Origin of the sequence: Paracoccus onchidii, from assembly GCF_028294535.1 — a bacterium.
GTDB lineage: Bacteria > Pseudomonadota > Alphaproteobacteria > Rhodobacterales > Rhodobacteraceae > Paracoccus > Paracoccus onchidii.
Map to the genome: position 1 here is coordinate 1 of NZ_JAQBIE010000014.1, position 111661 is coordinate 111661.

At 60.1% G+C, this 111661-nt stretch carries 106 protein-coding genes and 4 pseudogenes; 57 read left to right on the forward strand and 53 right to left on the reverse strand.

Annotated elements, in window-relative coordinates; all coding sequences use genetic code 11:
* Nucleotides 1-173: pseudogene (locus PAF17_RS11860) on the reverse strand (IS6 family transposase); the annotation flags it as partial.
* A 20-nt stretch (nt 174-193) separates the two neighbouring features.
* On the opposite strand from PAF17_RS11860, the gene PAF17_RS11865 reads away from it, so the two are divergent.
* The 5 genes and pseudogenes from PAF17_RS11865 to PAF17_RS11885 form a co-directional block, all read left to right on the forward strand.
* On the forward strand, nt 194-355 hold the full coding sequence (locus tag PAF17_RS11865; protein WP_271889316.1) for a hypothetical protein: 162 nt from the start codon (nt 194-196) through the stop codon (nt 353-355).
* The gene (locus tag PAF17_RS11870; protein WP_271889317.1) at nt 352-1854 is read left to right on the forward strand and encodes a sugar ABC transporter ATP-binding protein; all 1503 of its coding nucleotides are present in this window, start codon (nt 352-354) and stop codon (nt 1852-1854) included. The genes PAF17_RS11865 and PAF17_RS11870 overlap by 4 nt, the downstream gene beginning before the upstream one ends.
* A gap of 21 nt (nt 1855-1875) precedes the next feature.
* Entirely contained in the window at nt 1876-3309 is a 1434-nt protein-coding gene (locus PAF17_RS11875; RefSeq protein ID WP_271889318.1) for an aldehyde dehydrogenase family protein, read from the forward strand.
* A 341-nt stretch (nt 3310-3650) separates the two neighbouring features.
* Nucleotides 3651-4046 (forward strand): annotated as a pseudogene (locus PAF17_RS11880) (IS66 family transposase); the annotation flags it as partial.
* Nucleotides 4009-4132 (forward strand): annotated as a pseudogene (locus tag PAF17_RS11885) (IS3 family transposase); the annotation flags it as partial. The pseudogenes PAF17_RS11880 and PAF17_RS11885, both read left to right, overlap by 38 nt.
* A gap of 18 nt (nt 4133-4150) precedes the next feature.
* On the opposite strand, the gene PAF17_RS11890 reads toward PAF17_RS11885, so the two are convergent.
* Entirely contained in the window at nt 4151-4321 is a 171-nt protein-coding gene (locus PAF17_RS11890; RefSeq protein WP_271889420.1) for a hypothetical protein, read from the reverse strand.
* Between the two features lie 241 nt (nt 4322-4562).
* Nucleotides 4563-4745: a hypothetical protein gene (locus PAF17_RS11895; RefSeq protein WP_271889319.1), complete on the reverse strand. Its 183-nt coding sequence runs from the start codon at nt 4743-4745 to the stop codon at nt 4563-4565.
* Nucleotides 4746-4904: 159 nt separating this feature from the next.
* Here PAF17_RS11895 and PAF17_RS11900 point away from each other — a divergent pair.
* Nucleotides 4905-5204: pseudogene (locus PAF17_RS11900) on the forward strand (IS3 family transposase); the annotation flags it as partial.
* A gap of 255 nt (nt 5205-5459) precedes the next feature.
* Here the strand turns inward: PAF17_RS11900 and PAF17_RS11905 are convergent.
* From PAF17_RS11905 to dctP, 4 genes are all read right to left on the reverse strand, one after another.
* Complete coding sequence (locus PAF17_RS11905; RefSeq protein ID WP_271889320.1) at nt 5460-5582, reverse strand: hypothetical protein; 123 nt, start codon at nt 5580-5582, stop codon at nt 5460-5462.
* Between the two features lie 11 nt (nt 5583-5593).
* Nucleotides 5594-6907 carry a TRAP transporter large permease gene (locus PAF17_RS11910; RefSeq protein ID WP_271889321.1) on the reverse strand — a complete coding sequence of 438 codons (1314 nt, stop codon included), beginning with the start codon at nt 6905-6907 and terminating at the stop codon, nt 5594-5596.
* Complete coding sequence (locus PAF17_RS11915; protein ID WP_271889322.1) at nt 6907-7422, reverse strand: TRAP transporter small permease subunit; 516 nt, start codon at nt 7420-7422, stop codon at nt 6907-6909. The genes PAF17_RS11910 and PAF17_RS11915 overlap by 1 nt, the downstream gene beginning before the upstream one ends.
* 61 nt (nt 7423-7483) lie before the next feature.
* Nucleotides 7484-8500: a TRAP transporter substrate-binding protein DctP gene (gene dctP / locus PAF17_RS11920; protein WP_271889323.1), complete on the reverse strand. Its 1017-nt coding sequence runs from the start codon at nt 8498-8500 to the stop codon at nt 7484-7486.
* Between the two features lie 148 nt (nt 8501-8648).
* On the opposite strand from dctP, the gene PAF17_RS11925 reads away from it, so the two are divergent.
* Genes PAF17_RS11925 through otnK form a run of 3 tightly spaced genes read left to right on the forward strand, consistent with a single transcriptional unit; the run spans nt 8649 to nt 11717 of the window.
* Nucleotides 8649-9320 (forward strand): GntR family transcriptional regulator, encoded by a 672-nt coding sequence (locus PAF17_RS11925; protein WP_271889324.1) that lies wholly within the window; start codon nt 8649-8651, stop codon nt 9318-9320.
* Nucleotides 9321-9347: 27 nt separating this feature from the next.
* Nucleotides 9348-10439: an isocitrate/isopropylmalate dehydrogenase family protein gene (locus PAF17_RS11930; protein WP_271889325.1), complete on the forward strand. Its 1092-nt coding sequence runs from the start codon at nt 9348-9350 to the stop codon at nt 10437-10439.
* Nucleotides 10440-10460: 21 nt separating this feature from the next.
* A complete protein-coding gene (otnK, locus tag PAF17_RS11935) occupies nt 10461-11717 on the forward strand; it encodes a 3-oxo-tetronate kinase (protein ID WP_271889326.1) in 1257 nt (418 codons plus the stop codon).
* A gap of 367 nt (nt 11718-12084) precedes the next feature.
* On the opposite strand, the gene PAF17_RS11940 is transcribed toward otnK, so the two are convergent.
* The 8 genes from PAF17_RS11940 to PAF17_RS11975 all read right to left on the reverse strand — a co-directional run bounded on the left by PAF17_RS11940 (nt 12085) and on the right by PAF17_RS11975 (nt 22287).
* The gene (locus PAF17_RS11940) at nt 12085-13071 is read right to left on the reverse strand and encodes an ABC transporter ATP-binding protein (RefSeq protein WP_271889327.1); all 987 of its coding nucleotides are present in this window, start codon (nt 13069-13071) and stop codon (nt 12085-12087) included.
* On the reverse strand, nt 13064-14086 hold the full coding sequence (locus PAF17_RS11945) for an ABC transporter ATP-binding protein (RefSeq protein WP_271889328.1): 1023 nt from the start codon (nt 14084-14086) through the stop codon (nt 13064-13066). Before PAF17_RS11945 ends, PAF17_RS11940 begins: the two co-directional genes overlap by 8 nt.
* A complete protein-coding gene (locus PAF17_RS11950; protein ID WP_271889329.1) occupies nt 14076-15227 on the reverse strand; it encodes an ABC transporter permease in 1152 nt (383 codons plus the stop codon). The genes PAF17_RS11945 and PAF17_RS11950 overlap by 11 nt, the downstream gene beginning before the upstream one ends.
* Nucleotides 15224-16207: an ABC transporter permease gene (locus PAF17_RS11955; RefSeq protein WP_271889330.1), complete on the reverse strand. Its 984-nt coding sequence runs from the start codon at nt 16205-16207 to the stop codon at nt 15224-15226. The genes PAF17_RS11950 and PAF17_RS11955 overlap by 4 nt, the downstream gene beginning before the upstream one ends.
* Nucleotides 16208-16287: 80 nt before the next feature.
* Nucleotides 16288-18207 carry an ABC transporter substrate-binding protein gene (locus tag PAF17_RS11960; protein WP_271889331.1) on the reverse strand — a complete coding sequence of 640 codons (1920 nt, stop codon included), beginning with the start codon at nt 18205-18207 and terminating at the stop codon, nt 16288-16290.
* A gap of 28 nt (nt 18208-18235) precedes the next feature.
* Nucleotides 18236-19390 (reverse strand): mandelate racemase/muconate lactonizing enzyme family protein, encoded by a 1155-nt coding sequence (locus PAF17_RS11965; RefSeq protein ID WP_271889332.1) that lies wholly within the window; start codon nt 19388-19390, stop codon nt 18236-18238.
* Between the two features lie 12 nt (nt 19391-19402).
* A complete protein-coding gene (locus PAF17_RS11970; RefSeq protein WP_271889333.1) occupies nt 19403-20923 on the reverse strand; it encodes a sulfatase family protein in 1521 nt (506 codons plus the stop codon).
* A gap of 473 nt (nt 20924-21396) precedes the next feature.
* Nucleotides 21397-22287, reverse strand: coding sequence for a LysR family transcriptional regulator (locus PAF17_RS11975; protein WP_271889335.1), 891 nt, complete (start codon nt 22285-22287; stop codon nt 21397-21399).
* 108 nt (nt 22288-22395) lie between these two features.
* Between PAF17_RS11975 and PAF17_RS11980 the strand changes: the two genes are divergently transcribed.
* From PAF17_RS11980 to PAF17_RS11995, 4 genes are read left to right on the forward strand one after another with little or no spacing between them, the layout of a single operon-like run.
* On the forward strand, nt 22396-23973 hold the full coding sequence (locus tag PAF17_RS11980) for a sulfatase (protein WP_271889336.1): 1578 nt from the start codon (nt 22396-22398) through the stop codon (nt 23971-23973).
* A 32-nt stretch (nt 23974-24005) separates the two neighbouring features.
* On the forward strand, nt 24006-25004 hold the full coding sequence (locus tag PAF17_RS11985; protein WP_271889337.1) for a Bug family tripartite tricarboxylate transporter substrate binding protein: 999 nt from the start codon (nt 24006-24008) through the stop codon (nt 25002-25004).
* A gap of 6 nt (nt 25005-25010) precedes the next feature.
* Nucleotides 25011-25493: a tripartite tricarboxylate transporter TctB family protein gene (locus PAF17_RS11990; protein ID WP_271889338.1), complete on the forward strand. Its 483-nt coding sequence runs from the start codon at nt 25011-25013 to the stop codon at nt 25491-25493.
* A gap of 10 nt (nt 25494-25503) precedes the next feature.
* Nucleotides 25504-27015, forward strand: a complete 1512-nt coding sequence (locus PAF17_RS11995) for a tripartite tricarboxylate transporter permease (RefSeq protein WP_271889339.1) — start codon at nt 25504-25506, stop codon at nt 27013-27015.
* 126 nt (nt 27016-27141) lie between these two features.
* Here the strand turns inward: PAF17_RS11995 and hmgA are convergent, their stop codons facing one another.
* Nucleotides 27142-28503: a homogentisate 1,2-dioxygenase gene (hmgA, locus tag PAF17_RS12000; RefSeq protein WP_271889340.1), complete on the reverse strand. Its 1362-nt coding sequence runs from the start codon at nt 28501-28503 to the stop codon at nt 27142-27144.
* 133 nt (nt 28504-28636) lie between these two features.
* On the opposite strand from hmgA, the gene PAF17_RS12005 reads away from it, so the two are divergent.
* Nucleotides 28637-29056 (forward strand): MarR family winged helix-turn-helix transcriptional regulator, encoded by a 420-nt coding sequence (locus PAF17_RS12005; RefSeq protein ID WP_271889341.1) that lies wholly within the window; start codon nt 28637-28639, stop codon nt 29054-29056.
* On the opposite strand, the gene PAF17_RS12010 is transcribed toward PAF17_RS12005, so the two are convergent.
* The 7 genes from PAF17_RS12010 to PAF17_RS12040 form a co-directional block, all read right to left on the reverse strand.
* Nucleotides 29053-29514 (reverse strand): MarR family winged helix-turn-helix transcriptional regulator, encoded by a 462-nt coding sequence (locus tag PAF17_RS12010; RefSeq protein ID WP_271889342.1) that lies wholly within the window; start codon nt 29512-29514, stop codon nt 29053-29055. The genes PAF17_RS12005 and PAF17_RS12010 overlap by 4 nt on opposite strands.
* Nucleotides 29515-29568: 54 nt before the next feature.
* Entirely contained in the window at nt 29569-30879 is a 1311-nt protein-coding gene (locus PAF17_RS12015) for a TRAP transporter large permease (RefSeq protein WP_271889343.1), read from the reverse strand.
* A complete protein-coding gene (locus PAF17_RS12020) occupies nt 30876-31385 on the reverse strand; it encodes a TRAP transporter small permease (RefSeq protein WP_271889344.1) in 510 nt (169 codons plus the stop codon). The genes PAF17_RS12015 and PAF17_RS12020 overlap by 4 nt, the downstream gene beginning before the upstream one ends.
* On the reverse strand, nt 31382-32383 hold the full coding sequence (locus PAF17_RS12025; RefSeq protein WP_271889345.1) for a TRAP transporter substrate-binding protein: 1002 nt from the start codon (nt 32381-32383) through the stop codon (nt 31382-31384). Before PAF17_RS12025 ends, PAF17_RS12020 begins: the two co-directional genes overlap by 4 nt.
* Nucleotides 32380-33054 (reverse strand): maleylacetoacetate isomerase, encoded by a 675-nt coding sequence (gene maiA, locus PAF17_RS12030; protein WP_271889346.1) that lies wholly within the window; start codon nt 33052-33054, stop codon nt 32380-32382. Before maiA ends, PAF17_RS12025 begins: the two co-directional genes overlap by 4 nt.
* Nucleotides 33055-33056: 2 nt before the next feature.
* Nucleotides 33057-34274, reverse strand: a complete 1218-nt coding sequence (gene fahA / locus PAF17_RS12035; protein WP_271889347.1) for a fumarylacetoacetase — start codon at nt 34272-34274, stop codon at nt 33057-33059.
* A gap of 111 nt (nt 34275-34385) precedes the next feature.
* Nucleotides 34386-35120 (reverse strand): helix-turn-helix transcriptional regulator, encoded by a 735-nt coding sequence (locus PAF17_RS12040; protein WP_271889348.1) that lies wholly within the window; start codon nt 35118-35120, stop codon nt 34386-34388.
* Between the two features lie 95 nt (nt 35121-35215).
* On the opposite strand from PAF17_RS12040, the gene PAF17_RS12045 reads away from it, so the two are divergent.
* The 4 genes from PAF17_RS12045 (at nt 35216) to PAF17_RS12060 (ending at nt 38531) form a co-directional block, all read left to right on the forward strand.
* Entirely contained in the window at nt 35216-36175 is a 960-nt protein-coding gene (locus PAF17_RS12045; protein WP_271889349.1) for an MBL fold metallo-hydrolase, read from the forward strand.
* Nucleotides 36176-36203: 28 nt separating this feature from the next.
* Nucleotides 36204-37781 (forward strand): FAD-dependent oxidoreductase, encoded by a 1578-nt coding sequence (locus PAF17_RS12050; protein ID WP_271889350.1) that lies wholly within the window; start codon nt 36204-36206, stop codon nt 37779-37781.
* On the forward strand, nt 37774-37974 hold the full coding sequence (locus tag PAF17_RS12055) for a DUF2783 domain-containing protein (protein ID WP_271889351.1): 201 nt from the start codon (nt 37774-37776) through the stop codon (nt 37972-37974). The genes PAF17_RS12050 and PAF17_RS12055 overlap by 8 nt, the downstream gene beginning before the upstream one ends.
* Before the next feature lie 146 nt (nt 37975-38120).
* Complete coding sequence (locus PAF17_RS12060) at nt 38121-38531, forward strand: hypothetical protein (protein ID WP_271889352.1); 411 nt, start codon at nt 38121-38123, stop codon at nt 38529-38531.
* A 438-nt stretch (nt 38532-38969) separates the two neighbouring features.
* On the opposite strand, the gene PAF17_RS20190 is transcribed toward PAF17_RS12060, so the two are convergent.
* Nucleotides 38970-39428, reverse strand: coding sequence for a transposase (locus tag PAF17_RS20190; RefSeq protein ID WP_408636417.1), 459 nt, complete (start codon nt 39426-39428; stop codon nt 38970-38972).
* A 348-nt stretch (nt 39429-39776) separates the two neighbouring features.
* Nucleotides 39777-40220, reverse strand: a complete 444-nt coding sequence (locus PAF17_RS12070; RefSeq protein ID WP_271889353.1) for a nuclear transport factor 2 family protein — start codon at nt 40218-40220, stop codon at nt 39777-39779.
* 331 nt (nt 40221-40551) lie between these two features.
* Between PAF17_RS12070 and PAF17_RS12075 the strand changes: the two genes are divergently transcribed.
* Nucleotides 40552-40821, forward strand: a complete 270-nt coding sequence (locus PAF17_RS12075) for a helix-turn-helix domain-containing protein (RefSeq protein WP_271889354.1) — start codon at nt 40552-40554, stop codon at nt 40819-40821.
* A 14-nt stretch (nt 40822-40835) separates the two neighbouring features.
* Here PAF17_RS12075 and PAF17_RS12080 read toward each other — a convergent pair whose 3' ends face one another.
* From PAF17_RS12080 to PAF17_RS12095, 4 genes are all read right to left on the reverse strand, one after another.
* Entirely contained in the window at nt 40836-41078 is a 243-nt protein-coding gene (locus PAF17_RS12080) for a phosphoribosyl-AMP cyclohydrolase (RefSeq protein WP_271889355.1), read from the reverse strand.
* Between the two features lie 92 nt (nt 41079-41170).
* On the reverse strand, nt 41171-42073 hold the full coding sequence (locus PAF17_RS12085; RefSeq protein WP_271889356.1) for a nickel/cobalt transporter: 903 nt from the start codon (nt 42071-42073) through the stop codon (nt 41171-41173).
* The gene (locus PAF17_RS12090) at nt 42064-42705 is read right to left on the reverse strand and encodes a DUF1007 family protein (RefSeq protein WP_271889357.1); all 642 of its coding nucleotides are present in this window, start codon (nt 42703-42705) and stop codon (nt 42064-42066) included. The genes PAF17_RS12085 and PAF17_RS12090 overlap by 10 nt, the downstream gene beginning before the upstream one ends.
* 44 nt (nt 42706-42749) lie before the next feature.
* On the reverse strand, nt 42750-43757 hold the full coding sequence (locus PAF17_RS12095) for a zinc ABC transporter substrate-binding protein (protein WP_271889358.1): 1008 nt from the start codon (nt 43755-43757) through the stop codon (nt 42750-42752).
* 234 nt (nt 43758-43991) lie between these two features.
* Between PAF17_RS12095 and PAF17_RS12100 the strand changes: the two genes are divergently transcribed.
* From PAF17_RS12100 to PAF17_RS12175, 16 genes are all read left to right on the forward strand, one after another.
* Entirely contained in the window at nt 43992-44789 is a 798-nt protein-coding gene (locus tag PAF17_RS12100) for an ATP-binding cassette domain-containing protein (protein WP_271889359.1), read from the forward strand.
* Nucleotides 44786-45571: an ABC transporter ATP-binding protein gene (locus PAF17_RS12105; RefSeq protein ID WP_271889360.1), complete on the forward strand. Its 786-nt coding sequence runs from the start codon at nt 44786-44788 to the stop codon at nt 45569-45571. The genes PAF17_RS12100 and PAF17_RS12105 overlap by 4 nt, the downstream gene beginning before the upstream one ends.
* A gap of 12 nt (nt 45572-45583) precedes the next feature.
* Complete coding sequence (locus PAF17_RS12110; protein ID WP_271889361.1) at nt 45584-47041, forward strand: ABC transporter substrate-binding protein; 1458 nt, start codon at nt 45584-45586, stop codon at nt 47039-47041.
* Nucleotides 47038-48759 (forward strand): ABC transporter permease subunit, encoded by a 1722-nt coding sequence (locus PAF17_RS12115; protein ID WP_271889362.1) that lies wholly within the window; start codon nt 47038-47040, stop codon nt 48757-48759. The genes PAF17_RS12110 and PAF17_RS12115 overlap by 4 nt, the downstream gene beginning before the upstream one ends.
* Nucleotides 48760-48910: 151 nt before the next feature.
* Nucleotides 48911-50047 (forward strand): ABC transporter substrate-binding protein, encoded by a 1137-nt coding sequence (locus PAF17_RS12120; RefSeq protein ID WP_271889363.1) that lies wholly within the window; start codon nt 48911-48913, stop codon nt 50045-50047.
* A 44-nt stretch (nt 50048-50091) separates the two neighbouring features.
* Nucleotides 50092-51153 carry a FecCD family ABC transporter permease gene (locus PAF17_RS12125; protein ID WP_271889364.1) on the forward strand — a complete coding sequence of 354 codons (1062 nt, stop codon included), beginning with the start codon at nt 50092-50094 and terminating at the stop codon, nt 51151-51153.
* Nucleotides 51147-51923, forward strand: a complete 777-nt coding sequence (locus PAF17_RS12130) for an ABC transporter ATP-binding protein (protein ID WP_271889365.1) — start codon at nt 51147-51149, stop codon at nt 51921-51923. The genes PAF17_RS12125 and PAF17_RS12130 overlap by 7 nt, the downstream gene beginning before the upstream one ends.
* 111 nt (nt 51924-52034) lie before the next feature.
* Nucleotides 52035-52955 carry a LysR family transcriptional regulator gene (locus PAF17_RS12135; RefSeq protein ID WP_271889366.1) on the forward strand — a complete coding sequence of 307 codons (921 nt, stop codon included), beginning with the start codon at nt 52035-52037 and terminating at the stop codon, nt 52953-52955.
* Between the two features lie 160 nt (nt 52956-53115).
* Nucleotides 53116-54438 (forward strand): ABC transporter substrate-binding protein, encoded by a 1323-nt coding sequence (locus PAF17_RS12140; protein WP_271889367.1) that lies wholly within the window; start codon nt 53116-53118, stop codon nt 54436-54438.
* 54 nt (nt 54439-54492) lie between these two features.
* Entirely contained in the window at nt 54493-55368 is an 876-nt protein-coding gene (locus PAF17_RS12145) for a carbohydrate ABC transporter permease (RefSeq protein ID WP_271889368.1), read from the forward strand.
* Nucleotides 55365-56249 (forward strand): carbohydrate ABC transporter permease, encoded by an 885-nt coding sequence (locus tag PAF17_RS12150; protein WP_271889369.1) that lies wholly within the window; start codon nt 55365-55367, stop codon nt 56247-56249. Before PAF17_RS12145 ends, PAF17_RS12150 begins: the two co-directional genes overlap by 4 nt.
* A 9-nt stretch (nt 56250-56258) precedes the next feature.
* Entirely contained in the window at nt 56259-57791 is a 1533-nt protein-coding gene (locus tag PAF17_RS12155; RefSeq protein ID WP_271889370.1) for a sulfatase, read from the forward strand.
* Entirely contained in the window at nt 57788-58714 is a 927-nt protein-coding gene (locus PAF17_RS12160; RefSeq protein WP_271889371.1) for a DUF4432 family protein, read from the forward strand. The genes PAF17_RS12155 and PAF17_RS12160 overlap by 4 nt, the downstream gene beginning before the upstream one ends.
* 1 nt (nt 58715) lies before the next feature.
* Nucleotides 58716-59780: an ABC transporter ATP-binding protein gene (locus tag PAF17_RS12165; RefSeq protein WP_271889372.1), complete on the forward strand. Its 1065-nt coding sequence runs from the start codon at nt 58716-58718 to the stop codon at nt 59778-59780.
* 160 nt (nt 59781-59940) lie between these two features.
* The gene (locus tag PAF17_RS12170; protein WP_271889373.1) at nt 59941-60426 is read left to right on the forward strand and encodes an RNA polymerase sigma factor; all 486 of its coding nucleotides are present in this window, start codon (nt 59941-59943) and stop codon (nt 60424-60426) included.
* Nucleotides 60423-61115 (forward strand): anti-sigma factor, encoded by a 693-nt coding sequence (locus PAF17_RS12175; RefSeq protein WP_271889374.1) that lies wholly within the window; start codon nt 60423-60425, stop codon nt 61113-61115. Before PAF17_RS12170 ends, PAF17_RS12175 begins: the two co-directional genes overlap by 4 nt.
* A gap of 28 nt (nt 61116-61143) precedes the next feature.
* Here PAF17_RS12175 and sorU read toward each other — a convergent pair whose 3' ends face one another.
* Both sorU and sorT read right to left on the reverse strand, forming a co-directional pair.
* Nucleotides 61144-61467 (reverse strand): SorU family sulfite dehydrogenase c-type cytochrome subunit, encoded by a 324-nt coding sequence (sorU, locus tag PAF17_RS12180; RefSeq protein ID WP_271889375.1) that lies wholly within the window; start codon nt 61465-61467, stop codon nt 61144-61146.
* A gap of 59 nt (nt 61468-61526) precedes the next feature.
* Nucleotides 61527-62708 carry a SorT family sulfite dehydrogenase catalytic subunit gene (sorT, locus tag PAF17_RS12185; protein WP_271889376.1) on the reverse strand — a complete coding sequence of 394 codons (1182 nt, stop codon included), beginning with the start codon at nt 62706-62708 and terminating at the stop codon, nt 61527-61529.
* Nucleotides 62709-62934: 226 nt separating this feature from the next.
* Here sorT and PAF17_RS12190 point away from each other — a divergent pair, with 226 nt between their 5' ends.
* Nucleotides 62935-63177, forward strand: coding sequence for a type II toxin-antitoxin system Phd/YefM family antitoxin (locus PAF17_RS12190; protein ID WP_271889377.1), 243 nt, complete (start codon nt 62935-62937; stop codon nt 63175-63177).
* The gene (locus PAF17_RS12195) at nt 63174-63587 is read left to right on the forward strand and encodes a type II toxin-antitoxin system VapC family toxin (protein WP_271889378.1); all 414 of its coding nucleotides are present in this window, start codon (nt 63174-63176) and stop codon (nt 63585-63587) included. The genes PAF17_RS12190 and PAF17_RS12195 overlap by 4 nt, the downstream gene beginning before the upstream one ends.
* Here the strand turns inward: PAF17_RS12195 and PAF17_RS12200 are convergent.
* From PAF17_RS12200 to PAF17_RS12220, 5 genes are all read right to left on the reverse strand, one after another.
* Nucleotides 63578-64594, reverse strand: coding sequence for a Gfo/Idh/MocA family protein (locus tag PAF17_RS12200; RefSeq protein WP_271889379.1), 1017 nt, complete (start codon nt 64592-64594; stop codon nt 63578-63580). The genes PAF17_RS12195 and PAF17_RS12200 overlap by 10 nt on opposite strands.
* A complete protein-coding gene (locus PAF17_RS12205; RefSeq protein WP_271889380.1) occupies nt 64591-65631 on the reverse strand; it encodes a Gfo/Idh/MocA family protein in 1041 nt (346 codons plus the stop codon). Before PAF17_RS12205 ends, PAF17_RS12200 begins: the two co-directional genes overlap by 4 nt.
* Nucleotides 65632-65643: 12 nt before the next feature.
* The gene (locus PAF17_RS12210) at nt 65644-67494 is read right to left on the reverse strand and encodes a TRAP transporter large permease (protein ID WP_271889381.1); all 1851 of its coding nucleotides are present in this window, start codon (nt 67492-67494) and stop codon (nt 65644-65646) included.
* Between the two features lie 57 nt (nt 67495-67551).
* A complete protein-coding gene (locus PAF17_RS12215) occupies nt 67552-68577 on the reverse strand; it encodes a TRAP transporter substrate-binding protein (RefSeq protein WP_271889382.1) in 1026 nt (341 codons plus the stop codon).
* Nucleotides 68578-68708: 131 nt separating this feature from the next.
* On the reverse strand, nt 68709-69413 hold the full coding sequence (locus PAF17_RS12220) for a GntR family transcriptional regulator (RefSeq protein WP_271889383.1): 705 nt from the start codon (nt 69411-69413) through the stop codon (nt 68709-68711).
* Nucleotides 69414-69529: 116 nt separating this feature from the next.
* Between PAF17_RS12220 and uxuA the strand changes: the two genes are divergently transcribed.
* Nucleotides 69530-70744: a mannonate dehydratase gene (gene uxuA, locus PAF17_RS12225; protein WP_271889384.1), complete on the forward strand. Its 1215-nt coding sequence runs from the start codon at nt 69530-69532 to the stop codon at nt 70742-70744.
* Between the two features lie 25 nt (nt 70745-70769).
* Here the strand turns inward: uxuA and PAF17_RS12230 are convergent, their stop codons facing one another.
* Genes PAF17_RS12230 through PAF17_RS12260 form a run of 7 tightly spaced genes read right to left on the reverse strand, consistent with a single transcriptional unit; the run spans nt 70770 to nt 79171 of the window.
* Nucleotides 70770-72128: a M81 family metallopeptidase gene (locus tag PAF17_RS12230; RefSeq protein ID WP_271889385.1), complete on the reverse strand. Its 1359-nt coding sequence runs from the start codon at nt 72126-72128 to the stop codon at nt 70770-70772.
* Entirely contained in the window at nt 72125-74017 is a 1893-nt protein-coding gene (locus tag PAF17_RS12235; RefSeq protein WP_271889386.1) for a beta-N-acetylhexosaminidase, read from the reverse strand. The genes PAF17_RS12230 and PAF17_RS12235 overlap by 4 nt, the downstream gene beginning before the upstream one ends.
* Entirely contained in the window at nt 74014-75054 is a 1041-nt protein-coding gene (locus PAF17_RS12240; RefSeq protein ID WP_271889387.1) for an N-acetylglucosamine-6-phosphate deacetylase, read from the reverse strand. Before PAF17_RS12240 ends, PAF17_RS12235 begins: the two co-directional genes overlap by 4 nt.
* Before the next feature lie 50 nt (nt 75055-75104).
* Nucleotides 75105-76361, reverse strand: coding sequence for a class II D-tagatose-bisphosphate aldolase non-catalytic subunit (locus PAF17_RS12245; RefSeq protein ID WP_271889388.1), 1257 nt, complete (start codon nt 76359-76361; stop codon nt 75105-75107).
* Nucleotides 76358-77251: an ROK family protein gene (locus PAF17_RS12250; protein WP_271889389.1), complete on the reverse strand. Its 894-nt coding sequence runs from the start codon at nt 77249-77251 to the stop codon at nt 76358-76360. The genes PAF17_RS12245 and PAF17_RS12250 overlap by 4 nt, the downstream gene beginning before the upstream one ends.
* The gene (locus tag PAF17_RS12255) at nt 77248-78327 is read right to left on the reverse strand and encodes an SIS domain-containing protein (protein WP_271889390.1); all 1080 of its coding nucleotides are present in this window, start codon (nt 78325-78327) and stop codon (nt 77248-77250) included. Before PAF17_RS12255 ends, PAF17_RS12250 begins: the two co-directional genes overlap by 4 nt.
* Nucleotides 78266-79171, reverse strand: a complete 906-nt coding sequence (locus PAF17_RS12260) for a transcriptional regulator (protein ID WP_271889391.1) — start codon at nt 79169-79171, stop codon at nt 78266-78268. Before PAF17_RS12260 ends, PAF17_RS12255 begins: the two co-directional genes overlap by 62 nt.
* A 154-nt stretch (nt 79172-79325) precedes the next feature.
* On the opposite strand from PAF17_RS12260, the gene PAF17_RS12265 reads away from it, so the two are divergent.
* The 6 genes from PAF17_RS12265 to PAF17_RS12290 are packed head-to-tail and all read left to right on the forward strand — an operon-like array spanning nt 79326 to nt 85333.
* Nucleotides 79326-80054: a copper homeostasis protein CutC gene (locus PAF17_RS12265; RefSeq protein ID WP_271889392.1), complete on the forward strand. Its 729-nt coding sequence runs from the start codon at nt 79326-79328 to the stop codon at nt 80052-80054.
* A complete protein-coding gene (locus PAF17_RS12270; RefSeq protein ID WP_271889393.1) occupies nt 80051-81208 on the forward strand; it encodes a Gfo/Idh/MocA family protein in 1158 nt (385 codons plus the stop codon). Before PAF17_RS12265 ends, PAF17_RS12270 begins: the two co-directional genes overlap by 4 nt.
* The gene (locus PAF17_RS12275; protein WP_271889394.1) at nt 81205-82086 is read left to right on the forward strand and encodes a carbohydrate ABC transporter permease; all 882 of its coding nucleotides are present in this window, start codon (nt 81205-81207) and stop codon (nt 82084-82086) included. Before PAF17_RS12270 ends, PAF17_RS12275 begins: the two co-directional genes overlap by 4 nt.
* Entirely contained in the window at nt 82086-82928 is an 843-nt protein-coding gene (locus PAF17_RS12280) for a carbohydrate ABC transporter permease (protein ID WP_271889395.1), read from the forward strand. The genes PAF17_RS12275 and PAF17_RS12280 overlap by 1 nt, the downstream gene beginning before the upstream one ends.
* Before the next feature lie 23 nt (nt 82929-82951).
* Nucleotides 82952-84166 carry an ABC transporter substrate-binding protein gene (locus PAF17_RS12285; RefSeq protein WP_271889396.1) on the forward strand — a complete coding sequence of 405 codons (1215 nt, stop codon included), beginning with the start codon at nt 82952-82954 and terminating at the stop codon, nt 84164-84166.
* Nucleotides 84167-84223: 57 nt separating this feature from the next.
* Nucleotides 84224-85333, forward strand: a complete 1110-nt coding sequence (locus PAF17_RS12290) for an ABC transporter ATP-binding protein (RefSeq protein ID WP_271889397.1) — start codon at nt 84224-84226, stop codon at nt 85331-85333.
* 80 nt (nt 85334-85413) lie between these two features.
* On the opposite strand, the gene PAF17_RS12295 is transcribed toward PAF17_RS12290, so the two are convergent.
* Complete coding sequence (locus PAF17_RS12295; protein WP_271889398.1) at nt 85414-86421, reverse strand: LacI family transcriptional regulator; 1008 nt, start codon at nt 86419-86421, stop codon at nt 85414-85416.
* 186 nt (nt 86422-86607) lie between these two features.
* Between PAF17_RS12295 and PAF17_RS12300 the strand changes: the two genes are divergently transcribed.
* The 5 genes from PAF17_RS12300 (at nt 86608) to PAF17_RS12320 (ending at nt 92033) form a co-directional block, all read left to right on the forward strand.
* Complete coding sequence (locus PAF17_RS12300) at nt 86608-87858, forward strand: ABC transporter substrate-binding protein (RefSeq protein WP_271889399.1); 1251 nt, start codon at nt 86608-86610, stop codon at nt 87856-87858.
* An 87-nt stretch (nt 87859-87945) separates the two neighbouring features.
* Nucleotides 87946-88824: a carbohydrate ABC transporter permease gene (locus PAF17_RS12305; protein WP_271889400.1), complete on the forward strand. Its 879-nt coding sequence runs from the start codon at nt 87946-87948 to the stop codon at nt 88822-88824.
* The gene (locus PAF17_RS12310; protein ID WP_271889401.1) at nt 88821-89702 is read left to right on the forward strand and encodes a carbohydrate ABC transporter permease; all 882 of its coding nucleotides are present in this window, start codon (nt 88821-88823) and stop codon (nt 89700-89702) included. The genes PAF17_RS12305 and PAF17_RS12310 overlap by 4 nt, the downstream gene beginning before the upstream one ends.
* A 4-nt stretch (nt 89703-89706) precedes the next feature.
* Nucleotides 89707-90819, forward strand: coding sequence for an ABC transporter ATP-binding protein (locus PAF17_RS12315; protein ID WP_271889402.1), 1113 nt, complete (start codon nt 89707-89709; stop codon nt 90817-90819).
* Between the two features lie 143 nt (nt 90820-90962).
* Nucleotides 90963-92033: a DcaP family trimeric outer membrane transporter gene (locus PAF17_RS12320; RefSeq protein ID WP_271889403.1), complete on the forward strand. Its 1071-nt coding sequence runs from the start codon at nt 90963-90965 to the stop codon at nt 92031-92033.
* 87 nt (nt 92034-92120) lie between these two features.
* On the opposite strand, the gene PAF17_RS12325 is transcribed toward PAF17_RS12320, so the two are convergent.
* Nucleotides 92121-94031, reverse strand: a complete 1911-nt coding sequence (locus PAF17_RS12325) for a DEAD/DEAH box helicase (protein WP_271889404.1) — start codon at nt 94029-94031, stop codon at nt 92121-92123.
* Nucleotides 94032-94350: 319 nt separating this feature from the next.
* On the opposite strand from PAF17_RS12325, the gene PAF17_RS12330 reads away from it, so the two are divergent.
* Both PAF17_RS12330 and PAF17_RS12335 read left to right on the forward strand, forming a co-directional pair.
* Entirely contained in the window at nt 94351-94557 is a 207-nt protein-coding gene (locus PAF17_RS12330; protein WP_271889405.1) for a cold-shock protein, read from the forward strand.
* A 241-nt stretch (nt 94558-94798) separates the two neighbouring features.
* Entirely contained in the window at nt 94799-95476 is a 678-nt protein-coding gene (locus PAF17_RS12335) for a GntR family transcriptional regulator (RefSeq protein WP_271889406.1), read from the forward strand.
* A gap of 94 nt (nt 95477-95570) precedes the next feature.
* On the opposite strand, the gene PAF17_RS12340 is transcribed toward PAF17_RS12335, so the two are convergent.
* Together PAF17_RS12340 and PAF17_RS12345 are read right to left on the reverse strand one after the other, a co-directional pair.
* The gene (locus PAF17_RS12340) at nt 95571-97187 is read right to left on the reverse strand and encodes a 5-guanidino-2-oxopentanoate decarboxylase (RefSeq protein ID WP_271889407.1); all 1617 of its coding nucleotides are present in this window, start codon (nt 97185-97187) and stop codon (nt 95571-95573) included.
* Between the two features lie 11 nt (nt 97188-97198).
* Entirely contained in the window at nt 97199-98383 is a 1185-nt protein-coding gene (locus tag PAF17_RS12345) for a pyridoxal phosphate-dependent aminotransferase (protein ID WP_271889408.1), read from the reverse strand.
* 115 nt (nt 98384-98498) lie between these two features.
* Between PAF17_RS12345 and PAF17_RS12350 the strand changes: the two genes are divergently transcribed.
* The 5 genes from PAF17_RS12350 to PAF17_RS12370 all read left to right on the forward strand — a co-directional run bounded on the left by PAF17_RS12350 (nt 98499) and on the right by PAF17_RS12370 (nt 102371).
* Nucleotides 98499-99146, forward strand: coding sequence for a TetR family transcriptional regulator C-terminal domain-containing protein (locus tag PAF17_RS12350; protein ID WP_271889409.1), 648 nt, complete (start codon nt 98499-98501; stop codon nt 99144-99146).
* 55 nt (nt 99147-99201) lie between these two features.
* Nucleotides 99202-100017: an ABC transporter ATP-binding protein gene (locus PAF17_RS12355; protein ID WP_271889410.1), complete on the forward strand. Its 816-nt coding sequence runs from the start codon at nt 99202-99204 to the stop codon at nt 100015-100017.
* Between the two features lie 70 nt (nt 100018-100087).
* On the forward strand, nt 100088-100852 hold the full coding sequence (locus PAF17_RS12360; RefSeq protein ID WP_271889411.1) for a transporter substrate-binding domain-containing protein: 765 nt from the start codon (nt 100088-100090) through the stop codon (nt 100850-100852).
* Nucleotides 100853-100928: 76 nt separating this feature from the next.
* Nucleotides 100929-101633 carry an ABC transporter permease gene (locus tag PAF17_RS12365; protein WP_271889412.1) on the forward strand — a complete coding sequence of 235 codons (705 nt, stop codon included), beginning with the start codon at nt 100929-100931 and terminating at the stop codon, nt 101631-101633.
* Between the two features lie 3 nt (nt 101634-101636).
* Nucleotides 101637-102371, forward strand: coding sequence for an ABC transporter permease (locus tag PAF17_RS12370; protein ID WP_271889413.1), 735 nt, complete (start codon nt 101637-101639; stop codon nt 102369-102371).
* 71 nt (nt 102372-102442) lie between these two features.
* On the opposite strand, the gene PAF17_RS12375 is transcribed toward PAF17_RS12370, so the two are convergent.
* From PAF17_RS12375 to PAF17_RS12395, 5 genes are read right to left on the reverse strand one after another with little or no spacing between them, the layout of a single operon-like run.
* Nucleotides 102443-103867 (reverse strand): carnitine 3-dehydrogenase, encoded by a 1425-nt coding sequence (locus tag PAF17_RS12375; protein ID WP_271889414.1) that lies wholly within the window; start codon nt 103865-103867, stop codon nt 102443-102445.
* Complete coding sequence (locus tag PAF17_RS12380; protein ID WP_271889415.1) at nt 103864-104775, reverse strand: BKACE family enzyme; 912 nt, start codon at nt 104773-104775, stop codon at nt 103864-103866. The genes PAF17_RS12375 and PAF17_RS12380 overlap by 4 nt, the downstream gene beginning before the upstream one ends.
* 16 nt (nt 104776-104791) lie before the next feature.
* Nucleotides 104792-105577 carry a carnitinyl-CoA dehydratase gene (locus PAF17_RS12385; protein ID WP_271889416.1) on the reverse strand — a complete coding sequence of 262 codons (786 nt, stop codon included), beginning with the start codon at nt 105575-105577 and terminating at the stop codon, nt 104792-104794.
* Nucleotides 105570-107612 carry an acetate--CoA ligase family protein gene (locus PAF17_RS12390; RefSeq protein WP_271889417.1) on the reverse strand — a complete coding sequence of 681 codons (2043 nt, stop codon included), beginning with the start codon at nt 107610-107612 and terminating at the stop codon, nt 105570-105572. Before PAF17_RS12390 ends, PAF17_RS12385 begins: the two co-directional genes overlap by 8 nt.
* 3 nt (nt 107613-107615) lie before the next feature.
* The gene (locus PAF17_RS12395) at nt 107616-108776 is read right to left on the reverse strand and encodes an acyl-CoA dehydrogenase family protein (RefSeq protein WP_271889418.1); all 1161 of its coding nucleotides are present in this window, start codon (nt 108774-108776) and stop codon (nt 107616-107618) included.
* Between the two features lie 204 nt (nt 108777-108980).
* Here PAF17_RS12395 and PAF17_RS12400 point away from each other — a divergent pair, with 204 nt between their 5' ends.
* A complete protein-coding gene (locus PAF17_RS12400) occupies nt 108981-110219 on the forward strand; it encodes a GAF domain-containing sensor histidine kinase (RefSeq protein ID WP_271889419.1) in 1239 nt (412 codons plus the stop codon).
* A gap of 47 nt (nt 110220-110266) precedes the next feature.
* On the opposite strand, the gene nrdF is transcribed toward PAF17_RS12400, so the two are convergent.
* Nucleotides 110267-111223, reverse strand: coding sequence for a class 1b ribonucleoside-diphosphate reductase subunit beta (gene nrdF, locus PAF17_RS12405; RefSeq protein ID WP_408636418.1), 957 nt, complete (start codon nt 111221-111223; stop codon nt 110267-110269).
* Between the last annotated feature and the right edge of the window lie 438 nt (nt 111224-111661).

A 111661-nucleotide genomic window follows, 5' to 3' on the forward strand; every position in this document is an offset into this window, starting at 1 on the left:
CCGAATTTATCTGCCCAAGCTCGCACCGTTTGATGCGACACGATGATGCCGCGCTCGGCCAGAAGGTCCTCTACCATCCGCAGGCTCAGCGGAAAGCGGAAATACAGCCAGACCGCATAGGCGATAACATCAGGCGGGAAACGGTGGTGGCTATAAAGGCGAGCGTGAGTCATGTTGCCATGTCCCACATCCCGTGGCAGCCGACCATAACTTTACAATGCCGCTTTACGGCATCATCATCAATGGCCTCGTTCTGACGGGCACCAATCCATATCTGCAAAGCTTGATCAAGGGACTGATCCTGTTGGGGGTGGTGCTGCTGGATACCTTGACGCAGCGGGGGAAATCATCATGACCAAGCGACTGGAAATGAAGGGTATCGGAAAAAGCTTCATGTCCAACCGTGCACTGGACGATGTGAATTTTTCCTGCACCGCGGGCGAGGTTCATGCACTGGTCGGTTTGAACGGTGCCGGAAAATCAACGCTTATGAAGATCCTTGGCGGCGTTTATCAGCGCGATGAGGGAACGATTCAGATCGACGATCAGGATATCGAGATCGCGGCGCCGGCCGATGCTGGCAGGCACGGAATCGTCATGATCCATCAGGAACTGTCGTTGATCAACGAGTTGACGGTCGCCGGAAATGTCTTTCTCGGCCGCGAGCTGACTTATCCCGGGACGCCCTTCACCAACAAGCGTGAAATGGCACAGCAGGTGAAAGAGCAGTTGGACCGCTTTGGCCTGAAGCTTGATCCCAACAAACCCGTGCGAGAGCTGAATTCGGGCGAGAAGCAGATCGTCGAGATCATTCGTGCCTTGATGTCCGATGCCTGGCTGATCGTCATGGATGAGCCGACTTCGGCGCTGTCCGAAGAAGATAAGGAAATGCTGTTCGAGTTTATTCGCCGGATGAAATCCGAAGGCATCGCCATCATCTATATCTCGCATCATATGCCGGAAATCTTTAGCATCGCCGAAGAGGTGACAGTAATGCGCGATGGCGTGATCGTTCTGTCCGAACCTACCGCCGAGACGACCGAGGATTTTGTCATCCGTTCGATGACAGGTGCCGAGCTTGATGAGTTCGTCAAACCGCACAAGCAGATCAGCGGCGACAAGATCCTGTCGATCGAGGGGCTTTGCCATCAGGGCAGCTATGAGGACATCTCGCTTGATGTTCATGCGGGCGAAATCGTGGTGCTGACGGGGCTGCGCGGCTGTGGTGCACCAGAGCTTGCCAAGGCGGTCTTCGGGCTTGATGCTGGATACTTGGGCACGGTGACCTATCTGGGACAGGTCTTGCAGCCTGGGCGCGGTCCGGCAAAGGCAGTGCAGGATGGAATGGGGCTTGTCACCGAGAACCGTGACAAGAACGGCATTCTGCCGGTGTTGTCCGTGCGCGACAATATCGCGTTGCCCTATCTCGAAAAATTCGCGCGCGGCGGTCTGATAGACGGCGCGAGGATCGACAAGACGGTCGCAAAGGCGATCCGGGACACCTCGACGAAGACATCCTCGCCCAATCAGGAAATCCGCTTTCTGAGCGGAGGGAACAAGCAAAAGATCTGTTTCTCGCGCTGGCTGGACGAAGAATTGCGGCTGTTGATCCTGCTAGAGCCGACACGGGGCATCGACGTTCACGCCAAGGCTTACATTTATCGGATCATCGAAGAACTGGCTCAGCGCGGCGTCGCCATTCTCATCCTGTCCTACGAGATCGATGAGGTCATCATGCTCGCTGACCGGGTGATCACGATGTATCAGGGCGAAACCGTTGCCGAATATGCCTATCCCGCTTTCGATAAGGATCAGATGCTGGCCGACATGGCCGGCGTTGGTCAATCGCACTGAACGCCGAGGAGAGTTTCAGACATGTTTTACAAGAGTTTTATCGACAATGAATGGGTCGAAGCCTCGAACGGTGCCCGGATGCAGGTGCAAAACCCCGCGAATGGCGAGGTCTGGGCCGAAGTCCCGGCCTGTACGGGCGAAGATGTGGCGCGCGCCCTGGCCAGTTCTCAGCGCGCCCAAAAGGAATGGGCCTTGCTGCCGCCCGTCGAGCGTGCGGCCTATATCTACAGGATTACCGAGGGGATCGAACGCGAACGCGATCTGTTCGAAGAATTGCTGGTCAAGGAACAGGGGAAGTCTCGTGCCGAGGCGGCGGGCGAGGTCACGGATACGATCCGCTATCTGACCTATTCCGCCGAGGCGGCCCGCCGGCTGCGCGGCGATATTTTTCCGTCGGACAACCCGCGGGAACAATTGTTTGTCTATCGCGTGCCCTATGGCGTGACACTGGGTCTTTGCGCCTACAACTATCCGCTGGCGCTGATTGGCCGAAAGGCCGGTCCCGCGCTGGTGACTGGCAACACGATGATCCTCAAGCCACATGAGGCGACCCCAGTCACGGCTTCGGTTTTTTGCCGCATCGTGGAGGAAGCTGGCTTGCCGCCGGGTGTGATCAACATGGTCACGGGAACCGGCGGCGAAGTGGGGGCGCCGCTGGTGGCAAGCCCGATTGTCCGAATGATCACGCTGACGGGCTCGATCAGGGCGGGGCAGGCGGTTGCCAAGGCGTCGGCGCAGAACATCACGGCCCTGTCGCTGGAACTGGGCGGCAGCGCGCCGTTCATCGTGCTGAAGGATGCCGATCTGGATGCCGCCGCGGCAGCATGTGTGCAGGCGCGTTTTGCGAATGCCGGGCAGGTTTGCATCTGCAGTGAATCGGTGCTGGTCGAAGATTCCGTTGCCGACGCCTTTACCGAGAAACTATTGGCATATGCGGCCGAAATCCAGCTTGGAGATCCGGCGGTCAATGGCGGCATGGGGCCGATCACGACCGCGGATGCCTTGCAGCGCGTCGAGCGTATCGTGGCCGATTCCGTCGCGTCCGGGGCCAAGGTCGCACTTGGTGGCAAGCGCCCCGAAGCTGCGGTTTTTGCATCGGGAAACTGGTACGAGCCAACGGTTCTTGTCGATGCCACGCCTGAAACCGCGGCTGTGCAGGAAGAAATTTTCGGTCCGGTTCTGCCGGTGGTTCGCGTTGCTGATTATGAAGAGGCATTGGCGGTCGCAAATTCGCGCCCGGACGGGCTGTCCGCCTATCTCTGGACGCAGAATCCGTCGGTTTATATGGATGCGATCCAACGGTTGGAAACCGGAACGATTTTCCTGAACAGCGGCATCGTCGGCTATATCCAAGGCTATCACAACGGCCACAAGCTATCCGGTGTGGGCGGCGAGGACGGCGTTCACGGGATCGAAGGTTACTTGCAAAAGCGAACGGTCTATCAGCGCTACTGATCGGGGCTAAATCACGCGGCAGATCATCAGACCTGCTGGATCTGTTCCCGTGCGGCTGCCAAGTGATCGCGCAGCCAGGCTTTGGCTGCGTCCGGGGTGCTGTCGCAACGACTGCGCTGTGTCGTCCCACGATCCCGGAGAAATCCTTGTGGAGTGAGGCGTTGCAATCGACCATGCCACACTGCACTGCGGGATCATGAAATATGCGCCGCTTAAAACGCGGCCTGCAGGTTCTTCATACGGGCCTTCGCCACGCACGGTGTTCCGCCCCGTGTCACCATAGACCAGGGCGGTCACTACTTCGGCTGCCTACAGGCTGGCAAGAGTTTCACGTATAGGCAGCTCTGTTCGGGTTGAACGCATGCCTGTCATGTCAACCGGCCGAGGCGCGGCTCGGCCTATGTCGGGAGCACAGCCGGCCCAAGGTCATGGCCTTCAAGACCCGGGTTGAAGCGCAGTTGTCCGGCATTCCGGGCAAGGGCGCTCTGGCGAAAGCCTTCCGTTATGCGTTCCGTCGACAGGAAGCCTTCAGCTTGTTCTTGGCCGATGGCCGAGCCGCCATCGACAACAACGCTGCTGAACGGGCATTGCGCCCCATCGGCACCGGTCGGAAAAACGGGCTCTTCGCTGGATCCGACACCGGCGGTGAAACCCTGGCCCGCGCCATGACGCTGATCGAAACCGCCAAGATGAATGGGCTCGAAGCGCCCGACCTATGGCTACCGTTGCATTACCACCATTTTGAACCGGGAGCTGCGTATGCAGGGCTTACCGCCTGCTAACCCATAAGCGCGTCTATCGCATCATGGAGTGTAAGCATCTGGCGTAGGCTGTGGCGAGGTCAGCGCGCGTGCCCACGGTCCATTTCGATCTTGAGCTCTTGGATCATCGCTTCCGAGCAGGAGACAACCGCTCGGGCCTGTGCCAGCTCGCTTTCCGCCACATCTGCACGCGCCTCGGCGGCGGCCAGGGCAGTGCGCAATCTGGTGAGTTCGGAGGCGGTATTCGACATGGCCAATATTTACCAGCCGGAGCCACGGGACACCAATAAAAACAGGCTTTTATTCGAAATTTATCCAGCCTTTATAGGGCATTGCGTCCAACGTGGATTGCGCCAGTCAATGCCTTCCAGAAGATAGCCCAACTGCGCCGCCGAGATCTGCACCGCTTCGCCCGACCGGCTCACCGGCACGGTGACCCGGCGCCCGTTCGGCAGGGCTATCCCAACCTGACAGCCCGGAGGCGGACAGGGATCAACTGAATTGGTCTGTGGCGCGGGCGCTTTCGTCACAGTCACCGGCAAAAGCTACCGGGCGAGAAGACCAAAGCTCACCGTTTCGATACTGCCGCCGCCAGGTTGTCTGCAGCGACCGGCAAATGCCATGCCGCCGCGCTGTGGCTGCCGCCTGGCGGTGGCCGATGAAGCTGTCCTCCACAAGGCGCAGTTTGTCATCATCCGACCAATACCGGCGGCGTTCACCATCAGCGGCAGAAAGAACTTCGATTTGAGGGCGGTTGATAAAGTCGGACTTACCATCGGATCCATCCCGAAATCAGACAGCCGCCGCCGGAAGCTTGCCATGGAGTGTATCGATCTGCTGCTTCAGCCATGCGGATTTGACCGGCGCGGACGGAACCATGACGGCAAGGTGGTGATGATGCGCTCGAACCTGCGTTGGTGCAGTGACGGCTTCGCGTTCACCTGCTGGAATGGTGACGTCATCCGGGCGGCTTTCCTGATCGACGCCCATGACCGCGAGATCATCTCCTGGCGGACGGCGGATGCCGGGATCAGCGGACCGGATATGCGTGACATGCTGCGGGAGGCGGTTGAGCACCGGTTGGACGCCTATCAACCGCTGGAGCAGGTCGAGCTGTTCCCTGACAATGGCAGCGTCTAGGTGTCCGGTGAAATGGGGGCTGGATCACCCGTCACTTGGCGGCGCCGTGACAAGTGAACATGGTGTGGAGATTGGCATGAAGAAATACATTCTTGTTGGGCATAGTAGCGCCAATGCGCAGATGCAACGGTTGAAACGGGCCGTGGATCATCTGGTATGGATCGCAGTTGAGGCATTCCGATGACATCCAAAACCTGCCCCGGATTGTCGTGGCAATCCCGGGCAGGCCGATCGGGTTGTGAGGCGCGCTCAGATGCTGCCCGTGGCGAAGATGAAGAGGAACCACACCACCGCCGCGACCGCCAGCACCCCGGCAATCTCGGGCCACCAGCCATATTCATGAATGGGTGCGTCGTCGTCATGGTCTTGCATGGATCACTCCGTCAGTTTGAAAGCGATGGCAGCCAAAGGGCAATCTGCGGGAAGATGATGACCAGAGCCAGCCCGATCAGTTGCAGGCCGATAAAGGGCAACACGGCGGAAAAAATTTCCTGCAGCGTCACATCCTTCGGGGCCACGCTCTTGAGGTAGAAACAGGCTGGTCCGAAAGGGGGTGACAGCATGTAGATCTGGATGTTCATCGCGAACAGGATGCCAAACCAGACCGGGTCGTAACCCAGGTCGACCACCACCGGCGCAAAGACCGGCACGGTGATGAAGACAATCGCGATCCAGTCCATGAAGGTGCCAAGCACCATGATGATTGCCATCATCACCAGGATGACCACGATTGGCGCGACATCCATCCCGGTCAGCACCCCGCGCAGGAAACGCGTTCCACCCAGAAGATTGTAGATGCCGACAAGGCTTACGGCGCCGACGATCAGCCAGATGATCGAACCGGTGGTGACGGTCGTGCTCCAGAGTGCGGATTTGAGGTCCGATGTCGACAATTCCTGCCGCAGCAACGCCAGCAACAAAGCCCCTACGGCACCGATGGCCGCAGATTCCGTCACCGTCGCGATGCCGAGATAGATCGAGCCGAGAACACCGCCGATCAGCACGGCAGGCATGATCAGCCCACGCATATGTCGGATCCTTCCGGTGAAGGGCAGCGCGGCCTCGGGGGCGTCATAGGCGGGACCAAGCGCCGGATTCAGCCGGGTGCGGATCAGGATATAGCTGACATAGAGGCTGGCCAGCAGAAGACCCGGCAGGATTCCCCCGGTGAACAACGCCTTGATCGACACCCCGGCCTCGGCACCGTAGACAATGAACACCACGGATGGCGGCACCAGCGTCGCCAGCGAACCCGACGCCGCGATGGTGCCGATGGACAGCTTGCGATCATAGCCCAGCCGGAACATCTGGGGCAGGGCGATAAGGCCCAGAAGCACGATCTCGCCACCGACGATGCCGCTCATCGCGGCAAGGATCACCGAGACAAAGACGGTCTGCACCGCCACACCGCCGCGCAACCGCCCGCCGAGGATCGCCATTGACTGGAACAGCTCACGCGCGACCCCGCCGCGTTCGAGGATGTTTGCCATCAGCACGAAGAAGGGCACTGCGATCAGGGTCTCTTTCTCGAAGACATGCAGCACATTGGACGACACAAGCGCCAGCCCGTTCACGCCATAATTCAGATACGCCGTTGTCAGTGATACGATCAGCGTCGAAGCACCGAGCGGCACGCCGATCGCCATGAGGCTGAACAGCCCCAGGATGATCAGCGCAGTGATCAGTTCGATACCCATCAATCACCCTCCTGCGGTGTGTCAGCTGCTGCCGGGGGCAGGGGTGAGAACAGGGCGACCAGGGTCTGCGCAAGATACAGCGTCAGCCCGATCATCAGCATCACCCGAAGATAGCTGGGCAATGGTGGATTGAAGGCGCTGCCCGAGCGTTCCATATGGGACAGTGTGCGCAGGAAAGGGATATGGCTGGCGTAAAGCAGCCCCATCACGGCCAGCGTCGTGATTGCCAGCGCAATGCGTTGCAGCATGCGCCAGACGCGCGCCCCCAGCACCAGTTCCAGCACGGTCACCGTGATATGCCGGTTCTGGCGGCTTACCGGCCCGGCAGAGAGGATCCATGCCGTCCCGCACAGGGCAAGGACTATTTCGCTCGACCATACCGTCGGCGCGTCGAGGACGTAGCGGCTGAACACTTCAAAGACCGCCAGCAACACGGCAGCGGCGTAGAACATTCCGCACATGCGTCCGACGATCAGGTTCAGGCGGCTCACGCCCGTGGCGAGTTTTGCCATCATGTCGTTCATCCAGATTGCACAAAGCGCACGGCCCCGCAGCGGGGGCCGTGCCGGTCGGGGATCAGTCCAGCAAGTCGATGGACCGCATATAGGCCATCTGCGCATCCAGCGCCTTGCGCGCGGCCGGGGACTTGTCTGCGGTCTCTTCCCAGGCTTCGACGGCGATCTCGCGGAACCGGTCGCGATCCTCTTGCGCCCAGTCAATGACTTCGATCTTGTCGCCTGCGCGGTCACGCTCGGCCAGTTTCTCGTCTTCTTCGTGCAGCGCAGAAGCCAGATCTGCATAGGCGGCGTAGAACCATTCGGTCAGGCCCGCCTGCGCCTCGGGCGAGAGGCCGTCCCAGAAGGTTTGACCCACGGTGAACTGGTGCACCGCCATCGAATGAATGCCCGGGTATAGCGGATATGTCGCAATCTCGTGAAACCCGTTCTGGTCGTTATTCACATAAGCCGAGGCATCGGCGGCATCGACCACCTTTTTCTCCAGCGATGTGAAAACCTCTGAGAAGGGAATGTTCACCGGGCTTGCTCCGGCCTTGCTGAAGACCGTCGCGGCCAGCCCTTCGGGTGAGCGGATTTTGACGCCCTGGAGGTCGTCCACGCCGCGAATTGGAACCGCGCTCACCAGGGCTTCCTTCGAAACTGCGCCGCAGCCGATTACATGGATCTGATCGGGAAGAAGCTGGTCCCACAGTTCCTGCAGCGCCTCGGCGCCGCCACCCACGCGGCAGAAATCCTGCACCTGCTGAGGCGTGTCATAGCCCGCGATCAGATCACCGAGAATCGCGAAGGCAGGATCGCGGCCCGAGAAATAGGCAACCGAGGTCAGATCGCCACCCAGCACGCCTGCCGCCACGACTTCGGGGGTTTCGGTACGAGGAACCACCGCATCGATCGGCAGGAATTCAAGCGCAACCTCGCCATCGGTCATCTCGGCCAGCTTTGCTGTCCATTGTTCGTCGAGATAACGAAAGGAAAATCCCCCTGACTGGGTTGAGGTCTGAACCTGCAACTGGGTTTGCGCCATCAGCGGCGTAGCCAGCGCGGCGGCGGCGATGGTGGTCAATAATGTCTTCACGATGTCCTCCCTCGGAATCTCATTGCGCAAACCATCAGGTCTGCACTGCTCGGCCACCTTATGAAGAATTAATGAACGCGTCAATGTATGCATTAAAAAATTTGACAACGCATTTTAAAAAAGGTTAGGTCGTAGAAAGGAGGCGCTCATGACGGAAAAACTCAAGATTTCACGCACCGATGACGCTTATGAGCGGCTCAGGGCCGAGATAAGAACCAATAGCCTGTCGCCGGGTTATCAGGCACCAGAGGCGGAATATGCCATGCGACTGGGCATGAGCCGAACGCCCGTTCGAGAGGCGCTGATCCGTCTTGAGGCCGAAGGGCTGGTCGAACTGAAGCCACGTCGCGGCGCACGAGTGCTGCCGATCAAGGCCGAGGATATGCAGGAGATCTATGAGCTGCTGAAGGCGATCGAGCCCGAGGCGGCGGCAGAGCTTGCACAACGTGGATTGGAGGACGCAGACCGGCGCGCGTTGCAGAAGGCGCTAGACGGGATGCGCGTGGCATTGGCGGCAAAGGATCTCGACGCTTGGGCCAAGGCAGATGACCAATACCATGTTTCTCTGCTGGAGGCTGCGGGCAATCAAAGACGAAAGGCCTTTGTCATGCATCTGTATGATCAGGCGCATAGGGCACGGATCATTACGCTGCGCCTGCGCGAGATGCCGGAAAAATCCACCGAGGAACACGCGCAAATTCTCGATCTGCTGTGCCGCGGTGAGGCCGACAAGGTGCGCGTCGTGTTCCGCGAGCACCGCGAACGGGCGGCGCGCGAGTTGCTTGGCATACTCGACACTTTCCGGCTGCAGCAGCTTTAGAAGAAAATCAACAGCAAGGACTTGGACATGAAAGCCAAGGTAGCCCTCATCAAGGGGGATGGCATAGGAGTGGATGTTTCCGACGCCACGATGACCATCGTTTCCACCGCCTGCGACAAGGCCGGTGCCACGAAAATAGAATATGACGAGATCTTTGCCGGGGCGGGGCATTACGCGACGCATGGTGTGGATATCGAGCCGGGCGGCGAAGAGCGTTGCGGCGCGGCCGACGCGATCTTTCTTGGGGCCATCGGTCTTCCCAGTGTTCGCCATGATGACGGCACCGAGATTTCACCCCACCTGCGCCTGCGCGACCGCTTTGGGCTTTATGCCGGGGTGCGCCCGGTGAAAGCCTATCCCAATGCGCCGCAGCGGTTGGCCGATCCGCGGGCGGCGGGCATCGACATGGTGATCCTGCGCGAATCCACCGAAGGGTTGTTCTATTCCGCCGCGGTGCACAAGCGCAGCCAGATCATTGACGATGCCGAGGTGCGCGACACATTGCGCATCACCCGCAGCACCACTGAAAAGCTGCACCGCTTTGCCTTCCAACTCGCACGCAAGCGGCGCGAGCGTGGCAAATCCGGGCGACTGACCTGTGTCGACAAGGCGAATGTTTTCACCTCGATGGCGTTCTTTCGAAAGATCTTTGACGAGATCGCCGCCGAAAACACGGATGTTGAAACCGGGTACAATTATGTCGATGCGCAGGCGCTCGACCTGGTGCGCCGCCCCTGGGATTTCGACGTGATGGTGACAGAGAACATGTTCGGTGACATCTTGTCGGATCTGGCCGGGGGGCTTGTTGGCGGTATGGGCATGGCAGCCTGTGCAGAGATTGGCGACAGCACCGGTCTGTTTCAGCCCGCTCATGGCAGCGCGCCAGACATCATGGGGCAGGACAAGGCAAACCCGCTGGCCGCGATCCTCAGCGGGGCGTTGATGCTGGACTACCTTGACGAAAAGCTGACCGATCCACGCTATGGCGCGGCTGCCGCGCTGATCGAGGGGGCGGTTGATCGGGGTTTCGCCGAGAACCGCCTGCGCCCCATGGAGTTCGGGGGCGATATGGGCACCCGTGCCGTCACGGACGAATTGCTGGCGCTTCTGGCCTCCTGACAAGATGCGAAAGGATAGCAAGTGACGCTTCTAATCGGCGGTATCGCAGACGATTTTACCGGGGCAACCGATCTGGCCAGCCTCATGCAGCGTGCGGGTCTGCGCGTGGCGCAGCTGAACGGCGTGCCCGATGGCGATGGCGGGATCGATCTTTCCACCGTCGATGCCGTGGTGATCGCGCTGAAAACCCGAACCATCGCACCGTCCAAGGCCGTCGCGCAATCGCTTGCTGCCGCCGACTGGTTGGACGCGCGAGGTGCGGAGCAGGTTTTTTTCAAGTATTGCTCGACCTTTGACAGCCGACCCGAGGGGAATATCGGTCCCGTCTCTGATGCCCTTCGGGTCCGGCTGAAGACGGACTTCGCGTTGATCTGCCCGGCATTCCCAGAGAATGGCAGGACAGTTTATCAGGGTCATCTCTTTGTCTTCGATCTGCTCCTGTCTGACAGCCCGATGAAGGATCACCCGTTGACCCCGATGCGCCAATCCAGCGTGGTGACGTTGATGCAACAGCAAAGCGCGGGCCGCGTCGGGTTGGTAGATCTTGCCACGGTTCGCGCCGGCGCCGGGGCGATTGCCGCGCGTATCGAGACGTTGAAGGCAGCCGGCATTTCCTACGGTGTCGTTGATGCGACTGCTGCTGATGATCTTGTGTCTATCGCCCACGCAGCGCGCGGCCATCGGTTGGTCACAGGTGGCTCGGCATTGGGGATGTCCTTGGGGGCGCTTTGGGGCAGGGCCGCCGGGTCAGACGATCCGCTGAAATTGCTCGCACCGGGGCGGGGGATCGTGCTGGCCGGCAGCTGCTCGGCGGCCACACGCGGACAGATTGCCGAGGTGGCCAAAGACTGGCCGATATTGAAGCTTGATACCGAGCGGGCTGCGGCGGGTGAGGATATCCTGCCCGAGACGCTTGACTGGATTGCCGCGCATCCCGCGGGGCCGCTGCTGATTCAGGCCTCTGCCGATCCGGCCGAGGTCACGGCGTTGCAGGCGCGTTTCGGCGCGGAGGTTGCTGGCAGCGCCATCGAGACATTGATGGGGAGGCTGGCACAGAGCCTGCCCTCCATGGGGATCAACCGGATTGTCGTCGCCGGGGGAGAAACCTCGGGGGCAGTGGTGACGGCGCTGGGATTGACCGCGCTGCGCATCGGGGCATCGATCGCGCCGGGCGTGCCTTGGACCACGGCGCCGGACGCCAGCCTTGCCCTGGCACTCAAATCCGGCAATTTCGGGCAACCGGATTTCTTTCGCCGCGCCCTTGCGACCCTGCCATGAGCGTCAGTTCCGTATACCACCCGCGAAGGTTGTTTCAGTGCGGGCTGACAGCTGGCCGGCAACTCCTTGTGGCTCCGCGATCGCATATATTGACCCGGAAGGAGTTGCTCTAGTCAAGATCGTTAACCCGGACGCCTCTTATGGGCGCACATGGCAGCTGTCTGACGCGTTCGGCAATAGTTGTGAAGCTTTGTCCAGTCCCCGATGGCACGGGCAGCGCGCTGGATGCTTTCGAGGCGTTGGCGTTGAGCGCACTGGTCTTTTCAGCGTCCTGATCAATTGTCGTCTTCTGTTCGTCATGCGTTTCTGTTCTGATAGATCATCAGCCAAGCATAACACCCTGATCCAAATTGGTATCAATCTCGCGTTAGATTTGTCCGGCATAGTGGCACAATACATCCGCGCCGCCGATCTTCTGCGCGGGGGGGCGGGTGCTGCGACACAGGTCCGTGGCATGCGGACAGCGGGTAGAAAATCGGCAACCCTTGGGTGGGGCGCCCACATCCACCGTTGCGGCCTTGCCCGTGGTGCGGCGGCGTTTGCGCGGATCGGCCACCGGCACCGCGTCCAGCAAGGCGCGCGTGTAGGGGTGCTGCGGGTTGCGAAAAAGGGTTTCTGTATCGGCCACCTCGACGAACTGACCTCGATACATCACCGCGACACGGTCGCAGATATGCTCTACCACGGCAAGATCATGAGCAATGAAAAGGAAAGTCAGCGCAAATTCTTCCTGAAGATCCTGCAAAAGGTTCAGGGTCTGCGCTTGGATCGACACGTCCAGTGCCGAGACCGCCTCGTCCGCGACCACCAGTTCGGGCTGTGTGGACAGGGCGCGGGCGATGCCCAGCCGCTGGCGCTGGCCGCCGGAAAAGGCGTTGGGATAGCGGTGCATGAATTCGCGGCGCATCCCGACATTTTCAAGAAGCGTGCCGACGCGTTCACTCAACGCCTTTCCCTTCAGTCCTTCGGTCTTCTGCAACGCCTGACCGACCACGTCGATTACGCGCAGACGCGGGTTGAGCGAGGCCTGTGGATCCTGGAAGATCATCCTAACCTTGCGCCAGACCTGCCGCAGCTGGTCGAGCGGCGCATCGGCCAGTTCGACCTCGCCGCCTTCTCTGGGCATGAAACGGATCGATCCGGAGCTAGGGTCCAACACCCTCAGGATGCAGCGGCCCAACGTGGTCTTGCCGCTGCCGCTTTCGCCGACGATGCCAAAGGTTTCCCCACGTTTTACCTCGAATGACACCGCGTCCACTGCGACAAAACCGGTTTGCGGCTTGGAAAACCAGCCACCCTTGGTGTTGCCGAAGCTCATGGTCAGGTCCTTGATCTCGAGAATGGCCTCAGACATTGGCACGTGCCTCCTCGTCGTGCAGGAAGCAGGCCACCTGGCCCTCGTCCTGTGGTTTCAACTGCGGTTCTTTCAGATCGCAGATACCTTTCATGAACTGATCGCAGCGCGTCCGGAAGGTGCAACCCGAGGGGCGCGCCAGTGGATGGGGCACCATGCCGCGAATGGCCGGCAGTCGGTCGCGCGATGCCACGCCGATGCGCGGCACGGATTCAAGCAGTGCGCGGGTGTAGGGATGCTGCGGGTTTTCAAACAATCCGTAAACGTCCGATTTCTCGACGACCTTGCCCATATACATCACCGCCACGTCATCGGCGACCTCGGCCACGACGCCCAGGTCATGGGTGATGAGCATGACTGCCATCTTGAATTCTTCCTTGAGCTCGGCGATCAGGTCGAGGATCTGTGCCTGCGTGGTCACGTCCAGCGCGGTGGTCGGCTCATCCGCGATCAGAAGGCGCGGCTGACAGGACAGCGCCATCGCAATCATCGCGCGCTGGCGCATGCCGCCCGACAACTCGAAAGGAAAGGATTCGAACCGTTCCGCCGGACGGGGAATGCCGACGCGTGCCAGCATTTCGATGGCCTCTTCGCGGGCCTCGGCCTTGGTGACATGGCGGTGCAGACGGATGGTTTCCGTGATCTGGCGTCCGATCTTCTGGATGGGCCCGAGCGAGGACATCGGCTCCTGGAAGATCATGGCGATGTCGCTGCCCCTGATCGACCGCAACTCTCTGGACCCGGCTCTTGCGCGTGCCAGATCAACGGTGCGCCCGTCCGCCGCATGATAGAGGATTGTCCCGCCGGTAATTTTCCCCGGTGCGTCGACAATGCGCAGGATCGAGCGCGCCAGAATTGACTTGCCACAACCCGATTCCCCCAACAGGCAAAGCGTTCGGTCAGGCAGGATATCGAGATCCACACCTTCGACTGCCTTGACCAGACCGTCATCGGTGAAAAAGTGGGTCTTCAGCCCCTGTATCTCGATCAGCGGTTTTGCAGTGTCATTGAGCATAGGGATCTGCGGCATCGCGTAGGCCGTCTCCTAGAAAGTTGAGGGCAAGCACGGCAATCACGATAACCGAGCCGGGGGCGATCAGAAGCCAGGGCGCTTCGATGATGGTGCGGATGTTCTGGGCCTCTTTCAGCAGCGTGCCCCAGGATACGATGGGCGGTTGCAGTCCGATGCCAAGGAAGGACAGCGAGGTTTCCGCCAGGATCATCAGCGGCACCGCAAGGGTGAGCGAGGCAATGATGTGGCTGGCAAAACTTGGAACGAGATGTTTGCGGATCACCTCCCAGTCCGAAAGACCATCCAATCGTGCGGCGGTGACAAAATCCTCGTGCCTCAGCGACAGGAACTTGCCACGCACCTCGCGGGCCAGCGTTGTCCAGCCGATCATTGAAACGATCAGCGTTACCACGAAATAGGTGCGCAGCGGCGGCCAATCCAGCGGGATCGCCGCGGCGAGGCCCATCCATAGCGGGATCGTGGGGATTGAACGCAGGAACTCGATCAGGCGCTGGATCGCGTTGTCCACCCAACCGCCATAGTAGCCCGAAAACCCGCCAAGGCTGACCCCCACGATCAATGAGACCGCGACTCCGACAAGGCCGATGGACATGGAAATACGCGTGCCCATGATGATCCGGCTCAGGATGTCGCGCCCCAGCCGGTCGGCGCCGAAGAAATAGACCTTGTCCGCAGGGTTCTTGGGGCCGAAGAAGTGTCGATTGGTCGGGATCAGCCAAAGCAGCTTGTATTCGTAGCCTTCCACGAAAAAACCCAACGGAATGATCTTTTCAGGGTCTTCCACAAAGTGGCGGCGCATCGCCTCGCGGTCGATTTCCATCTTCAAGCCATAGGCGTGGAGCTGGAAGTCGCGGCTTCCGTCCTCGCCCTCGGTGAAGACATGGACGCCTTGCGGGGGGGCAAAAGGAGCACGGGTGTTGGTTGCAAGATAATCTGAAGGGGCCAGAAATTCGCCGAACAGCGCGACCAGATAGATGAAGCCGACAATGTAAAGGCTGAAATACGCGATCTTGTGACGGCGGAACTGGCGCCACATCAAGGCCCATGGGCCAAGCAGCGCGGGGGCATCTACCGACTCGGCGGCCTGAGATTCGGTGGTGGTGGCGGTGTCGATGGCGGTCATTGGTAACGTATCCTCGGGTCGACCCAGGCAAGCAGAACATCGGACAGCAGCGTGCCTATCACCGTCAACATGCTGACGATAAGGATAAGCGATCCTGCCAGATACATGTCCTGCACCAGCAATGCGCGCAGCAGCAGCGGTCCGGTGGTGGGCAGGTTCATGACCACGGCGACGATGATCTCGCCCGACACCAGCGTCGGCAGGATCCACCCGATGGTCGAGATGAAAGGGTTCAGCGCAACGCGCACGGGATAGCGCATCAGAAGCTGAAATTCCGACATGCCCTTGGCGCGTGCGGTCACGACATAAGGACGGTAAAGCTCATCCAGCAGGTTGGCGCGCATGATGCGGATGAGGGCAGCGGCACCAGAGGTGCCGACGACGAAAACCGGCATCCAGATGTGCTGCAACAGGTTGCCGAACTTTGCCCAGGACCAGGGCTGGTCCAGGTATTCGGGGCTGACCAACCCACCGACCGATTGGCCGAAATACTTGAAGGCCACATACATCATGACAAGCGCCAGCAGGAAGTTGGGCACTGCAAGGCCGACGAAGCCGAAGAATGTGGCCACATAGTCCCCGACAGAGTATTTGCGCACCGCGGAATAGATGCCGATGGGCAGCGCCACCGCCCAGATGAACACCAGCGTGAGCAGCGAGATCGCGAAGGTCCAGCCCAGTCGATCCCAGATCACGTCGGTCACTGGCAGGTTCTTTTCGAACGAGATCCCGAAATCGCCCTCCAGCAGGATGCCGGACATCCATTTCCAATATTGCAGGTACATCGGCTGGCCCAGCCCGTACTGTTCACGCAGCTGTTCGACGACGGCGCTGTTGTCGACACCGGCTTCGCCCATCTCGGCGGCCAGGGTGTCAAGGTAGTCACCCGGCGGCAACTGGATGATGATGAAGGTCACGATGGAGACCAGAAAGACCGTCGGGATCATGTAAAGAACCCTTCGGAGGATGAAGCCACCCATGTCCGCTCCGTTCCTGTTCGATGTGAATATCGAGGTGCCCAGCCGGGAGGAGACCGGGCACCTCATGATGTACTTCTATGTTACGGCAGGTTGGCGCCGCCCTCGAAATACATCTGTGCGGTATAGGGCGCCGGGAACCATAGCTGGCCCGCGATGGGCAGCGGGTCGGGCACATTGCGCAGGTTGTTGCGCGCGATGCCGAAGACGGGGTCGTTCTGGACCAGGCCGATGGTGAAGAACTGCTCGGCGGCCATGTCCAGCACCTTCTGCATCAGTTCCTTCTGCTCCTCGGGCACGGCGGCGGCGCGGACCTGCTTGTAGGTGTCAAATATGTGCTTGACCGCTTGCGGTGGTTCTTCTCCGGTCGCGGGATCAACACCCCAGGCCGCCCATTCGCGCGCCCAGCTGACCGAGTTCGAGATGGTCGGCACATAGCAGATCGGCGAGGTATAGGCGTCGGCCTGCCCGCCCGAACAATTCCAAAGATAAGCATCGAAATCGTTCGACGTATGCAGCTCGATCAGCCGTGACCGGTCTGTGGCGCGGATCTGGAAATCGAGGCCGACATCCCGCGCATAGCTGGCGATCAGTTCCATCGCGTCGGGATATTGCAGGCCAAAGACATCCGCGACCAAGAAAATCAGCGAGAAACGTTCGCCATCCGGTCCAAGGCGGAAGCCTTCGTCATCCTTTTCTGGCAGCACCTTGTCGAGATATTCGTTGGCAAGGTCCAGATCGTATTCGGTGAACTGCTTGGCGTACCAGTCCTTGTACAGCTCGGTCCCTTCGCGCGGGGCGGTCTGCGCCGGGGTGCCCGCGCCGAAATACAGCAGATCGATGATCTCCTGCCGGTTCATGGCATGGCTGACACCGATGCGGAAATCCTTGTTGTTGATGATCTCGTGCTTGACCGGATCCTTGTGGTTGAGATTCATCATCAGGATCATGATGTTGGCCGGCAGGTCGCCGACATCATAGAAACGGTACTGGCCACGTTCCATGTTGTCGGTCAGCGCCGCCTTGTTGGCGGGCCGGCCGATATGGCGCAGCATGTAGTCGATTTCGCCATTGAACGACTTCAGCAGGATGGTCTCGACATCCTCGACCTGATCATAGGTGATCCGGTCGATATAGGGCAGTTGCTGACCCTCGCTGTCCACCTTGTAGTAATAGGGGTTGCGCTCGGCCACAACGCGGTCGGTGGCGCCGTAGGCATTGGTCAGGTGCCAGGCGTGCAGTGTGGGGCGATCGGGATTTTGCCAGAACAGCGGCGTATCCATCGGCCCGGCCTTCAGGTTGAACAGCTGAACCCAATCGCCGGCGGCGGGTTCGCTGGCCACCAGATCATCGACATTCGCGTTGTGATCCTTGTGGAACTGGCTGAGGTAGTGCTTGGGATAGGCCGTCGGATGATAGCCAAAGCCATAGGCCAGCGCCTGCAGGAACAGCCCGTTGGGTGCGCCGAAATCGAAGGCCACGGTGTAGTCGTCGATCTTGCGCAGCTTGACCGGACCGGCGGGGCCGACGAAGGTCGAATCCTTGTTGGGCGTCAGGTCGGGATTGGTGAAGACATCCTCGTACCAGAACATGATGTCGTCGGCGGTGAATGGCGCGCCGTCCGACCATTTCATCCCTTCACGCAGATGAAAGGTGAAGGTCGAGGCGTCCTCGGACACATCCCAGCTTTTGGCGATGTTCGGGCGCACTTCGGACCAGTCCGGGGACCAGCGTACCATGTTGTCGCTTCCGATGGTGCGGACCAGATTGTGCTGGTCGCCACCGCCAAGGATGGCGCGGCGCAAGGTGCCGCCGTATTCGCCGGGCGCTTCGACAAGGTCCATTACCAATGGATCGCTCGGCAAGCGTTCGTCGACCGGCGGCAATTCGCCCGCAGCGACCTTTTCAGTCAGCTCCGGCGCCTCCTCGAACGCCAGGGCTTGATCCGAAGCCACAAGGGCCAGCGCACAGGCAAGTGCCGTGCTTGTCAGCCATTTGTTCATTTACCTTCTCCTCCTCCGTTGGAAATTGTCACCAGTTGGTGACAGAGCCATCCGGCCGCCACAGATGCGGCGGTTCGACGTGGGTGGGTGTTGTTGCCCTGATCTTCTCTTCGTTGACCTCGATTCCAAGGCCCGGGCTGTCGGGCACCTTGTAGGTGATGCCGTCGAGCGGGATCTGAACGGGGAACAATTCTCTGTCGTGGAAGCCAAGATCCTCGGTCGGACCCTGCCGCGTCTCGGCCCAGCTGAAATTCGGGACCGCCGCGGCCATGTGGATGGTGGCCGCGGTGCAGACCGGGCCAAGCGGGTTGTGCGGCATCAAGTCGATATAATGCCGTTCGCACCAGCCGGCGACCTTCATCGCCTCGGTGAAACCGCCGATGTTGCAGATATCCAGCCGCATATACTGGGTCAGCCCCTGCTCGATATAGGGCGCAGCCTGCCACTTCGATGAGAACTCTTCTCCGACGGCGAAAGGGACATTCGTCATGGACCGCAGGGTGCGATAGGCCTCGGGTGTTTCGCAGCGAATGGGTTCTTCAAGGAAGTCCAGCGTGCCGGCAGGCAGCCGGTTGCAGAAATCCGCCGTTTCGGCGATGGACAGGCGGTGATGCAGGTCAATGCCCAGCACCAGATCGCTGCCGAATTCTTCGCGCAGCGCGATCAGTTCTTTCGATGCTTGATTTAGGTTCTTGCGCGGGTCGAAAGCGCCATCTCCGTTGAACTCTCCCGTATAGATACGCAGGCAGTCCCATCCTGCGTCCACCAGAACCCGCGCCTTGGCGATCAATTCATCGAGGTTGGCGGATTGGGCGCTGGGGAATGTCGGAATCTCGTCGCGCTGCTTGCCGCCAAGCAATTGATAAACCGGCACGCCGAGACGTTTGCCCAGAATGTCATGCAACGCGATGTCGATGGCCGACATGGCAGCGGTCAGTACGCGACCACCTTCGAAATACTGACTGCGGTAGCTTTCCTGCCAGATGCGGCCGATCTGGTTGGAATCCTTGCCGATCAGAAAGCTGGCGAAATGCTGGATCGTCGCTGCGACGGCGCCTTCTCGGGCCGACAGACCGGATTCCCCCCATCCGATCAGGCCGTCATCGGTCGAGACCTTCACCAGCAACTGGTTGCGAATCCCGACACGGGCAAGGAGTGGTTCGATGGCGGTAATCTTGGACATGCAATAAGCCTTTCAGTGCCAGCCAACGCGTGGCGCGGCGGGAATAATGCTGGGACGTTCCTCGACGATGGTTGCCGTCAACCGGTCCCGAATGGACGCGGCGCTGGAACTGTCCCAGAGGTTGGTCATTTCGTGCGGATCGGCGGCAAGGTCGTAAAGCTCGCCTGCGCCGCTTTTCAGATCCACGGACAGGCGGTGGGTTTTCGACCGCACGGTGCGCAGGTCGAGGTCAACACCGCTGCGGCTTGCATCGACCTCCCATTCGTTATGGGCAACCTCGCGGGTCGCTCCGGCCATGACATCGGTCAGCGATGTGCCATCGTCCCCGGTCACGGTCAGGCCGCAAAGCTCGGTCAGCGTTGCGCGCAGATCCAGCGTCGAGACCGGTTCATCGAAGCGGCCCGTGGCAATGCCTGGCCCCGACATGACCAGAGGCACGCGAAGCAATCCGTCATAGAGCATCGGTCCCTTCAGCAGCAGGCCGTGATCGCCCAGCCATTCGCCGTGGTCAGAGGTGAAGATGACAATGGTGTTTTCCAGCCTGCCGCTGGTTTCCAGGGCATCGAGAATGCGGCCGATCTGGTGGTCGATTGCTGCAATCATCCCGTAATAGACTGCGATGACATCGCGCAGATCCGCGTCCTGCAATGCGTCGTCATTCCCCCAATAGGGTTGGTCCTCGGCATGTTTGCGCTTTTGTGTGCGGCGGGCCGGGCTTTCCAGGAAGGCACGGTGCCACCAGGGACGACGATCCAGGTCCAGTCTGCGATGTGGCGGCAGATCGATCTTCTCTGGATCGTACATCGTGGACCAGGGGGCAGCGGCCAGAAACGGTGGGTGCGGATCGGGGAACGACACCCAGGACATCAGCGGGCGGTCGCGATCCTCGTTCAGCATGTCGAGGGTTCTTTCGCCCACCCAGGCGGTTGACATCCATTCATCTTCCAGGTCCGAACGCCAGACCTGGTTATGCGTGGTAAACGGAGGCACTGCCTTTTTCGCACGGTCCCAGCGGGTTTTGCCCTGACCATCCCGATCGAGGTAGTTTTCGTAGTGCAGGGTGAAAGGTTTGTCTTTCCAGCCGCAATGATGGTGTGGACGAAGGGTCAGGGCGACGTTTTCAAACCCCATGTAAGGTCCGGCCCAGGCTTCTTCATAGGTTGCAACGGAATCGTAGCATTCGGGAAAGCCGGTCGGTTCGAATGTTTCATGCGTCGACAGATGCGCCTTGCCGATAAATCGCGTTTCATACCCCGCCCGGGAAAAGATCGCGCCGAGCCCTTCATCCGCAAGACGCGGGTCGAGGTTGCGCCCGTTGTCACGCACGCCATGTGAATAGGGCAGCTTGCCCGTCAGGATCGACGCCCGTGCCGGCTGACACATCGGGTGGGGGCAAATGCAGGTGTCGAAACGCGCGCCACGATCTGCAATGCGCTGGATGTTCGGTGTGTGAACACCCCGTCCCGCTCCGCCAATACAGTCGCCACGTTGTTGGTCGGTGGTGATCAGCAAGATGTCAGGTGAACGACTCATGCCGCATCCGTCCACGGCAACGATCTTCTTTCTTCGGCCCTAGCCTTTGAACTGCAGCACATCTCGATCTCCTCAAGGCACGATTCGATTTATTATTATACGATAACTGAAATTTAGTCGACTATTTTGTAAATTGTATCGTTTATTGATCTTGTTGATGCGTTTTACAAGGGCCGCCGCACCGGGATCACCGCCGATATGGCGGCATTCACCCGAAGGCGGATCCTGGTCGCGATGCCATGTCGAGAATGGGTGAAACCACGCCGTGCAGCCCACCCTTGGGTGATCGCGGCCTGATGGCGGCGGGGTGCTTCGGACATGGGGCCAGTATGCCGCTCGGTCAGGTGATTGGCCGCGTTTCCACTTGGGATGCTATCGCGCGGGTATGCGGGGCGACATTCGCCATGCCGCTGAGAATGGTCGCGAAGGTTCTGTGGCCATGTAAATGTCTGGCCTTGCCAATTGTGACAACTTTATGGAAATGCAACACTTTCAAAGTGTTTCAGGATCGCCTGCATTGCTCCATACCCCTTTGAGCTGGGACGCATATGGATTCCAGCCTCGCGGCGTGGCAAGCCTTGCAAGGTCGGCAGGATCAACAGGCCTTGTGTCTTTGCATGGTTCGCCAGTTGCAGCGGTGCCGACATAACGAACGGCCCGTCCTTGACCAGTTGCAAGCCGGTTGAAAATGACGCAGTGCGGATGTCGATGATATCGGCGCTGTCATCCTGCGGCGATACCGATCTGCGCAACCGGCTTTCGGTTTCAGGGTCAGAACCAAATATCACCCATTTTTCCGCGGTCATTTGCGTAAGATCGACGGGGCTTTCATGGGCAAGCCGGTGATCGGGACGCAGAACGATCCCGTGTTCGATCATCGCGACATGCTGAGAGCAGATGTCAGCATCCGGATCGACATCGTTCAGAACGCCGAGATAAACATCGATCTGCCCGTTGAGCAATGCCTGCCAATTGGGCTGCGATGTCGTGGCGATCAGTTCCAGTCTGAGCTGCGGAAACTGATCTTTCAGGCTGGCAAACAGGCCCGAAACCCAACTCAGATGAAACAACGGTCCCGCTGCGACACGCAACACCGAAAGTCCGCTGGTGCGGATCGTGGCGATTTCCTCACGGCAATACCGGTACTCATCTTCGATGCGCTTTGCCCGGTTCAGGACCAATTCCCCCGCTTCGGTCAAGGTCATGCCGCGCCTGCTGCGTTCGAATAATGGGGTGTCGAAATCGGCTTCGAGATTGGCGATCCGTTTCGTGACGGACGGTTGAGTCAGGCCCAGATGGTCGGAGGCCAATGTAAGCGATCCAAGGCGGGCCACGGCCATGAACGCAGCGAGGTTCTTTTCCATTGTATTCCTTTTTCGAATGCAATCATTAATTCTTTCAAATTTACAGAATAGATTTTCTGCTGCAACCTGCGCTGACCTGAAATTTCTGGCGTTCTGAAAGGTACAGCAATGCGAACCGTTTTTGTCTTGTTCGATTCCCTAAACCGGCTTGCACTGAATGCTTATGCCGATAGCGGGATTGCCACGCCGAATTTTGATCGGTTTGCGCGGCGTTCGGTGACCTTTGACACGCATTATGTCGGCAGTTTGCCCTGCATGCCTGCACGGCGGGATCTGCATACAGGCCGGCTGAATTTCTTGCATCGTCATTGGGGGCCACTGGAACCTTTTGATGAATCCTATGCACGCACACTGAGCAAGAAGGGGGTCTATACGCATCTGGTGACCGATCACCTGCACTATTTCGAGGATGGCGGATGGGGCTATGCCAATGCGTTTGACAGCTGGGATTACATACGCGGGCAGGAATATGATCCGCTAAAGCCGGTTGTCGTGCCCGACCTCGACAAGATCCGGATGCAGTTTGACCAGCAGCAATATCCAACAGAGGGCCTGCCCGACGGGGCCGCCACACGTGGAAATTCGCCGAAGATGGCGTGGAAACGGTCGCGTGCAGCCATCAATCGCGATTTCCTGCAGGAAGAGGGCGACTATCCGATTGCCAAATGCTTTGCAGCGGCCTTTGATTTCCTTGATTTGAACAGGGGGGGCGACGATTGGTTTCTGCAACTTGAATGTTTCGACCCCCATGAGCCTTTCGTCGCCCCCGAAAGGTTCAAGAATGCCTATGCAAGCGGGTATAACGGTAAATCGCTGGATTGGCCCCTCTATGAACGGACGTCGAATTCAGCGCAGGAGATCGCCGAAATACGCGGCAATTATGCTGCTCTGGTCGCAATGTGTGATGAGTATTTCGGAAGACTTCTGGACTATTTCGACAGATATGATCTGTGGAAAGATACCGCATTGGTTCTGACGACCGATCACGGGTTCCTGCTGTCGGAACATGATTGGTGGGGCAAGAACCGCATGCCCTATTACGAAGAGGTCTCACATATTCCGCTGATGGTCTGGCATCCTGAATGTGCGGCCGGAGAACGGCGCGCAGGCTTGACGCAGACACCGGATTTGATGCCGACATTTCTGGAGATGCATGGCTGTGACCTGCCGGAAACAGTGACGGCAACGTCGTTGATGCCGGCACTCAGGGCAGATGTCGCCGGACATGACGATGTGATCCTTGGGATGTTTGGCGGGCCTGTCTGTGCCACCGACGGGCGATACAGTTACTTCCTGTATCCCGATGATCCAAACCAGCAGGAGCTGGATATCTACACGTTGATGCCGGCGCATCTGTCATCACTGTTTGATATCGATGAACTGAAGACGGCCAAGCTCAGCCCGCCCTTCGATTTTACGAAAGGGGCGCCAGTCATGCGGCTGCGGCTTTCATCCTGCAATAGTCAGGTCGGCAATGATGGTCAGACATTGGAGGAATGCGAAACCGTCCTTTACGACTTGCACAGCGATCCGGGCCAGAAGCAACCAATCGAGGATCCGGCCGCGATTGAACGGTTGCGATGCGCGATTGTCGGGCATTTCCGCCGGCATGACGCACCGCATGAGATATACGGCCGCTTCGGTCTGTCAGCACAGATGGCCGCGCAGATTCCCGAGCAGGCGTGAAGGTCCATACCATTTCTTGAGGAGGAGAAGCCATGAGAACGACAATCAAGGGACTGCTTGCGGCGGTCGTGATTTCTGCAACGACACTGGGCGTGGCACGCGCCGAGTTTCCCGAACGAACCGTCGAACTTGTCCATCCCTGGGGGCCGGGAAATGCCATGTCCGTCAGCCAGATCATCGCCAAGGCAATGGGCGAGGAGCTGGGTGAGAACATGCCCGTGATTTCCGTGCCGGGGGCGGCGGGCACCAAGGGTCAGATCATGGCAATGGAACGGCCTGCGGATGGTTATACCGTATTTGACGGCTATGTCGCGCCGCTGCTGCTGCAGCCGATCCTGGGAAACGCGGATTGGGATTTCCGCGATTTCAAACCCTTGCATGCCGCTGTCTCGAATGCCTTTGCCATCGGAGGACGGGCGGATGAAACGCGCTGGTCCAGTTTCGAAGGGATGATGGAATACGGTAAGGAAAATCCGGGCGCGCTGCGCTATTCGTCGGGGACGCGCAACAATCTGCCACATATGGTCATTGCAAAGGTGCTGCAATCATACGGCGTTGTCGCGCAGAACGTTCCGTATACGCAAGATGGCAATGCGGTGAAGGATCTCAAGTCGGGGATCCTGGATTTCTCTTTTGTGAATGTCGGTGATTACAAGGCTGATCCGGCCGCTTTCGAAATTCTTCTGGTCATGTCAGAGTTGCCCGGTGCCAAGGCGTCCTATGACGATGCGCCTGCGATCACGGATCTTGAACTTGATCTGAACCTGTCAGGGCTTGGCCCGATGGGCTGGACTTGGTGGATCGTGCATCCCGATACACCCGAAGATGTCACGGCGACGCTGCGCGATGCCATGGAAACCGCAATGAAACGCCCCGATGTGCAGGAAGCTATCGAACGCGTTGGTTTCGTGCCACTGGAGTGGGATCACACCCAGTATGAAGAGATCCTGAGTTCGGTTCAATCCCAGCTTGAGGCGATGGGCAACGCCTTGATCTGGGAAGAAGAACAACTTCACAGTCTCGATCGGTAAGCCGCCATGACAAAGCGGCAGATGGAATGGGTGGCATTGGCATTTTTTGCCGCCCTCGTGATGCTGGTATTCCAGCAGATTGCGACCTCGATGGTCGAACAGGGGATCGCCTCTGGCGGGGCCTATGACAACGCCGCAAGTTATCCCCGCGCCATCGCCATATTTCTTGGAGGGCTGATTGGTATCCAGGCGATCCTGCTGTTCATGAAAAGCAGATCGCTCGACGCACCGGTTCGCACCGAGGGCAGAGGACGGGCGATTGCCTTGTTGTTGGTTTTCGGTGGGTATCTGATGGGGCTGAACTGGTTGGGATACCATCTCAGCACGGCGCCGATGGCCTTGACCGTCATGCTGATATGTGGCGCGCGGCCCGGCCTTCGTCTGGTTCTCGTGGCATTGGGAATGGCCTTCGGACTGGCATTTATCTTTGAAAAAATTCTCTCGGTTGTTCTGCCTGGCGGCACGTTCGGCCTGAATATTCCCTGGTAAGGAAAAGACCATGTTTGCAACTTTGGCATCCGGATTCGAGATGTTCCTTACGCCGCTGGCAGTTGGTCTGACCTTCATGGGCATCCTGATCGGCATGCTTGTCGGGGCATTGCCCGGGCTTGGTCCCTTGATGGGAATCGTGCTGTTGCTGCCTTTCGCAATCGGTATGCCTCCGCTGGCGGGAATGGGGTTTCTGATCGCGATTTTCGTGGGTGGTTCTTGCGGAGGTTCGGTCTCGGCGATCCTGCTGCGAATACCGGGCACGCCATTGGCGGCGGCAACATTGCTAGACGGCTATCCGATGGCAAAGAAAGGCCGGGCGGCGGATGCCATCGGGATTGCCCTGGCCGCATCAGCCTTGGGGGGCATTGCCGGTGGGGTGGTGCTGATCATGGCATCGCCGACCCTGGCCCGATTTGCCAGCAGTTTCGGGCCACCGGAATACACCATGCTTGCGATCACCGGTTTGTTCACCATTTCCCTGATATCCGAAGGAACATTGGTGAAGGGGCTGATGGCATGTGCGTTTGGATTGCTGCTTTCGACCGTGGGCACCGATGAATTTTCGACCGGGTTCCGTTTTACTTTCGACAACCCGAACCTGATGAACGGATTTCATATCGTGGCCGTGGTCGTGGGATTGTTTGCAGTTTCGGAGATGGCGTTTCAGGTGATGGGAAGTGATCTTCTTTCCAGCCCGACAATTCAGAAGGTGCAGCCTGGTCTTGGATCTTTCGTGCGGGTGCTGAGACATTGGCCAAACCTGCTGCGTTCGTCGGGGATCGGGGTGTTTTTCGGATCCCTGCCCGGAGCTGGGGGCGATATCAGTTCGTTCAGCGCATATGGGGTGGCCAAGGCGTTCTCGGGATCGCATGAAAACTATGGCACAGGTGAAGAGGGCGGGGTGGTTGCCACCGAGGCCGCGAATAACGCAACGGTCGGGGGCGCATTGGTCCCGACATTGGCCCTGGGCATTCCGGGTGACGCGTCCTCGGCGATGCTGTTGGGCGCGATGTTGATCCTGGGCTTTGTGCCGGGGCCATTGATGTTTGTTCAGGAACCCGGTTTCGTGGGCGGGATATTCCTGGTCTACATGCTGTCGAATGTCTTTCTTCTGGTGGCGGGAATTATCGCGGCGCCTCTGTTCATCAGGGTATTGTCGATACCCAAGGCCTACCTGATACCCGCAATCCTGATCCTGTGCTGCATTGGAACCTTCGCCCTTCAGGCATCCGTATTCGATCTGCTTGTGATGTTCGCATTTGGTCTGGTCGGAATGCTGTTCCGATTGACGGGATACCCATTGTCACCCGTGGTGCTTGGGTTGATTCTGGGGCCAATTCTGGAAAGCAATCTTCGCCGGTCTTTGCTGATTTCCCGGGAAGGCTATTGGATCTTTCTGGATCGTCCGGTCGCCAGCGCGCTTGTCGTGCTGAATGTTCTGATCCTGACCGGTCTTCTTGTCTCGAGCTTGCGGCGCATGAAAAAGGCACGAGGTGGAAAGCGTGCTCTCAACCCATAAATCCTGTTTCTGGCCCGCCCGCCTAAGGCGGCCAGACCTGTGTCAGCCTGAAAGCTATTCCCAAGGCAGCGGGCGATTTCCATTCCCGCTGCCTTGAATGATGTTCACGCGTTCCGACTGGTCAGGCTATTTCACGCCGGGCGTGCCGTCGAACTTCTTTTCCAGATGCTGCCAGACCTCGATATATTCCTGCTGCATCGGGGCGTCCTTGGCTGCGTATTCGGTCAGATGCTGCGGAAAGCGGGTCTCGAACATGAAGGACATGGTGTTGTCCAGCTTTTCGGGTTTCAGCTCGGCGTTGCTGGCACCTTCGAAGGCATCGCGATCCGGGCCATGGGGCAGCATGCAATTGTGCAGGCTGATGCTGCCCGGCGCAAAGCCTTGCGGCTTGGCGTCATACTGACCGAAGATATTGCCCATCAGTTCGGACATGATGTTCTTGTGATACCAGGGCGGGCGGAAGCTGTGTTCCGCCACCATCCAGCGTTCGCGGAACAGCACGAAATCGATATTCGCGGTGCCCGCCTGACCCGACGGGGCGGTCAGCACGGTGAAGATCGACGGATCAGGATGGTCGAACAGGATCGCGCCAACGGGCGAATATGTCCGCAGATCATACTTGTAGGCGCAATAGTTGCCGTGCCATGCCACCACATCCAGCGGGCTGTGGCCGATATGGGTTTCGTGAAACTGGCCGCACCATTTGATGACGACGCGGCTGGGCACCTCGCGATCCTCGAAGGCGGCGACGGGGGATTTGAAGTCGCGCGGGTTCGCCAGGCAGTTCGCGCCGATCGGCCCGCGGTCGGGCAGGTCGAATTTCTGGCCATAGTTCTCGCAGACAAAGCCGCGGGCGGGACCGTCCAGCAGCTCGACCCGGTAGACCAGCCCGCGCGGCAGGATCGCGATTTCCTTGGGTTCAAGGTCGATCACGCCCAGTTCGGTGCAGAACCGCAGGCGGCCTTCCTGCGGCACGACCAGCAATTCGCTGTCGGCGGAAAAGAAATACTCATCCTGCATGGATTGCGTGACCAGATAGACATGGCTGGCCATGCCGGTCTGGGTGTTCACGTCGCCCGCCGTGGTGATCGTGCGCATGCCGGTGATCCAGGTCAGCGGCTGATCTGGTACCGGGATCGGATCCCAGCGGTATTGCCCAAGGCTGGTCACGTTCGGCACGATATTCGGTGCCGTCTTCCAATGCGGCACCTCGATGGGCGAAAAGCGCCCCGTATGATGGACCGAAGGCCGGATGCGATAGCACCAGGTGCGTTCATTCTGGCCGCGCGGCGCGGTGAAGGCGGTGCCGGACAGCTGTTCGGCGTAAAGACCGTAATTGCATTTCTGCGGGCTGTTCTGCCCTTGGGGCAGGGCGTCGGGCAGGGCCTCGGTTTCAAAATCATTGCCGAAACCGGGCATGTAGCCCGCATGGGTTCCTGTGGTGCCGGCGGCGCGGATCATGCCCTGGGGCAGGTCGTGGGTGGTCATGCGGCCTCCTGTTCCGAGTTCATTGCGGTTGCAACGAATATATCGTTGTGAAAGCAACGAAGTCAATTGCGACATCGGATTTCTGTTGCGCGCGCAATGAAATCTTGCTGTCTAGGGACGGTCAGGAGGCACGATGAGTTTTCAGCTGGATGAGTTTCTGCCCTATCGGCTGTCGGTGGCCGCGGCCCAGATCAGCCGCCGCTTTGCCGCGCGTTATGCGCAAGAGGCCGGGCTGACGATCCCGGAATGGCGGGTTCTGGCGCATCTGGATCACTCGGGCGCGGTCAGCGTCCGCGACATTCACGCACGGGTCAATCTGGACAAATCCATGGTCAGCCGCGCCGCGACCCGGCTGGAACAGGCAGGGCTGTTGCGCAAGGACGGGCACCAGACGGATCGGCGGCTGATCGTGTTGGAGCTGACCGATGAGGGGCGTGACCTGATGCTGCGTCTGGGCCGCATCGCGACCCAGTTTCAGGACGAGTTGCTGGCCGAGCTGGGCGAAGACGGCCCGGCCCTGCGCCGAGCCTTGGCGCAACTGTCTGACGGTTAGTTTTTTTTCGGTGGCTGTGGGGCCGACCCGTCGCTGTCGGCGATGGCGCGGCCAAGCGCCTCGACCCCCTGGATCAGCGCGGCGCGGTCGTCCTGCGACATCGCCTGCAGGATCCCCTCGGCGCGGGCCCGGACGCCGGCAAAGGCCCGCCCGAACAGATCGCGCCCCGCCGGTGTGATCGCATAGTTGCGCAGGCGGCGGTCGGAACCCAGAATTTCTCGTGTGATCAGTCCCTTGTCCTGCAAGCGACTGGCCGCGCGGCTGACCTGCACCTTGTCCAGCGAGGTGCGTTGTGACAATTGCAGCGAATCCAGCGTTCCGGCACCTTCCAGCAGGAACAGCAATCGCCATTCCTCGCGCGTCAGGCCGTGTTCCTGGCCATAAACGGCCACCAGTTGCCGCGAAAAGGCTTCGGCCACGACGGCAAGGCGATAGGGAAAGAAGGTCTCGATGCTCACATTTGGGTCCGGTATTCGGGCCACGGGCCGGGGTGACGGCCCGTGGCGACTGGGTCAGGTCGCAAGATGCAGCGACAGGATCGGAAGGGCGATGATGATCGCCAGACGAAAGATATCCGCGATCCAGAACGGAAGAACCCCGCGGAAGATCGTGGTCAACGGCACGCCCGGAAGGACCGAACGCAGGACGAACACATTCATCCCGATCGGCGGCGTGATCAGGCTGATTTCGGTCACGACGACGACGATGATCGCGAACCAGATCAGCACGGCGTCGGGATCCTGCAGCACGCCCAGCCCGAAATCCAGACCCGAGACCAGCGGATAGAACACCGGCACCGTCAGCAGGATCATCGACAGGCTTTCCAGAAAACAGCCCAGCACCATATAGATCGCGACGATCAGCAGCAGCACGGCCCAGGGCGACAGGCCCATCTGTTCGATCAGGTCCGACAGCCCATCTGGCAGGCCCGCGAAGCTGACGAAATTGCCAAAGATCTCGGCCCCGATGATGATGGCGAAGATCATCGCCGAAGCGGTCGCGCTGTCCAGAAAAGCGGTGCACAGGCCCGCGCGGGTCAGCCCCCCGGTCAGCGCGGCGATCAGCAGCGCGGCGGCGGCACCCATTCCCGCAGCCTCGATCGGGGTGAAGAACCCGCCATAGATCCCGGCCATGATAAAGACGAACAGCGCCAGCACGGCCACGACGCTGATCGCATCGCGCCGCGACATCGGCTGAACCTCTCCGACCTGCGGGGCCAGTTCGGGGCGCAGGCGCACGGCGACCATGACAGCCAGAAGATAGCCGATGATCCCCAGAATGCCGGGGATGATGCCTGCAAGGAACAGCTTGCCGATATCCGCCTCGGTCAGCAGGCCGAAGATGATCAGCACGACCGATGGCGGGATCAGGATGCCAAGCGTGCCGCCCGCCGCGATGGCGCCGGTGGCAAGGCTGTCGGAATAACCAAAGCGCCGCATCGAGGGCATGGTGACCTTGGACATGGTCGCCGCCGTTGCCAGCGAGGACCCGCAGACGGCCGAAAAGCCGCCGCAGGACAGGACCGTGGCCATGGCAAGCCCGCCGCGCATCCGTCCAAAGACCCGGTCGGCGGCGGAAAACAGGCCCTGCGCGATGCCCGACCCGGCCAGGACATTGCCCATGAAGATGAACAGCGGCACGACGGACAGCGAATAGTTCAACCCGGTTTCAAACACCGCATTGCCCACCATCGCGCCCGCCGGACCCCAGCCGCGCAGCAGCGCAAAGCCGATCCCGCCCACCAGCGCCATGGCAAAGGCAATGGGCACGCGGGCAAAGACCATCATCAGCAGGATGGCAAGGGCGATCAGGGACAGGGTCATGGGGCTTCCTTGCGCAGCAGGATCAGGATTGCGGAAACGGCGCAGCTGACAGCGGCCAGAAAGGCCAGAGGCGCCATCGGAATGGCCAGCGATGCGCTGCGCGTGCCGTCATGCAGCTGGTCCATCCCGATCACCACCAGCCGCCATGCAAAGAAGGCCAGCGCGACCGAGGCCACCGCCCCGGCCAGTCGCCCCAACACGCGCTGCACGCGGCGCGACAGCAGGTGCAGCGCCAGATCGACCTCGACATGGCCGCCATCGGCGGTGGTCAGGGGCAGCGCGACAAAGACCAGCGCCGCCAGCAGGATCTGCGTCAGCTCATACGCGCCGCCAAAGGGACGGTTCAGCGCATAGCGCCCGATCACATCGACGCAGGTCACGCCGATCAGCGCCACGATCAACAGCGCCGCCACCCCCGCCAGCGCGCGATACCACGGCGCGCGGCGATGTGGGGTCCGGCCCGGGACCATGTCAGGGGCCGGATCGGTGTCGCGGTGGTCGGTCATTCCGCCGACACGCCGGTCATTTCGCGGAAGGCGGCCAGTGCGGCGGCACCGTCATAATCGCCCAGCCCCTCGGACCATGCCTGTTCCAGCTTGTCTGCCTGTTCCTTCAGCGCGGCGACGACCTCGGGGGTTGCTTGATAGAAATCGACCTTGTCGCCGATCTCGGCCTGCGCGGCGGTGTCTGCATCGTTCCAGGCCTGGCCCACGCGCGTGGCGAAAGCCTGACCCGAGATGGCGTCGATGGCGGCGCGGTCCTCTTCGGACAGGCTGTTCCACTTGTCCTCGTTTATCACGAAGAACCAGGTGGTGTTGTAGATGCCGCCGGGCACGGTCATCGAGTATTTGATGTCATCGACCAGATTGAAGGCGGTCATCGCCTCATAGGTAAAGGCCACCCCGTCGATGACGCCGCGCGACAGCTTTTCGTAAACCTCGGGCGAGGACATGAACAGCGGCGTCGCCCCCAACGCGCTGACCAGATCACCGACATAGCCGCCGGGCACCCGGATCTTCAGCCCCTGCATGTCGGCGGGGGTTTCGATCTTGCGGACATTGTTGTGCAACAGGCCGGGACCATGCATGAACAGGCCCAGCAGATGGGTGCCTGCATGTTCCTCGGCCGCGTTCAACTGATCGCCATAGACCGACCAATAGGCCTGAGAGTTGGCGATGGCGTCATCGCCCAGAAAGCTGAACTGGCCCAGTCGCGCGCGGTTGAAGCGGTCATCCTCGGTGAAGGAATGCAGGCCATAGGTCACATCGGCCACACCGTCGCGGGCCATGTCGAAATGCGCGGGCGGGCTGCCAAGGGGCTTGCCCATGATACGCACGGTCACGCGGCCATCAGTGACCTTTTCGACCTCTTCGGCCCAGGGTTCGAACGCATTGACCACGATCGGGTGTTTGGGCGGCAGCCACGAGGACATGATCAGTTCCTCGGCCATGGCCGGGGTGACGGATAGCAGCAGGGCGGCAAGCGCCGGTTTCGTGATGGTCATGGGGTTTCCTCCTCTGTCGCCCTCGCCTCCCGCGAGGGGTCGAAATTGTCGGGATGGGCTGCGGTAAAGTCGGGATGGGCGGCGCAGGTCGCGGCGACCTGCGCGATGCGGGGCAGGTGGTCGAAGCCGACGCCCCAGCGCGTAGCGTTGTAAAGCTGCGGGATCAGCACGCAATCGGCCAGCGAGGGGGTGTCGCCGTGACAAAAGCTGCCGGTATGGGCGGGGTGATCCAGCATCGCCTCGATCGCGGTCAGGCCCTTGGCGATGTTGTCGCGGTTCCACGCGGCGCGGGCGTCCGGCCCGGCCAGCGCCTCGACCCGCTGCAGGATCTTCAGGTTCGAGATCGGGTGGATCTCGCAGGCGATGGCCTGGGCAATGGCGCGGACATGCGCCCGCGCCGCCGGGTCGGCAGGCAGCAGCGCAGGCTGCGGCCGGGTTTCTTCCAGATAATCCAGAACCGCCAGCGATTGCGTCAACACCTGTCCGTCGATTTCCAGAACCGGGACAAGGCCTTGCGGGTTCAGCGCGACGTGATCGGGGCTGCGGTGATCGCCCGCCACCAGATCGACCGACTGGCGGCGGTGTGCGATCCCCTTCAGGCGCAGCGCGATCCGCAGCCGATAGCCCGCCGAGGACCGCCAGTAATCATGCAGGATGACCGGGTGCGACATGGTCATTCCACGGCGGGAAGGATCTTGCCGGTGCAGGGGCCAAAGCCCACGCGATAGCCGTCGCCCTGTGCATGGGCGAACAGGCCGATCTCGTCGCCGTCCTGAATGAAGGTCCGGTCCTCGCCATTGACGGTGACGGGGCTTTTGCCGCCCTCGGTCATTTCCAGAAGCGCGCCGGTCTGGTCACGTTCCGGGCCGGAAATCGTCCCGCTGCCCAGCAGGTCGCCGACGCGCATCGGGCAGCCTGACACCGCGTGATGGGCAAGTTGTTGGGCGCTGGAATAATACATGACGTTATAGTTCGTCTGGCTCATCCGCTGGCCGTTCATCGTCCAGCCGACGGTCATGTCGTAAAATCCCGGCCGGCTTTCCTGCAGATAGGGCAACAGCGGGTTCACCCGTTCGGCGCCATCGCAGCGAAACGGCTCCAGCGCGGCCTGCGTCACGATCCACGGGCTGATCGTGGTGCTAAGCGCCTTGGCCTGAAACGGCCCCAGCGGCTGATATTCCCAAGCCTGAATGTCACGCGCTGACCAGTCGTTCAGCAGCACATAGCCAAAGATCATCTGCTCGGCCTGATCGACGCTGATCCGCGAACCCATCTGGCTGTCGGCCCCGACGATCGCGCCCAGTTCCAGTTCCAGATCCAGCCGCTTGCAGGGCGACCAGACGGGGCCATCCTGGCCTTTGACCTGACCCATCGGGCGATGAATGTCAGTGCCCGAGACGACGACCGACGAGGCGCGGCCATTATAGCCGATGGGCATATGCGTCCATTGCGGCGGCAGCGCATTTTCAGGGCCGCGAAACAGCACGCCGACATTGAAGGCATGGTTCTTCGAGGCGTAGAAATCGGTGAACTCGGTCACTCGGATCGGCAGGTGCAGTGTCGCGTCGGAGATGGCGACCAGTGGCACAGTCTGATCGGCGCCGTCGGCCAGCAGCGCGGTCAGCTGTTCGCGGATGCGGTCCCAGACCGGGCGGCCAAGGGCGATGAAATCGTTCAGCTGCGGGCGGTCGAAGGTGCCGGCGGCGTCCAGCAGCCCCTGCGCCTCGCAGGCGGCCAGATCGACGATCATCTGCCCGATCGCCACGCCGCAGCGCGGTCCGCGATCCGCGGTCGAGAAAACGCCAAAGGGCAGGTTCTGGATCGGAAAATCGCAAGCGGGATCGTTCGCGCCAGCTACCCAGCTGCGCAGCGGCACATCTGCCATCGCCATTTCAGGCCTCCTGTCATCGTGATTGCCGGTCAAGCAGAGAGCGGGCCTGAACCGGGATCCTTCACAGTCTTAGCAATGTTCGTTTCATTTGCAACAAGATTGTGGCCGTGGTCAGTCCAGAACCGACGCAACCATTTGATTCGCCCGTGAAATACCCATTTTCTGATACGCGCGCTGGCGGTAGGTCAGCACTGTTGGGGGGGATAGCTGCAATTCGTTCGCGATCTGATCAGCGGTCATGCCTGTCAGGGTTCTTGCGCAAACTTGCAGCTCGCGCCCGGTCAACCTTGTGTTGGCATTGGCCAGCCGTGTCTCGATTCGTGCGATCGGGGGCTGGGCGGTTTCGGCTTGCAAAATTTGCACAAGACCGGTGAGGGCCAACTGGGCGAGCGCGCCTAGTTGCACCATGTCTACATCCGAATCTGGCAGTCGGTGGTAAAAGGTGAGCACCAGATCATGATCGGGAAACCGCCAGCCAAAGCAGATCTTCTCGGAAAACCGGGGTTGTTCGAAGCACAGTTTGCGATAGGCTGCCAATTCGATGGAATCGGCGCGAATGCGGCAGATGAACCCAGCCCCGACGGGGGTGGCCAGCCGCGCGGACACTGCCGGATCGCTGTGATGAAAGCGTTTTGCATAGGCAGCCGCACGTTCTGCGACATCGGGCAGGTCGCTGGAGGATGCAAGCGTGCGGTATGCCCCCTCGCAGGCGCGGTATGCGAACAGTTCGTCAACACCTGCAATGTTGCGCGCAATATCAAGCAGCCGCTGTGAAAACAGTCCGGGATCACGCGCTTGTATCAAGTTGGCAGCCTGTTCCGGGTCGATCAGTCCTGATTTTTGCATAGCACCCTCGGATGTCCATAGTTCAGATGACATACGCGGGCAGTTCGTTGCAATAGAAATGATTCTAACGCCACAGGACAATTCTGGGAGAGATCATGGCCAAGCCCTTTGCCTCATCCGCCGATACCACCGCCAAGACCGACACGCTGGAGATTCTGGGGGAAGGCGTCTATGCGCTGACCGCCGAAGGCGATCCCAATGTCGGTGCGGTCGAGGGTGAGGATTTCGTCGTCGCCATCGAATCCCGTGCCACGCCTGCCGCGTCGCGCGAATGGCTGAAGGTGTTGCGCGAACAGACCGACAAGCCGGTGCGCTATCTGGTCCTGACGCATTACCATGCCGTGCGGGTGCTGGGCGCAAGTGCATTTGATGCGCAAGATATCATCATGTCCGAGGCCAGCCGCGATCTGGTCGAAGAACGCGGCGAGCAGGACTGGAAAAGCGAATTCGGCCGGATGCCGCGCCTTGCCAAGAATGCCGAAGAGGTGCCCGGCCTGACCTGGCCCACCGTCACCTTCGCCACCGACTATGATATCGATCTGGGCGGCGATCGCGGCAAGCTGGAACTGCGCTTTCTGGGGCGCGGTCATACCGGCGGCGATGTCGCGGTCTGGCATGACAAGACGCGCACCCTTTTCGCGGGCGATCTGGTCGAATCCAAGGCCGCCCTGTACACCGGCGATGCCTATCACTTTGACTGGGCCGGCAAGACGCTGGACAATGTGAAGGCCTATCAGGCCGAATATCTGATCGGCGGGCGCGGGCCGGTCTCGCGCGGCGTTGCAGAAACCGACGCGGCGGTCGAACAGACGCGCAAATTCCTGAACGGCATGATCGAGAATGTCGGCCGCGTCCACAAGGCGGGCGGCAATCTGAAACAGGCCTTCGAGGCGACGCGCGACGCACTTGCGCCCGAATTCGGCGCCTGGCCGATCTTTGAACATTGCCTGCCTTTCGATGTGCAGCGTCTGTGGGATGAGTTCGACGGGATCGAGCATCCCCGGATCTGGACCGCCGAGCGTGACCGCGAGGTCTGGGCCCAGCTTCAGGACTGATCGCCACAGAAAGGGGGGAGACGCCATCATGGCGAATGTCGAAGGTATCCCGATCTATCGAGAGATCGGGTCGGTTCCGGCTGCCGGAATGTCACGGGACAAGGCGCGGGTGACCGTGGTCGGGGCGGGGCCGGTGGGCCTTGCCATGGCACTGGATCTGGGGCGGCGCGGTCATCCGGTGACGGTGCTGACGCGGCTGGACTTCATCGCGCATTGTTCCAAGGCGATCTGCTTTTCCAAACGTTCGCTGGATATTCTGGATCGGCTTGGCGTGGGCGACCGCGCAATTGCCAAGGGCGTGACTTGGAACCTGGGCAAGGTGTTCTGGGGGGCGGGCGATCAGCCGGTCTATCAGTTCGACATGCTGCCGGTGAAGGATCAGAAGCGCCCCGGCTTCGTGAATGTCCAGCAATACTATATCGAGGAATATCTGCTGGATGCGCTGCTGGATCTGCCCAATGTCCAGATCCGCTGGGGTCATCAGGTCACTGCGGTCACGCCGCAAGACGGCGGCGTCGAGTTGCGGGTCAGCGCCGCCGATGGCGATTACAGCCTGACGACCGAATGGGTGGTGGCCTGCGACGGGGCGCGTTCCACCGTGCGCGACTGCATGGGGCTGGATTTCGAAGGCCGGGTGTTCGAGGATAATTTCCTGATCGCCGATATCCGCATGACCGGGCATGACATGCCGCCCGAACGCTGGTTCTGGTTCGATCCGCCCTTCAATCCGGGCAAATCGGCCCTGATGCATCGCCAGCCCGATGATGTCTGGCGGCTGGATTTCCAGCTGGGCTGGGATATCGACCGAGACGCCGCGACCCGGCCCGAGAATGTCGAACCCTTTGTCCGGGCCATGCTGGGCGAGGGCGTCGAATTTCAGCGCGAATGGTATTCGGTCTATACGTTCCAATGTCGTCGCATGGCGCGTTTCGTGCATGGCCGGGTGATCTTTGCCGGCGACAGCGCGCATCTGGTATCGCCCTTCGGGGCGCGGGGCTGCAATGGCGGGTTCGCTGATATCGACAATCTGGGTTGGAAGCTGGATCTGGTGCTGACGGGCCGTGCCGACGCGCGGTTGATCGACAGCTATGACCACGAGGCGATCGTGATGGCGGATGAGAATATCCTGAACTCGTCCCGTTCGACCGATTTCCTGACGCCGAAATCGACGGCCAGTCAGGCGCTGCGGGATGCGGTTCTGCAACTGGCGCAGGATCACGCCTTTGCGCGGCCCTTCGTGAATTCGGGCCGATTGTCGACGCCGGTTAGCTATCCTGCCAGCCCGCTCTCGACGTCCGACAGCGATGATTGGGACGGCGGTGTCGCGCCGGGTGCACCCGTGCTGGACGCCCCGCATGACGGTGGCTGGCTGCTGGACGCGCTGGGGCAGGGGTTCGTGCTGCTGACCTGCGAGTGGTCGGGCGCGGTGCCGGACGGGGTGCAGGTGATCGCGGTCAGCGGGCTTGCGGCCACGCGGCTGGGTCTGTCACCCGGCAACGCCGCGCTGATCCGTCCCGATCATTATGTCGCGGCGCGGTGGCGGAGGCCCGACCGTGACGCGATCCAATCCGCATTGCTGCGCGCGCAAGGGGGGCTTCATGGCTAGTCTGAACACCGCACCGAACCTGTCGGGTCACGACGATATCTATGAACGCCTGATCGCCCTGCATGATGGGCTGAGCGAGGGCGAAAGTCTTCAGGCCTGGTCGCGTCTGGTTCTGCTGCTGATCAACCATATCGGCGACCGCGAGGTGATCGACTGCGCGATTGATTTGGCCAGCGCGGCGGGAAATCAGTGACCTTTGCAGGTGCCTGAACGGATCGGGCAGCGCCTTGATCGGCCCCGCCATTGGCCGCGACAGCCTGCGGCGATGGATCGCGCATCGCAGAACAGCGGCAACCTAGACTCATCTTTCTATTCGGTGAAGCCATCATTATCGGATTTATGGGCCCACTGCTTGGCGTTTCGATCCTGGTCTTCGGTGGCTATCTGGCCTTTGCCTATCAACCTGAAATCGCGCCTGTCTCTGCGGACGACCTGCCCGAATACGATCGCGAACCGGTCGAAAAAGGGCGGATTCTGGCGGCGGCGGGTTACCGCGCATCTTGCCACACGGCTGCCGATGGCGCGCCCTGTGCGGGCATTTATGCGATGGAAATCGGATTCGGCAGGTTCTATTCGAAGAACATTACCCCGGATCCGGATCTTGGTATCGGGGCATGGTCAGAGCAGGCATTCCGCCGTGCCATGCATGAGGGCGTCAATCGCGAGGGGCAGCATCTCTTTCCCGGCTTTCCTTTCGATCACTTTGGCAAGATGAGCGACGAGGATATTCGCACGATTATGCCTATCTGATGACCGATGTTGCACCGGTCAAGGCCGTGCAAGAGGCGAATGGCATCCCTTTTCCGCTTGGGTCGCGGATATGGCAGGCGGGGTGGAAGCTGCTGTTCGTAGATTTCGGCCGCTATCAGGCTGATCCTGCACAATCCGACACGTGGAATCGGGGTGCATATCTGGTTCAGGGCATCGCGCATTGCGGGGCATGTCACACCCCGTGCAATGTTCTGGGTGCGGAAAGGACAGATCATGCAGGTGCCGCGATTGAAAGATGGATCGCCCCGGCCCTGACTGAACACAATGAATCCGCCATTCCCTGGACTGCGGATGATTTTGCCAGCTATCTGGACACGGGTGCCACCAGTCATCAGGGGGTGGCGGCTGGGCCGATGTTGCCTGTTGTCCATGCGGGGCTTCGCCAGCTGTCCGACACCGATTTTAGGCCATTGGCATCTATCTGGAAGATCTTGGCTCAGGCGCGGCGAACCAGCGGTTCGTGCTGCCGCCCTTGCGGATCACTTGGCGGATCATGTGCATGGCGCCGACGATCCGCAGGCGGATGTCGATCTGGCCCATCTTGCTGATCGAACCGAGCGTGGTCTTGCCGCCGGTCGACCTCTGCCGGGGTGCCGGGCCAAGCCATGCGGCGAAGCTGCGTCCACTGTCGAATATATCGAGATCCGGTGTGAACGCCGCGACTGCGCCAGCCGGACGGGACCGATGCCCGGGATAGTGCAGAGCCGAGGCGGTCGCACATCTGTCTTCGAATGGCACCAGACGCACCTCATGGCCATGGGACTGCGCAATCCCACCCCAGTGATGCGATGTGGCACAGGCCCCATCGCCACAATGCAGGACGGCTGCTCGACCAAAGGCGTCGCCCGCCGCACTCGTGGCAGCGGGCGATTTCATGCAACCGTCCCATCCGCCGCGACCGCGCAGACCTGAAAGCGTCCCTTCGCAAGGTCGATCGCCAACATGCTGATCTTTGGTGTCGAAACTGCAACCTCCAATTGGTTGCCGTGCAACCATCATGGCATAAGAGATGACGGCGGGTGGGGCATCCATCGCATCAGTTCAATACGCCTTATGGCAAGCTTTCCGACGGGTTGGACCAGGCCTCCGATCGGAATTGGTTGCTGGTCGATATGGCGCGCGATTGCGGAACGGTCTGGACAGGCGGGAAGTAACGCACCTCGTGCGTTTCGACGGATGAGGCTGGCGCAACCATCTTTTTGTCGGGGTCGCGCCGCACCCGCGTTAGACAAAGGCCGAGGAATGGTGCCCGGTGATCAGCCACTGGCCATCCAGCTCTTCGAAGGTGAACAGATAGCGTGCGGGAACCGTCTGCTGTTCGCCACCTTTCAGGAATGTGAATGTATAGTGACCGCCGATCACGACGGTGCCCAGCTTGTGGCTGATCCGCTTGCGCATGTTGTCGATCCTGCAGGACAGGTCTGGATTGGCCAGAAAGCTTTCGAAATAGTCACGACGCTCGACATCATGACCGCGAATTTCGTCCTGCATGGTGGGCACCAGAATGGCGTCGTCGGCATATAGAGCCAGCAATTGATCGATATCACTCGCCGAAACGGCCTTGGCCCAATTGATCAATGCCGCGCGTGCCGCAGCCAGGTGCGGGCTTGCCTGCGCTTCGAATTCCGGATCCATCTGAACGCGCATGGTCGTGATGTCTTCGTGCATGGGTCTTCCTGAACAGAGTGTCGATATTTGGCGACCTGACGTTGCGGCGACCTGTTCGCGGTACGGCCAGTCAAGTACAGGGCATCGTGCAATAATTTGTAATACTATTACATTTAATTTCAATGGAATAATCCGCGTTGGATAACCGGGACAATATCCCAATCCCTCGACTGGTGTTGGGTCAGCAGATCAAAGTTGTCGGACATTTCGGTTCATGCACGGGTTGCGGGACTTGCGATCCACCCGGTCGTGCAGCTATTGCGAAACACGGCGCGCAGAAATGCGTCGCGTGGCCCGTTCCGGCGGATGGATTTTGGACAAGGATACACCGATGATTGCAATAGAACCCGGACGCATCACCGAGATCCGCAAGGCGCGCGGGATCGGGCGTCCCAAACTGGCAAAGATGGCAAGCCTGACCGAGCGGCAGATTTCCCGTCTGGAAGGTGCCTTGCCGATGAAAGGTGAGTTCACGCAGGATATGCTGCTGCGCCTGGCGGCGGCGCTGCATGTGCGGCCCGAGGTTCTGACCGACACCGGTCCGCTGACGGATGCCGATTTTGATGCAGTGCCACAAGGGAAATCCTGCGGTTGCTGCTAGACTTCAAAGTCTGATCATGCGGCAGGTTTGGGCGTCGTAACCTCGGTTTGAACGCTTAGCCAGACAGTATTCTGATCCGGGGCGATGCGCATGTCCTCGATCCGTCCGGCGCGGCGGATCGTGGTGTCATGTTGCCACAGGCAGCATTGGCGGCGGGACCAGTAATCCAGATCAGTCAGACCTCTTGCGTGGGCAAGTGCCGGTCGTTCGATGACGCCGATCATCAGAACGCGTCCGTCGCGGGCGTCTGTCGTCACCACCGGGATCAGGCGGCGCTGTTCAGCGATGCGCGTCAGATCGTTTCCTTCCCTTGCTGGCCGTTTCGGGGCCCGCCCATACGGATGCGGTTTCAGGCAAAACGAAGCAGCATCGTAGCCGATGCGACGGCAATAAGCAGCCCGGCGAAAAGTTGTGTCATGGGCGAAATCAGACCCGAAACACGTCCCGTGCTGAAACGCGAGACGGCCAGATTCAGCCACAGCCCCGAACAGGCCATGATAATATTGAAGCTTGCCGTTCCAAGGCCCATGCTGAATGTCGCGATTATACCGGCTGGCAGGATTTGCAGACGCCAGGCAATCACCAGCAGAAACAGTGCCCCAGTGCATGGCCGCAACGCGATGCTGAGAACCAGCGCCAGCATTTCGCGCGGGCTCATGATGTCACCTATTTCAGCCAGTGTCGGAGCATGCCGATGCCCGCAGCCGCAATGTTCATCGCCCGGTCCATTGCAGGATTGCGCGTTGGCGGGGGCCAGAATGCGCCACATGGCCCTGCCGCCACGCAGGGCAAGCCATAGCCCGATCAACGCCACCGCCGCATAGCTGAGCGGTGCCAGCGCCTGCTCGGTGAAATCAATCAGTTGACGACTGCTCAGGGCGATCAGCCCCGATCCGGTCAGAACCAGAATGACCGCTGTCAGGGATTGGCCGATACTTGCCGCAAGGGTCAGAAAGGCAAGGCGCAACAACCGTGCGCGCCCCGCAAAGGCTGCACCACCGATCAGGACCTTGCCGTGACCCGGACCGATGGCATGGGCGAACCCATATGCAAAGGTCAGGCCGCATAATCCAAGCAATGCGGCCGGATCACCGGCTTGAATGGAGCGCAATGCCCCCGCCATGGCATTCTGGATTTCGCGCTGTCGTTCCGCGGCCCACCAGAAAAAGCCCGTCAGGCTGATCTGATAGGCGAAAATTGCGACCAGAAGGGCGGTCGCCAGCAGCAGCAACAGGAAACGGGTCAGGCGCATGTCAGGTAAATATTCTCTGCGAACAACGCGCCGATCTCGGTGTCTTCGGGGATTTCCTCGCGCGACAGGGCGGCAAGTTCGGCCTGAATTGCCGAAGTTTCGCCGTCTGGTTCGAAGGGCGCAATGCGCAGGTCACAGTCCGGGTTACTCTCTTCCAGACCGCTGTCTTCGGTCACGCTGTAGGCATAATAATAGATCGGATCGTAGATTTTCAGGTTGGCTGTTTGCCCCACCAGGTCGACAGGCGTTTCAAGCTCCAGCGTGAAGCCTACCCCGATGCGATCTCCCAGGCTTTCCGCCTTGGCGTCGCGCGGACGCGAGAGTGCGGTTTTTTGGCCGTCGATGAACAGATAGGTGTCACCTTCGTAATCCTGGGGCCAGTCGGTTTCACCACGCTCGATCTTGCGCAGATCATCGGCGTCAAGCTGTCCGTCGCCGTCATCATCGAGCTGGAGCGTGTCATAGAGCACCAAAGATGTGAATGCGTCATATGTCCAGTGGATGCGCAGCGCGGTCAACCGCTGCTGTTCGTCCAGCAGAAAGCTGCCACGCACATCCACAAATACATGCGGATGTGCCATCGCTGTTGTGGCGGTGAGCATCAAGGTCAGAACCGCAGCGGGAAGATGCATCGCGTGTCCTCGGGTGGGGCGCGGGGTTGCGCGCCCCGATCCGGTTAAGTCAGGCAATCGGCCAGATTGCTTCCCAGATTACGCAGGACTTGTGGGTAAAGTTCCGCACCCGGTTCAAGATCCGAGCCAAGCGGATCAATCAAGCCAATTTTCGTGTCGCTGTCGCGAAAGACTGTTTCGATAAGATCCAGCTTGAATTGTGGTTCGGCGAACACGCAGGTGATGTCAAGTTCATCCACTTTGTTTTGAATTTCCTTGATCCGTGCCGGGCTTGGCGTCGAGGCGTCGCCTATGCTGATCGAACCACTGGCGGCAATATCGAAACGGTTCTCGAAATATTGATAAGCGTCGTGAAAGACGATGAAGTTCTTGCCGCGCACAGGATCAAGTTCCGCGTTGATTTCACTTGTGATTTCGGCAAGCATGGCTTTGCCCGAATTGGCATTGGCGCGGTAGGTCTCGGCATTGCGGGGATCCAGCGCCGCAAGTTCATTTGCAATCACGTCCAGCCAGACCGAGGCGTTTTCGGGGTCCAGCCACATATGTGGATCATGACCATGATGATCGTGGACGTGGTGATCGTCATCGTGATCATCATGCTCATGCTCATGCTCATGCTCATGCTCATGCTCATGCTCATCGTGCGCCTCGTCATGATGGTGTTCGTCGTGATCATCATGGTTGTGTTGTTCGAATGTGGCCCCTTGACGATATTCCAGCTCGGTTGTGCCTTTGACCTCCGTCAATTCCACGGTCCGGGCATCCGCCGCCAACGCCTCCAGCGATGCCGGCAGCCATGGCTCCAAACCTTCGCCGATCCAGAACACGGCATCGGCCCGATCCAGAGCTTCGGCTTCTGATGGGCGCAGTGAATAGCCATGCGGTGAAGCGCCAGGACGAACCAGCAGGTCCGGTGTTCCGACGCCCTGCATGACCATGGCCACCAAGGAATGGACCGGCGGAATATCCGCAACGACCCAGGGTCCATCGGCCTGGGCAGCACCGGCAAGGGTCAGGGCGGACACGGTTCCGAGGATCAGATTTCTAGGCATGTTCTTCTCTGCACGATGATGTCAATTGGTACATGCCCTTATATGTAATGTTATGACATATCAACATCTGGACGGCGGAATATCGCGGCTGGGGTATGCCCCTTTCGCGGAATACGCGCCGATTCTCGCGCACAAAAGTCATGCGTATTTTTCGGTTTCAGCTGGTGTCGCATCGGATTGACCGCCATGATATGTTATACTATATCGCGCCTCCGTCCGATCATGGTGAGTACCTTGAGCGCCTATGCTGCCCTGTCTGTTCAAGAATTGCATGTCTCGCTGTCGGGCGCGGCAATCCTTGATGGAATCAGCCTTGAACTGATGCCCGGAGAGCGTTTGGCCCTGCTGGGTGAATCGGGGTCGGGGAAATCCATGACGGCGCTGGCCGCACTGGGGCTGTTGCCGTCATATGCGCAGGTCGCGGGCAAGGTCGCCGTGAATGGCCATGATGTGACCCATGAACCGGCCTTGTCGCGCCCCGGCCCGGCCCGGCCGGCCATGGTGATGCAAGATACACTTGCGGCGCTGAACCCGCTGGCCACGATTGGCTATCAGTTGATCCAGCCGTTACGCAGAAACGGGCTTGGTCGCGTTGCGGCACGGGTTGGGGCATGCGATCTGATCGAAAGGGTCGGCCTGCGGGATCCCGAACAGATCCTGTCGCGCTGTTCGCCGCAATTGTCGGGCGGACAGCGGCAGCGTATCTGCATCGCAATGGCATTGGCTTGCAAGGCACCGGTCATCATTGCCGACGAACCCACGTCGGCCCTGGATGTGATCACGCAGGCGCAGATCCTTCGCCTGTTGCGTGATGTGACCACGGCGCCGGGCGGGCCGGCGCTTTTGTTTATTACCCATGATCTGCATGCTGCGGCGCATCTTTGCGACGACGCCCTGATCATCGATGGCGGGCGTGTTGTCGAAGCGGCCCCCATGCAGCGTATCGTGACAGCGCCACAACACGCCCATACCCGCCGGTTGATCGACTCGGCTGCGCGTTGTGGTATTGCCTGTGAAAGGCTCTATGCATGAGCTTCCTGACCGTGCGCGACCTTTCGCACAGCTATCGTGGGGCGCGCCGCATGTGGGGCCGCGCTCCCGACTTGCCCGTCTTGCAGAGCCTTTCCTTCGATCTGGCCGCCGGCGAAAGGGTGGGGATCGTCGGCATGTCAGGTTCCGGGAAGTCGACATTGCTGCGATGCCTGATGGCAATGGGGCGTCCGCAATCCGGTGAAATCCGCTGCAATGGGCGCCTGGTTGTCATGGGTCGTCCGGCCTCATTGCGATGGTATCGCCGTGTGGTGCAATATGTCCCTCAGGATCCGGTGGCGTCGCTTGAACCGCGGATGACCGTTGCTCAGCTTGTCGCCGAACCGTTGCGCCGGCTGCGGATCGATTGCGATCCGCAATCCCGGGCCCAAGAGGCGCTGGAAAGCGTGGGGCTGGGGTCGCAATACCTGTCCAGACGACCGGATGAGCTGTCCGGGGGGCAGGCGCAACGCGTGGCCATCGCCCGCGCCATCGCGATGCGCCCTGCATTTCTGATGACGGATGAGCCTGTCAGCGGGTTGGACATGACCGTTCGTGCGCAAGTGGTGCAGGTTCTCAGGGATCTAAGCCAGACCCATGGAACCGGCATTGTCATGGTCGCCCATGACATCTCGGTCGTTGCGGCCCTGTGCAGCCGCACCATGGTCATGGAGCATGGTCGCATCGTTGAAGATCGCCCGACATCCGAGATTCTGAAGGCCCCGCACCATCCCCATACCCGACAATTGCTGGAAGCTGCCCCGCCTTTGGTTGCGGCGGCCTAGAAAGGAAATTCCATGAAAATCTCGATGCTTGGTGCCGCTTTGGCGACCATGGTCATTTCAGGGGCTGCGCAGGCTGATGATCCGCGCCTGTCGGTCGCGATGTTGCAGCCGCCACGATCCGGTCTGTCCCCACTGTCGGATGACGCCTTCAAGCTTTCGCGCTGGTCCACCGCAGAAACGCTGATCCGGCTGGATGCGGGCGGCACGCCCCAGCCGCTGCTTGCGACGGCATGGCAACGGCTTGATGACTCGACATGGCGTTTTGACATTCGCAAGGGCGTAAAGTTTCACGATGGGACCGGATTGACGCCGGAACGGGTGGCGGCATCCCTGAATGCGGCGATCAATGCTGTGCCCAAACCGCGCATTCTTGACGGGGTCGAGATGGCGGTCGAATTTGACGATGAGGCCGTGATCGTCAGGACCGGGGCAGATGATCCACTGGTTCCCAATCGTCTGTCCAGCCCTCAGATGGCCATTTTCGCCAAGCGCGCCTATGGTGATAACGGCGTGGTTGTTCCCACCAATGCCGGGACGGGCCCCTTCGTCCTGACAGAAATCAACGGCGTGACCAGTGCGCATCTGGATCGGTTCGAAGATTACTGGGGCCAGCGGGCCAAGCTGGCGGGAATTGATGCGGATTATGTGGGTGATGGAACCGCACGCGGCGCGGCGTTGCGCACGGGCACCGCGCAGATCGTCGAAGCCGTTCCGGTCAGTCAGGCCGCGCTGATCGACACAGACTTGATCCACGAGGTGCCGATGCCTCGCACCAACACCTTGTATGTCAACACCGCCAAGGGGCCGCTGACTGATCCGGGTCTGCGGTCTGCCGTGCGTCAGGCCGTTGATCGCGGGACGATTTTGCGCACGGTCTATGAAGGGCGTGCGGATGAGGCGCGCGGCTTGCTGGGTCCGGCATTGCCTTGGGCCGATGGACTGCGCAGCCCGGTTTCATATCCCGCGGCATCATCGCCGGATGGCACGCGCATCACCCTGGGAACCTTTACCGACCGGGCAGAGCTGCCCGAGGTTGCCGTCCTGGTGTCGCAGGCTTTGACCGAGGCGGGGTTCGTGGTCGAACAGGATGTGCGGGAATATGCCCATATCGAGGCGGATATGCTGGCGGGAACCTTCGATCTGTTCATCCTGTCGCGTGCAACCGTGCTGGATTCGGGAGATCCGGTTTCATATATGGTCAGCGATTTCTCATGCGAAGGATCGTTCAATATCTCGCAGCTCTGCGATCCTGCTGTCGACGCCGCATTGGAAACAGCCGCGAGAACTGAACCGGGCCAAGCGCGTCAACAGGCCATAATCACGGCCGAGAGCGCAATTATGGCCACGGGCGCGGCCATTCCCATCCTGCATGAGCGGGTCATTCAGGGCGAAGCAGCCGGTGTTGCCGATGCAATGCGCGACCCGCGTGAACGGATGTTGATAACCGAGCACACGACCTTCGCCCCATGATGCGGATCACTCGGGCTGCGATTCCCGCGCTGTCGCGCGGGATCACGCTGATTGCAGTGATGGTGCTGATTGGTCTGCTGCCCTGGATCTCGGGGCGCGATCCCGCGCTCAGCATCCTGCGCGCACGGATGGGCGATCAGAACCCGACACCCGAGACACTGGCCGCGATCCGCCAGCAACTTGGGCTTGCGCTTGGACCGCTGGACCATCTCTGGAACTGGCTTGCGGGTGTTTTTCGCGGTGATTTCGGAACCTCGTGGATTTCGGGGGCGCCGGTGTTGCCCGGACTGGTTCAGGCACTTGGCGTTTCGCTTGGTTTGATGGCAGCGGCGCTGGCAGTGGCGTTGTTCGTGGCGGTCGCGTTGTGCTGGCCGACCATGCGGCGTGGATTGCGGGGGCGCGATACGCGGTCTTCAGGTGTCGTGGCCGCATGCCTGACGGCGCTGCCGGAGTTCATGCTGTCGGCTGTCTTGCTGGTCGTCTTTGCCGTGTGGCTGCGATGGTTCCCGCCATATGGTTGGCATGGCGCGGCCAATGTGGTCTTGCCGGCGTTGGCGCTGGGGTTGCCGGCCGGGGGGTTGCTGGGGCGTTTGCTGGAAAATGCGATCGCGGCGACCTTTCACGAACGCTGGATCGCCACATGGGCTGTTGCAGGCTTTGGCAAGGGGCAGATCGCCCGTGCCGTATTAAGGCGCAGCCTTCCCGCGCTGATGCCGCAAATCGGGATGATCATTGTGGCCATGACGGGGGGCGCAATTGCGGTTGAACAGGTGTTCTCCATTCCCGGGCTGGGGCGGGCGGTGTTGGGCGCGGCCTCGGCCCAGGATCTGCCAGCATTGCAGGCGGGTATCCTGTTGTTGCTGGTGAACGCATTGTTCATCGGGATTGTCGCAAATTTGATCCGCATCGCCTTGCTGGGCCGGGCGTTGGAGATGGGGGCGATGCCGGTGCCGCAGGTCTTGCAGGCTGCCCCGTCACGCCGACTGTGGATCGTTCCGGGTGTGGTATCGTTCCTGATGTTAGTTCTGGTGGTTGCCGGGCTGCCACGTGATCCGTTCACGTCCGAATATATTCGGCTGCAACCCCCCGGTCTTTTGCTGCCGCTGGGGGCGGACGGGCTTGGACGGGATGTTCTGGCCCGCGTTGCGCATGGCGCGGTATCGACCATCGGGATGGCGATCGTTGTGACCGCGGCGTCATTCGTGATCGGAATTGGGATGGGCCTGATGCCGCGTCTGGCGATCGGCCCGATAGAGGTTACCAAGGCGACGCCACCGACCATTGCGGCCCTGATCGTCACGGCCGCAATGGGGCCCAGTGCCGTGGGGGCCGTGGTCGCGGTGTCCGCCGTCGCCTGGGCGCCGCTTGCTGCGCATACGGCCGCACTGGTGACCGAGACCCGTGCCCAGCCTCATGTGCAGATCGCGCCGGTTCTCGGGGTCGGTCCGCTGCAATTGCTTCCCCGGTCCATTCTGCCCGCGATCACCGGCCCGGTTCTGCGGCATGCGATGCTGCGTTTGCCGGGCAATGCACTTGCATTGGCTGCGCTGGGTTTTCTGGGCTTGGGGCCAAAACCGCCTTCGCCGGACTGGGGGCTGATACTTGCGGATGGGCTGCCATATGTCGAACGTGCGCCCTTTGCGGTGCTGGCACCCGTTGCGGCGCTGGCGCTGATGTCGGTGCTGGGCGTGTCGTTGGCGGCGTTGTCACGACGCTGACCCCGGCCTTTGCCATCCGCAGGCTTATGCGCCGCTTGGGGCAACGCCCGGTTTGGGTGTTGCACGAGTTTGTGCGCATCCGATCAATTGTTGACGAAATTTGTCGGTAACCTTAATGGGGCGACAACATGACTCGAATAAGGTTTTCTCCATGACCCTGCGTGCCTTTCTTGGTGCATCCGCGCTTGGCCTGATTGCGGCAAGCGCCGCGCAAGCAGATCCGATCACCGTGACCGATATCGCCGGCCGTGAAATCACGCTGGAAGCGCCGGTCGAACGCGTGATCCTTGGGGAAGGGCGGCAGGTATTCTTTACTTCGGTGCTGGATGGCGATGACCCGTTCGGCCGTGTTGTCGGATGGCGTGATGATCTGGAACAGGCGGCCCCCGAAAGCTATGCGGCCTACCGCGAGAAATTCCCCGAACTGGCCGAAATTCCGACGTTTGGCGGGTTCAAGGATGGCACATTCGATATCGAACAGGCCGTGTCATTGGAACCGGATGTCATGATCATGAATCTGGAAGCCAAGCAAGCCACCGACGAAGCGGGGTACGAAGACAAGCTGGCCAAGGTCGGCATTCCGATCGTCTATGTCGATTTTCGTGAAAAGCCGTTTGAACATACGCCCAAGTCGATGGACATCATCGGACAGCTGTTCGGCAAGGAAGACCGCGCGGCAGAATTCAACGCATTCTACACGGACCAGATCGCACGCGTCACCGATGTCATCGCGGCCCAGTCCGACCTGAAACGTCCGCTGACCTTCGTAGAACGCGCGGCCGGCTATTCGGAAGACTGCTGCATGTCCTTTGGCGATGCGAATTTCGGCCGTTTCGTGGAACTGGCGGGGGGCGAAAACATGGCCTCACCGTTCATTGCGGGCACATTCGGGACCGTCAATGCCGAACAGATCATTGCCTCGAACCCGGATCAGATCGTTGCGACGGGGGGCAATTGGGACGCCTATGTCCCGGGTGGCAACTGGGTTGGGGTCGGACCCGGATCGGATCAGGCCGAGGCGCGCCGCAAACTGGCGGCCTTGATGGAGCGGCCTGCGTTTACGGGTGTAGCCGCCGTCGAGAACGGGCAGGTGCATGCGATCTGGCACCAGTTCTACAACACGCCCTATAGCTTTGTTGCGGTGCAACAGCTGGCCAAGTGGCTGCATCCCGAATTGTTTGCCGACCTTGACCCCGAAGCGACCTTGCGGGAACTGCATACACGCTTTCTGCCGGTTGAGTATCGTCCGGGCTATTGGGTGACTTTGGCCGCCCCCCACGAAAACTGAGCGTGACGGGCGACCCCGAGATCGCCCCAAAGCAAGAGGTCACCATGGCAAGCATCGCAAATGACGCCCCGCAGCATGCGGGGACCTATCGCGGACTGGTCGCGCGGCGGCTGATGGTACTGGTGGGGCTTGGCGTGCTGCTGTTGTTATCGGTGGCCGTCGATGTTTCGCTGGGGCCCGCGCGCTATGCCTTGCCGGATGTGCTGAAAACACTTGTCGCGCCGAATACGGTCGATCTTCAGATGCGCGTGGTGGTCTGGGATATCCGGATGCCGATGGCGATCCTTGCCGTCACCGTGGGGGCCAGCCTTTCCCTGGCGGGTGCGCAGATGCAGACAATTCTGGCGAATCCTCTGGCCAGCCCGTTTACCCTGGGCCTGTCGGCGGCAGCCAGTTTTGGCGCAGCTTTGGCCATGGTATTGGGCGTGGCCCTGTTTCCTGCGGCGGTCGGATTGATGGTGCCGATCAATGCCTTTGCGGCGGCAATGATCGCGTCACTTCTTATTTTCGGGTTGTCCACGATGCGCGGCGTCACCGTGGAAACCATTGTTTTGTTGGGGATTGCATTGGTCTTTACCTTCAACGCCGCCCTTGCCTTGCTGCAATATTTCGCGTCCGAGCAGGCGCTGGCCGCCGTCGTGTTCTGGACCATGGGTAGCCTGACCAAGGCGACCTGGGGCAAGGTGGCTATCACTGCGGCAATTCTGGCCATCTGCACGCCGCTGTTTGCACGACGCGCATGGGCGCTGACGGCGATCCGCCTGGGCGAGACCCGTGCCGCGGCCATGGGGGTTCCGGTCAAGCGGTTGCGGCTGGAAACATTGGTTCTTGTTTCCCTGCTGGCGGCAGTTCCGGTCTCGTTTGTCGGCACGATCGGCTTTATCGGGATCGTCGGCCCCCATGTTGCCAGGCTGTTGCTGGGCGAGGATCAGCGGTTCTTCCTGCCCGGTGCCATGTTGTCTGGTGCCGTGATCCTGTCGGCCACATCGGTGTTGTCCAAGGCGCTGCTGCCCGGGGCGGTGCTGCCGATCGGGATTATCACCGCATTGGTCGGGGTTCCGTTTTTCATGGCCCTGATTCTGACGAAAGGGCGCAAGGCATGGTAAGGCTGGCGCTGGAGGGGTTGGGCGCGCGCTACGGCAAACGTAGCATCATATCCGATGCAACGACCCCCTGGATCGAAGGTGGATCGTTGACGGCGCTGGTGGGCGCCAATGCTGCGGGAAAGTCGACATTGTTTCGCCGCATTGCCGGGCAGATGGGGGGCAGCGGTTCCGTGCGGTTGTCCGGTGCCGACCAAAACGATCTGCGTTACATGCCGCAGGATACCGCGATGACGGCCGCGTTGACCGTATATGAATCGGTGATCCTGGCGCTGAAGCAAGGCGCAAGCGGTTGGCGGTTATCGGCGCAGGAACTGGCGTCTGTAGACCATGTGCTTCATCGCTTTGGCATTGCCCATCTGGCCACGCGACAATTGCCTGAACTGTCGGGCGGACAAAGACAATCGGTGTCGATTGCCCAGACATTGGTGACCCGACCCAAGATCGTGCTGATGGATGAGCCGACCTCGGCGCTGGACCTGTATCGCCAGTTCGAGATCCTTGAAGCGCTGCGTCGCTATGCGGTGGATACGGGGGCCGTGGTCGTGCTTGCCCTGCACGATCTCAATCAGGTGATGCGGTCTTGCGCCACGACCATCGCATTGGCGCAGGGACGCATCGTTGCTGCCGGTGACACGCTTGAAGTTCTGACCCCGGATCTGATCCGCCAGCTTTACGGCATCGACAGCAGGGTCGAGCGTTGTTCCCGGGGTTCGCCGATGATGATCGTGGACGGGCCGTCATCCTCTGCGCATGCCGCCGGGCATTGCTGATCGCCAGGAAACTGGCTCAGATGCCGTCCCGGTGTTTGGCGGGGCTATGCTCAAGGTGAAGGATGCCCTATCCCTGTTGGGCAAACCGGCGCAACAAGGAGAGCGAGAGGCTTGGACCGTGGAACTTTCGATCTGCGCCTTCTGGGCTATTTCTTCCGAACCGCCCAGGTCGGCAACATCACCCGGGCTGCGGCCGAACTGAATGTCGCCCAACCTACCCTGTCAAAGGCGTTGAAGCTGTTGGAGGATCAGGTCGGCACCCCTTTGATGGAACGCCATGCCCATGGCATCACGCTGACCCCGATCGGTGCCCGTCTTGCCGAACATGCCGGGGTCGTCATTGCGCAGGTGCGTGATGCTTCGGATGAGATTGCGCAACTGCGATCGGGAAAGGGCGGGCATGTCCGGATCGGGGCCGGCCCTTCCTGGGTGCGCAGGAAGCTGCCCGAGGCGATCAGCAGGATAACCGAGCAACGCCCCGATGTTCTGGTCGAAGTCCAGACCGGTTTCGATGAATCGCTGTTGCGCGGTTTGACCACCGGTGCATTGGATTTCGTGGTGGCCGAACGCCCCCTGGAAGGCGAGAGCGCCAATCTTGAATTTCGCCTTCTGACAGCTGATGATCTTGTCTGCGTCGGGCGCCCTGAACACCGCCTTGCGGGGCGCAAGAATGTGCCTGCGACCGAGGCCCTGGCAATGGCCTGGGCGCTGCCGCCCGAGGACACGTTGGCGCGGCGCAAGCTGGATGGCCGGGTGATCAGTCTGGGGCTTACCCCGCCCAGGGCGATGGTCATGTCTACCTCGCTGACATTTCTGCTGACCCATGCGACGCTGACCGACGCCTTGATCTATACCACCAGATCCCAGCTTCTGTCGGCCGAGGGCAGCCGGCTGATTGAAATCGACGTCCCCGAACTGGTCACACATCGCGAGGCCGGGCTGATCTATCGCAAGCCGGGTCTGCTGACGCCGGCGGCCCGTGCGATCACCGAGGCGCTGATCGCCGAATGTCAGGCCGATCCGTTCAACTGAAACCGCGCCTCTGCCTGTGCGCGGCACCGCTTGGCGCGTGCCATAGCCAATAGCTATGGAGTTGGCCGTTTTTTTCATTTCTGGAATGCCCGTTGATGCGCTAGATTTCCTTGCACAACGATGCGGGAGGCATCGGGTTTCAGGAATGTTGGGAGGAAACATGATCTACAACCGGAAACTGACAAGGGCCCTGGCGGCCAGTGTGCTGGCATTTGCTGCCTCGGGGGTGTCAGCCGCAGAATCTCCGATCACGATCGTGATCAATCAGTCCCCCTGGTTCCCCGGCTTTCAGGCCGTTGTCGAGAAATATGAGGAAGACACCGGAAATACTGTTGAACTGGATGTGAACCCGTTTGCGGGCAGCCTGGAAAAGCAACGCACCGCTGTGCGGGCCGATCAAAGCCCTTATGACGTGCTGATCATGAATGCGGGTTTCTTTTCCGAATTCTACAGCGGGGGATTCATGCAGCCGCTGACGGATATCGACCCTGCATTCAGCCTGTCCGAAGATATCTATACCTTTGATGACAGTGTGTGCTGGAATGCCGAAGACAAGAAGATCAGTTGTGACGGTGGCGGACTGCTGAGCGTTCCGGTCAATCCGAATGTCCTGATCCTGCATTATCGCCAGGATCTGTACGAAGAGGCCGGCTTGTCGGTGCCAACCACATGGGATGAGCTTTATGACAATGCCAAGGCACTGCAGACGGATGCCCGCTATGGTATTTCGCAACGCGGACAACGCGGCACGTTTGACGTCACCTATGATGTGTTTCCCTATATCTGGTCTCATGGCGGCGGAATCGTAGACCAGCAGGACGACGGCAGCTACAGGGTGACGATCAATTCCCCCGGCACGCTGGCGGGAATGGAGACCTATCTGAAGCTGGCAGCCGATGTCGGACATCCCTCGACCGCTGGTCAGACCCAGACCAACGTGATCCAGAACATGGCGACGGGCCGCGCAGTTCATATCAACTCGGTGCCTGCACCCGGATTGTTTGACGATGAAAGCAAATCGATGGTCGTGGGGCAGGTTGCCTATGCGCCGCCTCCGGGCACGAGCGAATTCCCGTCGGCAACGCCCTTGGGGCATTGGCTGGCCGGGGTGCCCAAGAACATCTCGGATGACCATAAGCAGGCGGCACTGGCCTTCCTGACATGGTTCCAGAGCGATGAGGCACAGCGCGCCTATGCCGAGGCGGGCTCGATGCCGGTCAGTCGTGCGGTGCTGGAATCAGACATGGCCGATCAGCCGGAATACCGCTGGATGAAAGCGTTGGCGGCGGCGCTGCCCAATGCAAGGCTGACCTTCACATTTCCCGAAGCGACGCAGGTGCTTGCGGTGACCGAGCTGCGCTTCAACCAGGCGATTGGTGGCGAAATGCCGTTGAATCAAGCGCTGAATACCGCGGCCGAGGAAATCACCAAGGTGATGCAGGACGCTGGCTATGACCTTCCTGCTCCGGAAATGCTTCCGTAACCTTCCCGATGGTCGCGGAGAGATCCGCGACCATCCAATTTCTCGGAGCCTGTCATGAAAACCGACACCTTCTGGCGTCACGCGACGCTGTGGCCCGCGCTTGTCCTTTTTGCGCTTCTGACTGTTCTGCCGCTGATCAAGCTATTTGCCCTAAGCTTCAACGATGTCGAATGGATCAATCGGGAAGCGGTATGGGATTGGGTCGGGCTGGCGAATTACGCCCGCCTGCCCGAAGACAACCTGCTGCGCGCAGGGGCGCTGAATACGCTGATCTTCGCGGTGGTGGCGGTGGCCCTGCAGATGCTGATCGGGTTCGTTCTTGCGCTTTTGACAGTTCAGGTCGTGCGGGGGCGCGTCTTTTACCGCACGGTGTTCATACTGCCGATCCTCGTGCCGGGGATCATCATCGGCGCGATATGGAAACTGATGTATTCCTATGATTTCGGAGTTCTCAACAGCTTTCTGGCCTGGTTCGGGCTGACACCCCAGGACTGGCTGGGCAATCCCGATCTGGCGCTGTTGTCGGTGATCATCGTGGATGTCTGGCACTGGACGCCCTTTTGTTTCCTGCTGCTGCTGGCCGGTCTGGAAAGCCTGCCGGACGATATTTTCGAAGCGGCCCGGATCGATGGCGCAACGCGTTGGCAGCAGCTGCGCTATATCACGCTGCCGCTGATGATGCCGACCATTGCGGTGACATTCGTGTTCCGCATGATCCTTGCCTTCAAGGTCTTTGATGAAATCTACCTGCTGACCGGAGGAGGTCCGGGCACGTCGACCGAGGTGATCAGCTTCACCATCTATCGCCGATTTTTCACCGAGGATCAGACGGGCTACGGCGCAGCCATGTCGATCGCCGTGATCGCAGTGATTGCCGCGGGGATCATTGCCGCCACCCGCGCCACAGCCGGAAAAGGGGCCAAGGCATGACCGATGTAACCAATTCCCCGCTGACGGTTGCCGGTTCCCGGCGTCGCCGGTTCAACGCCTCGGAACGGCAGGTCGCATTGATGCGGCATCTGGTTCTGATGAGCTTTGCGCTGATCGTGCTGTTCCCGTTCTTCTGGATCATATCGGCGGCGTTCAAGACCCAAATCGACCTGTTGATGGGCAAGATCTTCTTCACGCCCAGGATCGACGGGTTCCTTGATGTGATCTTCGACAAGACTTCGGACTTTGCACGAAATTTCGGAAACTCCATGGTGATCGGCCTGATCAGCACCTTTCTTGTCCTGATCGTGGCAACGCTCGCGGCGTTTTCGCTGTATCGCCTGCAATGGCCGGGATGGGTGCTGCATTCGCTGCTGGGGTGGTCGGTCATTTTTCACATGGTGCCGCCCATCACCCTTGCGGGCGCCTGGTTCACGATGTTCCGTTCGGTCGGGCTGGATAACAGCTATACGGGCATTATTCTGGCCCATACCACGCTGCACTTGCCGATGGCGTTGTGGATGATGGGGGTCTTTGTCCGCGATGTTCCCAAGGAATTGGTCGAAGCGGCGCAGATTGATGGCGCCAAAGTGCCCCAGATCCTGTGGCATGTGGTGTTGCCGATCGTTCGTCCGGGTCTGGCGGCTACCGGAATCCTGACATTTATCTTCAGCTGGAACGAGTTTCCGGTCGTGCTGGTGCTGAGTCAGCGGCAAACGGCGACCGTTCCTCTGGGGATCGGCAAATACGCTCAGGAAAACACCATCGCCTTTACCGAAATGGCGGCCGCTTCGACCTTGTCGATCCTGCCCGCCTTCCTGCTGCTGCTGTTTGCGCAGCGTTTCATTGTCCGCGGTTTGACCTCGGGCGCGGTGAAATAGGAAATTCTCATGAAAACGGTTCTTGTTCTGTTTGACTCGCTCAATCGTAACGCGCTTTCGCCTTATGGCGGGGATCGTGTTCCGACCCCCAATTTCGACCGCCTTGCCGCGCGCAGCGCATGTTTCAGGGATCACCATGTCGGGTCGATGCCCTGTATGCCCGCACGGCGCGACCTGCTGACCGGGCGCATGTCCTTCCTGCATCGCAGTTGGGGGCCGATCGAACCCTATGACGTGACCTTCCCCGAAGTGCTGAGTCGCGAGCATGGCGTCTATAGCCATTTCGTCACGGATCATTTCCATTATTGGGAGGATGGCGGTGCGACCTATCACAACCGTTATGACAGCTATGAATTTTTCCGCGGTCAGGAAGGGGATCGGTGGAAAGGCGTCGTGGCGCCGGACTGGCCCGCGATCGAGGCGCGTTTCGATCCTGCCCAGGTCTCGCGTCGTCCGCGCAGCTATCCGCGCCACAATGTGATCAATCGCGACTACATCGATGATGAAGCAGCGCATCCCAGCTTTCAGACCTTTGCGGCGGGCGTCGAGTTCATCGAAGAAAACAGGGATGCCGACAACTGGTTCCTGCAGATCGAGACCTTCGCCCCGCATGAACCCTTTTTCGCGCCCAAACGTTTTCGCGACATCGCCGGCGCGCGTCACCAGGGCCCGGCGCTGGACTGGCCGCAATATGGCCATAGCGACCGGCCCCTGGAGGAACAGGACGAACTGCGCGCCAGCTATTATGCATCGGTCGCGATGTGTGATGAACTGCTTGGGCAGGTTTTGGACATGTTCGACCGCAACGATCTGTGGCGCGACACGGCCCTGATCGTCACGACCGACCACGGCTTTCTGCTGGGTGAACACGATCTGTGGGCCAAGAACCGGATGACATTGTATCAGGAAATCGCGCGGATCCCCCTGTTCTTTCATGATCCCGCCAATCCGGGTGCCGATGGAACGCTGGTCGAAGGGCTGAGTCAGACCCCCGATCTTGCGGCCAGCATTCTGGACCTTTTCGGGGCAGAGCCACCGGCCCAGATGCCCGCGCCCTCGCTGCGTCCGATGCTTGCGGGGCAGGGATCGCCGCATGACGCGCTGATCTATGGCTATTTCGGCGGGGCGGTGAACCTGACCGACGGGCGGCACAGCTATCATCGCTATCCCCCCGATATGGCAGCGCAGGAAGTGTATCAATATACGTTGATGCCGACCCATATTTTCGATTTTTTTCATCCCGAGGAACTGGTTCACGCGCAGCTTTCGCCCCCCACATCCTTTAGCCGCGACATGCCGTTGTTGCGCGTACCTGTCAGCGCGAAATCCGCGATGTATAATGCCTATGGTCCCGGCTGCATGATCGAAAGTGATACTCGACTGTACGATCTGGCCAGCGACCCCGCGCAGGGGGTGCCGCTGGATAACCCTGAACTAGAGGCGTGTTTGTCCGAACAGATGGCGCGCCTGATGCAGATGCTCGATGCCCCGGCCGAGGCCTTTGCCCGCCTGGGTCTGTCCAGACAGGCGGAGCCGGCATGATCTCGGACTGGGCCGAACAGGTGGCCAATCTGCGGCAATTGGCTGCGGTACGGCGGATCACGCTTGAAGACGGGGCCGAACGCGGTGTCAGCGCGCTCAGCTTCGATACGGGCGGCGGGCTTGCTTTCTGGGTGCTGGCAGACCGCAGTCTGGATATCGGGCCGCTTGGCTTTCGGGGAACCCCATTGGCCTGGCATCATCCTGCGGGTTTTATCGCGCCCGGTTTGCACGATGCACAGGCCGACCGGGGCACTGGCATTCAGCGCAGCCTTTCGGGGTTCCTCGTGACCTGCGGACTTGATAATGCCCGCCAACCACGAGCGGGATTGCCGTTGCATGGCTCACTGCCCCTGACCCCAGCGCGCGTTCTGGCATGTGGCGAGGATTGGGAACGACCCGACCCCGTCCTGTATGTCGAGGGCGAGATTTGCAGCGCGCATTTGCAGGGGGCGTGCCTGTCAATGCGCCGCCGCATCGAGGCCCCGATTGGTGGGGCGTCGATGACATTGACCGATCGGGTCCAGAACGTCGGCCCTGACCCCGCCGAGATCCGGATTCTGTATCACACGAATTTCGGTTATCCGATGGTCACGCCGCGCACTCGGATTGAACTGGGTGGGCGCGACATCGAGGTTCACGACAGATCCGCGACATGCCATGCGACACCCGGCGGTTTTGATGCCGAGATCACGCGTTCCGGATGCGCGGACTGGCCTGGGGTGCGGGTCCGGATGCAGGGCGATTTGCCATTCGTTCAGCTGTGGCGTGACGCCCGGCCCAGACGCAATATCCTGGCGGTCGAACCGTCCAACTGTGGTCGCGAACCCGATGGGACCAGTGCCCCGGGGCAGCGGTTGATCAGTGGCGAAACATGGCAGGCACAACAGAAATTCACCTTTTCATCCGTCAAACAAGAGGATTGACATGGCACGCGTTAAGCTGAACGGCCTGTCCAAGAGTTATGGCAAGGTCAACGTGATCAAGGACATCTGTCTTGACATCGAGGACGGAGAGTTCGTTGTTCTGATCGGCCCGTCGGGATGCGGGAAATCAACGCTTTTGCGGATGATTGCGGGTCTGGAAAGCATCACTGATGGCACGCTGGAAATCGGTGACCGTCCGGTCAATGATGTGCCGCCACGGGATCGGGGCATCTCGATGGTGTTTCAAAGCTATGCGCTTTACCCACATATGAGCAGTGCCGATAACATGTCTTTTTCCTTGCGGCTTGCGGGTGAAGACGATGCCTCGCGGCGCGGCAAGGTTGCGCGGGCTGCCGACATTCTGGGTCTTGGCCCGTATCTTGATCGATTGCCGAAACAGCTATCGGGCGGCCAGCGTCAGCGCGTGGCAATGGGGCGTGCGATCGTGCGCAAGCCCGAGGTTTTTCTTTTCGATGAACCGCTGTCAAATCTGGATGCCAAGCTTAGGGTCAAGATGCGGACCGAACTGAAGGAGTTGCACCAGAAGCTGCGCACGACCACGATATATGTCACCCATGATCAGGTCGAGGCCATGACATTGGCCGATCGGATCGTGGTTCTGCGCGATGGCCGGATCGAACAGATCGGCACGCCGCTGGAATTGTATGACAATCCTGCAAACGCCTTTGTCGGTTCTTTTCTGGGGTCGCCAACGATGAATCTGTTGCAGCTGGAGGTGGCGGCGGACAATCCGCGATCGGCACGGTTTCCCGATGGCGAGGCCATGTGTCTGGCCGAACCTGCGCCGCCCGGGCCGGCCATTGTCGGGATACGTCCCGAATGTTTCAATCTTGCGGCGCAACCCGGCGACGGCACTTTGCAGGCCGAGGTTGTCGTGGTCGAACCCACCGGTGCAACGACCGAATTGGTGGTGCGCAAGGCGGGCCAGGACATAACGGTTCTGTCGCCCCAACGCCTGAATGCACGCCCGGGTGACAAGGTCTGGCTGATGCCCGATGCCACCAGGGCGCGGGCCTTTCCTCATGGTGACAACCATATCGGCTGAAAGTTCGGTGGCGGGGGCGTTTCAGGTCCAGCCCGCGACGGGCGGTCCGGCCCCGGTCAGGAATTGACGATCTGCTTTTGAGCATAATCGCGTTTCAACGCTGCAGTCTGATCATAAACACCTTTGGCTTTGCCATTGCGATGGCTTATTGGCAGCTATGATGAAACGCGCGCAAATCGAAACCCTTATGCCCGAGATGAGGGCCTATGCCCGTTCGGTCAGCGGGCATGTTCAGGATGCCGAAGATCTAGTGCAGGATGCCATCGAACGGGCACTGTCGGCACCGTCTCGTCCCGATATGCTGGACGAATTGCGGCCGTGGATATTTCGGGTGATCCGCAATCTGCATTACGATGAATTGCGACGCCGGCGTGTGCGCAGGGAATATTCCGCGGCGCAGATACGTTATTCAGATGAAGCAACCACCGGCACCGATACCGAACGGGATACTCTGATCCGTTTGGCATTCGAAAAGCTGCCCCCCGAACCGCGAGAAATCTTGTTTCTGGTAGATGTCATGGGTTTCAAATATTCCGAGGCCGCGCAGGTTCTGAACCTTCCGGCGGGTACAGTCATGAGCCGCGTCAGCAGGGCCCGCAAGGCATTGCGTGATCTGATCGCGGCCAATGGAACGAACACGATATGAACGATCTGAACGACCACGACTGGGATCTTGTGAATGCCTATCACGATGGCGAACTGGACCAGCCCGAGGCCGCGGCACTGGAATCCCGTCTGGTTCGCGAACCGCAGTTGCAGGCCGCCCTCGAGGATGTGCGCCGAATGTCCCGCAGCCTTGCCGGGTTGCGCCCCACCCTTGCCCAACCAACCAAGCCTGCAAATCTCAACAGCTGGCCGGTTCGTCTTCTGGGCGGCGGGTTGGTTGCGGCTTCTCTGCTGGGGCTGGCTTTCTGGGCCGGCTTGGCCCCAAGGGAAATGTCACCGTTGAATGCCCATCGGGCGTTTCTGGGTCAGAATTTCTCTGCCCACGGCGTGACGCAGGTATCCGGGAACGATTTGCCGAACCTGGCGGTCGCCCGCCTTTATGCGGTTGCAGATGACGATTTCGGGACCGGGCGTGTCGTTCACTATTCGGGTGAGAACGGTTGCCGGCTGTCCTATTTCTGGTCCAGCCAGACCATCGAGTTGCCAGCGAATGGTCAAGAACAGGTCGCGGTGTGGCGGTCCGATGACGGGCTGTCACATTTGATCGTGGCAAGTGGTATGGACCAGGCGCGTTTCAACGCCATTGCCGACTATTTGCGCCATCGCAGCAATCCGGCCGATCGGAAATTCGCGCTGGCCGATCACCTGACGGCACCCTGTGCGGGATAGGCGCCGGCTGAACCGGCGCCCGGGTTGATCAGCTTCCGCTTGCGGCGGTCGACACATATTGGGCCAATGTTTCGATCTGCTCGCTGCTGAGCGTTTCATTAAAGGCGGGCATGATGCCGATGCCGCTGGTTACGGCGGCACGGACTTGTTCCGCGGTTGGTTTGAATTCGTCGAGATTGGGACCGATCTCACCTTCTGATCCTGCATCGGCCAGTGCGTGGCATAGCGCGCAGGCGGGCTCGGCCGATTCGTTGAACAGGGCGCGACCTGCCTCGGTATCGGTTTCGGCATGCAGCTGCATTGCAGACAGCAACAGGGCAGCGCCCGCGAAAATAATTCTCGGTTGGTACATATTCAAATTTCCATATGTGGGATAGATGGGGCCGGCATTTTGCCGGCCCGTCGTTCGTATCAGCTGACGGTTACGTCAACTGCGTGGGCGCGCCAGCCATTGTTGCCATATCCACGTTCATTCGGCTCGAAATCGGCGGGTTGGCTATCGCCGGCCGCATTGGTCGCGCGGCTGGCCAGAACGTGATCGCCGGCAGCAAGTTCGGCGATCAGGACGAAGGGGCGCCATGCATATGGACCCATATCCGGTCCGATGAACTTGGCCTCTGTCCAGGTTTCGCCACCATCGACGGAAACCTCGATCTTGGACGGTGCAGAGGTGCCGCCCATGGCGACGCCGTGGATCTGCACCTTGCCCGAAGCCGTATCCATCAGCGGTGAGGTGATCCAGGATTTGACCGACATCTCGAACATCGACGGTTGCGAGGCATTGCCTTTTTCGCCGACGGCGCGGAGGCGATAGCCGGACTGCTGGATCTTTGCCGGCGATTCTTCGGCGGTCAGTGCAAGCTTTTTCAGGTATTTTACGTTGTTCACGCCGAAATATCCCGGCACGATCAGGCGCAGTGGTCCGCCATGTGCCAGCGGGATCGGTTCGCCATTCATTTCCCAGGCGAGAATGGCCTGGTCGATCGCCTCTTTCGGCACCGAACGTTCGACCATGACCGTCGTCGGGTCGATTCCGGGCGGGATTTCCTCGCCGCCGGTACCGGTCAGCCAGGGCAGTTCGGCATTTTCACCACCCAGGGCGTCGATGACTGCCCGCAGCGGCACGCCCGTCCAGACAACATTACCAGCGGCACCGACGGACCATTGGGTTCCGCTTGTCTCATGCGCAAAGAAAGCGCGGCCATTGCCCGAACATTGCAGAACCGAGACGACGGTTTCCACGCCCATTGTCTTGAGCTGAGCCAGGGTCATCGTTGCAGGATTTGCGACCCCCTCGAACGAAATTTCCCAGGCATCGCGATCGGCAACGATCTCGTCCGATGGTGCCGGCAGGTTGTTGCGGATATACAGATCATTGCTGGGCGTGATCAGTGCAGCGCCCTGTGCGGCGCGGCGGGTTTCCAGAGTTTGCTTGGAATGAACGATCAGGTCGTTTGCGTCTTTCCAGGCGACATAATCGGGCAGTTCGTTTCCGTCCTGCGCCATTGCCGGCACACCGGATGCCGCGGTGGCGGCAGTGCCTGCCGCCGCAACCAAGAAATGCCTGCGTTTCATGTTTTGTAGCAGCGCCATGGCTCTCCTCCTTCGGGTATTCGCTGTTCGGCCTGCATCGAAATGCAATCGCCGCTAGATTTCTGACGTCTGGGAAAGGCGGATTATTCCCTTGGGGTGCGACTTTTTTTCACATCCATGCAAATTCCCTGATCGGGACGACGAGGTGCCGACCCGAGGGGGGGCAAATTCTTGACAAGCGGGCGGGAAATTCCTATCTGTCTAGTTAGCTGGACAGGAGAGTTCGATGTTGTCGCTTCAAGAGGCAAAGAACAAATTCAGTGCGGTCGTGGAAGCGGCCTTGGCCGGGCATCCGCAGCGGGTTTCGCGGCGGGGAAAACCGGCGGTCGTGGTCTTGGCTGCGGATGAATATACGCGCCTTGTCGACGCCGCAAAAGCCCGTCGCGAAAGCTTTCAGGACCACTTGCTGTCATATCCTGAAATGGATTTTTCCCGGGCGGGTTCCAAGCCGCGCGATGTGGAATTTTGATTCACATTCTGGATACGAATGTGATTTCGCAGGCGCGCCGGGTCGAACGTGCGCCACTGCTTGCGAAATGGCTGGCCGCGCAGGATGAAGCAACGCTTTTCCTGAGCGTGATCACCTTGGGTGAAATCGAACGCGGCATTGTTTTGCAGGAACGAAAGAACCCGGATTTCGCCCGTGACCTGCGCGTATGGCTTGAACGAACGGTTCGTGTTTTTTCGGATCGGATTCTGGAATTTTCAGCTCAGGATGCGCTGAAATGGGGCGAGCTGTCTGCCCGGATCGGGCATCCGGGCGCCGACCTTATGATCGCAGGGCAGGCGCTTGTGCGCGATGCGGTGGTCGTCACGCATAACACGGCTGATTTTCTGCCAACTGGGGCAAGGCTGTTTGATCCGCTTGCTCAGATCTGATCGCGTTTCAGGGCCATTTCCTGTGCCTGGATGGCCAGATCGCAGACCCTGAAGGTTCGCGATTGCGGACAGGCTGTTTCACTGCGCAGCAGAATATCCTGCATCAGATTTCGGAAATAGGGCAGATCGCTTTTGCTGCAATCGACATATGTGCATTCATCCTGATTGACCAGATAGAGGTGATCCGTCCCCGGGCGGCCAGCAATATCCACATATTTGCGCAGCTCGATCTGGCCTTTGGTCCCCGCGATGAACAGCCGTCCGTCACCCCAGTTCGGCAAGGCATCCGCAGTATACCAGTCGACGCGGATAAACCCCTGAGCAGAGCCGGAACGCAGGGCCAGTGTTCCGAAATCCTCGAAACCGGGATGATCCGGATTCGCATGGTTTCCGACGGTCGCCATCGTGATCTCGGCGTCTTCTTGTCCGGTGAAATGCAGGAACTGTTCGATCTGATGCGACGCGATGTCGGTCAGGATGCCGCCATAGGTCGCCGCATTGAAGAACCAGTCGGGACGGGTCTGGGCATTCAGGCGGTGCGGTCCAAGGCCGGTGGTGTGGATGACCGTGCCGATGGCGCCGGCCCTGACCAGTTCGGTCGCGGCGGTGACGGCAGGAACCTCGAACCGTTCCGAGAAATTGACCGACCAGATCCGGCCCGTCCGGGCCACTGTGTCTTGAAGGCGGCGCAGCTCGTCCAGCGTGATGCAGCCGGGCTTGTCGACCATCACGTCCTTGCCCGCCTGCATGGCCCGGATCGCCAGATCGGCGCGTTGGTCGGGGCGGCAGGCGATCAGCACCAGCGCGATAGCGGGATCGTTCAGGATCTGGTCAAGCTGCGTCACGCGCGGGACGTCGGGAAAGCGCTTGGTAAAGCCCGCGACGGGCTGGGGGTCGCCCTCGGTCCACCAGGCGGCCAGTTCCGCGCCCGCGTCGATCATTCCCTGCGACATGCCATAGATGTGGCGGTGATCCAGGCCAAGGGCGGCAAAGCGCAGGGGGGTCATGGTGTATCCTCGACATTGACGGTGCTGCCCGTCGCGGCCGAGCGGGTCATCGCGTCGATCAGGCGGTGGACGCGCAGACCCTCGTGGCCGGTGATGCAGGGCGGGCGGCGGTCGCGGATGGATTGCGCGAAATCATGGATCAGGTCGCGGTGCCAGTCGCAGGGAAAGGCCATCGGATCCGACCCGCCGCCCGTGCCCGAAACATCGCCGACCGTTTCACTGCGACCGTCGCGCCAGTGCACGTCCAAGCTGCCGCCGGTCAGGACGGCCGTGCCAAGGGTGCCGTCGATGATCAAGCGTTCTTGTTCGCCGGGAAAGGTGGCGGTGGTCGCGACGATCGACCCCACCGCGCCATTGTCGAAGGTGACGCCCGCGGTGGCGAAATCCTCGGCCTCCAACCGGTGCATGCGGGTGGTGGCGGTCAGGGCCTGCACCGATCTGGCGGGGCCGGTCAGGCTCAGCATCAGGTCCAGCACATGGATCGCCTGCGAGATCAGGACCCCGCCGCCGTCACGATCATAGCTGCCCCGCCCCGGCACGTCATAATAGGCCTGATCGCGCCACCACGGGATTTCGGCCCGGATCAGGGCCAGTTCGCCCAGCTGACCGCCATCGACCAGCTGCCGCAGCCGCCGCGCCCCCTGTCGCATCCGGTGCTGAAACACGATGCCAAGCGTAACCTGCCGATCCGCGCATTCCTTGACAAGATCGCGGGCGGCGACCAGCGTCCGCTCGATCGGTTTTTCCATCAGGATATGTTTGCCCGCCGCGGCCATGACCGCCACGATCTGTGCGCGCTGGTTGGGCGGCGTCGCGATGATGACGCCATCGGTCGCGGGATCGTCGGCGATGGCCTGAAGGCTGTCGAAAACCGGAAAGCCGAAAGTATCGCGGACCGCCTCGGCCTTGGCGCGGGTGCGGTTGAACACGCCCGAGACATTCACCTTGCCGCGCAATTCCTCAAGCGCCTCCAGATGGGGTTTGGTGGCCATGCCAAGGCCGATGACGGCAAGCGTCGCGATTGGTGCGTCAGTCATGTTTTGCTTTCCCTAGGGGCCGAACATCCGGATCGGCAACAGCGTGATTTGCGGGATCATGGTCACCAGCAGAAGAATGGCGACCTGGGCCAGGATGAACGGCAGGATGGCGCGGAACACCGCCGTCGACGGTGCGCCGCCGACCCGCGCGGCCGTAAAGACCAGCACGCCAAGCGGCGGCGTCAGCGCCCCGATGACAAGGTTCATCACGATGATGATCCCGAATTGCAGCGGGTCCACGCCTGCCGCCACCACCACGGGCACAAGGATCGGCACAAGGATCACCATGGCGGCGATCATTTCGATGAACAGGCCGACGAAGACGAGGAACAGATTGATCAGCAACAGAAGATAGATCCGGTTCCCGGTCAGTGCCGCCAGCCATTCGGCGATCTTCTGGGGGGTCTGTTCAAAGGTCAGGATCCACGCGAAGGGCGAGGCGGCGGCGATGATCACCGCGACGGCGACGGTATCCTCGACCGCGTCGCGGAACGCCTCGGACAGGTCGGCCGCTGTCAACCCACGATAGACGAAGGCGCCGCAAAGCAGAGAAAAGACAAAGGCCATGGCCCCGGCCTCGGTCGCGGTGAACACCCCGAAACGGACGCCGCCGACAATCATCACCGGCAGGCACAGCGCCGGGGTCGCCAGCAGGAAGGACCGCCACCGCGCCGACCGGTCCGAGCGTCGCGCATTCGCGCCATAGCCCTTGCGGACCGAGATGATCCAGACCACGACCGACAGCGCCAGCGCGGTCAGGATGCCCGGCACGATGGTGCCGACAAACAGCGCCCCGACCGAAACCGAGGCCAGCGCGGCATAGATGATCAGGCCCAGCCCCGGCGGGATCATGTTCGCCAGGGTCGAGGAGGCGGCGGTCAGAGCGCAGCTGAAGGACCGGCTGTAGCCGTATTTCTCCATCTCGGGGACCATCAGCTTGGCGGTGGCCGATGCGTCGGCGGTGGACGAACCCGACACCCCGGCCAGCATCACGCTGGTCACGATATTGGCCTGTGCCAGACCGCCACGAAAATGCCCGACCAGATGATAAGCCAGATCCACGATACGTCCGGTGATACCCCCCGCATTCATCACCGCCGCCGCAAGAATGAAGAAGGGAATTGCCAGAAGCGTGAATGAATTCAGCGCCCCCGACATGGTCTGGGTGATCGTCACCATCATCAGGTCGGGCAGTGGCGTCAGTCCGGCAAAGGACCCCAGGATCAGGGCAAAGACGATGGGCAGTTCGGCAAAGATCAGCAGCATCGAAACGATCATCAGGATGGCCGTGCTGCTGGCGTCGCCCGGCAGCAATCCGCCCGCCTGACGCAGAAGGAAATAGCCCGCGATGCCCGCGGCCAGCGTGACGATCCCGCTTTGGCTGCCAAGCCCGCGGATCGGACTGGTCAGTAGCAACAGGGTGATCGCGCTGCCCGCCGGGACCGCCATGAACAGATAGCGCAGCGGCACCCTGATGGCGGGCATCACCTGCATCGTGCGGTTCATGAAATCGATCCCGTGCACCAACAGGATCACGCAGCAGATCACCGTCATCACCCGCAGAAAGACGCGATGCGCGGTCTGGGTTCTGGCGGGCAGCCTTGGGACGAACAGCGATATGGCGATATGGCGGTCGCGAAAGGTCAGGACCGCCATGCCCAGAAACACCGCCCAGACGAAACAGAACTGCGCGACCTCTTCGGGCCAGGGCAGCGACGCGTTCAGGACATAGCGGCAAAAGACCTGAAGAACGACCACCCCCGTCGCACACAGCATCAAGAGAACGGCGATGGTTTCCAGCGCCTTGACCACAAGGCGATAGGGCAGGGCTGTCACGCCCGGCATCGGTGTCGCATCATCCAATTTCGTTCCTCCCTGTTTCTGCCCCGCGTCGGGGTTGCGGGGCAGACAGCACAGCGATCAGCCCAAGGCGCGGATCTTGGCGATCATCTGGGCGGTTTCGGGGCTGGTCGCGCCGAACTGCTCGAAGAGGACGGCGGATTTGTCTTCCCATTTTGCTTTTTCGTCGTCGGGGAACGGATGCACGACGCAACCCACCGCCTTCAGATCCTCCAGCGCCTGATCGGCCCCGGCGCGGTTGATGCTGCGCTGCTCGGCAAAGACCTCTTGTGCGGAACTGCGGCAAAGATCCTGCAGATCGGCGGGCAGGCGATCCAGCCAGGCGGCATTCATGCGGATCGCCTTGGGCAAAAACCAATGATAGGTTGGCAAGATATTCTTGGCCTGTTCGTGCCATTTGAAGCCCAGCACCGAAAAATAATCCGAATCCAGCCCGTCGATCACCCCGGTCGACAGTGCGGAATATTGCTCGGAATAGGGCAGGGGCGTGGGGTTGGCACCAAGGGTCTTCCAGAAATCGACCCAGATGCGAACCTCGGGGACGCGCAGCTTGACGCCCTGCAGGCTGTCCAGATCGGTAACCGGATCCTTGGTCAGCAGGTGGCGAAAGCCCACCTCGCCATAGGCGATGAATTCAACGCCGGTCTTGTCGCGCGCGATCTGGCTGATTTCCTGACCGATATCCCCTTGCAACACGGCGTCGACATGGGCCTCGTTCTTGTAGATGAAACCCGGCGCCCCGGCGGTCGCCGCGATTTCCGGGGCGATGGCCTCTTCGCTGTCGGGGCCGGCGGCGGTCACCTGAATGGTGCCGATGCGGCTCATTTCCAGAAGCTGGGCCAGACCGCCAAGCTGGCTGGCGGGGAAATGCTGGGCATCGATGCGCCCCTCGCTGCGTTCGTTCAGCATCGCCACCCATTTGTCGAACGCATTGGTGAAGGGCGAACCGATCGCCTCGGAATGGGCGATCTTGCAGACGAACTTGTCCTGCGCCCAGGCTGATCGCATCAGCGTCGGCGTCGCCAGTGCGGCCGCGCCCAGTTGCAACACGCTGCGGCGTGCAAACCTTGCTTTGTGAATGGTCATTCCTCTCTCCCTTTGGTTTTCCGCGCACGTTGTGCTGGTGCGTCAGATCAGACGCCCGGCCTCCTCCGGGCGAATTCGTCGGTGCTAGTCCTTTTCGGCGGCTCCTGCGGCAAGGTATGTTTCTGCGGTCATCACTGCGGTTCCTCGGTGAAAAACGCGGGCTTTGCCGCCGCGACAACGGGAATGTCATCCAGAACCCTGCGGAGATGACGCCGCATTTTCTGTTCAGCGCGATCTGCGTCCCTGGCCTTGATTGCGTCGGCGATCTGACGGTGTTGTTCGATCAGGATCTGGCGGGGCAGCTGACTGGCGGTCAGGTGGCGGACGCGGTCCATCTGGGTGCGCAACATGTCCAGAAATCCCCAGCCGGCACCTTGTCCGGCAATGTCGGCAATCATGCGATGGAATGCCTCGTCCAGGTCCATGAAGGTCTGGGGGGCGGGGTTATCGACCGCCTCTTGCTGGGCGGTCAGGTTGGCCTCCAGCTCGGACAGCATAGCGTTCTCGGCGCGACGGCAGGCGGCGCGCACGATATCCGCCTCGACCGCCTCGCGGACGAATTGCGCCGCGATGACCGAACCGATGTCGATGCGGCTGACAAAGCTGCCACGTTGGGGGCGGATTTCTATCAGCCCTGCCTCGGACAGCTTGATGAAGGCCTCGCGCACCGGTTGGCGGCTGGTGCGATACAGCGCCGCGATGTCCACCTCGGACAATCTAGTGCCGGGCTCCAATGCGCAGGAAACGATGCGATGACGCAGGCGTTCAAACAGCTGCGGACTGACCGGTCTGCTTGGATCGATTGCCGGTTCTGCTGGTGTCGAAGCCTGGTTCATCTTTCCTCCCTGATAGAAGCGTGCAAGATTACCACCATACTAGTCAACAGATTTGACGTCATATCGGTTGGCAAGCGCAGGCGCCGCCTGTGTCTTTCAGGGAGGGGGGAGTATTCATGAGGCAAACTTGGCGTTGGTTTGGTCCCAGGGATCGCGTGACGATCGACTCGGTCCTGCAGGCGGGTGTCGAAGGGGTTGTGTCGGCCCTGCATCACATCCCGACCGGATCGGTCTGGCATCCGGCGGAAATCGCACAGCGTCAGGCCGAAATAGCCGTGACCCCAGCGGGAAGGCCGTCGGGATTGAAGTGGGAGGTGGTGGAAAGCCTGCCGGTGTCCGAAGATATCAAGCGTCAAAGCGGGGATTGGCGCGCCCATATCGAGGCCTGGAAACAATCACTGTGCAATCTTGGCGCCGCGGGAATTGATGTTGTCTGCTACAATTTCATGCCGGTGCTGGATTGGACCCGGACGGATCTGGCCTTTCCGATGGCAAGCGGCGCGACCTGCATGCGTTTTGACCTGACTGTTTTCGCAGCTTTCGATATTCACATCCTGCGCAGGGCAGGCGCGGCAGAAAGCTATGATCCAGAGATTGTTGCGGATGCCGGAAAAAAGTTTGCGCGAATGGATGCTTCGCTGATCGACGGATTGGTGCGCAACATCCTCTGCGGACTGCCCGGTGCCGCCGAGAGCTTCACCCTCGAAGATCTGCGCGATCAGCTGGCGGCCTATTCAGGCGTGGATGCGCAAGGTTTGCGGTCAAACCTGGTTGACTTTCTGTCCGAGGTTGCCCCGGTCGCACAAAATCTGGGAATGCGCCTTTGCTGCCATCCCGATGATCCGCCGATGCCTTTGCTGGGTTTGCCCCGCATCATGTCGACCGAGGGCGATTACGCCACCATTCTTCAGGCCGTCGATGTCATGGCGAATGGTGTCACGCTGTGTTCCGGTTCATTGGGCGCGCGGCCGGACAATGATCTGACCGGCATGATGGAGAGGTTGGGGGATCGCGTGCATTTTCTGCATTTGCGAAACGTCAAACGGGAAAGCCCCGATCTGCAAACCAGCTTTTACGAATCTGCGCATCTGGACGGGGATTGCGACATGGTTGCCCTGATCGATGCTGTCCTGAGGCAAGAAAAACGCCGCCGCGGGGCAGGTCGGGTCGATGCCTCGATCCCGTTTCGACCAGATCATGGGCAGGACATTCTGGATGATCTAGGGCGCAGGGCGCAGCCCGGCTATCCGTCCATCGGGCGTCTCAAGGGACTGGCGGAATTGCGTGGGATCATCGCGGCGCTTTCCCATGGCTCGGCGCGCCACGGATGATGTGGCGTGCCGGGCATGGATGTTGTCACCCAAGTTCGTCAAATGGCCACGTTCCCGCAGGACGGTGCAGGTTTTCCAGACGTGTCAGGTGCTGACATACCGCGCCGTCGGTCAGGGCCATGACCTGTTGCCGGTCGATTGCCCGAAGGTCGGGTGACAGATACCCGGATTTGACCACCAAAAGCCGATAGCTGTCCAGCGGCAGGCCCAGATTGTCGAAATCTGCTATATCATGAAATGGCCGCCGGATTGCAGTGACGATGACGGTGATGTCCTGGCAGACCATGATCGCGCATTCGTTGATGATCCGGCAATCATGCACCGTCAGTGTGACTTGCGGGCCTCCGCCCCCCATCCCGCCGCCAAGGGTCACTTCGGTCGCGCCATCGGCCAGCTGGCGAAACACGGCCGGGTCGGCAATTCCAGCGACCAACACCGTGCCCAGACCTTGCTGGTCCATGACGGCTGCAAGAACATCTGCCCGATCTCCGACTCCGCCGGCGGTGGGGTTGTCGCCGCTATCGGCAAGTATGGCGGGGCTGTCGACAACATGGCGCAACGCATCCTCCAGCGGGGCGGCCAGGCTGTCAAAGACCAGTTCGTCCCGCGCATCCCGATAGGAAGCCGCGATTTCGCGGGCCGCCTGTTGCCCGGCAACGGGATCTGTGGCGGTGACGACCGCCGCGGCAGTTGCGCGCGCGGTGTCGGCCCAGACATAGCCGATCATCAGGTTGGCATCACAGATTCCGGGACGCTGATCGAACAGGGGTAGCGCCGCATAAAGGCGATTGCAGGGGGATACAAAGGTCGATGACATCTCGCCCGGCACAAGGATAGGGACCGCCTGACGGCAGATCGTCGGGCGCGGCCCGCCATTCAACGCATCGCTCAGCAGTTTCGCCGCACGCCCCCATGTCTGGGCCGTGTCGATATGTGGGGCCGTGCGATAGGCTGCAAAGGCATCCAGCTTGTCACATATTTGCTGCGTGATCTGTCCGTGCAGGTCGAATGCGGCCGAAATGATGGCTTGCGGGCCGACGATCCTGCGAATCTCCGCGATAAAGTCGCCCTCCGGATCCTCGATCCCGGGCACGAACATCGCGCCATGCATCAGCAACAGGACCCCATCCAGCGGCAGGGCAGCGCGCAAGCGTTCCATGAACTCGTTGCGCATCGCCGCAAAGGTCGCCACCGCAACCGGACCGCCCGGCACGGCGCGATCATGAAAGAGGGGCAGCGGTTGCATGTCACATGCGCCAAAATCGAAGGGCACGGAATCGATCAGCGCCTGTCCTTCGGTTCTGGTGAAATCCGCTGCCACCTGTTCCAGCGGTGAATAGCTGGAACATTCCGTGTGCAATCCGCCGATCGCGATACGTTTCATAGTTGTGGAACCATATGGGACAGGGCGAAGAAGCGCGGCGCGGATTTGCTTTCCGCCGGGGTCCAGCCGGCTTCGGCGACGATTGCCAGACGGGGAAAGGCAATGGCGTTGATGCGTTGGACATCATGCAGGTATTCACACCAGATTCCGGCCTGAACGCCAAGCAGGCGCCCCGGCCCTTGGGGCAGACCTGCACTGACGTCATGGGCATAGCTGGCACTGGGGGTCGATACCCCGGCCCATGAAATTCCACGAGCGTTCCAACCTTCGGATTCGACCATGTCCAGATAATAGGCCTGACCGGGCGTCGCCACGACATCATAACCCTTTTCGATCAGTTCGGCCGTTTTTTCCTTGGTGCGCCACGCAAACATGACGGCGCCGTCGGGGTCGATCCCGCCGCCTTCGGCCGCTTCGTCCCACGCCCCGATGCGGCGCCCGGATTTCTTCAGATGGGCCTGAACATGACGGAGGAACCAGGCTTGCAACTCATGTGTCGTTGACAGGCCATGTTCCTTGGCAAACCGCTGCGCTGCGGGGGATTGGGCCCAGGCCGAAAGGTCGACTTCGTCGGCACCCACATGAACGATATCGCAGGGAAACAGCTCGGCAGCCTCGTCCAGAAGCGTTTCCGCCACGTCATAGGACCTTGCAATGCCGGGGTTCAGCGCATTGTTCGTGAAGCCCTGGATCGAACGATAGCTGCATGCTGGTTCTTCCGGATCAGCAAGTCCGGGCACCGAGGCCAGCAATGAAGCTGCGTGGCCGGGCATTTCGACTTCGGGTATCACGGTAATTCCCAGCGCCCGACCGTGATCAAGCACGGTTGCGATGTCTTCTGCGCTATAGGCGCCACTTTGCCCATTGGGTCCATCGCCATATTGCGGAGGCATTGGGGCGCCTTGCGCGCGCGTCGCGCCGATTGTGCCAAGGGTGGGAAATGCCTTTGACGGAATCCGCCAGCCCTCGTCATCGGTCAGGTGCCAATGCAGCCGGTTCATGCGCAACCATGCCATGATATCCATCAGGCGCAGATTCACATCCACAGGAAAGAAATTGCGCGCGACATCGAACATCAGCCCCCGCCATTCAAAACGGGGCGCATCGGTGATCACCCCCGCGCGGGGAAAGAGATAGCGTCGGTCGGTTGCCGCGCTATGAGCCATTTGCGTCAAGGCGATCAAACCGTGGCGCAGGCCGTCGGGTGTGCTGTATGCCAGATCGATTTCGTCGCCGAAGACCAGGCGATAGCCCTCGGCAGGCAATGTCGTATCCATCGTGGCCCGGATCGCGGTGCCACCGGTAGCGGGTTGGATGCCAATAACGGTTGGAGCCGTGGGGAACAGGCGTTGGTGCAGCCGGGCGATCTGCAAGAATGGCCGAAGGTCACTGCCCGGTGCCGGATAAAGCCGTGGAAGATCGTCATGCCAGGCGTCAATCTGCGCGTCTTGTGGCCAAGGCAACAATCCAAGCGGGGTTTCGGCATTTCCGGCGGGCCAGTCTTTGCCCGCACCGCCGGGGGTGTCATGTTCGGGCAGAAGGTCTTCGATCGTGATGTCCAGCGTTTCGCCGGTTTCGGTTTCCACCCATGCGGTGATCACGCCCTGGGACCGGTTCGATGCCCCATAGACCAGCCCGACCAGTTTCAGCTCCCATGTTTGCTCGAGGTCCAGGCGACCATTGTCAGGAACAATCTCGACATAGCTACCGTAATTGCGCGCGACCGTTCCCCCGGTGACCACCGAGCTTTCGTCAATACGACCCAGCGAGGTATAGCAGAATTTCGCGATCTGAATTGCCGCGCCGCCCAGATTGGTCAGGCAGAAATGGAAGCTGCCCTTGGTGCCTTGTGGCGCGGGGGACCAGCTTTGAGTCAGATGCAGCGTCATGAGATGTCCAGTTTCCGGAAGTCGTTGGTCAGAATGTTCAGATCGGTGACGGCGCAGCCCAGAGGCAGCGCCGGGGCCGGCAACCCCATGACGCGGCAGGGGATGTCGCAGACCATTTCGATTGCCTCGTCCAGTGGCAGGCCGACATGGTTGACCAGATTGGCAAGTGATTTCACAAGATCGATATGTGCGCCCGCCAAAGAGCCTTCGGCATTGATCAGCGCGCCGTCGCGCACGAATATCTTCTGGCCGTAAAGGTTGAAATGGTTGGGGCCGCCGACGGTTGCCATGGCATCGGATACGGCGAAGGTCAGGCCTTTGCGGGGGCGCGCCCGCAATGCGATCCTGATCATGTCCCAGGTGACATGAATGCCGTCGACGATGATTCCGGCATGGGCATCCGAATTCAGGGCCGCGCCCAGAATGCCCGGCGCGCGCGAGGTCATGGGCGGCATGGCGTTGTAGAGATGCGTGAAACATCCAAGGCCGCGGTCCAGTGCGGTGCGCGTTTCCTCGGCGGTGGCCTGGGTGTGTCCGCCAGACACGATTGCACCGCTGGCGACCAGGCGCGCGAAAAGGTCGGGATCGGCCAATTCGGGGGCAAGTGTGATCATGACGGGCAGGTTCGCCGCGCGCAACCGTTCGACCAGCGAAACGGTCTTGAGGTCAAGCGGGCGGATTCTGGCCGCATCATGGGTGCCGCGGCGTTCGGTGGCCAGATGCGGACCTTCGATATGAAGGCCCGCAAGACCGGGTTCGCCCTGCGTTGCAAGGGCGGCCTCAGCTGCGGCCTCGATCACGTCGTGGCTGTCGGTGATGACGGTGGGCAGGATCGCACCGGTCCCACAGCTTCGATGTGCGGCGGCAATCGCGCGCAAGCCGTCGGGTGTCGGCTGGCTGTTCACCATGACACCGCCGCCGCCATTGACCTGCAAGTCAACGAATTGCGGCGAGATCAACCCAACCTGCAGGTCCGCCGTGTCGTTGCCAAGGGGGCGGAAGGCGGCAACCTTGCCGTTGGCGATCTCGATCGCCATGTCCCGGGAAAGCCTGCCCTCCCGCCAGAGGGCCTTTGTTCCCACTAACATCATGCCGCTCCGGTATAATATGGCAGCAATGCCCGCTGGACATGTGCAACCAGCAGCGCATCGGCAAAGCAGATCGGCAATGATTGCGCCCGCGCAATGGTCCGATCGTCGAAATATTGCGCCAGCACAGGCATCGGCGGCGGGGTCGTATTCATCCGGTCGCGCAGGTCCTGAACCGCAACGAAGACATCCGGTTGTGCCCAGTAATAGCGTATCCTGTCGGCCAAGCCGAAATGCCGCATCAGGCGCTGATGGGCGGGGTCTCCGTGATAATGGCTTTTCCAGTATCCTGCGGATGCGGTCATGGCATGTTCGGTCAGGTCGGAAATATGTGCCGTTCCATTCATCCAGCTGTCTATATGGGACAGGACATAAAGCGCCTCGCGCCAGGCGAAGGTCAGGGCGGGGCCGACTTTCAGGATGGCGAAGTTGCGCTTTGCCAGTTCGGCAAAAACCTCGGGATATTGATAATCGGTGGAATGGGCCTCGAAGCATAGGTCAGGATAGGGGGCCAGAACGTCGGAAAGATGATCGGGCGACGACATGTCAAATCGATCGACATGAGCGGGGGCGAATTCCAGTCCGGGTTGCACGACCAGCCCGCGTACGCGCCCGAACGCCTCTTGCTGACCTGCGGCTGCGAAGGCATCGCGATGAGCAATCAGTGTGGCACTTGCCCGTTCGGGCGGGGTGGGGGCGATACCTTCGTCATCATGGCGGGCGCCGCCGGGCGGGGGCACCTCGGTTCCGATGATATAGCGAAGCTGCGCGGGATCTGCGGCTGCGGCCTCGGCCACGGCGGCAAGTTCGGCTGCGCGTGCCGCTGCAGGTGCGTCGGTCAGTGCTGCGGGTTCGCCGGCGCATCCTTCCGAACAGTCGAGATGGATCTTGGAGAAGCCGGCCCTGACATAAGCGGAAATCATGTCGCGGGCTTCCTGCATGGCCTGTTCAGGAGCCAGATGCTTCCATGCTTGCGGCCCCAGGTGATCGCCCCCGAACATCAGCCGGTCGGCATCTGTTCCCAACGCTTCTGCCCGCTTGCGCAGCGTGGCGATGAAATCGGAGGGCGTCATGCCCGTATAGCCGCCCTGATGATTGACCTGGTTCGAGGTCGCCTCGATCAGAAGGGGGCGGTCCAGTTCCTCGGCCAGCAAAAGCGATGCTGTCAGAACGTCCGGATGCGCGGAACAGATCGAAGGCAGCGCCGCACCGTTGCGGGTACGGTTGTCGCGGATAATCGTGTCAAGTGCAGTCATTTTCCCTTCGCCAGCAAAGCGGCGCCTCTGGTGCCCGAGCTGTCGCCGTGACGGGCGCGCACAAGCTTTGGGGTTCTGGTGTTTGCCAACGCATGACGCGCCAGCCCGTGTTCAAGCCGCGCGACGACATCAGGCAGATTCGACAGGCCGCCACCCAGAACGATGCAATCTGGATCAAGCATGAGTTGAATGGTCAGTAGGCATTCCCCGGTGATGTCGGCCCAGATGTCAAAGACCTGCTCGGCGCCTCGTTCGACAAGGTCCTGGCCGCTTAGCCTTTCGCCCAGCACATGCTGTGCGATGTTGCTGAGCCCCGTACCCGAGACGGCCGTTTCCATGCAGCCCGTTCGTCCACATCCACAACGCCACAAGGGCAGGTCATGGCGCGCAACTGCCGAAGCCGGCAAGGCAACATGGCCAATCTCGATCGCCAGGCCGCCGTGGCGATGGGGGAACGCGCCGTCCACGCAATAACCACCGCCGACTCCTGTGCCCAGGATCAGCCCCATGACACTGTTCGAACCCTGACCTGCGCCGCCGCGGGCCTCGGACAGCGCAAAGGCCATGCAATCGTTCACCACCGGAAAGTCACGGCCAAGGCGCGCATTCAGGCTGTGGCGGATCGAATGCCCCGAAGCTGGCAGGTTGGCGGTGAACATCTTGCCGCTATCGGGGTCAATCACGCCGGGGGCAGCAATGCCGACCGGAAGGCCGGAAATGCCTGCGCGCTCTTCCAGCCAGGCGATCTGTTCCTCCAATCCCGCCAACAGCTCGTCATAACTGCCGCGTGGGGTCGGAATGCGGCGCAGGTCGATGGTCTCGGTTTGCGGGCCGCTGAACAGGCGTGCCTCGATCTTGGTGCCCCCAAGGTCAATCCCGCCACAGATCATGATTGCCAGTCATATAGCTGGACGCCCGAGACGACGCGGCTGAGATTTCGCCCCTGAAACGGATCATCCACCGGCAAGCCGAGCTCGGCAGACCATTGCGCGGCCCTGATCTGTGCCGGCAGGACATGCAACACGGCATCTGCGCGCGCGTCGCCGGTGCCGGCGAAGTCTATATCGCCGCCGCGGCCGATCGTCGTGACGCGAATGTCCGGGAACTGGCTGCGAATTTCCTCGGCAACGTCCAGATCATAACGCGAGGTGTGCAAATCGGGATGCAGGCTGACATAGACATGCGTCAGGTCATTGACCGCGGCCTTCGGTCCGTGGCGATAACCCAGCGGGCTGTCCCATTGGGTGACCGTCTGCCCGGCCGTCAATTCAAGAACTTTCAGGGCGCTTTCCCGCGCCAGGGATCTGAGTGCGCCGGACCCAAGGAAAACCGCACGTTCCGGGCGCATGATATCGCTGTCCGCGGCCAGCTGGTCAATCAGTCTGCGGGCTTGTTCGGCAAGTTCGGGGATCCGGGCCGGATCAAAATCGGTCAGGCAGGCCAGCGCGGACAGCAACATCGTGCTGAAGCTTGACGTCATTGCAAAGCCGCGGTCATGCGTGGCTTCGGGAAGGCTGAGAACCCGCATCTGTCCCGGACCGGGTGCAGGGCGGGTTGCCAGCGCTCCGTCTGGATTGCAGGTGATGTGCAGGCGGTCGATATCAGGCCGGTGCTTGTCCAGCAGGTCCAGAACCCCCACCGATTCCGAACTGTTGCCCGAACGCCCGAACTGGACGACCAGAATCTTTCCGTTCGCGGCAAGGCAATCCTGCGGACAGGAAACGATATCGGTGCTGGCGCGATCCTCGATACGCAGATCGGTGCGTTCAGCGGCGATGATGCCGCCGATAAAGGCGGATGTCCCGGCCCCGACCAGCCAGACGGTGTCGATGCCGCGTTCGGCGATCCATTCCCTGATGTCGCGGCTTTGAGAGGCAAGGGTGCCGCTCCAATCGCGCCAGATGTCAGGCTGAGCCTGAATCTCGGTCCAGGTCGCGGTCTGGGGCAGTTTCGGCGTTGGTGTCATCGGTTGTCCTGGTGGTTATAATTTTGGTGCCTTGCGCCTCTAGGGCGGTAAATCGCGGATCGTCGCTGGCCAGATCGGTCACAAGAATGTCGACATGGTCCATTGCGCAAATGCGATGCAGGCTGGGTTTGTGGAACTTGGTGCTGTCGGCCAGAACGATGACCCGGCGGGCAGCCTCGAGCATGAAGCGGGTATTATGGGCCTCGTCCTCCTGAAAGGTGGACAGGCCGTGATCGGCATCAATAGAGGCGGCGCCCATGACAAAAGTGTCGAAATGCATCTGACCGATGCTGCTTTCGACCATGCGCCCGGTCATCGACATCGCATTGGGGCGAATGCGCCCCCCTGTCAGCATGACGGTGTGATGGCCGTGGGACAAGGCGTTCTGCGCCACCCAGATGCCGGTGGTCATGATGGTCATTGCCGGAACATCGCGCAACGATGCGGCGAATATTTCCGCGGTCGAGCCATTGTCGACCAGCAGGCTACGATCCTGTTCCACCAGGCGCGCGGCGCGGCGGGCGATGCTTTGCTTCGCTTCGGCATTGGCAAGCCTGCGATCCCCCGCCAGTGGTTCGACAAAGCCTTGCCGGCTGCCTGCCAGTCCAAGCGCCAGGTCGATCCGGAAATCCGACAGGCCGGCATAGCCGAACACCTGGCAAAAGCGGATCAGGGTCGGTTCGGATGTCTTTAGCTCGGCACAGATTTCACGGCTGGTCTTGCGGATGAATGCTTCGGGGTTCTTCAGTGCAAATGCGGCTATTCCTGCCAGCTTGGGGCTGAGCGAGCTGTGCCGTTCCGAAATGGTGGCAACCAAGTCTGCAGGGGTGGAGCTGGAAGACATGTGAATGGAACCTTAGTCAACCTAAATACGCATTGCTTAGGCATTGTGCCAAAGTAAATATATCTGCGCAAGAAGTTTAGTAAAAATAAAAAATCTTGCGATTTAATTTTGCTTTGCTAAAGTTCTTTCCTGAGAACGGACTTTGGCAGGGCTGATGCGTCAATCGCGGCAACTGGAAATATGTGTCGACAGCACGGATGGGCTTGCCTGTGCGGGGCAGGGCGGCGCGGATCGTGTCGAGCTGTGTGCGGCGTTGGGGCTTGGTGGGCTTACGCCTTCGGCCGGGCTGATGTCGGTTGCTGCAGGTACGGGGCTGCCTTGTCATGCGATGATCCGACCCGCGCCCGGGGATTTTGTTTTGCGCCCGGGGACGCTGGACGCGATGCTGGGCGACATTGCAGCGGCGCAAAGTTTTGGTCTGGCGGGGATCGTCATCGGTGTTCTGACCCCTGATGGCGATCTGGATCTGCGCGCAATGTCCCGGTTGATCGCCGCGGCGGGCGATATGCAGGTGACGGTTCATAGGGCTTTCGATCTTTGTCGTGACCAGTTTGCCGCTCTGGAGCAGGTAATTGATCTTGGCGTGGCGCGCGTGCTGACGTCGGGTGGTGCGGCAACCGCGCTGGACGGAATCGAACGGATCGCTGCGCTTTGCGAGCGTGCCGATGGCCGCATAGAGATCATGGCCGGTTCAGGTGTCGATATAGGGTCGGCGGGATGTTTGCTTGCTGCAGGTGTCGATGCCTTGCACGGGTCCTGCAGCGTTGTCGATGCGACGCAACAGGACTGTACGGGAATAGGAATCGAGGCGCGCAACGTCACCTGCCCCGACAAGGTTGCGAGCTTGAGGAAGTATTGTCAGGAATGGAGGGCGACGGCATGAATGTGGGCGTTATCGGACTGGGCGCGCGGATCGCGGCGCTGGTGCCGGAATTTCGTGATGTCGCGCCCGACCTGCAATTCGCGGCGGTCGCCGACCCGTCGGATGCCCGCATCGGCGCATTGGGGTCCAAGCCCGTGGCGCGTTACGACACGGCGGAACAGATGCTTGCGGCGCAGCGGTTCGACATGTTGATGATCGGGTCGCCCAATCACCTGCACCTGGAACATATTCGGCACGCGCTGCAATCAGACACCCCTCATATCTTCGTGGAAAAACCGCTGGTGACGACGATCGATCAATCGTTGGAACTGGCTGAACTGATCGCGCGCCATGACGGGCATCGCCGCCTGATGGTCGGCTTGGTCCTGCGATATTCCCCGCTGTATCGTGCGCTGCGGCAGGCGCAGGCCGATGGCCATCTGGGCGAGATCATGTCCATCGAGGCATCGGAACATATCGCGCCCTACCATGGCAGTTTCTTCATGCGGGACTGGCGGCGCAATCGCGAATTCTCCGGCGGTTTCATGTTGGAGAAATGCTGCCATGACATCGATCTGTACCAAGGTGTGGTCGGGGCCCGGGCGATGCATGTGGCCAGTTTCGGGGGGCGCAAGAAGTATGTGCCGCAACACCGTCCCGATAGGGCGCCCGCCTATCTGGCGCGGATGTCGCCGCGCTGGAATGGACAGGACGACGCCTTTTCAGGGCAGGGCGATATTGTCGATTACCAGACTGCCATCGTCCAATATGAAAATGGCGCCGCCCTGACCTTTCATACCAACCTGAACGTGCCCGACGAGTTTCGCCGTTTCGCGGTGATCGGCCGCGATGGCATGGCCGAGGGCGATTTCATCCGGAACAGGTTTCGGGTGACCGGATCGGATCTGGGTGATTGCATTTGTGATCTGGATCCGGTGACGGATGCAGCCACCTCCGATCAGGGACATTATGGCGCGGACCGGGCGATGGCGCGGGATATCATGGCCTATGTCCGCGGTGAGGCCGCCGCGTTGCCGCTTGGTTGTGTCGACGCGCTTGAGGCCGGGATTACGGCCATGGCGATGGATCAGGCAATGGCCGGAATGAGGGTTGTCGATCTGGCGCCTGTCTGGGCCAAACTTGATATGGCATTGAGCGCAAAGGCTTTCGCATGACCCGACGTTTTGACAGTTTTCCCTATCTGCTCTTGCTGCCGGCGTTTCTTCTGACGCTGACCATCGTGGCCTGGCCGCTTTTCGAAACGTTCAGATTGTCATTGACCAATGCTTCGCTGCGCCCGGGCGAGGAATATGTCGGCTTCGAGAACTATATCGAGATCTTCGAAGACGATTTCTTCGAGGTCATCCAGCGGACCTTTGTCTGGATGTTCTTCGGTGTCGCGCTCAAGCTGATTGTCGGGACGATCGGTGCCGTCTTGTTGAACGCGGCTTTGCCGGGGCGCAATCTGTTTCGCATTCTGATCATGCCGCCGTGGATCGTGCCAATCGCGATTGGGGTTTTCATGTGGTCATGGATGTATAACGGCCAGTTTGGCATGATTTCCGGTGTGGCCCAGAAGATCGGGATGTTGTCAGGACCGTTCGAATTTCTGGCGCATAAGAATTCGGCGTTCTTTGCCACCATCGTCACCGATGTCTGGGTCGGCACGCCGCTGGTCGCGCTGTATCTGTTGGCGGCGATGCAATCGATCCCGAAAGAGCTGCACGAAGCGGCCTGGGTTGATGGTGCCAGCCGCTTTTATCGGTTTCGGCGGATAACCCTGCCGTTACTGGCCCCATCGATCTTCACGATGGGGCTGCTGTCGGCGATCTGGACGTTCAATTCCTTTGACATCATCTGGATCCTTACCGAAGGCGGGCCGCGTGGCGCGACGACCACGATGATCATCGATACCTACAAGACCGCGATCAGCCGTTTCCGGTTTGGCGAAGGCTCGGCCCGGGCGGTGATGATCCTTCTGTGTCTGACGGCGTTTTCCGCCGTGAACCTGATGCTGATGGCCCGCGCTGGCCGCAAAGCCGGAGCAAAGTGATGATCGACAAATACAAGTGGTGGGAAAAACTGGGTCTCTATGCGGGTATTCTGGTTTTCCTGACATTCATCCTGGCACCCTTTGCCGAGGCGATCATGGTGTCGTTGCGGCCATTGGATTCCGTGTTTCGCGCCCCCTATCGTTTCTACACGCCTGACATGACGTTCGACGCCTATATCGAAATGTGGACCAGCGTGCCGCAGTTGCCGCGCTATATCTTCAATTCGTTCTTCATGTCTTGCGCGGTCACGTTGCTGGCCCTGATCTGCATCATTCCCGCCGCCTATTCGGTGTCGCGCTTCGAATACCGGTTTCGCAATGGCATCCTGACGACATTCCTTGCCATCAACATGATCGGCGCAGCGGTTCTGATCGTGCCGCTTTACAAGCTGATGCTGACATTGGGCCTGCTGAATACCTATTGGGCGATGATCATTCCGGGCGCGGCATTTTCCGTTCCCACGGGCATTTTCCTGATGCGCAGCTATTTCCTGCGGATTCCAAAGGAACTGGAAGAGGCGGCTTTTGTCGATGGCGCCTCGCGCATGTATACGCTGTGGCGGGTGATCCTGCCGGTTGCGGCACCCGGAATCGTGGTGGTGTCGATCACGGTCTTCATCACCGCTTATGCCCAGCAATTCCTGTTCGCGCTGACCTTCAATTCCATCGATGATTATCATCCGCTGGCGATGGGGTTGTACCAATTCTTCGGTCGCGAGCAGGTCGTCTACAACCAGCTGATGGCGGCCAGCCTGGTCGGCATTCTGCCGGTTCTTCTGCTGTATATCTTCTTGCAGCGTTACATCGTCGCCGGCCTCACGGCGGGCGCGGTCAAAGAATAAAATCCACCAACACGGAGATTCAGATGAAAACCAGAACGATGCTATTCGCGGGGGCGGCCCTCGCCTGCATGGCGCAGACGGCAGCCGCGCAAGAGGAACTGCACTTCATCAATTGCGGCAGCAATGACGCCGCCGAGGCTGCGGTGCAGGCAAAGCATGTCGCCGCCTGGGAAGCGGATAATCCTGAGTTCAGCGTGAACATGGAATATGTGCCCTGGGGACAGTGCCAGGAAAAGGCGATCACGCTTGCCTCGGCGGGTTCGCCTGCTGCGCTGGCCTATCTGGGCAGCCGCGTCTTGCCGCAACTGGCGGATGCGGGTCTGTTGAAACCGGTCGAACTGACCGAGGAAGAGGCCGCAAGCTATGAGCCGTCGGTTCTGGCAACGATTCAGTTCAACGGCCAGAATTGGGGTGTGCCGCGCGCGTTCTCGACCCGTGCGCTGTTTTACAACAAGGACCTGTTTGAACAGGCCGGGTTGGACATGCCTGATGGCCCCCAGACCTGGGAAGATGTGATGACGGCAGCCAAGGCGGTCACCGAAAACACGGATGCACGTGGTTTGGGTATCGCGGCGGCGTCGTTCGACAACACGATGCACCAGTTCCTGAGCTGGCTGTATGCCAATGGCGGCGAAGTCATCAACGCGGATGGCGAGGTCGTGTTCGACAGCCCGGAAACCGTTGAAACGCTGCAATTCTATGCTGACATGTTGCCCTATGCACAAGAGGGGCCGGTTGCCTATGACCGCGGCAAGCTCGAGCCGCTGTTCGCGGAAGGCAAGATCGCGATGATGCAGCAGAGCTTTGGGTTCCGCGCCCGCACGGGTGATGCGAATTACGGCGTCACATGGGTGCCCACGGGTCCCAGCGGCGAAGGTCACTCGACCTTGCTGATCACCGACAGCCTTGCCGTATTCGAAGGTTCTGGCGTGGAAGACGCTGCGATGTCCCTTGCGAAATACCTGTCTGAAACCGAACGTCAGGCCGAATTCGACGATGTCGGTGGCTGGACCCCGGTGCGCGATACCGAACTGACCCGTGCATTGCCCGGGAAAGATCCCAACTGGGCCTATTTTCTGGGTTCTGTTGCGGAAGGTGGCCCCGAACCGCAGGTTGTCGACTATAATGCATTGCAGGACGTCATGAACGAAAGCATTCAGGGCGTGATCCTGGGCGAATTGTCGCCCGAAGAGGCTGCACAGGAAGTGGCCGACGAACTGAATGATCTGATCGACTGAGCATGAATGCCGGAACGGGGCGGCTGGGATCGCCCCGTCCTTCCATCAGGAGAATACATGGGACAACTCAAGCTGACGGGCGTCACCAAGAGATTTGGCACGGCCGATGTGATCAGGCCGACGGACCTGACAATCAATGAAGGTGAGTTTGCGGTCTTTGTGGGGCCGTCGGGCTGCGGCAAAAGCACCATGTTGCGGATGATCGCGGGGCTTGAGGAGGTGACGTCGGGCACGATCGAGATCGATGGTCAGGTCGTGAACGATCTTGCCCCCGTCAAGCGGGGCATCTCGATGGTGTTTCAGTCCTATGCGCTGTATCCGCATATGACGGTGTTCGAGAATATCGCCTTTCCACTGCGCGTTGCGCGTTTGGCGCAGGCCGAGGTCGAACGCCTGGTGCACAAGGCTGCCGATGTCCTGCAACTGCGGGACAGGCTGGATCACCGGCCCGGTGCGCTGTCCGGTGGTCAGCGGCAGCGTGTTGCGATCGGTCGGGCGATCGTTCGCGAACCCCAGATATTCCTGTTTGATGAACCGCTTTCAAATCTGGATGCGGCCTTGCGCGCGGAAATGCGGGTCGAATTGTCACGCCTGCACGGCAAGCTGAAGAATACGATGATCTATGTCACCCATGATCAGGTCGAGGCGATGACCATGGCTGACAAGATTGTCGTCTTGCGGGGCGGGGTGATCGAACAGGTCGGATCACCGCTTGAACTGTTCCACAAGCCGCGAAATCAATTCGTGGCAGGGTTTATCGGCAATCCCAACATGAATTTCCTGCCGGTCACCTGTGTTTCTGCGGGCGTCGAAGGGGTGAGCGTGACCCTGCCGGCAAGCGAAACAACGGTGACGGTCCCGGTATCCGCCGGTCGGGTGCGCGCCGGCGATTCCCTGGTTCTGGGATTGCGTCCTGATGACATGAGCTTGGGAAAAAGCGGTGCCGAGATCCCGGTTGTTCCCGAGGTGATCGAACGGCTGGGAAATCAGTCGCTGATCTATGGTGCCGCCGGTGACGGCAGCTCGATCTGCATGGTTGCCGAGGGCGCGGCCGTGATCCATCCGGGTCACACCGTCATGGCGTCCTTTGATCCCTCGAAGGCCCATTTGTTCGATGCAGGCGGCGATGCCTTGGAACGCCGCTTTGACGAGGTAATGCCAGCCTGACCCCGGGCAGGACGGATTGCGGCGGGATATGGATACCAGAGCCGCGCGGCCGCAATCCATTCCCCGAGAGGGGGTAACAATCAGTCGGGAAAGACCACGCGCGGGCGTTGCAGGATACCGGGCAGGGCGGCTTGCTTGTCTGACAGGACTTTCAGAAGCTGTTCGGCCATCAGGCGCCCCGCATCCTCGATATCCTCATGGATCATATCACCCTGTGGTTCGATCTGGTCGAGAATACCGGATATTGATTTTGAAACAGCGCGGACATCCTGCCCGAAACGCAGATCTAGATTTCTGACTGCCGTTCGGATGGCGAGATAGGATGCCTCGCCAGGGCAGATGAACCCGTCTACCTGCTGATCGTGCTTCAGGTGGGCATGTGCCCAATCCGTGATCGCCCGCATGGGTGAATCAAGCGTCACGCAATCGGGAATGTGATAGTCAACCCCGGTCTCTCGCACGGCGCGCATCAGCCCATAGCGCAAATGCTGGTGAAATGTCAGTGAATCCGGCGGCAGGATCGCGCAGATCTTTTTGCATCCAAGATCAACCAGTCGCCTTGTGGCGCGATAGGCGAAATCTTCATTGTCGAAATCGACCCACGGATGCTGATTGCTGAATTCTGTCCGGCCGTGGCTGATGAACGGAAAGCCGTGTTCCTGCAAGAAACGCACGCGGGCATCGAATGGCGCGGTCCGGGTAAAGAAAATGCCGTCGGCCTGCCGGTTGGTGACGATGCGCCGGATGGCGCGGATCGAGTCGGATTCACTGAATTGCGGCGTGACGACAAGGTTGTAGCCGCTATGTTCAAGCGCGCGGGTCAACCCCATCAGCAATGCGTTGCCAAAGCCAAGCACTTCGAAATGCGGGTCGAGGATCAGGTTCAGCACCATCGTTCGTCCAGTGCGAAGGCGGCGGGCGGCGCGGTCAGGTTCATAGCCGACAGAGCTTGCGATCTTGCTTATCCTGTCGCGGGTGGTCTGTGCGATCTTGGGGTCGTCGGCCAGTGCGCGAGAAACCGTTGCAACCGCCACTCCGGAAAGTTCGGCGATGGTCCTGAGGGTGGGGCGTTGCTTGGGGGCGGACATGCGATGCGAGATCAATCCTGAAAGTTAAATCGATTTAAAACTGACTAAGCAGCTTTGGTGATTGATCAATATACAGATAAGTTTGGTTTAAGAAAGATGGGTTGCGAATGAAGTGTTGACATGATGCGATGATTGAAACGTTATAAAGCGACAAGAACAGGCAATTGTTTTCAAGGGGAGGAGACCATGAAATTCCAATATGCCCTCAAGGCCTCGGCGTCTGTCGCCGTGCTGTGCATCGCTGCGCCGATGGCGATGGCGGAAGAAGTCGAAGTCCTGCATTGGTGGACCTCGGGCGGGGAGGCTGCGGCACTCAATGTGTTGAAGGACAATCTCGAAGCTCAGGGCGTGACCTGGCAGGACATGCCGGTCGCCGGGGGATCTGGCGTCGAGGCGATGACGGTACTGCGTTCGCGGGTGACATCGGGGAACGCGCCCACCGCCGTGCAGATGCTGGGCTTTGACATCAAGGATTGGGCAACCGAGGGCTTCCTGGGTGATCTGAGCGAAGTCGCGGACGAAGAAGGATGGGCCGAGGTCGTGCCCCCGGCATTGCAAGAATTTTCCAAGTATGACGGGAAATGGATCGCAGCACCTGTCAACGTGCATTCGACCAACTGGATGTGGATCAACAAATCTGCATTGGATGCTGCCGGCGGCGAAGCACCTGAAACCTGGGATGATCTGATCGCGGTTCTGGACAAGATGCAGGAAAACGGCATCGTGCCTTTGGCCCATGGCGGTCAGGCCTGGCAGGACGGGACGGTGTTTGACTCGGTCGTGCTGGGGCTGGGGGACGATTTCTACAAAGCGGCGATCATCGATCAGGATCCCGAGGCATTGGCCTCGGACCAGATGGTCGAGGCATTCGAACGCATGGAAAAGCTGGCAACCTATTTCGACCCCAACTTTTCTGGTCGTGACTGGAATCTGGCCTCGGCCATGGTGATCAATGGCGAGGCCGGGATGCAAGCCATGGGCGACTGGGCCAAGGGCGAGTTTCTGCGCGCGGATCTGGTGCCGGGCGAGGATTTCGTCTGCATCCGCTTCCCCGATACGCAGGGTAGCGTCCTGTTCAATTCCGATCAGTTCGCCATGTTCGACGTGTCCGAGGATAAGGTCGGGGCGCAAAAGCTGATGGCTTCAGCGGTGATGGACCCTGATTTTCAGGTCGCCTTCAACACGGTGAAGGGTTCGGTGCCTGCCCGCACGGATGTCGCGGATACAGAGTTTGACGATTGCGGCAAGAAGGGCATGGCGGATCTGGCAGAAGCGGCACAGAACGGCACGCTGCACGGTTCCATGGCGCATGGGCATGGGGCCAGCTCGAATATCAAGAGTGCGATCTTCGACGTGGTGACTGCGCATGTGAACGGTGAGTTCAGCGCGCAAGAGGCCGCCGAGGAACTGGCCGCAGCAGTCGAGGCTGCCCAGTAACGCCTTTTGTGCAGATGCGGTGACGCCGCATGTTCACGTCAAGGGCCGGCGGCCCTTCGCCGGTCCTTCATCTGCGAGGGAGCGTCCATGAGAGATCGCCTTCAGGAATGGGTGCCGCGGATCGTGCTGGCACCCAGTTTCGCGGCCATCGTGATCTTTGTCTACGGGTTCATCCTTTACACGGGGTGGTTGTCGTTGACGGATTCGCGCATGCTGCCGAACAACGAATTCATCGGCCTTGCCAATTATGAAAAGCTGTTCGGTCTTCGGCACTGGAACGTTGCACTGAAGAACCTGTTCATTTTTGGCACGCTTTACATCGTGATCAGTTCGGCGCTTGGCCTGTTTCTGGCGATCTTGCTGGACCAGCAGATCAGGAATGAAGGGTTCATCCGCACGGTCTATCTGTATCCGATGGCGATTTCCTTCATCGTGACCGGAGTGGCATGGAAATGGTTTCTCGACCCCGGTATCGGGCTTCAGAACACCATGCATCAATGGGGATGGCAGAGCTTCGAGTTCACCTGGATCAAGGACCGGAATCTTGCGATCTATACAATCGTGATTGCGGCGATCTGGCAGTCCTCGGGCTATGTCATGGCCATGTTCCTGGCCGGTTTGCGTGGCGTCGACAACGAGGTCATCAAGGCCGCGCAGGTTGATGGCGCAAGCGGTTTCCTGATCTATCGACGGATCATCATTCCCATGATGCGCCCGGTGTTTCTGTCGGCATTCGTCGTGCTGACCCATCTGGCGATCAAGTCATATGACCTGATCGTGGCGATGACGGGCGGGGGACCCGGTCGGGCAACCGAAATGCCAGCGACCTTCATGTATTCCTATACGTTCACCCGGAACCAGATGGGGGTGGGGGCCTCGTCCGCGATCATCATGCTGATCATGATTTTTTCGATCATCGTCCCTTATCTCTATAGTGAAATTCGTGCGGGGAGGGACAAGAAATGAGCGCCTCCTCCCAGGACAACGCCTTGCAGACCAGCGGTATCATGCGGGCCATGATATATGCATTGTTGATCTTTTTCGTGATCTATTACCTGCTTCCGCTTTGGATCATGATCGCCAATTCTCTGAAACCGCTAGAGGAGATCCACAGCGGCGACATGCTTGCCCCTCCTCGATCCATCACCTTCGAGCCATGGCGATCCGCTTGGTCGACAACGCAGGTCGGGGTCGAGGCCACCGGGTTGCGGCCATATTTCATCAATTCGATCCTGATGGTGGTGCCTGCGGTTGTCCTGTCGACCTTTCTGGGCGCGCTGAACGGATATGTGTTGACCAAATGGCAGTTCCGAGGGGCCAATCTTGTCTTCGGATTGATGCTGTTGGCCTGTTTTATCCCGTTTCAGATCGTGCTGATCCCGATGGCGCGTATTCTTGGCATGCTGGGACTGGCTGGGACCATTCCGGGTTTGGTGATGGTGCACACGATCTATGGCCTGGGTTTTACGACCTTGTTCTTTCGGAACTATTACGCGGCTTTCCCAACCGAGCTTGTCCGTGCAGCCCAGATCGACGGTGCATCGTTCTTTCAGGTGTTCTGGCGAATTCTGGTGCCATCATCGGGGCCGATCATTGTCGTGACGATCATCTGGCAATTCACCAATGTCTGGAATGATTTTCTGTTTGGCGCGTCATTTTCCAGCTATGATTCAACGCCGATTACGGTTGCGCTGAACAATCTGGTCAACTCGTCTACCGGGGTCAAGGAATACAACGTTCACTTTGCGGGCGCGATCCTCGCCGCGCTTCCGACCCTCATCGTTTACATCGTCTCCGGACGCTATTTCGTGCGTGGCCTGATGGCCGGCGCCGTGAAGGGGTAAGTTCATGGCATCACTGACAATCGACAAGCTGACCAAAAGCTTTGGCGCCGTTGACGTGCTGAAAGGTATAGATCTGGAAATCGAGGATGGCGGTTTTCTTGTTCTGGTCGGACCGTCGGGATGTGGCAAATCCACCCTGCTGAACTGTATTGCCGGACTGGAAAAAACCACGAGCGGCGAAATCCGTATCGGCGATCGCAATGTGGAAGGGCTGCATCCATCAAAGCGCGATATTGCGATGGTTTTCCAAAGCTATGCTTTGTATCCCAACATGACCGTGCGCGGGAATATCTCGTTCGGCATGGAAATTCGCGGGATCGCCAAGGCGGATCAGGACAGGGCCATTCAAGAGGTGGCCGATATGTTGCAGATCGGAAACCTGCTGGATCGCAAGCCTTCGCAGCTTTCAGGGGGGCAACGCCAGCGTGTCGCGATGGGGCGGGCGCTGGTGCGTCATCCTCAGGTCTTTCTGTTCGACGAACCGCTGTCCAATCTGGACGCCAAGCTGCGCGTCGATATGCGCACCGAGATCAAGCGTCTGCACAGCCGCATGGGCACGACAATCGTCTATGTCACCCACGACCAGATCGAGGCCCTGACGCTGGCGACCAAGATCGCCGTGCTAGAGGCCGGATATCTGCAACAATTCGGCACCCCGGACGAGATCTATAATGATCCCGCCAATATGTTTGTCGCTGATTTCATGGGGTCTCCGTCGATGAACCTGATAGAAGGACGGTTGACTGCAAGCGCGGATGGGCTTGAGGTGGTCATAGACAGTCATGATGATCGCAGTATTTCCTTGCCGGTTCCGGATTCCGCGGCGATGCGGCAGCATCTCGACCATTCGATCGTGTTCGGCATACGCCCCGAGGCCATGACCGATCCTGACGGCGCGGATCGCACCTCTTCCAGGGTGGTGACACGTGATTGCTATATCGAGGTCAGTCAGCCGGCGGGGTCGGACACCTTTGCCCTGACAAAACTTGGGGGAAAGGAGTGCATTGCCCGGTTCCGTGCAGATGCGCGGATCGAACTGGGCAGCTTTTCCCCCGTCAGTTTCAACATGACCAAGGCGGTTTTCTTCGACCCATCCACGAAAGAGCGTATTCGCTAAATCACGTCGTGTTCCTGCAAACACGCCGGTGCCTGCCGGTTGGCGCTGCTTCACTGACAGGCTTTGTTATGGACCGGTTTGCGCATATGCTGAACCAACCTGCCCATGTCAGCGCCAATGGTGGCCACAACTGAAGGTGCCGGATGAAATTCATTTCCGCGATTTGCGTGCTTGGCCTTTTGGGTGGCGCAACGAGTTCGGGGGCATTGGCGCAGGAAAGCGCGGATTTCACATTGCCGGGTGGCGTGGAGCTGGACATTTACGGTTATCTGAAACTGGATGCGATCCATGATCGCGACTATGATCTGGGCACCACGTTCTGGGGGCTGGGCAGTATCGGCAAACCGGATGGTCCCCGGCGCATTGATGACAGCCGCGTTCAGGGTTATGAATCGCGTCTGGGGGTTCGGCTTTATGCGCCGGTGGATTTCGGTGATCTTAAGATGGTCATCGAGGGTGATCTTTATGGTGACGACCCCGGCCAGCCACGGCTTCGGCATGGTTATGTTGAAATGGGCGGTCTGACTGTTGGCAAGACCTTCACCAACTTCATGGCAATCGAAACCTTGCCCAGCACCTGGGATTTCCAAGGCCCTGCGGGAACCACCTTCGTCTTCGCGCCGCAGCTTCGGTATGAATATGTCTCCGCTCAAGGATATGGCGCGTCGGTCGCGATTGAACAGGACGTGAGCGATGCCAATGCAATGGCCTATACCGCCGGTTTGTCCCGTCAGTTCGATCGGGGCTTCGCAAAGATTGCCGCGATTTCACGCGACTACGAGACGGACGGTCTTGGTTCGGCCGATGGCTGGGGGGTCATGGCGGCCGCTGTGGTCGACGTTTGGCCGGGGGGCACATTGAATGGTGGTGTCGTAAACGGCGAAGGTGTGTCTGCTTACATGAACTATGGCGGGCGTGATCTCGACATGATGGGCAAGCCGATCGGCACGACCGGTTGGAGCCTTGGCGTTCTGCAGCAGGTCGCAGAACATATGAATGTCGGGATTCAATATGGCCATCGCCACATCCGTGATTATGAAGGCGCGCAGGCAGATGAAACGAAGCGCTTGGAAACGCTTCACTTTTCGTTTTTTTATGATCCCGTCGAACGCCTGACGCTTGGCGGTGAATACATGTTGGGCGAGCGCAAGGACTTCAGTGGTCAGACCTATCGTGCCGACCGCGTGCAGTTGGGTGTGAAATGGGCGTTCTGACCCAGGCTCGGGGCCACTGGCCCTGAACACTTCGTGGTGACCGGCCAGAAACCTGTTCGGGTCCCGGCCGGTCAGCGGTTGCTTAGATCACGATTTGCGACCGGTTTTCTTGCCTGCACCCTTTCGGGGCCCCGCGCTGGGTTTGGCCCATTTGGCCTTGCCGGCGGCCGGCTTTTTCCCCTTGCCCTTGGTTGCGCCGTCGCCGGCGCGCGCGGATTTTTCCTTGCGGTCGCTTGCGCTCCAGCGCTCCTTGCGGGGGCGCGCGGGCTTGTCATCGCGTTCGGACACCGGATTGCCCGAGGTGAATTCGGCCTCGTCGCGGGGCTTGCTTTTCTTGAACTCGCGGCGCGGTGCGGGGGCTTTGCGATCCTTGCGTGGCCTGTCGCGCAGGGGCGAAGGCGCGGGTCTGTCCAGGCTGGGCTGCCCGTCGAGCCGGGTCATCGACAATTCGGGTTCCAATTCGCATTGCGGGCCGAACTGCGCTGCGACACCTTCGGCAATTTGAACGAAGGTTTCGTTTTCGCGGACCCGGATCGCCCCGATTTCATCACGGGTAATATTGCCGGCTTCGCAGATCTTGGGCAGCAACCAGCGCGCTTCGGCCCGGCCTGTATGGCCAACCGAAAGCGAGAACCACACCGATGCCCCGAATTCGCCGCGCTCGCGCGGGGCTGCCGGGCTGTGTTGTTGACGCGGTGGGGTCAGTTCTTCGGGTGTCGGCCGTCCCTCGCGCCAGAGGCGGATAAAGGCTTCGGCGACCCGCTGCGGACCGAACTGTTCCAGCAGGGCTTTTGACAAGCTGCCTTCGTCCTCCCCGGATTCTTGCAGGGCAGGGTGCTGCATGATGCGGGTATCGTCCATGGCACGCACATCATCCGCCGACGGGGCGGGGGCCCATGTGGCCTCGACCTTTGCGAATTTCAAAAGCCGTTGCGCCCGTTTCATTTCCCCCGGTGGCACGATCAGTGCGGATACGCCCTTTGCACCGGCACGGCCCGTGCGTCCGGAACGATGAAGCAGGGTTTCCGAGTTCGTCGGCAAATCGGCATGGATGACCAGTTCCAGACCGGGCAGATCGATGCCGCGTGCGGCCACGTCGGTTGCAACACAGACATGCGCGCGCCCGTCGCGCAGCGCCTGAAGCGCGTGGGTTCGTTCCTGTTGGCTCAACTCGCCCGAAAGTGCGACGGCCTTGAAACCGCGATTTCCCATCCGTGCCAGCAAATGGTTCACATTCGCACGGGTCTTGCAGAACACGATCGAGGTGCGTGCTTCGTGCAGGCGCAGCAGGTTGAAGATTGCCGGCTCCCGGTCGCGCGGCGCCACATGCAAGGCGCGATAGTCGATATCGCCATGTTGGCGCGATTCACCCGCAGCGACGATGCGCAATGCGTCCTTCTGAAAATCTTTGGCCAGTTTCTCGATGGCGTTGGGCACGGTTGCCGAAAACAGCAGCGTCCGCCGCGTTTCGGGTGCAGCCTGCAGAATGAATTCGAGATCTTCGCGAAATCCCAGATCAAGCATTTCATCGGCTTCGTCCAGAACTGCGGCCTTCAGTTCGGACAGGTCAAGGCTGTTGCGTTCAATATGGTCACGCAGCCGACCCGGTGTGCCCACCACGATATGCGCGCCGCGCGCCAAGGCCCTGCGCTCGTTGCGGAAATCCATGCCGCCGACACAGGTCGCGATCTGAGCGCCGACCTGTTCATACAGCCAGGACAATTCACGCGCCACCTGCAAGGCAAGCTCTCGGGTGGGTGCAATGGCCAATGCCAGCGGAGTTTCCGAGGTTTCAAGCTGTTCGTTGCGATCAAGAATGTCGTCGGCAATCGCCAGGCCAAAGGCCACTGTCTTGCCAGATCCGGTCTGGGCCGAAACCAGCAGATCCTTTCGCGCCGTTTCAGTGGTCAGGACCGAATCCTGAACAGGGGTCAGGCTGGCATACCCTTTGGCTGCCAGCGCCGCAGCCAAGGGCCGAGCAATGTTTTTGTCAATCATATCTTCGCCAGAAAAAGGGGCGCCATGCACCCGGAGGATGGCGCCAACCTGGCAATTGATGGAAAGCCTGAACCCAATCAATGCAGGACTAAGGAGCCTGAAGGCGCGGCTTCTATGCCTTCGCGGTTATGAAGTAAAGCCCCCTTGCTCGAAAGTTCTGTGCATAGCTTGCGCAAAGCGGCAGGATATGAGATCAGGTATGTTGCAACGTTGATTCCTAGCTGCACCTGTCTCCTTTATCGGCTTCAGTTTGCTATTCGAACTGACCGAGCCGGGCTGCTGCATTTCGCGGGCAGCATTAATAAATGGAGAAATCACGATGGCTACTGGCACCGTGAAATGGTTCAACCAAACCAAGGGCTTCGGCTTTATCGCACCGGCCGAGGGCGGCAAGGACGTTTTTGTCCACATCTCGGCTGTCGAACGCGCTGGCATCCGTCAGCTGGATGATGGTCAGGCTGTGTCTTTCGACATCGAAAGCGGTCGTGACGGTCGTCAGTCGGCGACAAATCTGGCCCTGGCCTGATAATTTTCGGGTCCGCCCGTTTCCGGGCGGACCCTCTTTAGCGGTCGTATTGCTCCGCTTGGCAATCCTTTGGGATTTGGCCCGTATTTGCCCAATCTTTTCCAAATTTCTGCGTTGATTGGACCGATCAGGCGTTTTGGCCTGTATTGCGGTTGATTTAGTCGACGATCCTTTCCGGATGATGTTATAAACGATATGCCAAGCTTACTTGGGAACCGTATAGGCTGAGTGCAGGAACACGATGGCGAAGACGCGCAAAACGACGGATGAGGTCGCTGGGGAAGACCGGGATGCATCGATCTATGATCGGATGCTGAAAGATATTTCGACCGGGCAACTTGCCGGGGGGCAGCGGCTGAAGGTCGCGGAACTGGCCAAGCATTATGGCGTCAGCACCAGCCCCATCCGAGAGGTCCTGCGCCGGATGCAGGGCGAAGGGTTTGTCGAGTTTTCGCCCAATCGTGGTGCAACCGTTCGCAAGGCAGATGCCGCCGCGGTACAGAATGTGTTCGAGATGCTGCAACTGTTGGAGCCGTATTTCGTGACTTGGTTCGCCGAATTTGCACGGCCCGAATGGATCGGTGAAATGGATGAGATCCAGAAGGAAATCGCGGTGATCGGCACATCTGATCTGGCGCATTTTCGGCGACTGGATGCAGCCTTTCATGAAACGATCTGCAAATATCACTATAACCAGCCCGCCGCCGACATGTGGCGTAACCTGCGCCGTGCATTGAATGTTTATGGCGCGCGCCTGCGTGTGACGCCGCCTCGCTATGCGCAGATCTTGCAGGAACATGAGCAATTGTTGCAGGCGTTCTGTGACAATGACGTGGAACGGGCGGAACAGGTTTTGCGGCAACATATTGATGGTTCATATGTTCAGATGTCGCAACAGATGAAGGCGATTGGTTTCTGACCCCCGATCGTGATTGCTTGCTGGGCCGGGGGCGTCGCCCCGGCGGGTCTGCAGCCCAAGCAAAACTTGCCGGGACGTGGGATTTACGTTGCTGTCAGTCCGTGCCAAGGGCGACCAACATCGCGGCCTCGTCAATTTCGATCACTACCGGACGGGCCGTTGCGATGGCGTTTTGCAGTACCTGCCGCAAGCCGGTTTCGTTACTTACCCGGCAGGCATCGATGCCATAAGCTTGGGCCAGTGCCCGGAAATCAGGAGAAGCAAGCGCGACACCCACGGGGGCAATATTGTCAGCCACCATTGCGTCGCGGATTTCGCCATAACATTCGTTGTTCCAGATCAAGACAATGACCGGGGCCTGTGCGCCGGCCAACGCCGCCAGCTCGCCGATACTGTAGTGCAGCCCGCCGTCACCCACCAGGCACAGGGCGCTGCCATCTCGGGCAAGCGATGCGCCGACCGCGGCGGGCAGGGCGTATCCCAAGGTGCCGAACCCGGTAGCTGAATTGTGCCAAAGCTTCGCCGCCGGGGTGTCATGGCCCAGATTTCCTGCATAGACGGGATGTGTTGAATCCCCGATGATCGGCATATCCGGCGCGACCTCGTGCAGGATCTCGAGAAACCTGAGACCCGCGCGCATCCGTGCATCCAGGGCGGCAAAGGCTGCGTCGCGGCATTCCTTCGCGCGGGCGGCACCATCTCGCACCCTGGCGGCAAGTGCCGTCGTCAATTCTGATATTGCATGCCCGGCATCCCCCAAAAGCGCAATATCGGGCACTGCATTGGTCACCATCTGAACAGGGTCGATTTCAATGCGGATCAGCGGATGTGGCAATTCGGGCATGCCGGTTTCATACATATCGAAATCGGTCGGACCGATTTCAGTGCCGATGGCGATAGCGGCATCGGAGTCGGCCAATAATGCGCGGGGTTCGGCCAGCGAAGGGCTGAATGGAACGGCCAAGGGGTGCCCGGCGCCCATAATGCCGCGCGCATTGGTGGTCATGATGACAGGTGCGTCCAATGTTTCGGCCAGTCGCCGCACGGCATCGGATGCGGATGCGGCCCCGCCGCCGCAAAGAATGACAGGGCGTTCCGCAGCAGCCAGCGCACCAGCGGCCGCGGCGATGTCGGTGCCAGCAGGGCTGGGCCGAGCGGATGTCTGACGTAGCGGAACCGCGATTTGCGGGGGTGTTTCCTGCCAGAGATCCAGAGGGATTTCGATATGAACCGGTCTTGGCCGGCCGCTGTTGAAAACCGCGAAAGCCCGGGAAAGAACCTTTGGCAGATCGGCGAGGCTCTGCAATGTGTGGCTGAACGCGCTTACCTCACGCATGATCGCCTGCTGGTCCGGCAGTTCGTGCAGCTGCCCTTGGCCAAACCCCATATGACGACGGTTGTTCACCGAGGAAATTACCAGCATCGGCACGGATTCAGCGTAAGCCTGGGCCATCGGGGTAATGATATTGGTGACGCCCGGGCCGGTGATCACAAAACAAACCCCCGGTTTGCCTGAAATGCGTGCATAGCCATCGGCCATGAATCCGGCACCTTGTTCGTGGCGGGGCGTGATGTGGCGCAACCCGCTTTCGGACAGACCATCATATAGCGGGATTGTATGCACCCCAGGAATGCCGAAGACGGTATCCACATCATAGGCCGTCAGAAGGCGGTGGATCCAAGGACCGGCGCGCAAAGGGCTGTTTGTCATCTGGGGTCTCCTCAAGCCATCTGGGCGGCATGGTTGCGGCAGAATTCGACAATTCTGCGGCCAGCCTCGGACAGCGTTTCTTCGTTCAGGGTGAAGGACAAGCGCACATACCCTGCCGCGCTTGGACCAAAGGCGGTGGCATCCAGCGCCGAAACGCCCGTTTCACGCAGCAAGGCCCAGGAAAATTCGTTGGCGGACATGCCGGTGGCGGAAATGTCGACCATCAGGAACATTCCCGCATCGGGCGCAACCGATTTAATCCCCGGCGCGGGCGCAAGTGCGGCCAGCAATGCATCCCGACGTCGGGCATAGATGTCGCGCATCCGCGCCGAAATCGCATCGGCGTTCTCCAATGCCGTTTCCGCGGCTTGCTGCACAAAACCGGGCAGCCCGTACAGCATGCACAACGAAAGGTTCCCCGCATGTGCAATGGCTTGTTCCGGTCCGATGATCCAACCACAGCGCCATCCGGTCATTGCATGCGATTTTGACAGGCTCGAAATCGTCAACGTCCGCTCTGCCATGCCGGGCAAGGACGCGATCGATACATGTTCGACCCCGAATGTCAGGCCGCTATACACCTCGTCGCTGATGACCCACAGATCATGTTTGCAGGCTATCGCGGCCAGCGCCCTGGCTTCGTCTGTTGATGTTACGGTGCCGGTCGGATTGTTGGGGCTGGCCCAGAGCAGCGCGCGCGTCCGGGGCGTTACCCGGGCTGCGATCTGATCGGGGTCAGGGCGAAAACCCGCACCGGCGCGGGGGGGGACGGCGATGGGGGTCGCGCCCGCGGCGCGCACGGTTGCCTCATAGGTGACATAGCAGGGGTCGGGCATGATGACTTCGTCGCCTGGTTGCAACAGCAACAGCGACGCAAAGAACAACCCGTTTTGCGCCCCTGCCGTTACGCAGACATTTTCTGCCGTCAGTGGCAGTTTCATGCCGTGCGATGCGTGACGCGCAATGGCGTCGCGCAGGGATGGCGTGCCCTGAACACCCACATAGTGCGTGTCGCCCTGCTTCAGTGCGGAAATCGCGCGGTCGGTTACGGCGGCCGGTGTGTCCATGTCAGGGTCCCCGACGCTGAGCACGATGACATCTTCGCCCCGCGCCTTGGCCGCGATTGCTTCCGAATGGATCGCCCAGGCTGCCGCGCCTTCGCCAGCAATTCTTTCGACGAATGGAGAATATTTCATTGCGACCTCCTGTTGGCTGCTTTTCAATAGGCTACCTCTTGTTGAACAAACGTTCAACAGTGAGTATCAGCTTTTCATGGCGTCAGGCGCTATCGCGATGTATGGGTGGCGTCTGATGACAGAATTGCCCTCCCATGATCGCGGTCCCGGCCCAAGATATCGCCGCAAGACCGCCGATGAGCGTCGTGAAGCGTTGCTGCAGGCAGCGTTGGATTGCATTGTTTCTCTTGGCGTCGAAAAATCCTCGATTCGCGCCATAGCCGAGCGTGCCGGTGTTTCGGTCGGCCTGATCAACCATCACTATGGCACCAAGGAAGCACTGGTTGCCGCCGCCTATCGACATGTCGCTGACGACTTGCTGGCCCAGATCGAACAACGTGTCGCCGACGTTCAAGGCGATGCTCGCCAGAAGCTGTCTGCCTTCATCGAGGCGTCATTTTCACCTGTCAACCTGAATGGCGAATTGTTCCGGGTCTGGCTGGCCTTCTGGACGATGCAATCCACATCCCCTGAAATCGCTGCGGTGCACAAGGAACGCTATGGCGCTTATCGTGCGGTGCTTGAAGGCATGATTGCTGATCTTCAAAGCTGCGATGGTGTCGGACAGCTGGATCCAAGATTGGCGGCGATCGGTCTTTCGGGGCTGTTGGACGGGTTATGGCTGGAATGGTGTCTTGAGCCGGCGACATTTACCCCTGCCGAGGGGATCAGGTTGGCGGAAACCTGGGTCGATACGGTTGCCTTGCGGCGCGACGTCAGTTGAAAAACAGTTGATCTTCCTTCTTGAACAGTTGTTCAACAGTTGCTAGCGTTAGTGCATGCAACAGGAAACGAACGGACAGCAAGTCCGACCAACCGACCTGCCCTCGGGGGCGGATTCCGATTTGGCCGTATCTGTTTCGGGGCTGGAAAAAAGCTACGACAGGCTGAAGGTCTTGAAAGGTATCGATTTCGCGGCGGGCCGCGGAAGCGTGTCCTCGATCATCGGGGCCAGCGGGTCAGGGAAAAGCACGCTTCTGCGTTGCATGAACTTGCTGGAACGCCCTCAGGCCGGGAAACTTGAAATCGCGGGCGAGGAAATTCGCTTTCATGGTGCCGGAAGATCCATCGACCCACGTCAGGTGTCACGGCTGCGTCGTCGCGTGGCGATGGTGTTTCAGCAATTCGCGCTTTGGCCACATCTGACCGTGTTGGGCAATGTGGTCGAGGTGCCGGTGCATGTGCAGGGCATTTCGCGCAAAGAGGCCACGGAAAAGGCGATGGCCTATCTGGAACGCGTCGGCATGGCAGCAAAGGCCGATGAATATCCGAATTTCCTGTCGGGTGGTCAGCAGCAACGTGTTGGAATTGCGCGGGCCTTGGCGACTGATCCCGAAGTGTTGCTGTTTGACGAACCGACCTCGGCGCTTGATCCCGAACTGGTCGGCGAAGTGCTTGCCGTGATCAGAGGGTTGGCCGAAGAGGGCAGGACGATGATCCTCGTGACCCATGAAATGCGGTTCGCACGGGATGTTTCCAGTCAGGTGGCGTTCCTGCATCAGGGGCAGGTGGAAGAAATCGGCACCCCCGAACAGGTCTTTGAAAACCCGCGCAGCGAACGTTGCCAGCAATTTCTGTCTCACGTCATGTCCTGACCGGGCAGGGCGTGTGGCTCCGTCTGCAAGACGCAATCAACGAAACTAAAGCCAACAGGATCCCTTGAACATGAAAAAACTATCGCTACTGATTTCCGCGGCCTTCATGGTCGCCGCAGGTGTCGCCAATGCCGAGCCGTTGAAGATGGCATTCTCGTCAGAGCCTTATCCCCCGTTCACTTTCAAGGCGTCATCGGGGGAATGGACGGGCTTCGAGGTCGAGCTGGGGCAGGCGATCTGCGCGCAGATGCAGACCGAGTGCGAATTGGCGCCAACCGGCTGGAGCGGCATCATCCCGTCACTGAACGCGGGCAAGGTGGACTTCATCCTGGGTTCGATGTCCATCACGGACGAACGTGACAAGGTTATCGATTTTTCAGATCCGTATTACGATGCCGGGGCGATCTATGTCGGGCGCACAGATATGGACTTCGCCGGAGAAGGGGACCTGGACGGCAAGGTTCTGGCCGTGCAGGGGGCGACGACCCATGCCGGCTATGCCCGGAAAAAGCTTAACGAGGCGGGGGCAGATATTCGCATCTATGACCAGCATGAACAAATGATCCGCGATCTTCAGGCGGGGCGGGTTGACCTGATCCTTGCAGACCAGATTGCGATGATCAGTTTTTTGGGGCGTGATGATGCGGCAGGCTATACCACCCTTGCCGAAGCACCGGCGGATCCGTTGTTCGGCAAGGGGGTCGGTGTCGGGCTGCGTGACGGCGATGACGATCTGACGGCAAAGATGAACACGGCCATTCATGCGGTGATCGACGATGGCACATGCACCGAACTGTCGCAGAGATATTTCGATACCGATATCTGCGCCAAGTGAGACATCACGTTGTTTTCGGGGGCGCCGACCGATTGGCCGGCGTCCCTTTGCCATGTTTGAATGAAGCCGGGGTCATATGAACGGGTTCGAACAGGAAGGGTTGCGCGACTGGATCGGGCCGTTGCTGGATGGTGCGCTGGTTACAGTGCAGATTGCGGTTGCGGCTTATGTCATCGGTATTTTGCTGGGGCTTCTGGGGGCGATGGCCAAGCTGAGCGGTATCAATGCGCTGCGTGGCATTGCATGGGGTTATACGGCGCTGGTTCGGGCGATTCCTGAACTTCTTCTGATAATCTTGCTTTATTACGCCGGGACGCAGGGGCTGAACTCCGCATTGATAGCAATGGGTTTTGCCGGTGGCGTGGAAATCGGTGGCTTTACCGCGGCGGTGTCGGTTCTGGCCTTTGTGCAGGGGGCCTACATGACCGAGGTTTTTCGTGGCGCGATCGTGGCCATTCCCAAGAGCCTGCTAGAGGCGGCTGACAGCTATGGCATGTCGCGGGGGCTGCGTTTTCGGCGTATCGTGTTGCCGTTGATGCTGCCCAATGCCCTGGCGGGCATGTCGAACCTGTGGCTGATTCTGGTCAAGGAAACTGCGCTGGTCAGCGTCGTCGGCTTTGAGGAGCTGTTTTTCACCGCCCAGCAGGCCGCCGCCAGCACAGGGCTTTATGCGACATTCTATCTGGCAGCGGGGGCGTTGTTCCTTGCGATGACCTTGATATCCAACGTCGTGTTTCATTTCGCCGAACGCCACGTGCGGCGCGGCATGGTCAGGGGGTAGGGCATGGATTTTTCCTTCATTCTGGACCCCGGCTATCAATCCTATTTCATTGAGGGGTTCGTCAACACTCTGGCGCTTGTCTTCTGGTCGGGATTGGCGGGGATGGTGCTGGCGGTTCTGGTCGCGCTCGGCTTGGTGGCCGGACCTATGCCGCTGCGGTGGCTTCTGCGCGGTTTTACGACGGTGATCCGCGGAACGCCCCTGCTGGTCCAGCTGTTTTTCTTTTATGATGGTGTCGGCCGGTTGTTGACCTCGGTGCCTGCCATTCGCGAAAGCATGTTTCGCCCTTTGCTGAATGACGCGTTCTTTTTCGGAGCGGTGGCGTTTTCGGTCAGCGTAGCGGCCTATTCAGGCGAAGTCCTGCGCGCCGCCATGATGAATGTGCCCAAGGCCGAGCTAGAGGCCGCGCGATCATTCGGGATGTCACGAACGCGGATGGTGCGTCGCATCTGGTTGCCCCGCGCGGTTCAGCTTTGCCTGCCAACCCTGACGGGCGAGATGATCCTGCTTTTGAAATCGGTGCCACTGGTGTCCACCATTGCTGTGGTTGACCTGCTCAAGGCGGCCAATATCGTGCGGTCCGAGACCTTTCTGGTCTACGAGCCGCTGCTGTTGGTCGCGGGAATTTTCGTGGCGATGACTTTGGTGCTGACCGCCGCCATGAACCTGCTGGAACGTCGTTTCCCGGGCGCGCGTCCGGCGCGGCGTAAAACGACGGACATCAAGCTCGGCGCATGAGAAGAAACCGTCAGGGCAGGTTGGCCCTGACGGTTCACATCATGCGGCTGACGCGGGCGGGAAGGTCGCGATCAGGCGCGCTGCCCGACATGGCGTCCGGCCTGATCGGGCCTGGGCAACGCTGTGTGGCGCGTGGCCAGTTGTGCAAGCGCCTCGGCGACCTCGCCTTCGGGCGGGCAGGAACGCCTGCTGTCCAGATCGACATGCAGCAGCATGGTTTCCATGGTCGCGACCAGCGTTTCACCGTTCTGAATCCGGTGGAACAGATGCATTTTCTTTCCTTCTCCTGCCAGAACCTGAGTGGTTACACGCAGTGTGGCACCTTCCTTTGCCTCGGCCAGATAGCTGATGTGGTTCTCGACCGTGAAATAGGATTTTCCCCTGGCAATGTAATCAGGGCCTGCGCCGACGATTTCCATCATGCGGTCGGTCGCCTGTGTGCCGATTTCAAGGTAATGCGCCTCATTCATGTGGCCATTGTAATCGGTCCAGCTGCTGGGAACGACACGATGCACGGTTTCGATCAACTGATCGGAATGCGGCAAGGGCGGGAACCCGGCCTCGTGATCGGCAATGACCTTCCCCGCGCCAGCCTGGTTGCGGCGCAATGCGCGCAGAATGCCGACCAGGTTGTCATCGCGCAGACGTTCCAGCTGACGGATCGACATCTGGCCTGATTGCCGGTCGGATTGCGTTGCGATCAGATCAACCAGTTCCGGAGTGAATTCCGGCACATCCATCAGCTTGGTCCAGGGCCAGGACAGGGCCGGCCCGAACTGTTCCATGAAATGTTTCATGCCGGCTTCGCCACCGGCAACGCGATAGGTTTCGAAGATCCCCATCTGCGCCCAACGCAGGCCGAATCCCATGCGGATCGCATCGTCGATTTCCTCGGTGGTGGCGATGCCGTCGGTGACCAGCCAAAGGCATTCGCGCCAGACTGCTTCCAGCAGCCGATCGGCGATATGCGCGTCGATTTCCTTGCGCAGTGTCAGGGGGCGCATGCCGATGTCACGCAGAATGCTGTCGGCTTTTGCACATTGATCCCGATCTCCGACCAGCTCGACCAGCGGCAGCAAATAGACCGGGTTGAACGGATGGGCCACGATGGCGCGCGCACCCTGTGCGGTCAGCTGGGATGGTTTGAACCCTGACGTGGACGACCCTATGATCGCATCCACTGGCGCAGCCTGATCCAGTTTCGCCAAAACCTTGTGTTTGAGGTCAAGGCGTTCGGGAACGCTTTCCTGCACCCAGTTGGCCCCGGCCACAGCGTCATCCAGACCGTCATGAAAGCTCAAGCTGCCTTCCGGCGGAAGCGCACGATCATAAAGTGCGGGCAGGGATCGGCGTGCGCCATCGATCACTTCGCCGATCTTGCGTTTGGCCTCGGGGTCGGGGTCAAAAATCGCGACATCCCAGCCATTCAGCAGGAACCGCGCCGCCCATCCGCCGCCAATGACGCCGCCGCCGATAATTGCTGCCTTCCTGGTCATGCCGGTGCCCTCTTTTGCAGGTTCAAACGTGTCCGCACGGCATCCGGGCCGATGACATGTGCGCCCATCCCTTCAATGACGGTCACGGCGCGTTCGACCAACTGCGCATTCGTTGCCAGCACACCCTTGTCCAGCATCAGGTTATCTTCGAGGCCGACGCGCACGTTGCCCCCCGCCAGGACCGCAGCAGCGACGTAGGGCATCTGATCCCGCCCGAGGCTGAATGCCGACCAGTTCCAGTCCTGCGGGATCGCATTCACCATCGCCAAATAGGTATTCAGGTCATTGGGTGCCCCCCATGGCACGCCCATGCAAAGCTGCACCAGTGCCGGCGCGTCCAGCACCCCGTCCTCGACCAGTTGTTTCGCAAACCACAGATGCCCGGTATCGAATGCCTCGATCTCGGGCTTGACACCCAGATCAGTCATCATCCGCCCCATGGACCGAAGCATTCCGGGCGTGTTGGTCATCACATAATCCGCCTCGGCGAAATTCATGGTGCCGCAATCCAGCGTACAGATTTCGGGCAGGCAATCCGCGATATGGGCCATGCGCTCGGTCGCGCCGGCCATGTCGGTTGCGGCCTGATTGACCGGCAAGGGGGATTCGGTCGGGCCAAACACGATATCTCCGCCCATGCCCGCAGTCAGGTTGAGCACAACATCGGTGTCGCTGTCGCGAATGCGTTCGGTCACTTCGCGAAACAATGCGGGGTCACGCGACGGCGTGCCGGTTTCAGGATCGCGGACATGGCAATGGACGATCGCGGCGCCCCCACGCGCGGCCTCGATCGCGCTATCGGCGATTTCCTTGGGGCTGCGGGGGACATGAGGGCTTCTGTCCTGTGTGCTGCCCGATCCTGTAACGGCACAGGTGATGAAAACATCCCGGTTCATCGCAAGTGGCATGATTGTTTCCTTTGTCCTAGCGGCCCTTCCAGACCGGATCTCGTTTTTCGGCAAAGGCGCGCGCACCTTCTTGTTGATCCTCGGAACGGTACAACCGCTCGACGGTTTCGAACTGGCTGCGTCCGATACGGTTCATTGCGTCCTGAAAGGACATGTCTTCGGCCTCGCGCACGATTTCCTTGATTGCCGCGAAGACCAGCGGCGGCCCCGACGCCAGTTCCGCGGCAAGATCGTGTGCCTGCTGCAGCAAGCTGTCGGCGGGCACGACGCGATTGACCAATCCCCACCGGGCAGCTTCAGCCGCATCGAACCAACGACCGGTCAGCAACATTTCCATCGCGATATGATAGGGAATGCGCTTTGGCAGCTTGATCGAGGCAGCATCGGCGACGGTGCCGGATCTGATTTCCGGCAAGGCAAAGGTCGCATGATCGGCGGCCAGAATGATGTCGGCAGACAGCATCAGTTCAAGCCCGCCGCCACAGGCAATCCCGTTCACGGCGGCGATGACCGGTTTGTTCAGGCCCCGCAGTTCCTGCAGCCCGCCGAAACCGCCCTTGCCATAGTCGCCATCTACGGCATCGCCATCCGCTGCCGCTTTCAGATCCCAGCCCGGACAGAAGAACTTTTCGCCCGCGCCCGTGACGATGGCCACACGCAGTTCGGGATCATCGCGGAAATCGGTAAATACCTCACCCATGATCCGACTGGTTTCCAGATCGATGGCATTGGCCTTGGGTCGGTCAAGGGTCACCTCCAGAACATGGCCGTTCCTTGTGGCGCGTATCGGGCCATCAGTCATCTTTCTCTCCTTTTATCAGCAGGATATCCGCCGCAATGGCAAAATCTGGGCCGCAGATCAGCGGGTTGATGTCCAGCTCGGATATTTCACCTTGATGTTGCATCACGAATGCCTGAACGGCCAACACCGCGTCCAGGATCGCGTTGCGGTCGGCCTTGGGCCCGCCGCGCCATCCGTCAAGCATGTCTGCAATACGCAAAGCCGACAGCGCGGCATCTATTTGTTCGCGCGACACCGGCAGCAGCAACGATTTGCGATCCTGCAACAATTCGGTCAGGGTTCCACCCGCCGCAAGCGTCAGCAGATAGCCGTGGGCCGGGTCGCATGTCACGCCGATCAACAGTTCGGCGATGCCGCGATCGATCATTTCCTCGACAAGGAAGCTGGTGCAGGGCATCGCTTGTGCGGCGGTCAGAACCTCCGCCTGATCTTGCAGGTTCAGCCTGACGGCACCGGCTTCGGTCTTGTGGGCGATTCCCTCACCTTTCAGGACGACCGGAAAGCCGATTTCGGTGGCCAGATCTGCCGCCTGCTGGACCGAGCCTGTGCGTTGCGATCGTGGCACGCGCAAGCCATATGATCCAAGCAGGGCCTTGGCCTCGGCTTCGGACAAGGGTTTTGGGTTGCGCGGTATTGTGGCCCCAAGAACGGGCCCAGCCGGCTGACGCGCCATATCGAACCGGCTGGCGGCCGCGATGGCCCCCAACCCGACCTCCAATCCAGCCAAAGGTATCAAACCTTCTGCGATGATTGCTGCGGCCTTGGTTTCGGACAGCGTTTCAGGTAGGGTCGACAGCAAGGCGAGGGGTTTGCCGGTGCGGTGACTTGCGTCGGCGGCAGCCCCGATCACAATGTCCCATTCTTCGTCGGCGCATCGTTCCGGGTGCGGAAAATCCAGAACAATCGCGCCGAGTGCGACATCAGCCGCAAGCATGATCGCAAAAGTGCGCGACATCGCCTCGCGATCTTTCCAGATGAAGGTGTTATAGTCCAACGGGTTGGCAAGAGCGATCTGGTCGCCAAGAACGGCGCGCAGGCCGGAGCACTGGGCCGACGTCAAATCGGGACAGTCCAACCCGAAATCCTGTGCGGCATCCGCGACCAGGCTTGCTTCGCCACCGGAACATGACATGGATGCTATCCGCCGCGAAGGCAGAGGTCCGGCAAGGTGCAACAGTTTCAGTGTTTCCAGCATCACCGACAAAGACGTCACATGGGCGATTCCCAGGCGTTCCATCAGGGCATCGGCACCTGTGCTTGATCCGGCCAGCGATGCCGTATGGGACAGGGTTGCGCTTTGCGCCTTGGCCGATCGCCCGACCTTCATGGCAACGATTGGCTTTTTCAACGTCTGGGCAAGCATTGCAAGTTGTTGAAATTCTGCCAGATCGTCGATCCCTTCGATATGCAGCCCCAATGCTGTCACGCGGGGATCACTCAGCAATGCCGCACCAATCTGCGATATGCCGGTCTGGGCCTGATTGCCGGCCGTCACTACATAGGCAAGCGGCAGCCCGCGTTGCTGCATGGTCAGGTTGATCGCAATATTCGAGGATTGCGTCACGATGGCCACACCCTTGTCGACGCGTGTTGCGCCATGTTGGTCCGGCCAAAGGGCAGCACCATCCAGAAGGTTCAGGAACCCGTAGCAATTCGGTCCCAGGATCGGCATGTCACCCGCCGCGCGGACTAGCGTATCCTGCAACGCGCTGGCCCCGTCGATTTCCCCCGAAGCTTCGGAAAACCCCGCCGCGAAACACACGGCGCCACCGACATCGCGCGCGGCCAGAGCGGCGACGATCTGCACAGACGCGCGACTGTTGACGCCAATAAAGGCGGCGTCAGGGCCGGTGGGAAGGTCGTTCACCGACCCAAATACCTCTAGCCCGGCAAGCTCTTTGCGATGTGGATGCACGGGCCAGATATCTCCGGCAAAGCCGATGCGGCGGCATTCGCGAATGACATTGGCGCACCATGTGCCGCCGCCGATGACGGCGATGCTGGCAGGGCGCAGCAATCGGGACAGGTTGGGCATGGCTTATGCACCCAACGGGCGGAACAGTTCGCGGCTGATAATGTGGCGTTGAACCTCGCTGGTGCCGTCCCAGATGCGTTCGACCCGTGCATCGCGCCAGAAACGTTCGATCGGGAAATCATCCATCAGCCCCATGCCGCCAAAGATCTGCAGGGTCGTGTCCGTGACATGAGCCAGCATTTCCGTCGCAAAAACCTTGGCCGAGGCAATTTCACGGTTTGCGGGCAGGTTCTGATCCAGCCGCCACGCGCCCGCCAGGGTCAGCCATTCGGCCGCGTCGATCTGGGTGATCATATCTGCGACCTGAAAGCTGATGCCCTGGAATTTCGCAATGGCCTGCCCGAATTGCTTGCGTTCGGCCGCGTAGTTCAGCGCATAATCGAAACAGCGCCGTGCCCGACCCACCGACATCGCGGCGACAGTCAGGCGTGTTGCATATAGCCATTCGTTCATCACGGCAAAACCACCATCGACTTCGCCCAGAACCGCCGAGTCGGGCAGGCGGCAATTGTCGAAATACAGGATCTGGTTCTTGTATCCGCGATGGCTGACCGAATTGTAACCTTCGCGCACCTCAAAGCCGGGATGCCCACGATCTACCAGAAAGCAGGTGATGCGCTTCTTGGGGCCCTTTGGTGTGTCGTCGACGCCGGTTGCGACAAAGACAATAAAGAAATCAGCATGCTCCGCACCGGAAATGAAATGCTTGGTGCCGTTGACAAGCCAGTCCTTTCCGTCACGCTTTGCCTGGCATTTCATGCCGCGCACATCCGAGCCGGCGTCGGGCTCGGTCATGGCCAGTGCATCCATCCTTTCCCCGCGCACGGCCGGCAGCAGATAGCGTTCGCGCTGTTCGTCACGACAGGCCATCAAAATGTTCTGCGGGCGGCCAAAGAAATGCGTCAGGGCCATTGATCCCCGGCCCAACTCGCGCTCGACCAGAGTAAAATCCAGATGCGACAACCCGGCACCGCCAACCTCTTCCGGGAAATTGCAGGCATAGAAACCCAGTTCCAACGTCTTGCGCTTGATGTCATGCGCCAGCTCGTTGGGGACCTGGCCAGTCCGTTCGACTGCGGCCTCGTGTGGATAGATCTCATTCTCGACAAAGCTGCGAACGGTCGAGACAATCATGTCCTGTTCTTCGGTCAATCCGAATTGCATGGCATCACCTAAGCTGAACTGTTTCCCAACAGCCTGCCGCATCGATCCGAATGGTGCTGTGCATCATTGGCAGATAATTGTGCAAGATGCGATTATCCTGTGCATTTCCTGTGACCTCTTTTCCTGTGTTACGCAGTGGCAAACGTTGCCAGTGCCAATCAGGGCCACTAAAGTTGCGCGAATGCCCCTGATCTGGAAGCTACCGTGACAGACCTGCCCGATGACCTTTGCGGGTCCGAACTCGACAGCCATGAAACTGCGGGTCTCGCACTTGACGGTGCTTTTCGGCGTGATGTCGAGGCGGTCTTGTCCAACCCTTCGGCGATGACGATGCTGGAAACGGTTTGTATGGCGACCGGGCTGCGATTTGCTGCAATCGCGCGGGTAACAGCGGATCGTTGGGTGACATGTTGCGCCGTTGATCGTCTGGCATTCGGGCTGCGGCCCGGGGACGAGCTACGTATAGACACCACCTTGTGCCAGGATGTCGAACAATCGCACCAGGAAATCGTCATTGACGACGTGCTGTCAGATCCCGCGTATTGCAACCATCAGGTCCCGCGCGACTATGGCTTTCGCAGCTATTTGTCCTTTCCCGTCTACCGTAAGGACGGAGAGTTCTTTGGAACGCTGTGCGCACTGGATCCCGAACCGAACCGGCTAAGCGATCCGCGGGTTCTCGACATGATCCGCCTGTTCGCCCGTATCGTCGGTGAGACAATAGATGCCCGTGACCAGTTGAACCAGGCCTGTGACGGGCTGATCGAAGAACGTCACAAGGCCGAGGCGCAAGAACAGTTCATTGCAATTCTTGCCCATGACCTGCGTAATCCGCTTAGCGCGGTCGACGCGGGATTGCGGATGATTGGCCGCTGTCAGATTGACGATCAGGCCCGGCAGATCCTGTCACTGATCGAAGGTTCTACTCTGCGGATGCGGGGTCTCATTGACAACCTTATGGATCATGCCCGTAACCGGCTTGGCGGCGGGATCGTGCTTTCGCGCAGCAGGGTTGGCGATCTTGCCGAGGTATTTGACCATATCATCGCCGAGTTTCGGACGGTCTCGCCTGATCAGCCGATCGAAGCGGAATTTTCGTTGCCGCAAAATATCGATTGTGATCAGGCGCGTGTGGCGCAGTTGCTATCGAACCTTCTGGGAAATGCGATCAAGCATGGCACACCGGGTCAGCCTGTCATGGTGCGCGCATATATTGATGACGACAGGTTCAATCTGAGCGTGACCAACAGAGGCGCGGCCATCTCTCCGGATGAAATGCCGATGTTGTTTCAGCCTTTCCGGAAATCGCACAGCAACCCCAACAAGGATGGTCTTGGATTAGGGCTGCATATCGCGTCTGAAATTGCCCGGGCCCATGGCGGCAGAATGGATGTTCATTCAGATGACAATGCAACTGAATTTCGTTTCCACATGCCTCTCTGAACAGACTTGGGGGCAGCCCGCCTGATCAACCGGCGGGCCGCCTCGTCTCAGAAATCCCAGTCTTCGTCCTCGGTCGCGACCGCCTTGCCGATCACATAGGACGACCCCGAACCCGAGAAGAAGTCATGGTTCTCGCTATCGGGCGACAGCGCTGCCATGATTGCGGGATTGACCTCGCAAGCGGCGGGCGGGAACAGTGCCTCATAGCCGAGGTTCTGCAGCGCCTTGTTGGCGTTATAATGCAGAAACGCCTTTACATCCTCGGTCAGGCCGATCCCATCATACAGCTCGGCAGTGTATTTCGACTCGATGTCATACAGATCGAAGATCAGCGCAAAGGCGAAATCCTTCAGCTCGGCCTTCTTCGCCTCATCCAGCTTTTCCAGCGCGCGCTGATATTTGTAACCGATATAATAGCCGTGAACGGCCTCGTCGCGAATGATCAGGCGGATCAGGTCGGCGGTATTGGTCAGCTTGGCACGGCTGGACCAGTACATCGGCAGGTAGAAACCCGAATAGAACAGGAAGCTTTCCAGGAACACACTGGCGATCTTGCGCTTCATCGGATCGGCGCCGGCATCGTATTCGTCCAGGATCAGGCGCGCCTTTTCCTGCAGATGCGGGTTTTCCTCGGACCAGCGGAAAGCCTCGTCGACCTCCTTCGTCAGACACAGGGTCGAGAAGATCGAGGAATAGGACCGTGCGTGCACCGCTTCCATGAAGGCGATGTTCGACAGAACTGCCTCTTCATGCGGCGTCTGCGCATCGCCCATCAAGCGCGGCGCGCCCACGGTGTTCTGGATCGTGTCCAGCAGCGTCAGCCCGGTGAACACCCGGATGGTCAATTCGCGCTCTTCCGGGCGCAGCGTTGCCCAGCTTTGAACGTCATTGGACAGCGGCACCTTTTCGGGCAGCCAGAAATTCACCGTCAGCCGGTTCCAGACCTCAAGGTCCTTCTCATCCTGCAGCCGGTTCCAGTTCACCGCCCGCTGCACCTGCCGCATCACCTGATCCTTCATGGGAGGTTCACCGTTAATTAAGAGCCTATAGTTGTTGCTATTGTATTGAGCTATAACGTGCAACCGAGAGATTACTGTTCCGGGGGGCATGCGGCCCGCATATCGTAAGCGCTTGGTCGGGACTGCACAATATATGGCCGATACTGGTGCTGGCTGTGTGCGCGGCGATCACGACTGCCGCTTCCGCTTTTAGAAGAGCAGTTTGTTTGCTCGGGAACCAGGATCGGCCCACCTCGTTTGTGCTCCCGCCTCCATTTCAGGCCGCTGTGAGGGTGGCTTTCGCTATAGTTTTCGATCCGGTCTCTGAATAGCCCCTAGATTCGTAGACGCCTTCTTCCCTAATTTTGAGGCAAGGAGGCCGAGATGGGCAAAGGCAATTTCAGCGCCGAGTTCAAGCGTGACGCGGTCGCGCAGATCACCGAG

Excerpts from the sequence above, each read along its gene's own strand:
- PAF17_RS11950 (WP_271889329.1), bottom strand. The coding sequence starts at position 15,227 with ATGACCGCCATCGACACCGCCACCACCACCGAATCTCAGGCCGCCGAG.
- PAF17_RS12170 (WP_271889373.1), top strand. The coding sequence starts at position 59,941 with ATGAAACGCGCGCAAATCGAAACCCTTATGCCCGAGATGAGGGCCTAT.
- PAF17_RS11905 (WP_271889320.1), bottom strand. The coding sequence starts at position 5,582 with ATGCAAGACCATGACGACGACGCACCCATTCATGAATATGGCTGGTGG.
- PAF17_RS12220 (WP_271889383.1), bottom strand. The coding sequence starts at position 69,413 with ATGAACCAGGCTTCGACACCAGCAGAACCGGCAATCGATCCAAGCAGA.
- PAF17_RS11995 (WP_271889339.1), top strand. The coding sequence starts at position 25,504 with ATGTTTGCAACTTTGGCATCCGGATTCGAGATGTTCCTTACGCCGCTG.
- PAF17_RS12175 (WP_271889374.1), top strand. The coding sequence starts at position 60,423 with ATGAACGATCTGAACGACCACGACTGGGATCTTGTGAATGCCTATCAC.
- PAF17_RS12095 (WP_271889358.1), bottom strand. The coding sequence starts at position 43,757 with ATGCCTAGAAATCTGATCCTCGGAACCGTGTCCGCCCTGACCCTTGCC.
- PAF17_RS12130 (WP_271889365.1), top strand. The coding sequence starts at position 51,147 with ATGGTAAGGCTGGCGCTGGAGGGGTTGGGCGCGCGCTACGGCAAACGT.
- PAF17_RS12335 (WP_271889406.1), top strand. The coding sequence starts at position 94,799 with ATGGCGAAGACGCGCAAAACGACGGATGAGGTCGCTGGGGAAGACCGG.
- PAF17_RS20190 (WP_408636417.1), bottom strand. The coding sequence starts at position 39,428 with ATGAAATCGCCCGCTGCCACGAGTGCGGCGGGCGACGCCTTTGGTCGA.
- PAF17_RS12215 (WP_271889382.1), bottom strand. The coding sequence starts at position 68,577 with ATGACCATTCACAAAGCAAGGTTTGCACGCCGCAGCGTGTTGCAACTG.
- PAF17_RS12140 (WP_271889367.1), top strand. The coding sequence starts at position 53,116 with ATGATCTACAACCGGAAACTGACAAGGGCCCTGGCGGCCAGTGTGCTG.
- PAF17_RS12300 (WP_271889399.1), top strand. The coding sequence starts at position 86,608 with ATGAAATTCCAATATGCCCTCAAGGCCTCGGCGTCTGTCGCCGTGCTG.
- PAF17_RS11955 (WP_271889330.1), bottom strand. The coding sequence starts at position 16,207 with ATGGGTGGCTTCATCCTCCGAAGGGTTCTTTACATGATCCCGACGGTC.
- PAF17_RS12305 (WP_271889400.1), top strand. The coding sequence starts at position 87,946 with ATGAGAGATCGCCTTCAGGAATGGGTGCCGCGGATCGTGCTGGCACCC.
- PAF17_RS12360 (WP_271889411.1), top strand. The coding sequence starts at position 100,088 with ATGAAAAAACTATCGCTACTGATTTCCGCGGCCTTCATGGTCGCCGCA.
- PAF17_RS11915 (WP_271889322.1), bottom strand. The coding sequence starts at position 7,422 with ATGATGGCAAAACTCGCCACGGGCGTGAGCCGCCTGAACCTGATCGTC.
- PAF17_RS12240 (WP_271889387.1), bottom strand. The coding sequence starts at position 75,054 with ATGGCGATCGAGATCGCCAACGGCAAGGTTGCCGCCTTCCGCCCCCTT.
- PAF17_RS11965 (WP_271889332.1), bottom strand. The coding sequence starts at position 19,390 with ATGTCCAAGATTACCGCCATCGAACCACTCCTTGCCCGTGTCGGGATT.
- PAF17_RS12160 (WP_271889371.1), top strand. The coding sequence starts at position 57,788 with ATGATCTCGGACTGGGCCGAACAGGTGGCCAATCTGCGGCAATTGGCT.
- PAF17_RS12250 (WP_271889389.1), bottom strand. The coding sequence starts at position 77,251 with ATGATCTGTGGCGGGATTGACCTTGGGGGCACCAAGATCGAGGCACGC.
- PAF17_RS12390 (WP_271889417.1), bottom strand. The coding sequence starts at position 107,612 with ATGCCCAACCTGTCCCGATTGCTGCGCCCTGCCAGCATCGCCGTCATC.
- PAF17_RS12290 (WP_271889397.1), top strand. The coding sequence starts at position 84,224 with ATGGGACAACTCAAGCTGACGGGCGTCACCAAGAGATTTGGCACGGCC.
- nrdF (WP_408636418.1), bottom strand. The coding sequence starts at position 111,223 with ATGCGGCAGGTGCAGCGGGCGGTGAACTGGAACCGGCTGCAGGATGAG.
- sorT (WP_271889376.1), bottom strand. The coding sequence starts at position 62,708 with ATGGCGCTGCTACAAAACATGAAACGCAGGCATTTCTTGGTTGCGGCG.
- PAF17_RS11875 (WP_271889318.1), top strand. The coding sequence starts at position 1,876 with ATGTTTTACAAGAGTTTTATCGACAATGAATGGGTCGAAGCCTCGAAC.
- PAF17_RS12285 (WP_271889396.1), top strand. The coding sequence starts at position 82,952 with ATGAAAACCAGAACGATGCTATTCGCGGGGGCGGCCCTCGCCTGCATG.
- PAF17_RS12380 (WP_271889415.1), bottom strand. The coding sequence starts at position 104,775 with ATGCCACTTGCGATGAACCGGGATGTTTTCATCACCTGTGCCGTTACA.
- PAF17_RS11870 (WP_271889317.1), top strand. The coding sequence starts at position 352 with ATGACCAAGCGACTGGAAATGAAGGGTATCGGAAAAAGCTTCATGTCC.
- PAF17_RS12325 (WP_271889404.1), bottom strand. The coding sequence starts at position 94,031 with ATGATTGACAAAAACATTGCTCGGCCCTTGGCTGCGGCGCTGGCAGCC.
- PAF17_RS12045 (WP_271889349.1), top strand. The coding sequence starts at position 35,216 with ATGGCCAAGCCCTTTGCCTCATCCGCCGATACCACCGCCAAGACCGAC.
- PAF17_RS12265 (WP_271889392.1), top strand. The coding sequence starts at position 79,326 with ATGCGTCAATCGCGGCAACTGGAAATATGTGTCGACAGCACGGATGGG.
- PAF17_RS12125 (WP_271889364.1), top strand. The coding sequence starts at position 50,092 with ATGGCAAGCATCGCAAATGACGCCCCGCAGCATGCGGGGACCTATCGC.
- PAF17_RS12375 (WP_271889414.1), bottom strand. The coding sequence starts at position 103,867 with ATGACCAGGAAGGCAGCAATTATCGGCGGCGGCGTCATTGGCGGCGGA.
- PAF17_RS12385 (WP_271889416.1), bottom strand. The coding sequence starts at position 105,577 with ATGACTGATGGCCCGATACGCGCCACAAGGAACGGCCATGTTCTGGAG.
- PAF17_RS12270 (WP_271889393.1), top strand. The coding sequence starts at position 80,051 with ATGAATGTGGGCGTTATCGGACTGGGCGCGCGGATCGCGGCGCTGGTG.
- PAF17_RS12060 (WP_271889352.1), top strand. The coding sequence starts at position 38,121 with ATGGGCCCACTGCTTGGCGTTTCGATCCTGGTCTTCGGTGGCTATCTG.
- PAF17_RS11960 (WP_271889331.1), bottom strand. The coding sequence starts at position 18,207 with ATGAACAAATGGCTGACAAGCACGGCACTTGCCTGTGCGCTGGCCCTT.
- PAF17_RS12145 (WP_271889368.1), top strand. The coding sequence starts at position 54,493 with ATGAAAACCGACACCTTCTGGCGTCACGCGACGCTGTGGCCCGCGCTT.
- PAF17_RS11945 (WP_271889328.1), bottom strand. The coding sequence starts at position 14,086 with ATGCTCAATGACACTGCAAAACCGCTGATCGAGATACAGGGGCTGAAG.
- PAF17_RS12015 (WP_271889343.1), bottom strand. The coding sequence starts at position 30,879 with ATGACCCTGTCCCTGATCGCCCTTGCCATCCTGCTGATGATGGTCTTT.
- PAF17_RS12355 (WP_271889410.1), top strand. The coding sequence starts at position 99,202 with ATGCAACAGGAAACGAACGGACAGCAAGTCCGACCAACCGACCTGCCC.
- PAF17_RS12370 (WP_271889413.1), top strand. The coding sequence starts at position 101,637 with ATGGATTTTTCCTTCATTCTGGACCCCGGCTATCAATCCTATTTCATT.
- PAF17_RS11980 (WP_271889336.1), top strand. The coding sequence starts at position 22,396 with ATGCGAACCGTTTTTGTCTTGTTCGATTCCCTAAACCGGCTTGCACTG.
- PAF17_RS12345 (WP_271889408.1), bottom strand. The coding sequence starts at position 98,383 with ATGAAATATTCTCCATTCGTCGAAAGAATTGCTGGCGAAGGCGCGGCA.
- PAF17_RS12190 (WP_271889377.1), top strand. The coding sequence starts at position 62,935 with ATGTTGTCGCTTCAAGAGGCAAAGAACAAATTCAGTGCGGTCGTGGAA.
- PAF17_RS12005 (WP_271889341.1), top strand. The coding sequence starts at position 28,637 with ATGAGTTTTCAGCTGGATGAGTTTCTGCCCTATCGGCTGTCGGTGGCC.
- PAF17_RS12050 (WP_271889350.1), top strand. The coding sequence starts at position 36,204 with ATGGCGAATGTCGAAGGTATCCCGATCTATCGAGAGATCGGGTCGGTT.
- PAF17_RS12205 (WP_271889380.1), bottom strand. The coding sequence starts at position 65,631 with ATGACTGACGCACCAATCGCGACGCTTGCCGTCATCGGCCTTGGCATG.
- PAF17_RS12395 (WP_271889418.1), bottom strand. The coding sequence starts at position 108,776 with ATGCAATTCGGATTGACCGAAGAACAGGACATGATTGTCTCGACCGTT.
- PAF17_RS12115 (WP_271889362.1), top strand. The coding sequence starts at position 47,038 with ATGATGCGGATCACTCGGGCTGCGATTCCCGCGCTGTCGCGCGGGATC.
- PAF17_RS12200 (WP_271889379.1), bottom strand. The coding sequence starts at position 64,594 with ATGACCCCCCTGCGCTTTGCCGCCCTTGGCCTGGATCACCGCCACATC.
- PAF17_RS12365 (WP_271889412.1), top strand. The coding sequence starts at position 100,929 with ATGAACGGGTTCGAACAGGAAGGGTTGCGCGACTGGATCGGGCCGTTG.
- PAF17_RS11890 (WP_271889420.1), bottom strand. The coding sequence starts at position 4,321 with ATGTCGAATACCGCCTCCGAACTCACCAGATTGCGCACTGCCCTGGCC.
- PAF17_RS11910 (WP_271889321.1), bottom strand. The coding sequence starts at position 6,907 with ATGGGTATCGAACTGATCACTGCGCTGATCATCCTGGGGCTGTTCAGC.
- PAF17_RS12110 (WP_271889361.1), top strand. The coding sequence starts at position 45,584 with ATGAAAATCTCGATGCTTGGTGCCGCTTTGGCGACCATGGTCATTTCA.
- PAF17_RS12070 (WP_271889353.1), bottom strand. The coding sequence starts at position 40,220 with ATGCACGAAGACATCACGACCATGCGCGTTCAGATGGATCCGGAATTC.
- PAF17_RS11940 (WP_271889327.1), bottom strand. The coding sequence starts at position 13,071 with ATGTCTGAGGCCATTCTCGAGATCAAGGACCTGACCATGAGCTTCGGC.
- PAF17_RS12150 (WP_271889369.1), top strand. The coding sequence starts at position 55,365 with ATGACCGATGTAACCAATTCCCCGCTGACGGTTGCCGGTTCCCGGCGT.
- PAF17_RS12120 (WP_271889363.1), top strand. The coding sequence starts at position 48,911 with ATGACCCTGCGTGCCTTTCTTGGTGCATCCGCGCTTGGCCTGATTGCG.
- PAF17_RS12020 (WP_271889344.1), bottom strand. The coding sequence starts at position 31,385 with ATGACCGACCACCGCGACACCGATCCGGCCCCTGACATGGTCCCGGGC.
- PAF17_RS12155 (WP_271889370.1), top strand. The coding sequence starts at position 56,259 with ATGAAAACGGTTCTTGTTCTGTTTGACTCGCTCAATCGTAACGCGCTT.
- PAF17_RS12280 (WP_271889395.1), top strand. The coding sequence starts at position 82,086 with ATGATCGACAAATACAAGTGGTGGGAAAAACTGGGTCTCTATGCGGGT.
- PAF17_RS12245 (WP_271889388.1), bottom strand. The coding sequence starts at position 76,361 with ATGACTGCACTTGACACGATTATCCGCGACAACCGTACCCGCAACGGT.
- PAF17_RS12315 (WP_271889402.1), top strand. The coding sequence starts at position 89,707 with ATGGCATCACTGACAATCGACAAGCTGACCAAAAGCTTTGGCGCCGTT.
- uxuA (WP_271889384.1), top strand. The coding sequence starts at position 69,530 with ATGAGGCAAACTTGGCGTTGGTTTGGTCCCAGGGATCGCGTGACGATC.
- PAF17_RS12350 (WP_271889409.1), top strand. The coding sequence starts at position 98,499 with ATGACAGAATTGCCCTCCCATGATCGCGGTCCCGGCCCAAGATATCGC.
- PAF17_RS12330 (WP_271889405.1), top strand. The coding sequence starts at position 94,351 with ATGGCTACTGGCACCGTGAAATGGTTCAACCAAACCAAGGGCTTCGGC.
- PAF17_RS12055 (WP_271889351.1), top strand. The coding sequence starts at position 37,774 with ATGGCTAGTCTGAACACCGCACCGAACCTGTCGGGTCACGACGATATC.
- PAF17_RS11970 (WP_271889333.1), bottom strand. The coding sequence starts at position 20,923 with ATGAGTCGTTCACCTGACATCTTGCTGATCACCACCGACCAACAACGT.
- sorU (WP_271889375.1), bottom strand. The coding sequence starts at position 61,467 with ATGTACCAACCGAGAATTATTTTCGCGGGCGCTGCCCTGTTGCTGTCT.
- PAF17_RS12085 (WP_271889356.1), bottom strand. The coding sequence starts at position 42,073 with ATGCGCCTGACCCGTTTCCTGTTGCTGCTGCTGGCGACCGCCCTTCTG.
- PAF17_RS12230 (WP_271889385.1), bottom strand. The coding sequence starts at position 72,128 with ATGAAACGTATCGCGATCGGCGGATTGCACACGGAATGTTCCAGCTAT.
- PAF17_RS12105 (WP_271889360.1), top strand. The coding sequence starts at position 44,786 with ATGAGCTTCCTGACCGTGCGCGACCTTTCGCACAGCTATCGTGGGGCG.
- fahA (WP_271889347.1), bottom strand. The coding sequence starts at position 34,274 with ATGGCGATGGCAGATGTGCCGCTGCGCAGCTGGGTAGCTGGCGCGAAC.
- PAF17_RS12320 (WP_271889403.1), top strand. The coding sequence starts at position 90,963 with ATGAAATTCATTTCCGCGATTTGCGTGCTTGGCCTTTTGGGTGGCGCA.
- PAF17_RS12255 (WP_271889390.1), bottom strand. The coding sequence starts at position 78,327 with ATGACACCAACGCCGAAACTGCCCCAGACCGCGACCTGGACCGAGATT.
- maiA (WP_271889346.1), bottom strand. The coding sequence starts at position 33,054 with ATGTCGCACCCGGTCATCCTGCATGATTACTGGCGGTCCTCGGCGGGC.
- PAF17_RS12310 (WP_271889401.1), top strand. The coding sequence starts at position 88,821 with ATGAGCGCCTCCTCCCAGGACAACGCCTTGCAGACCAGCGGTATCATG.
- PAF17_RS12295 (WP_271889398.1), bottom strand. The coding sequence starts at position 86,421 with ATGTCCGCCCCCAAGCAACGCCCCACCCTCAGGACCATCGCCGAACTT.
- PAF17_RS12025 (WP_271889345.1), bottom strand. The coding sequence starts at position 32,383 with ATGACCATCACGAAACCGGCGCTTGCCGCCCTGCTGCTATCCGTCACC.
- PAF17_RS12340 (WP_271889407.1), bottom strand. The coding sequence starts at position 97,187 with ATGACAAACAGCCCTTTGCGCGCCGGTCCTTGGATCCACCGCCTTCTG.
- PAF17_RS11985 (WP_271889337.1), top strand. The coding sequence starts at position 24,006 with ATGAGAACGACAATCAAGGGACTGCTTGCGGCGGTCGTGATTTCTGCA.
- PAF17_RS12275 (WP_271889394.1), top strand. The coding sequence starts at position 81,205 with ATGACCCGACGTTTTGACAGTTTTCCCTATCTGCTCTTGCTGCCGGCG.
- PAF17_RS12165 (WP_271889372.1), top strand. The coding sequence starts at position 58,716 with ATGGCACGCGTTAAGCTGAACGGCCTGTCCAAGAGTTATGGCAAGGTC.
- PAF17_RS12075 (WP_271889354.1), top strand. The coding sequence starts at position 40,552 with ATGATTGCAATAGAACCCGGACGCATCACCGAGATCCGCAAGGCGCGC.
- PAF17_RS11930 (WP_271889325.1), top strand. The coding sequence starts at position 9,348 with ATGAAAGCCAAGGTAGCCCTCATCAAGGGGGATGGCATAGGAGTGGAT.
- PAF17_RS12260 (WP_271889391.1), bottom strand. The coding sequence starts at position 79,171 with ATGTCTTCCAGCTCCACCCCTGCAGACTTGGTTGCCACCATTTCGGAA.
- PAF17_RS11925 (WP_271889324.1), top strand. The coding sequence starts at position 8,649 with ATGACGGAAAAACTCAAGATTTCACGCACCGATGACGCTTATGAGCGG.
- PAF17_RS12090 (WP_271889357.1), bottom strand. The coding sequence starts at position 42,705 with ATGCATCTTCCCGCTGCGGTTCTGACCTTGATGCTCACCGCCACAACA.
- PAF17_RS11990 (WP_271889338.1), top strand. The coding sequence starts at position 25,011 with ATGACAAAGCGGCAGATGGAATGGGTGGCATTGGCATTTTTTGCCGCC.
- hmgA (WP_271889340.1), bottom strand. The coding sequence starts at position 28,503 with ATGACCACCCACGACCTGCCCCAGGGCATGATCCGCGCCGCCGGCACC.
- PAF17_RS12040 (WP_271889348.1), bottom strand. The coding sequence starts at position 35,120 with ATGCAAAAATCAGGACTGATCGACCCGGAACAGGCTGCCAACTTGATA.
- PAF17_RS11975 (WP_271889335.1), bottom strand. The coding sequence starts at position 22,287 with ATGGAAAAGAACCTCGCTGCGTTCATGGCCGTGGCCCGCCTTGGATCG.
- PAF17_RS12235 (WP_271889386.1), bottom strand. The coding sequence starts at position 74,017 with ATGACGCTGCATCTGACTCAAAGCTGGTCCCCCGCGCCACAAGGCACC.